Genomic DNA, 81,041 nt, shown 5'->3' on the forward strand with positions numbered 1-81,041 from the left:
GTCCTGAGCCAGGATCAAACTCTCCATAAGAAAAATACAATCCCAGCCAAAAGAAAAAGACAGAGAAAATGATTTCTCCACCATATTTTCAATCAACCAGTTACAACAAAAAAACTGGCATCACAAAAACAAACAAACACGCTATTGAGTTCTCAAAGAACAGACGCTGTCCGCAGTTCACCCAACGTTTCCGTTGTGTTCTCCGCAGCGCGGCCGAGTTCCTATTCTAGACCCGAGCCGACCTGCTGCGCAAGTCGTATCTGCTGTGACCTGAGCCACATTCCATCAGCCGGCGGATGTCCGCCGAGAGACTTCATCGGGTGCTGCTCTTCTGTCGTTCCAGTGGAAGCGGGGCGCTGTGATCGGTTCGTATCCGACCGATCCGGCCCGCTCGCTTCGGTGTTTCCGTCGAGCAACAGGTACTAACCTACTGACTCCCCGCGCCCCGCGCAACTCGAGATCCCGTGACCTCCGTCACGCACTGTTCAACCGGGGTTCATCCGTGTTCGTCGGCGCGCGTGATTCCGCCCAGGAGCGCGGCATCCGCCGCCCGGCGCTGCGCTCTCCGCGCGGCCCGGCGCGTCACGACGACCAGCCCGAGGGCGAGCGGCGCCATCACGATCCACCCGGCGAGCCCGAGCGGCCCGGCACGGATGACATCGAACTCCCCGGCCGCCGGCAGGAAGAGGAGCGGCAGCCCGGCCGCGGCGTTGAAGGCACCGTGGGCGAGCGCGGCCGGCCACACCGAACCGGAGACCCCGCGCAGCCAGCCGAGCCACACCCCGAGGAGCACGCAGGCGATGCACATGAGCCCGACGCCCCGGAGGTCGTAGAGCCCGAAGTTGTAGCCGAGCAGGAGGACCGGTGCGTGCCACGCTCCCCACAGCACTCCCCCGAGCACCAGCCCCGGCACGAGGCCGAGGCGCGCGGTGAGGGCGGGCTGCAGATACCCGCGCCAGCCGATCTCCTCGCCCGCGGCGGGCACCGTGTTGACGAACGATCCGAGTACCACCCCGACGAGCTGTGCCACGACGACAACGGTGAGGGGTTCACCCCGGGTGAGCGCTTCGAAGACCGAACCCGCGAGCTGCGGCCGGGCGTCGGACACGAGGAACGCCGTGACGAGCGCGGCACCGGCGATCGCCCAGGTGCCGAGCAGGGCGAGGGCGAGGACGCCGATGAGGCGCGCCGCACCACGTCGTGCCGGCGGGAAGCCGGGCTGGGTGCGGACGGTGCCGAGCCCGACTGCGACGAGGAGACGGCGCCACGGCATCCCGTCGACCCAGCGCCCGGCGACGAGGACGGCGATGCTCGGGGCGAACATCATGAGGCCGACGAGCATCTGGGGCAGGAGCATCGCGAGCACGGCTCCGGGATCGGTGTCGCCAGGGCCGCTCGGCGCGGCGGCCGCGGCACCCAGCGTGGTTCCGGGAGCCAGATCCACTGCAGTGATCCACAGCGGCAGGCACAGCAGCCAGGGCAGGGCGAGTGCGATGACGGCGAACACCGCGACCCCGCGCGGCGATCCGGACTCCGCCGGCGGTGCCGCGCGAACCGGGACCGGCGAACGGCTCGTCACCCCGGCGGGAGGACCCGAGCGCGGTGCCGGCGGACTGCCGGCAGGGGACAGCGGAGCACGCGGATCATCGGGCTGCGGCACCGTCATCGTCGGCCGCTCCGGCTCACCGCACTCGCCACCCGCACCGTCCTCATCCGATGACGCGGACCGCGCCGAGCCTCTTCTTGCCCCGGCGCAGCAGGACGACCCCGGCCTCCCCGGCGTCGAGGACGTCGGCGGTGGTGAGCACCTGGTCCTCGCCTGCGACCTTGACGTTGTTGACGTAGGCGCCGCCGTCCTTGGCCGCGCGCCGCGCCTCGCTCTTCGACTTGACGATCCCGGCGGCGGCGAAGGCGTCGACCACGGGGAACCCGGCGGACACCTCGGACGCGGGGACCTCCGCCGTCGGCAGCTCGCGGGTCGCGGCGTCGAGGGTGGCCGGTTGGAGCTCGGCCAGCGTGCCCGAGCCGAACAGCGCCTCGGCGGCGGCGAAGGCCTGCCGGGTCTGCTGCTCGCCGTGGACGAGCGTGGTCGCGTCCTCCGCGAGCACCCGCTGGGCGAGCCGCTTGTGGGGTGCCTCGGCGAAGTCCGCCGCGATCTGCTCGATCTCCGCCAGCGGTCGCAGGGAGAACACCTTGAGGTACTTGACGACGTCGCGGTCGTCGGCGTTGAGCCAGAACTGGGAGAAGGCGTAGGGGCTGGTGAGCTCCGGATCGAGCCAGACGGTGCCGGACTCGGTCTTGCCGAACTTCGTGCCGTCGGCCTTCGTCATGAGCGGCGTGGCGACCGCATGGGCGGAGACCCGCTCGACCCGGCGCACGAGGTCGGTGCCGGCAGTGAGGTTGCCCCACTGGTCGGATCCGCCGTGCTGGAGGACGACGCCGTGGCGGCGGTGCAGCTGGAGGAAGTCGTGCGCCTGGAGGATCTGGTAGGAGAACTCGGTGAAGGAGATCCCGTGCTCGCTGTTGAGGCGCGCGGACACGGTCTCCTTGGCGAGCATCCGGTTGACGGAGAAGTGCTTGCCGATGTCGCGGAGGAAGTCGATCGCGCTGAGATCGCCGGTCCAGTCGAGGTTGTTGACGACCTGCGCGGCGTGCGGCCCGTCGAAGTCGAGGAACCGCTCGATCTGGCTGCGGATGCGCTCCACCCAGCCCTCGACGACCTCGCGCTCGTTGAGGGTGCGCTCCCCCGACATCCGCGGGTCGCCGATGAGGCCGGTGGCACCGCCGACGAGGGCGAAGGGGTTGTGCCCGGCCTGCTGGAGGCGGCGGGCGAAGAGCAGCTGGACGAGGTTGCCCATGTGGAGGCTCGGCGCGGTCGGGTCGAAGCCGATGTAGAAGTTGAGCGGCCCGGCGTCGAGCGCCTGGGACAGCGCCTCCTCGTCGGTGGACAGCGCCACCAGATCGCGGGCCTTCAACTCACTGAGGATATCGGTCACGACTCGCCTTTCTCGGTTCTCGGATGCCGAGGTCATCCTACCCTCGCCCCGCCTGCGCGGGCTCAGCGGACGCGCTCCTCAGCGCACGACCTCGCGCCGGCCGGAGTCGACGCGCCGCGTCCAGCCCCGGGAGTCGAGGTGCTCGAGCAGCGGGATCGCGACGCGGCGGGTGGTGCCGAGCGCCTGCCGGGCCGTGCTCGCGGTGAAGGGCTGGTCGAGGCCGGCGAGCACGCGCATGGCCCGTGCCGGGGCGTCGGGCAGGAGCACCACCCCGTCGGGCAGCCGCAGCACCCGGCTGAGGCGCGCTGCGGCGGCGAGCTCCCGGGCACCGAGGCGCCAGCCGGTGAGGTCGTCGGCCTCCGGTGCCGCGAAGGGGTCCCGGCGCAGCCGCCGCTCGAGCGCGGCGATGCCGGCCTCCGCCGGGCCGAGGCCGTCCGCCTGTCCGGGGGCGCGCAGCCGCCCGACGTCCCGGGTCAGCCCGGCGCGGTCGGCGACGACGGCGAGCAGCCGCGGGTCGGGCAGAGCGAGGAGGTCCTGCGCGGCGCCGAGCGGCAGTCCCGCCGACAGCGGGTCCCGGGCGGAATCGGCGGCGACGGCACGCCCGAGCTCGGCGGCCCACCGCGCGAGCGCCTCGTCGGCGACGAACAGGTCACCGACCGCCCGCACCTCGGACGGCAGGGGGTCCGGCACGGTGATGCCGAGGCGCCGGACGTGCGCGTCGGCCATCGCGTCCCTGCGGCGGACCTCGGTGAGGAGGTCCCCGTCCGCGGTCATCCGGGCCAGGGCGGAGGCCCGCCGGGCGCCGGCGCCGCGCCGTCCGAGCTGCGGCGGATCGACGTCGAGGAGCTCCGCTCCGGCCAGCGGCGCCTCCGATCCCGGGTTGCGGAGCACCGCCCGGTCCCCGACCGCCAGCGGCAGGGCGTGCTCGAGGTGGAGCCGGCCGTGGCGGGCGTCGAAGGGCCGCAGGCGCGCCCGCACGGCGGCCGTGCCGAGGTGGACGGTGAGGTGCTCGGCGAGCCCGGTGAGGTCGACCGTCCCGGGGCCGGTCCCGGCACCGCTGCCGGTCGAAGTGCCGCGGACATCGACGACGTCGGTCTCCCACCATGCGTCCGGGGTGAGGAGAGCGTCGCCCCGGTGCACCGACCCCGCCTGGGCACCGCGGAGGTTGACCGCGACGCGGGCGGTCGGCTCGGCCCGCTCGATCGGGGTGCTGCGGCTGTGGACCCCGCGCACGTCGACCGTCCCGGACAGGTCCCTCCCGCACAGCGCGAGGCGATCCCCGGCGGCCACGGAGCCGGCGGTGAGCGTCCCGGTCACCACGGTGCCGGCCCCGCCGATGGTGAATGCGCGGTCGATCCACAGCCGGACCCGGTCCTCGGGCGATCCCTGCGGGGCCTCGGCGAGCACGGCGTCGAGGGCGGTGCGCAGCTCGTCGAGACCGGCGCCGGTGAGCGCGGAGACCCCGAGCGCCGGTGCGGAGGCGAGTCCGGTTCCGGCGAGCGCGCGGCGGGCCTGCGCGATGACGGCGGGCACCCGGTCCGGGGCGAGGTCGGCGCGAGTGACGAGAATGAGCCCGCGCTCGATCCCGAGGGCGGCGAGCGCATCGCGGTGGTCGCTCGACTGGGGCATCCAGCCCTCGTCGGCGGCGACGACGAAGCACACGATCGGAGCGGGGCCGAGGCCGGCGAGCATGTTCCCGAGGAAGCGCTCGTGACCGGGCACGTCGACGAAGGAGACCTCGCGGCCGGAGGGGAGGGTCGTCCAGGCGAAGCCGAGGTCGATGGTGAGGCCGCGGCGCTTCTCCTCGTCCCAGCGGTCGGGCTCGATCCCGGTGAGGGCGCGCACGAGCGCGGACTTGCCGTGGTCGACGTGGCCCGCGGTGGCAACGACGAAGGAGCTCATGCCGGCTCCCCCGCACCATCCGTTCCGGGAGCACCGTTCGTCCCGGGAGCCCCGAGACCCGCGAGCGCGGAGAGGGCCGCGGCGAGGACCCGGGCGTCGTCGGAATCGGGGATGCAACGGAGGTCGAGCAGGCAGCGCCCCTCGTGGACCCGGGGCAGCACGGCCGGGGTCCCGGTGCGCAGCGGGCCGGCAGCGGCCACCGGCAGCGCGACCGCCCACCCGGGCAGCGGCACCCCGGCACCGCCGCCTCCGCCCACCCGGCCGTCGTGGGCGACGACCTCGATCGCGGAGGACCCGATCTCACCGGGTCGGTCCCCGGCGGGGCCGTCGGGGAGGGTCTCGCGCAGGGCCGCGGCGAGCGCCTCGGCGCGGCGACGCAGTTCGGCAGGGTCGGCGTGGAGGGCGCGGGCGACGGGGGGTTCGCCACCGGTGAGGGTGGCCTCGAGCGCGGCGAGGGTGAGCTTGTCGGCGCGGACCGCGCGGGCGAGCGGGTGGCGGGCGAGGCGGGCGATGAGCTCGGCCCGGCCGAGGAGGAGCCCGGCCTGGGGGCCGCCGAGCAGCTTGTCGCCGCTCGCGATGACGAGGTCGGCGCCGGCGGCGAGCGCACCGGCGGCGTCGGGCTCCTCCGGCAGCACGGGGTCGGGGGCGAGGAGTCCGCTGCCGAGGTCGGCGACGAGCGGCACTCCGTGCTCCCGGCACAGGCCGCTGAGCTCGGTGATCGTGGCCTCGGCGGTGAACCCGGAGACGCGGAAGTTGCTCGGGTGGACCTTGAGGACGCAGCCGGTGACCGCGCCGAGCGCGGCGGCGTAGTCGGCCGGGTAGGTGCGGTTGGTGGTGCCGACCTCGTGGAGGCGGGCGCCGGTCGAGGCGATGAGGTCCGGCAGTCGGAAACCCGCTCCGATCTCGATGAGTTCCCCGCGGCCGACGACGACCTCGGCGCCGGCGGCGAGCGCGGTGGTGGCGAGGACGAGGGCGGCGGCACCGTTGTTGACGACGAGCGCATCCTCGGCCGCCGGGCAGGCGGCGAGCAGGGCGGCGCGCGCGGCCGCACCCCGGCCCGAGCGCGTGCCGGTGGCGAGGTCGAGCTCGACGTCGACGTAGCCGGCGGCCTGTGCGAGCGCCTGCCGGGCGGCATCGGACAGGGGTGCGCGGCCGAGGTTCGTGTGGACGACGACCCCGGTGGCGTTGAGCACGGGGCTGAGGGAGGAGGCGCGGCGCGCGGAGACGGCGGCGATGACCTCGGATTCGACTGCGGCCGGCGCGATCTCCCCGCGGCGGGCCCGGTCCTGGATCCCGCGCACGAGCCCGCGCACCACAGGCAGGCTCAGCGATTCTGCGGCGGCGCGGACGGCGGGCAGCGCGAGCAGGTGGTCGGTGCGCGGGATCCGACGGCGCGGGTCCTCCATCGCTCCCCCCTCCTCCGGCGGATGTGCGCGGCGGGCCGCGCGCGGATCGTGGCGGAGGCGGACGGGAATCGAACCCGCCAGACCGAGATGCTCGGTCTCACCGGTTTTGAAGACCGGGGGGCCCACCAGGACCCGGACGCCTCCGTGTGCAACCTATCACCGGCGCGGATCGCGGTTGCGGAACCGCCGAGCGGGTGCAGCGGAACCGCCGAGCGGGTGCAGCGGGCCCGAGCCGGGTGCAGCGGGCCCGAACGCGCGGCCACCCTGCGGGCGGCCGGTTCCTGCCGCAGGGGGTGGACGCCGCCGAGGTGCCGGGCGAGACTGGCACCATGACGCAGACATCATCATCCCCCGGCGATCGGAGCATCGGGACCTCGACGGACGCGCAGGCCGCCGGGGACGTCCCGGCGCCCGCCCCCGCGGTCGCACCCGGCATCCGGCTCACCGGCATGGCCCACGGCGGCGGCTGCGCGTGCAAGATCCCGCCGGGCGAGCTCGAGGACGCGATCGCCGCACTCGCCGGCCAGCGCTCCGAGAACGTCATCGTCGGCCTCGACGACGGCGACGACGCAGCCGCCGTGCGGGTGCGCGAGGACCTCGCGGTGCTCTCCACCGCGGACTTCTTCACCCCCGTCGTCGACGACGCCTACGACTGGGGGCGGATCGCCGCGGCGAATGCGCTCTCGGACATCTACGCGATGGGCGGTACCCCGGTCGTCGCGATCAACCTCGTCGGCTGGCCGCGCGACGTGCTGCCGATGGAGCTGCTGAGCCAGGTGCTCGCCGGCGGTCTGGCGGTCGGTCAGGAGGCCGGCGTGCCGGTGATCGGCGGGCACTCGGTGGGCGATCCGGAGCCCAAGTACGGGATGGCGGTGACCGGGACGGCCGATCCGGCGCGCCTGCTCCGCAACGACGCCGCGGCCCCGGGGCTCCCGCTCACGCTGACCAAGCCGATCGGCCTCGGCATCCTCAACAACCGCCACAAGGCCACCGGCGAGGTGTTCGACCAGGCGATCGCGACGATGACCGCACTCAACCGCGACGCCGCGCAGACCGCGCTCGGTTCCGGCGCCCGGGCAGCGACCGATGTCACCGGCTTCGGCCTGCTCGGCCACCTGTTCAAGATGGTCCGCGCCTCCGCAGTGGGTGCGGTCATCGATGCCGCCGCGGTGCCGGTGCTCGACGGGGCGCGGGAATCGCTGGCCGACGGGTTCGTGTCCGGCGGCACCCGCCGCAACCTCGACTGGGTACGCGACCACCTCGATCCCGGGCCCGGGATCGGTGAGGACGCGCTCCTGCTCCTTGCCGACGCGCAGACCTCCGGTGGGCTGCTCGTCGTCGGTGAGGTGCCGGGCTACCCGGTGATCGGTGAGACGACGGCAGGGCCGGGGATCAGCATCCGCTGAGCGACCGCCGGCGCCGAGGCGGTGTCCGGTCGGCACCGAGCCGCCCCGGACCCGCCGTGCCCGCCGGCACGGCTCACCCGGTCGTCGTGATCGAGTCGTGGGTGATGCCCGCGGCGCGACGCGCGGCGAGGCGGGCCTTCTGCGGCTCGATGACGTGGCGGGGGTCCCTGGTCGACTCGATGCCCGCCTCGAGCACCCCGAACCGGGTGAGCGCGGAGGCGGTGAGCAGGGCCAGACCCGCCGCACCCGCTGCCATCCGGTTCCCGCCGCCGACGATCGTGCCGATGCCCCCGGCGATCGCCAGCCGCTCGGCCCAGCGGAGCTTCGTGCCCGCAGCACCCGTGTGCAACGGTTCGGCCTCGGCCGGGTGCATGCGCCGCTGCATGAGCGCCATCGCCGCGAGGTCCCCGCCGACGCCGAGCACCGCGAGGACCCGGGCCGGCACGGTCTGGGAGGGGGCTGTGGTGAGCATCGCCATCCCGCCGGAGGCGAGGCTCGCCGAGCTCACGAACACGAAGGGCAGCTCCCGGCGCGCGGCGTTCCACGTCGGGTTCGCGGTGTCGGACAGGAGCACGGCGGTGTAGACGGCGAGCGGTGCGCCGAGCAGCCCGGCGCAGGCCCCGGCGGGACCGGCGGCCCCGCGGAGCAGGCCGCGCAGCGGGCCGAGCGGCAGGCGGGACCCGAGCAGGCGGTCGACCTCGGCGGCGGCCGCGACGCCGGCGGCGGAGCTGAAGGCGCCGAGCAGCCAGGAGCCGAGGCTCATCGGCGAGGTGATCTTCACGGTGCGCATCATGTGGAGGAAGCGCTCGGGCCGGCCGAGGTCGGAGATGAGGAACACCGCGCCGGCTCCCGCCGCACCGAGCGCGGTGAGCCGGGTGCTCCGACGCAGGGCGACGCGGCCGGTGAGCTGCGCGCCGAGCCCGAGCAGCGCGGAGCCGCCGGCGAGCCCGCCGAGGAACAGGTAGGCGGCGATCTCGTGCCCCCAGGGCGGCGGCTTGACGATCGGCCGGCCGTAGTAGGAGGTGAACTCGACGTCCTCGACGACCGGCATCTCCCGCGAGCCGTCGTTCGTCCCCGCTCCCGGGCGGCGGCGTCTGCGGGCGAACCCGTCCTGGGGGGCGCGGAGCACGGAGCGGCGCCGCCGGCGGGTCTCCGGCGGGCGGTAGCTGTCGAACTCGGAGAGCGTCATGAGCGTCCTGACAGGAAGGCGAGGGCGGTGGCGGCGATCATCCCGGCCGCGGCGATGCCGGCGGTCGCGAACATCTGCGGCAGGTCCTTCGTCGGCACGCGCGGGTCCGGCGGCAGGCCGTAGACCTCGGGCTCGTCGAGGAGGAGGAACACCGAGCCGGTGCCGCCCACCCCGTCGGCCGGGTTCGCGCCGTAGAGGCGCGCCTCGGTCATGCCCTGCGCGTGGAGGTTGCGCACCCGGTCCTCGGCGGAGTCGACCATGTCCGAGTGGTCGCCGAACTTGATCGAGGTCGTCGGGCAGGTCTTGGCGCACGCCGGGGTGAGGCCGTCGACGAGCCGGTCGTAGCACAGCGTGCACTTGTTCGCCGTGCCGGCATGCGGCACGTCCTGCTCGCGGCGGGCGCGGCCGTCGCGGTCGGTCTTCGGGCTCACGGTGCCGTCGTCGCGGCGCTCGATCACCCCGAACGGGCAGCCGGCCACGCAGGTGCCGCAGCCGTTGCAGATGTCGGCCTGGACGACGACCGTGCCGAACTCGGTGCGGAACAGGGCGCCGGTCGGGCACACGTCGAGGCAGCCGGCGTGCGTGCAGTGCTTGCACACATCGGAGGACATGAGCCAGCGGAACTCGGGGGTGTCCGGCGGGGCGGTGTCGACCCCGGCGGCTCCGGGGACTCCGGTCCCAGGGACTCCCATCCCGGCGCCCGGCCCGGTCGGATCGGCGGTCGACACCGTGCCGTCGGCGAGCCCACCGAGCACGTCGACCGGGGCCGAGGCGGCGGCAGCTCCCGGCCCGGCATCGGCACCCGGCGCGGCACCCGGGCCGGTGCGCGCCTCGGGCGGACCCACCTGCGGCATCCCGAGGGACACGAGCCGGCGGCCGGATTCGCGGGCCTGCTCGATCCGCTCCCGGTCCTGCTCGATGAAGGCGACGTGGCGCCAGGTGTTCGCGCCGAGCCCGCCGGTGTTGTCGTAGGAGGAGCCGAGGATCTCGAAGTCGCCGTCGGTCGGGTTGCGGTTCCACTCCTTGCACGCGACCTCGCAGGCCTTGCAGCCGATGCAGATCGAGGTGTCGGTGAAGAAGCCCTTGCGCGCGTGCTCCGGCGGCCAGTGCACCTCGGCGGCGGGATCGGTCCATACCGGTCGGGTGGTCATCGGTCCTCCTCGGGGCCTGCGCCCGCACCCGCGGGGCCGGGGCCGTCGTGGTCCGGGCCTCCGGCCTCGGGGGTGTCGGCATCGATCGTTTTGCCTGCGGCCGCCTCCGGTCCCGGCTCACCCGGCTCGCTCCCGCCGGCGGGGAAGCGGTCGACGGAGGCGGTGCCGCCGGGCTCGTGCTCCCCGGCGTCCTCCTCGGCGCGGAGTGCGTGCGATTCGCCGCTCTCCGCCGGGTCGCCCTTCTGCGGGGCGCCGGCGTCCACCGGGGTCTCGGTGCCGGCGGTGACGTCCGGGGCGGTGATGACGGTGCTGTCGGTGGCCGTCGTCACCCCGGCGCGCGCGAGGTACTCCTGGACGAGGGCCTCGCGCTGCGTGCCGCGCGGACGGCGGCCCGGGATGATGTCGCAGGAGCCGGTCTTCGAGTCCTGGATCTGCACGTTCGGGTCGAGGGTGATGCCGATGAGGTCGTTGGCGGAGTCCCCGGAGACCACGGCGTCGCCGCCGACGCCCCAGTGGTAGGGCAGGCCGATCTGGTGGACGGTGCGCCCGCCGATGGTGAGCGGGGTCATCCGGCGGGTGACGAGCACGCGCACCTCGATCGCCGCGCGCGGGGAGATCACCGTCGCCCAGCCGTAGGGGGTCAGCCCGCGCTCGGCGGCGAGCTCGGGCGAGACCTCGCAGAACATCTCCGGCTGGAGCTCGGACAGGTACGGCAGCCAGCGGCTCATGCCGCCGGCGGTGTGGTGCTCGGTGAGGCGGTAGGTGGTGAACACGCAGGGGTACACCTCGGCCCCGGGCGCCCCGGCGCTCGGGGCGAACATGTTGCCCGCGCGCGGGAACATGATCCGTGCGGGGCTCTGCTGCTGCGGGTAGACCGGGTTGGCGACCGGCGACTCCTGCGCCTCGTAGTGGGTGGGCAGCGGACCGTCGATCATGCCGGTGGGGGCGAACAGCCATGCCCGCCCGTCGGGCTGCATGATGAATGCGTCCGTGCCGCCGAGCGCGGCCGGGCCGGAGGCTCCCGCAGCGGACTCCGCGCGCGGGTCCCGGTCGACGGAGAAATCGGCGACGTCCGGGCCCTGCCAGCGGCCGGCCTCGGCGTCCCACCACATGAGCTTCTTGCGCTCGGACCAGGGGCGGCCCTCGGCGTCGGCCGACGCCCGGTTGTAGAGGATGCGGCGGTTCGCCGGCCACGCCCACGCCCATTCCGAGGCGATCTCGTCCTGGTCCTGTCCGGGCACCCGGCGGGCGGCCATGTTCTCCCCGCCGGCGTAGACCCCGGTGTAGATCCAGCAGCCGCCGGAGGTGGTCCCGTCGGCGCGCATCTCGGTGAAGGCGCTCAGCGGCTGCCCGGCCTGCTCCCCGCTCAGGTGGGAGCCGTTGATCTCCGCGAGGACGGATTCGGCGTCGGGCTCGCCGTGCTCGTCGGTCGGGTAGTCCCAGGTGAGGTCGAGCAGCGGCCGGTCCCGCGGGTCGGTGGAGCCGGCGAGCCGGGCACGGAGGCGGCGGCCGAGCTCGTGGAAGAACTGGAGCTCGCTCCGGCAGTCGCCGGGCGGGGTGACCGCCTGGTGGCGCCACTGCACCATGCGCTGGGTCTGGGTGAAGCTGCCGGACTTCTCCGTGTGGTTGGCCGCCGGCAGCACGAACACCTCGGTGTCGATGTCCTCGGTCCGCAGCTCCCCGGATTCGATCTCGGGCCCGTCCTTCCACCAGGTGGCGGACTCGATGAGGGAGAAGTCGCGGACGACGAGCCACTTGAGGTGGGACATCCCGAGGCGCTGCAGGCGGCCGTTGGCCGAGCCGACCGCCGGGTTCTGCCCGAGGATGAAGTAGCCCTCGACCTGGTCCTCGAGCATGCTCATCAGCGTCTGGTACGTGCCGTGCGGGCCGGTGAGCCGGGGCAGGTAGTCGTAGGCGTAGTCGTTCTCCGCCGTCGCCGCGTCGCCCCACCAGGCCTTGAGCAGGCTGACGAGGTAGGCGTCGGTGTTCGCCCAGAAGCTCTTCTGCTCCTTGGTGCCCACCGCGTCGAGGTAGTCGGTGAGGGTGTCGTGGGTGCCGGCCTTGGGCATCGGCAGGTACCCGGGCAGCAGGTTGAACAGGGTCGGGATGTCGGTCGAGCCCTGGATCGTGGCGTGCCCGCGCAGTACCATGATGCCGCTGCCGGGGCGGCCGACGTTGCCGAGCAGGAGCTGGAGGATCGCGGCGGTGCGGATGTACTGGGCGCCCTGGGTGTGCTGGGTCCAGCCGACCGCGTAGGCGAAGCACGTGGTGCGCTCGCGCCCGGAGTTCTCGGTGATCGCGTTCGCGAGGTAGGCGAAGTCCTCGCCGGAGATGCCGCAGGCGTCGGCGACGAGCTCCGGGGTGTAGCGCTGGAAGTGGCGCTTGAGGATCTGGAACACGCACCGCGGGTGCGTGAGCGTCGGGTCGACGGCGGCCGGGGCGCCGGGCGGCACCGGGCGACCGGAGCCGTCGGCGGAGGCGTACGACCAGGAGGCGAGGTCGTAGGCGCCGGTCTCCGGGTCGAAGCCGGAGAACAGTCCTCCGAGGTCCTCGGGCTCGCCGTACTCGTCGTTGATGATCGTCCCGGCATTGGTGAAGGCCCGGATGTACTCCTCGAAGTGGAGGCCCTTGCTCAGCACGTGGTTGATGAGCGCGCCGAGCAGCACGATGTCCGAGCCCGCCCGGATCGGGACGTGCTTGTCCGCGACCGCGGTGGTGCGGGTGAAGCGGGGGTCGACGTGGATGACCTTCGCGCCGCGCGCCTTGGCCTCAGCGACCCACTGGAACCCGACGGGATGGCATTCGGCCATGTTCGAGCCCTGGATGACGATGCAGTCGGCGTTGGCCATGTCCTGCAGGGACTGCGTGGCGCCCCCTCGTCCGAACGAGGCTCCCAGACTGGGAACCGTGGCGGAGTGTCAAATGCGGGCCTGGTTCTCGATCTGGATCGCTCCCGCCGCGGTGAAGAGCTTCTTGATGAGGTAGTTCTCCTCGTTGTCGAGCGTCGCCCCGCCGAGCGAGGCGATGCCCATGGTGCGGCGCAGCGGGCGGCCGTCGGCGTCACGGTCCTCCCAGTGCCGACGGCGCGATTCGAGGAAGCGCTCGGCGATCATGTCCATCGCGGTCTCGAGGTCGAGGGACTGCCACTCGGTGCCCTTCGGGGCGCGGTAGAGGACGCGGGTGAGGCGGCCGGACTGGTTGACGAGCTGCTCGCTCGCCGCGCCCTTGGGGCACAGGCGGCCGCGGGACACGGGCGAATCGGGGTCACCCTCGATCTGGATGACCCTGTTGTCCTTGGCGTAGACGAGCTGACCGCAGCCCACTGCGCAATACGGGCACACGCTCTGCGCGACGGTGTCCGCCTCCTCCGTGCGCGAGGTGATCGCCCGGGTGCGCTCGGACGTCACGGACCGGCCCCGGCCGGTGACGTCGCCGGACCGGAACTGCCGGATGACCGGCCACCCCAGGAAGCTCGAGCGCGACATGCGGCCACTGTAACATGGGTCACATTTCCCGGGCGTCCCCCGACGACGCGGGGACCCGGCCTCGACCCGGATACGAGATCGACGGCGATCTCGGGGAAGGACACTCCCGTGGACTCATCGCGCACGTCCACCGCACCCGCACACCGCTCCCGCTTCGGCAAGGACGCGATCGTCGCGTCCCCGGAGTTCAACCGCTGGCTCGTCCCGGCGGCGGCGCTCGCGATCCACCTGTGCAACGGCCAGGTCTACGCCTTCAGCGTCTTCAAGCTCCCGCTCATGGCGCACTACGAGGTCGGCGAGGTGGCCGTCGGCTGGATCTTCTCGCTGGCGATCGCCGTCCTCGGCCTGTCCGCGGCCTTCGGCGGCACCTGGGTGGAGAAGTCCGGGCCGCGCGCCTCGATGCTGCTCGCCGGCGCCTGCTGGGTGCTCGGGTTCTTCGTCTCGGTGCTCGGGATCAGCGCCGGGCAGCTGTGGCTCGTCTACGTCGGCTACGGACTGATCGGCGGCATCGGCCTGGGCATCGGGTACATCTCCCCGGTGTCGACGCTGATGAAGTGGTTCCCCGACCGGCCGGGCCTGGCCACCGGGCTGGCGATCATGGGGTTCGGCGGTGGTGCGCTCATCGCGAGCCCGCTGTCGAACGCCCTCATGTCCTTCTACGGGGGGCGGCTCCGAGCCGGAGGACCTCGTCGCCGGCCTGGTCCCGACCTTCGTCACCCTCGCGGTGATCTACGCCGTGCTCATCACCGCCGGCGCGTTCGTCGTGCGCGTCCCGCACCCGGACTGGCGCCCGCGCGGCTGGGATCCGGCCGAGTCGACTGCGAGGCCGATGCAGACCGACCAGCACGTCGCGGTCGGTCGGGCGATGCGCACACCGCAGTTCTGGCTCCTGTGGATCGTCCTGTTCACCAACGTCACCGCCGGGATCGGCATCCTCGAGAACGCCGCGCCGATGATCCAGGACTACTTCCCCGAGATCACCGCGGCTGCGGCCGCCGGCTTCGTCGGCATGCTGTCGCTGACGAACATGGCCGGACGGTTCGTGTGGTCGAGCGTGTCGGACTACGTGGGCCGGAAGAACATCTACACGCTCTACCTCGGCCTGGGCCTGCTCCTCTACCTGCTCATCGCGCTCGCCGGCGGGTCGATCGTCGTGTTCGTCCTCGCCACGCTCGTCATCCTGTCGTTCTACGGCGGCGGCTTCGCGACGATCCCGGCGTATCTGCGCGACCTGTTCGGGGTCATGCAGGTCGGGGCGATCCACGGTCGGCTCCTCACCGCGTGGGCGGCCGCCGGGATCGCCGGCCCGCTCATCGTCAACACCGTCATCGAATCGCAGGCCGCAGCCGGGCAGGAGGGCCCGGGGCTCTACACCGTGTCGCTGTTCATCATGGTCGGCGTGCTCGGCCTCGGCTTCCTCGCCAACCTGTTCGTCCGCCCGGTGGCGGAGAAGCACCATGCGAGTCCCGAGGAGGTCGAGCGGCTCACCGGCTCCGGTGCCGCCCGGTCGAGCGCGCGGGCGGGGTCGGGTCACGGCTCCGGTCCGGTCCACCGGGTGGTGGCGCTCGCGCTCGCCGACGTCGTCGTCCTCGGCCTGGCCTACGGTCTGTTCCAGACGCTCACCCGCGCGGTGCAGCTGTTCACCGGGTGAGCCGGCTGCTCACCCGGTGGGCCAGATGATCACCGAGGTGGCGCCGCCGGGCCGATCCGCTCGGTGCAGCTGTAGGCGTTGAACGTCCGGCCCCGGTTGAAGCCGACGACCGTGAGACCGGTGTCGCGGGCGAGGTCGACGGCGAGCGCCGAGGGCGCGCTCACTGCGGACAGCACGGGGATCCCTGCCATCGCGGCCTTCTGCACGAGCTCGAAGGAGGCGCGGCCGGACACCTGGAGGATGGTCCGGTGCAGCGGCAGCAGGTCGGCGGCGAGCGCCCAGCCGATGACCTTGTCCACCGCGTTGTGGCGGCCGACGTCCTCGCGCACGACGAGGAGCTCGGGCTCGGCCGGGCCCGCCGGGCAGGTGCCCGCCGCGGTGGTCCTCCCAGCAGCGGGGTCCTCCGCTGGACGGCCGTCCCCCGGCACCCGGAACAGGGCGGCGGCGTGGACGCCGCCGGTGGCGTCGAACACCGACTGCTCGGCCCCGAGCCGCTCGGGCAGGCGCAGGAGCGCGGCCGGGTCGATGAGCGGACGGCCGGGCGCAGGCGGTTCGACGGGGTGGGCGGACTGCTTCTCCACCGCTTCGATCGAGGCGGTGCCGCAGATCCCGCACGCCGAGGAGGTGTAGACCTGGCGGCGGGTGGGCGGGCGCCGTTCGTGCACCCCGGGGTCGAGCCGGACCCGGGCGACGTTGTAGTTCCGGCTGCCGTCGGGGCCGAGCCCGGAGGCGAAGTCGATCTCGCGGACGTCGGCGCGCCGGGTGATGATCGCCTCGGCGAGCAGGAGCCCGTGGACGAGCTCGACGTCGTGCCCGGGGGTGCGCATGGCGACGGTGAACTCCTCGCCGTCGAGGCGGATCTCGAGGGGCTCCTCGCCGGCGAGCCTGTCCGCCCGGGCGGACACCTCGCCGGTGGCGTCGAAGCGGTGCACCCGGGTGCGCACGGTCACCCGCGCGCTCATCGGCGCACCCACTCCCCCGAGGCGCCGCCGGATTTCGCGAGCACGCGGACCCTGGTGATCTCCGCGGCGCGGTCGAGCGCCTTGATCATGTCGTAGACGGTGAGAGCGGCGACCGAGGCCGCGGTGAGCGCCTCCATCTCCACCCCGGTGACCCCGGTGGTGCGGACGCTCGCGGTGATCCGGACGCCCGCGGTGTGCGCCTCTGCGCCGGGTTCGCAGGCGGCGTGCTTCCCGGCGGCGTCCGCGGCGGACCCCGGCAGCGGCTCGAAGTCGACGGTGACACCGCTGATCGGCAGCGGATGGCACAGCGGGACGAGCTCGGGAGTGCGCTTCGCAGCCATGATGCCGGCGACCCGGGCGACGGCGAGCGCGTCTCCCTTGGGCAGCCCGCCCTCGACGATCTGGGCGACGACCTCGGGCCGGGTGAGGAGGATCGCCTCCGCGGTGGCCTCCCGCTTGGTCACCGCCTTGTCCCCGACGTCGACCATGTGCGCCGAGCCGTCGGCGCGGACATGGGTGAGCCGGCCGGCGGTGCGGGCGTCGGTGTGGCCGCCCGGGACCTGACCGGCGGCGGCATCGGGGCCCTGGCCGGGGCAGTCCGGCTCGGTGCTGTGGGGCCGGGTGGGGTCGGGGCGCATCGTGCCTCCTCGCTCCTCGGGGACGGCCGCCGGCGGTGCGGCGGCGGGTCGATCCACTGTATCCCGCCGCTCGGGTGCGGGTCCGGGTTCGGGTGTGTGAGCAGGTTCGGGTGCACGAGCGGGTGCAGTGCCGGGTTCGACTGCGGGAGCAGGAGCGGGAGCAGCGGGAGATCCGATCCGCAGGCAGCAGCTCGCGGCTACCCTGGGAGGTGCCCCGGCCGTCCGGTCGGCGGCTCCGGGAGCAGAGCCCCGGGCACAGCGGCACGGGCACAGCGACCCGAACAGAGAGCAGGTGGATGCGGTGGCACTGCTGCGCGTCTCCCAGGCGGCGACGTTCCTCGGCGTGAGCGATGACACGGTGCGCCGCTGGATCACGGCCGGCCGGCTCACCGCACGGACCGACGAGACCGGACGGGCCGTCGTGTCCGGCACCGAGCTCGCCGAGCTCGCCCGCGCCGAGGCGGTGCTCCCGCCGCAGCCCGAGTCCTACGGCTCCTCGGCCCGGAACCGATTCGTCGGCCTCGTCACCCGGGTCGTCGTCGACGGCGTCATGGCCCAGGTCGACATCCAGGCCGGCCCGCACCGCGTGGTCTCGCTCATGTCGCGCGAATCCGTCGAGGAGCTCGGCCTCGAGCCCGGGGACGTCGCCACCGCCAGCGTCAAGGCCACGCAGGTCGTCGTCGAGGTGCCCCGCTGAGCAGAGACTCGCGCCTGAACGGATCCGCAGATGCGGACTTCTTGCTCGATTCGATCCGCAGATGATGATCTTCCCCGTATGATGCGGTCATGGCCGCGGCGCCGGAACCGCGGCACGGACCCGGGGAGCTGAGGACATGGCGCGACATGCAGCGGGCGCACTCCTCGCTCTCCTCCTGCTCGCCGGGTGCGCCACCGGCGCACCGTCCGGATCCGCAGGGTCCGCCGGCCCGCTCACCGTGGTCGCCGCCGCCTCGCTCACCGAACCCTTCACCCGGATCGCCGAGGACTTCGAGGCCGATCGCCCGCGGTCCGCGGTCGAGCTGAGCTTCGCCGGTTCGGCCGACATCGTCGCGCAGCTGGGCCAGGGCGCACCCGCCGATGTCGTCGCGACCGCCGACGAGCCGACGATGGACCAGCTGGTCGCCGAGGAGCTGCTCGCTGCGGATCCGGAGATCTTCGCGAGGAACACGCTGACGATCGTCACCGCCCCGGGCAACCCGCACGGCATCTCCGGCCTGTCCGACCTCGCCCGCGAGGAGCTCGCCCTCGTCGTCTGCGCACCCCAGGTGCCGTGCGGCGCAGCGACGCGGACCGTGCTCGATGCCGCCGGCGCCTCCGTGTCCCCGGTGAGCGAGGAGACCGCGGTGACCGGTGTGCTCACCGCCGTGCGGACGGGCCAGGCCGATGCCGGGCTCGTCTACGTCACCGATGCGCTGAGCGCCGCCGGCGAGGTCGAGGCCGTCGCGTTCCCGGAGAGCACCGAGGCCGTCAACCGGTACCCGATCGCCGTCACCGCTGGGTCGGCCGGGTCCGAGGCGGCCCGCGCCTTCGTCGAGCACGTGACCTCCCCGGCCGGCAGCGCGGTGCTCACCGCAGCGGGGTTCGGCGCCCCATGACCCCGGTGACGCGCAGCGGGATCCGGCTGCCGGCCTGGCTCGCCGTCCCGGCGGTGCTCGGCGCCGGGCTCGTCGGGCTGCCGCTCATCGGTCTCCTCTCCCGCGTCGACCTCGGCGGCCTCGCCGCGCTCCTCGGCTCCCCCGCCTCCCGCGAGGCGCTGCGGCTGTCGCTGCTGACCTCGCTCGCTGCGACCGTGCTGTGCGTGCTCCTCGGGGTGCCGCTCGCACTCGTCCTCGCCCGTGCCGCGTTCCCCGGGCGGCGGATCGTGCGCACCGTCGTCCTCCTGCCGATCGTCCTCCCGCCGGTGGTCGGCGGCATCGCGCTGCTCTCGACGTTCGGGCGGATGGGGCTGCTCGGCGCCGCGCTCGAGGCCGGAGGCATGCGGATCGCCTACACCTGGGTCGCGGTCGTGCTCGCACAGACCTTCGTGTCGCTGCCGTTCATGGTGCTCACGCTCGAGGGCGCGCTGCGCTCGCACGACTCCCGGTACGAGGAGGTCGCCGCCGGGCTCGGTGCCTCGCCGGGGTACACGCTGCGCCGGGTGACGCTGCCGCTGCTGACCCCGGCGCTCGTGTCCGGCACGGTCCTGTGCTGGGCCCGGGCGCTCGGCGAGTTCGGGGCGACGATCACCTTCGCCGGCTCCCTCCAGGGCAGCACGCGCACCGTGCCGCTCGAGGTGTACCTGCTGCGGGAGACGGATCCGGACGGTGCGGTCGCGCTCTCCCTCGTCCTCGTGCTCGTCGCCGCCGTCGTCGTCGGGCTGCTGTACCGGCCGGGGCGGCAGGCATGACGCGGGCGGAGTGCCGGGCGGCGGCTCCCGCGCTCGAGCTCGCGTTCTCGGTGCCCGAGCGCGGGCTCGACATCGCGTTCTCGGTGCCGGCCGGGTCGACCACGGCGCTCATCGGCGGCAACGGCGCCGGCAAGTCGAGCACCTTCGCCGTGCTGTCCGGGCTGCTCCGCCCGGCGCGCTCGCGCGTGGTGCTCGGCGGCACGACGCTCAGCGATTCCGCCGCCCGGCGCTGGCGTGCGCCGCACGCGCGCGGGGTCGTCCAGCTCATGCAGCACCCGCTGCTCTTCCCGACGATGTCCGTGGCCGACAACGCGGCCTTCGGCCTGCAGGCGGCGGGCACCCCGGCGGCTGCGTCCCGGGCTGCGGCCCGGGACATGCTCGCGCGGGTGGGAGCCGGAGAGCTCGCCGAGCGGCGGCCGGGCCGGCTGTCCGGCGGGCAGGCGCAGCGGGTCGCGATCGCCCGCGCCCTCGTCACCGATCCCGCGCTGCTCCTCCTCGACGAGCCGTTCGCCCAGCTGGACGGCGGATCCGCGGCGGAGATCAGCGGGCTGTGCGCACAGCTGCTCATCGGGCGCACCGCGCTCCTCATCACCCATGACCCGGTCGAGGCGCACGCGCTGACCGACCGGGCCGTCGTCCTCGACGCGGGCCGGGTGGTGCAGACGGGCACCTGGGAGGACATCGCACGGGACCCGGCGACCCCAGTGGCGCACCGGTTCGTCGCGGGTCGCTAGGGGCGGGCGCCTCGGGCACCGCATGGCGGCACCGCATGGCCTCGGGCACGGCATGGCCTCGGCACGGCATGAGAACGGCGCGCCGACCACGGGGTCGACGCGCCGTTCCTGCAGGGCCCGGGTCAGCGGGTCGTGGAGTCGGCGAAAGCGCGCAGCCGTGCCGATTCCGCCTGCGCGCGCTCGAGCTGTTCGGCGACCGCGCTGCGGGCGGTGCCGCCCTTGGAGCTGCGGGAGTCGATCGAGCCGTGGGTGGTGAGAACCTCGCGCATGGCCGGCGTGAGGTGCTCGGAGATGCCGGCGTAGTCCTCGTCGCTGAGGTCCCAGAGCTCGACGTCGCGGGACTCGGCGAGCTTGACCGCGGCACCGGAGAGCTCGTGGGCGACCCGGAACGGCACCCCCTGGCGGACGAGCCACTCGGCGATGTCGGTGGCGAGCGCGAAGCCGCGCGGCGCCAGGTGCTCCATCTTCTCCGTGTTGAAGGTCAGCGTGGCGACCATCCCGGTGAAAGCCGGCAGGAGGAGGTTGAGGGTGTCGGCGGCATCGAACACCGGCTCCTTGTCCTCCTGCAGATCCCGGTTGTAGGCGAGCGGCATCGCCTTGAGGGTCGCGAGCAGCCCGGTGAGGTCGCCGATGAGGCGGCCGGACTTGCCGCGGGTGAGCTCGGCGACGTCGGGGTTCTTCTTCTGCGGCATGATCGACGAGCCGGTGGAGAACGCGTCGTCGAGGGCGACGAAGGAGAACTCCTTCGTCGCCCACAGGATGATCTCCTCGCTCAGGCGCGACAGGTCGATGCCGATCATCGCGGAGACGAAGGCGAACTCGGCGAACACGTCGCGCGAGGCGGTGCCGTCGATCGAGTTCTCCACCGAGTCGGCGAAGCCGAGCTCCGCGGCGACGGCCTGCGGGTCGAGGCCGAGCGAGGACCCGGCGAGCGCGCCGGAGCCGTACGGGGAGACCGCGGCGCGGCGGTCGAAGTCGACGAACCGCTCGACGTCGCGCAGGAGCGGCCAGGCATGGGCGAGCAGGTGGTGGGCGAGCAGCACCGGCTGGGCGTGCTGGAGGTGGGTGCGCCCGGGCATGGGCACCTCGCGGTGGGCCTCGGCCTGCGCGATGAGGGCGTCGACGGTGTCGAGGACCGCGCCGGCGATGAGCCGGGCGTTGTCGCGCAGGTACATCCGCCCGAGGGTGGCGATCTGGTCGTTGCGGGAGCGCCCGGCGCGGAGCTTGCCGCCGAGCTCGGGCCCGGCGATCTCGAGGAGGCCCCGCTCGAGCGCGGAGTGGACGTCCTCGTCCGATTCGGCGGCGGTGAACTCGTGGGCGAGGACCTTCTCCTCGAGGGTGTCGAGGGCGGCGATCATGCCGTCGAGCTCGGCGTCGTCGAGCAGGCCGACCCGGTGGAGCACGCGGGCGTGGGCGCGCGATCCGGCGATGTCGTAGGCGGCGAGTCGCCAGTCGAAGTCGGTGGACTTGCTCAGGGCGGCGAGCGCCTCGGCGGGGCCGTCGGCGAAACGGCCGCCCCACAGGCTGATGCGTTCGGACACGAGGTTCCCTTGCTGTCGGAGTGCGGGCAGATGGTCGGAGTGCGGGCAGGTTCCAGGGCACGGGCGGTGCCCCGCAGGGCGCGGCCGGTGGTCCGGTGCCCCGCAGGGCGCGGCCGGTGGTGCGGTGCCGCGCCCTACGGGCGAGAGTGCGATTTCCGGCGGTTCCGCTCTCAGGAACCTTCGGAAATTGCACTTCGGGTCAGAGGCGGACGCCCTTGTCGAAGCGGTGGTCGCGTGCAGCGGCCTGCTTCGAGGACAGCCCGTAGATGTCGATGAAGCCGCGGGCCGAGGACTGGTCGAAGCTGTCGCCCTCGTCGTAGGTCGCGAGGTTGAAGTCGTAGAGCGAGGTCTCCGAGCGGCGACCGGTCACGGTGGCGCGCCCGCCGTGGAGCTCCATCCGGATGTCGCCGGACACATACTCCTGCGTCTGGTCGATGAACGCGTCGAGGGAGCCCTTGAGCGGCGAGAACCACTGGCCGTCGTAGACGACCTCGGTCCAGCGCTGGTCGACGAGCTTCTTGAACCGGGCCTGCTCGCGCTCGAGGGTGATGTTCTCGAGCTCGCGGTGCGCGGCGATGAGCGTCATCGCGCCCGGCGCCTCGTAGACCTCGCGGCTCTTGATGCCCACGAGCCGGTCCTCGACGATGTCGATCCGGCCGATCCCCTGGGCGCCGGCGCGCTGGTTGAGCTGCTCGATCGCCTCGAGCGGGGTGACGACCTGGCCGTCGATCTTCACCGGGATGCCCTTCTCGAAGGTGATGGTGACCTCGTCGACCGGCGGCGGGAAGGCCGGGTCGTCGGTGTAGTCGTAGACGTCCTTCGTCGGGCCGTTCCAGATGTCCTCGAGGAAGCCGGTCTCCACCGCGCGACCCCACACGTTCTGGTCGATGGAGAACGGGTTGTTCTTCGTCGTGACGATCGGCAGGTTGTTCCGCTCGGCGTACTCGATGGCCTTCTCACGGGTGAGCGCGAGGTCGCGGACGGGGGCGATGCAGGTCATGTCCGGGGCGAGCGAGGTGATGCCGACCTCGAAGCGCACCTGGTCGTTGCCCTTGCCGGTGCAGCCGTGGGCCACGGTGGTGGCGCCGAACTTCCGGGCGGCGGTGACGAGGTGCTTGACGATCACCGGGCGGGACAGCGCGGAGACGTTGGGGTAGGCGTCCATGTACAGCGTGTTGGCCTTGAGGCCGGGCATGCAGTACTCCTCGGCGAACTCGTCGCGGGCGTCGGCGACATAGGCCTCGACGGCCCCGCAGTCGATTGCGCGCTGGCGGATCGTCTCGAGGTCCTCGCCGCCCTGACCGACGTCGACGGCCATCGCCACGACCTCGGCGCCGGTGGCCTCCTGGATCCAGCCGATCGCGACCGAGGTGTCGAGTCCGCCGGAGTAGGCGAGCACGATGCGTTCTGTCATGGGGTTCTCCTTGTTCGTTCGTGGTGGGTCTGATGTCTGGGTGTCGGCGCCCGTGCCGTGGGCCGGACCGCCGGAGCCGGTCCGGCGGCCGGATCAGGGGCCGTCGGCGGCGAGCGTGAGGAGGAGCTCGGCGAGCTGCTCCCCCCGGCGGCCGTCGCCGGCGATGACGAGCACCGTGTCGTCTCCTGCGATGGTACCGAGGACGCCGGGGATCACGGAGCGGTCGAGCGCGGAGGCGAGGTACTGCGCCGCGCCGGGAGGGGTGCGCAGCACGACGAGGTTCTCCGAGCTGGTGACGGTGACGAGCAGCTCCTCGAGGAGGCGCTGGAGCTTCGCATCGAGCACCTCGCCCTCGCCTGCGCGCTGCAGGCTGCGGTCGCCGCCCTCGCCGGGCACCGCGTAGGCCGATCCGGTGCTCGTACGGACCTTGACCGCGCCGAGCTCGGCCATGTCCCGCGACAGCGTCGCCTGCGTGACGCTCACCCCGCGCGCGGCGAGCAGCTGCATGAGCTGGGTCTGCGAGGTGATCGACTCGCGGCGGATGATGTCGACGATGAGCTGCTGGCGGGCGGTCTTCGTCGCCGGGGACACGGCGTGGCCCTCGTCGAACTGTGCGGCGGCGGCCATCTCAGTGCTCCAGCAGCCAGGTCAACAGCGCCTTCTGCGCGTGCAGCCGGTTCTCCGCCTCGTCGAACACCACCGAGTGGGGTCCGTCGATGAGCTCGGCAGTGATCTCCTGCCCGCGGTAGGCCGGCAGGCAGTGCATGACGAGCGCCTCGTTCGACAGCGCGTGGAGCGCCGCGTCGAGGCGGTAGGCGGCGAACGGCGACTCCTCCCCGGAGCGGCCCTCGTCGTCCTGGCCCATCGACACCCAGGTGTCGGTGACGAGGACGTCGGCACCGGTCGCGGCCTCCCGCGGGTCCTCGGTGACGAGCACAGAGCCGCCGGTGACCGCGGCGAGCTCCTGCGCCTCGGCGAGCACTCCCGGGTCCGGGTGGGAGCCGGCCGGAGCGGCGATCCGCACGTGCATCCCGGCGTTGACGCCGGCGAGCGCGTAGGAGTGGGCCATGTTGTTCGCCCCGTCCCCGAAGTACGCGAGCGTGAGCCCGGACAGTCCGTTGCCCGTCCCGGTGTGCCGGTGCTCGCGGATCGTGAGGAGGTCGGCGAGGAGCTGGCACGGGTGGTAGTCGTCGGACAGTGCGTTGATCACCGGGGCCGAGGAGTGGGCGGCCATCTCCTCGAGCCCGGACTGGGCGAAGGTCCGCCACACGATCGCCGCGACCATGCGCTCGAGGACGCGCGCGGTGTCGGCGACCGACTCCTTGTGCCCGAGCTGGGACTCCCCCGGGTTGATGATGAGCGGGCTGCCGCCGAGCGCGGCGATGCCGGTGGCGAAGGACACCCGGGTGCGAGTGGAGGTCTTGTCGAAGATCACCGCGACCGTCTGCGGTCCAGCGAGCGGCCGGGCGGAGTACGGTGCGGCCTTGAGCTCCGCGGCGAGGTCGAGGACCTCGGTGAGCTCTGCGGGGGCGAGGTCGGTGTCCTTGAGGAAATGGCGGGTCATGCGGCGGTCCCTCCTGCGGTGTCGAGGATGGCGGGCAGGGCGTCGAGGAATTCCCCGAGCTCCCCTTCCGTGATGGTGAGCGGCGGCGCGATGCGCAGCCGGGTGTCGGTCACCGGGTTGACGATGAAACCGGCGTCGAGCGCGGCCTCGGCGACGGCCTTGGCGTTGCCGGCGGTGAGCTCGAGTGCGATGAGCAGCCCGGCCCCGGACACCGCGGCCACACCGTCGATGAGCCGCAGCCGGCCGGCGAACTCCTGTCCGAGACCGCGCACCGCCGGCAGCAGGCCCGCGCGCTCGATCGTGGTGAGCACCGCGAGCCCCGCGGCGGTGGTCACCGGGTTGCCGCTGTAGGTGGAGCCGTGCTGGCCGGGGACAAGCAGCCCGGTGACCGCGTCCCCGAAGGTCAAGGTGGCTCCGAGCGGCAGCCCGCCGCCGAGGCCCTTGGCACAGGTGACGATGTCCGGCACGATCCCCTCGCCGAGGTCCGGGTCCTGGAATGCGAACCAGGACCCGCAGCGACCGATCCCGGTCTGCACCTCGTCGAGGATGAGCAGGGCGCCGGCGGAGCGGGTCGCCTCGCGGGCGGCACGCAGATAGCCGGCCGGGTGGCGGCGCACGCCGGCCTCGCCCTGGATCGGCTCGATGATCACGGCCGCGCAGGTGTCGTCGACCTCGCGGCGCAGCGCCTCGATGTCGCCGTGGGGCACGTGGACGACCCCGGGCACGCCGGGGGCGAACGGGGCGCGGAACGCCTCCTTGCTCGTCATCGCCAGGGCACCCATGGTGCGGCCGTGGAAGCCGCCGGCGACGGCGACGACCTTCGACCGGCCGCCGCCGGCGACCCGGCGGGACATCTTGAGTGCGGCCTCGTTCGCCTCGGCCCCGGAGTTGCAGAAGTACACGGCGGAGCCCTGCGGCGCTGCGGCGACCTCGAGGAGCTTCTCGGCGAGCGCGATCTGCGGCTGCGAGGCGAAGTAGTTCGACACCTGGCCGAGCGTGGCGACCTGATCCGACACCGCCTCGACGAGCGCAGGGTGGGCGTGGCCGAGGGCGTTGACCGCGATCCCGGCGAGCAGGTCGAGGTACTCCTTGCCGGTCTCGTCCCACACCCGGGCACCCTGTCCGCGCACGAGCAGGCGCTGCGGGCGGCCGAGTGCGGGCAGGATCGAGCCGGAGTGGTGGGTGCGCCAGTCGGCGGACTGCGTCATGGGGTCTCCTCGGTGCCGACGGGGCCGTCAGCGCTGCCGTGGCCGCCGGTGGCGCCGCGGTCGTCGGTGCTGTCGTGGCCGTCGTGCATGGTCGCCTGCGGGGTGTCGGCGGCCTCGTGGACCATGGTGCCGATGCCCTGCGTGGTGAAGATCTCGAGCAGGATCGAGTGCGCCATCCGGCCGTCGACGATGTGCGCCTGGCGCACCCCGCTGTCGACGGCGTCGAGCGCGGCGGTCATCTTGGGGATCATCCCGGAGTCGAGGCGCGGCAGCAGCGCGCGCAGCTCTTCGGGCGTGATCTGCGAGATCAGGCTGTCCTTGTCCGGCCAGTCGCGGTAGAGGCCGGGGACGTCGGTGAGCATGATGAGCTTGTCGGCCTGCATCTCCCGGGCGATCGCGGCGGCGGCGAGGTCGGCGTTGATGTTGAGCGGGGTGTCGGCCGCGCCGCCGAGCTCGGCGGCGATCGAGCAGATCACCGGCACGCGGCCGGCGTCGAGCAGCTCCTCGAGCACCTGCGTGTTGACCCGCCGGATCTCGCCGACCCGGCCGAGGTCGACGGTCTCGCCGTCGACCACGGTGGTCGTCGGCACGGCGAGGAGGAGGTCGGCGTCCTCGCCGGAGAGCCCGATCGCGGCGTCGCCGTTCATGTTGATGCGCGCCACGATCTCCCGGTTGACCTGCCCGGCGAGCACCATCCGGATGACCTCGGCGGCCTCCGGGGAGGTCACGCGCTGGCCGCCGCGGAACTCGCTGGGGATCTGGAGACGTTCGAGCATGCGGGAGATCTGCGGGCCGCCGCCGTGGACGACGATCGGGCGCAGCCCGGCGAAGCGGAGGAACGCGATGTCGTCGGCGAAGGCCTGCTGGAGCTCGTGGGAGACCATCGCGTTGCCGCCGTACTTGATGACGATCGTGGCGCCGGCGAAGGTCTTGATCCACGGCAGCGCCTCGGTCAGGGTCTCGGCCTTGGCCTGGGCGCGCACAAGGCGCTCTGCTGGGGTGGGGTGCTGGCGTGCGGTCATGTCGAGTACGCGCTGTTCTCTTCGACGTAGTCATGGGTGAGGTCCGAGGTGAGGATCGTGCCCTCGGCGGTTCCGGCGTGGAGGTCGATCTCGACGACGACGCGGCGGTCGAAGAGCACCTCGGAGGGATCCGCCCCCGGGCTCGAGGCGACGCACACCGGCACGCCGTTGAAGGTCACGTCGATCGCGTCGGGCTCGAACTGTGCCGAGGTGATGCCCACCTGCGCGACGACGCGGCCCCAGTTGGGGTCCTCGCCGAACACGGCGGCCTTGAACAGGTTGGACCGGCCGACCGCGCGGGACACCTCGAGGGCCTGCTCCTCGGAGAAGGCGCCGCGGGTGGTGATGACGATGTCGTGGCCGGCACCCTCGGCGTCGATGTGGAGCTGGTGGGTGAGGTCCTCGCAGGCCTCGGTGAGCAGCGCGGTGAATTCGCCGGTGTCGGCCCGGTGGCCCGAGGCCCCGGAGCTCATGAGGATCACCGTGTCGTTCGTCGACATGCAGCCGTCGGTGTCGAGCCGGTCGAAGCTCCGCGCGGTCGCGGTGCGCAGGGCGGCGTCGAGCTCGGAGGCGTCGAGGACCGCATCGGTGGTGAGGACGACGAGCATCGTGGCGAGCCCCGGGGCGAGCATGCCGGCACCCTTCGCCATCCCGCCGATCCGGTAGGCGGTGCCCTCGCGCTCGACCGTCTTGGGCACGGTGTCGGTCGTCATGATCGCCCGCGCGGCGGCCTCACCGCCGGCCGGTGCGGCCTGCGCGGTCTCGGCGAGCGCGGGGAGGCCGGCGAGGATCCGGTCGCGGAAGTCCTGCCCGCCGACGCCGATGAGCCCGGTCGAGCACACGAGCACGTCGAGGGCGTCGATGTCGAGGAGCTCCGCGGTGCGCTCTGCGGTGGCGTGGGTGGTCTCGAAGCCGAAGGAGCCGGTGTAGCAGTTCGCTCCCCCGGAGTTGAGGACGACGGCGCGGGCGCGGCCGTCGGCCGAGGCCTGCTGGGACCACAGCACCGGGTTGGCCCTGCACCGGTTGGAGGTGTAGACGGCGGCGACGGCATCGGATTCCCCGGTGTTGTGGACGAGGGCGAGGTCCGGGGTGCCGCTGGGCTTGAGGCCCGCGGTCGTCGCGGCCGCGGCGAAGCCGCGGGGGTAGGTCACGCTCATGGGGCGACTCCTTCGGTGGGCAGGGCGGTGGACTCCGCGAGTCCGAGGGCGAGGTGGGCGGACTGGAGTGCCTGGCCAGCGGTGCCGCGCACGAGGTTGTCGAGGGCGACGGAGACGAGCACCGTGCCGGCGCGGGCGTCGACGGCGCACTGGAGGTGCGCGGTGTTCGCCCCCGTCGTCGCCGCGGTGTGGGGCCACTGCCCGGCCGGCAGCAGCCGGACGAAGCGCTCCGCGGAGTAGGTGCGCTCGAACACGGCCCGGACGTCCTCATCGCTCGCCTCCGCGGTGAGCGGGGCGGAGAGCGTGGCGAGGATGCCGCGGGACATCGGCACGAGAGTCGGGGTGAAGGAGATCCGCACGCCCGGGTCGTCGACGGGGCGGCCGAGCACGCCGGCGAGGTTCTGCTCGATCTCCGGGACGTGCCGGTGGGTGCCGGCGGTGCCGTAGGGGCTCGCGTCGCCGAGCACCTCGGCGGCGAGCAGGTGGGGCTTGAGCGCCTTGCCGGCCCCGGACACGCCGTTGGCGAGCACCGCGGTGAGCCGGGTCGGGTCGACGAGTCCGGCGGCGAGCAGCGGCTGCAGGCCGAGCGTGACGGCGGTGACGTTGCAGCCGGGGACCGCGATGCGCCGCGTGGTGCGGAGCCTTTCGCGCTGCCGGGTGCCGTCGGCGAGCAGGAGCTCGGGCAGGCCGTAGGTCCAGGTGCCGGGGTGCTCCGAGCCGTAGAAATCCTCCCAGGCGCGCACGGAATGCAGGCGGTGGTCGGCGGCGAGGTCGACGATGAGGGTGTCCGGGGAGGACTCGGCGAGCTCGGCGGCGATCCGGCCGGAGGCGCCGTGCGGCAGCGCGAGGACGACGACGTCGTGTCCGGCGAGGACCGCGGCGGTCGACTCCTGCACGGTCATGTCCGCGTAGGCGACGAGGTGCGGCTGGTGCTCCCCGAGCCTGCTCCCTGCTGTCGAATGGCCGCACACGGTTGTAACGTGAAGGTCTGGATGCCCGCTCAGGAGGCGCAGGACCTCGCCCCCGGCGTACCCGGTGGCCCCTGAGACGGCGACAGTGAAACCTGACATATGTATAACGATACATCACACACGGTAATTATTCATGCCGGTGTCCGCGGCCGACGGCCGCAGTAGAGGAGGCACTCCCATGCACGCTGTCCACGCCACCCGCAAGGGCGGACCCGAGGTCCTCGAGTACGTCGAGGTGCCGGACCCGAGCGCAGGTCCCGGCGAGCTGCTCGTCGCCGTCGAGGCCGCCGGCATCAACTTCATCGACACCTACCGCCGCTCGGGCATGTACCCGATGGACTTCCCGCACATCGTGGGCGTCGAGGGCGCCGGAGTGGTCGAGGCCGTCAGCGAGGGCGTCACCGGGTTCACGCCTGGCGACCGGGTGGCCTGGCACGATGCGCCCGGCTCCTACGCGGAGAAGGTCGCCGTGCGCGCGGACATGGTCATGCGGGTGCCGCACGGCGTGTCCGCCGAGGCCGCAGCCGCGATCCCGCTGCAGGGGCTCACCGCGCAGTACCTGGCGACCGGCTCGCATCGGATCGAACCGGGCCAGACCGCGCTCGTCCACGCCGCCGCCGGCGGAGTGGGCCTGCTGCTCACCCAGATCATCAAGCACCTCGGCGGCCGGGTCATCGGCACAGTGGGCACCGAGGAGAAGGCGGAGCTCGCCCGGGGTGCCGGGGCCGACGAGGTGTTCCTCTACGGCGAGGGCGTCGACATCGCCGCGAAGGTGCGCGAGCTCACCGACGGCGCCGGCGTCGACGTCGCCTACGACGGGGTCGGGAAGGACACCTTCGACGCCTCGCTCGCCTCGCTGACAGTGCGCGGCTCGATGGTGCTGTTCGGGGCGGCCTCCGGCGCGGTGGAGCCCTTCGACATCCAGCGCCTCAACTCCGCCGGCGGCGTCTTCCTCTCCCGGCCCTCGCTCCAATGGTTCGTCACCGACCCCCAGGAGCTCGCCGAGCGCTCGGCGATGCTGTTCGACGGCCTGGAGAACGGCTGGCTCGACTTCCGGGTCGGCACGACCTTCCCCCTCGCCGAGGCCGCCGAGGCCCACCGCGCGCTCGAGGGCCGGAAGACCACCGGCAAGGTCGTCCTCATCCCCTGAGCACCGCCCGCAGGGCCCAGGTGCTCCGGCGCGGTGCGCAGGCCGCCGGCACCTCGCCTCGACCGGAGCGCCTCAGAAGAACGGGATCGACAGCCCGAGGAGGACGAGCACCCCGCCGGACACGAGGTCCATGGTCAGCGTGCCGCGCCGGCTCTCGAGGCGGCGGCCGAGCCCGGCGGCGCTCGCGGCGAGGACGAGGGAGTAGAGCGCGAACACCGCGACGATCGTCAGCACGAGGCCGGCGAGGAGCACGATTCCCTGCTCGCGCGGGAGGAACGCGGGGAACAGCGCGAGGAAGAACATCCCGGTCTTCGGGTTCGTCAGGCTGCTGAGCAGCCCGACGGGGAACGGTGAGCGCCGGCGTTCTCGGGCGCCGGCGCCCGGCGCTCCTCCATCGGCGGCGGGCACGACCGCGGGCTTGCGGGTCAGGGTGTCCGCGCCCCCGCCCGCCGTGCCGGCATGCCGGGCCGAATCGACTCCGGCAGCGGACTGCGATGCGGCGCCGGCCGATGCTTCGGTGCCGGCGGGCGCCTCGGCGGCAGCATAGGGCACGACGACGGCCCGGGCGCCGGCGCGGATGCGCCGCTCGACCTGCCACACGCCCCACAGGGTGCGGAGGCCGAGGAAGGTGAGGTAGAGCCCGCCGCAGACCGCGAGCACGGTGCGCGCGGCCGGGTAGGTCTGGAGCAGGGCGGCGAGGCCGGACAGTGCGAGGACCGCCCACACGGCGATGCCGCAGGCCGCGGCGGAGGCGTAGATCAGCCCCCGGCGGAACGACTGCGCGCCGTAGCGCAGCGTGAGGAAGGTGTCGGGTCCCGGTGTCACCGCGAGGATGAGGGCCGCTCCGAGGAAGGCGGTGTACTCCGCGCCGGTCATGCGGCTGCCCGTGCTGCGTCCATGGCCTGTGAGCCCCTTTCGTGCGGTCGAGTCCGTGCGATCATGGGCGCCGGCTTCCCGGGCGCCCGGTTCAGGATGCACCCCCGCGACCGTCCGCGTCCACCTCACTTTCCCCGATGATCGTCAGCCTGCGACGTATGATCGCTGGCATGCAGAATCTCAACCGGCTGCGGGTCTGGCGCGCAGTGGTGGCGAGCGGCTCCGTGCAGCAGGCGGCGCGCAATCTCGCGTACTCCCCGGCGACGGTGAGCCAGCACATCATCGCGCTCCAGAACACCGTCCCCACCCCGATCTACCGGCGCGACGGCCGGGGAATCGCCATCACCGAGGCGGGTCGGGCGCTCGCGGAGCGGGCCGGTGCGCTGCTCGCCGAGGCCGCCGGGTTCAACGCCTTCGTCGACCAGCTCGCCGCCGGCCCCACCGATCGCCTCACGCTCGGCAGCTTCTCCTCGGCGACGACGGCCTGGCTGCCCGATGTGCTCCGGGCCGCGCAGCTGCGCTTCCCCGGCCTCCACCTCGAGATCATCGCCAACGAACCGGCCCCGCCCGGGGAACGGACCTTCGCGGACATGGAGGTGCGCGCCGAATCGGGGTTCTCCCCGCCGGTGCACGTGCGCGGCTACGACCGGGAGGAGCTCCTCGAGGATGCCTACGTGCTCGTCGTCGAGTCCGACCACCCGCTCGCCCGCGAGCCCGAGGTGCGGATGGCCGCGCTCGCCGAGCACGCGCTCGTCGACCTCCACGTGCAGGGCAGCCCGACCGGCGAGGTCATCGACGCAGCCGCGCGGGCCGCCGGACTCACGCTCACCTACACCGCCGGCGCCGACGACCACCACGGGGTGCTCGCGATGGTGGCGGCCGGGATGGGGAGCACGGTGCTGCCGCACCTGGCGATCCGGGACCTGCCCGCCGGCCTCGTCGCCCGGCCGCTCCTCGACCCCACGCCGGTGCGCCGGATCGCGCTCCACACCCGGCAGACGATGGCGCAGCTGCCGCACGTCGCGTTCCTGCGCCGCGAGCTCGGCCGGATCGCCCGCACGGAGGACTGAGCTCGCCGGGGCGCGGGACGGCTAGCGGAATCTGCGCTCGCGCAGCGCCGGGGCGATGACGACGGCGGAGAGGATGAAGCCGATGAGGAGCATCCACGCACCGAAGTAGGTGAACACCCGCAGCTCGGGGGCGAGCGGCGGGCCGAAGTTCGCGCTCATCATCAACACGCCGCCGAGGATGAGCGCGGTGGCGATGATGACCTGGATGAACTGGTCGACCGTCGAGCGCACGAGGGTCTTGATGAGGTCGATGTTGAGCCCGCTCGTGCCGATGTCGAGCGTGCCGTCCTGGAGGTGCTTGACCACCCGGCTGACCTCGACGGGCAGGCTCGCCAGCACCGGCAGGGTCGAGCCGACGTAGAGCGAGAGGTTCTCCGCCGATTCGTGGAGGTCGCGGGACTCCGCGAGCAGCTCGTCGGCGTGCTCGCGCACCATGACGAGGAGGTCGGAGGACGGGTCGAGCTTCGTCAGGCTGCCCTCGAGCGTGCTGATCGCACGGAACGCGTTGGCCACCGCCGAGGGCATCTCGAAGCCCTGGTCGATGACGAAGGCGAGGAGCTCGGTGAACAGTGCCGAGGAGCCGCCGGGCATGCCGCCCTCGAACTGGAGCATGATCTGCCCGATGTCGCGCTGCATGGACCGCAGGTCGACGCCCACCGGGGTGCCGAAGATGTCGAGCACGGCGTTCATCGCGGCCTCGGAGTTCTGGTGCTCGAAGGCGAGCAGGAGCATCGCGATGTCGCGGCGGTCGCGGCGGTCGATCCGCCCCACGCTGCCGAAGTCGATGAGCCCGGCCCGGCCGGAGGCGTCGATCATGATGTTGCCGGCGTGGAGGTCGGAGTGGAAGATCCCCTTGATGAGCACCTGGCGGGCGACCATGAGGAAGAGGTCGCGGGCGATGTCGGCCCGCGCGATGTCGGACAGCTCCTCGAGCAGCGGTCCCGCCTTGGCCAGCGGCACGCCGCGCACCCGCTCGAGCACGATCACGCGCTCGGTGCTGAGCTCGGGGTAGACCTGCGGGATCCGCACCACCGAGTCCTCGTGGTGCGCGGTGGCCTCGCGCAGCGCGATCGTGTGCCGCACCTCCCCGCGGTAGTCGAGCTCCTCGCCCAGGGTCTCGAGGAAGCCGCGGGCGATCGACGTGACCCCGATCGTGCGCGCCCAGCCGGCGGTGTTCTCGAGCCGTTCGGCGAGCGTCATGATGATGTCGGAGTCCGCGCGCACCTGCTTGCGCAGCTTGGGCCGCTGCACCTTGACGACGACCTCGGTGCCGTCGAGGGTCACCGCGCGGTGGACCTGCGCGACGGAGGCGGCGGCGAGCGGCACGGTGTCGAACTCAGCGAACACCTCGGTCACCGACCGGCCCCAGGCGTCCTCGAGCTCGGCGCGGATGTCCTCGAAGGGCACGGGCGGGACGTCGGACTGGAGCTTGGAGAACTCCTCGACGAACTCGGCCGGCACGATGTCGGCGCGGGTGGCGATGAACTGGCCGAGCTTGACGAAGGTGACGCCGGCGGCGGCGAACGCCTCGGCGGTGGTCTTCGCGATCTCCCGGGTGGACACCCGCAGCGTCGGGATGCGGGGGCGCATGAAGCGCGAGAGCCCGAACTTCAGCAGGATCCGCTGGATCTGGGAGAGGCGGCTGACGCGGCGGTACCACGTGGGCACGCGGGACACCGAGCGGGCGAAGTGGGAGAACGAGCCGCTCGGCAGCACGATCTCGATCGCGAGCAGGACGACCATCTGGATGACGACGAGCCACGCGAACACGAGGAGGAACACCATGACGGCGGGGAAGCTCATCTCGATCCACGGGATGTCGCCGTCCTGGGAGATCCCGAACATCTCGAAGGCCTGGAGGGTGATCGGCCACAGCGACATGCCGATGACGAGGGAGACGATCGTGTTGCGCAGCGCGCCGGTGCCCACGGTGATCGTGCGGCGGACGAGCACGCCGACGACGACGGCGTTGAGGAGCCCGAGCAGGATCGACCAGAGGATATTCACAGGACCACCTGTCGTGTCGGGGCGGGTCGGGTCGGACCCAGCCTACCGGTCCGGATCAGCCCTCCCGGGGATCGAGGCGGAGGCGGCGGGTGTTCTCCGCGAGGCCGTCGGCGGCCGCGGCGAGGGACTCCGGGGTGTCGACCCCGGCGCGCACATAGCGCCCGGACCAGGCGTCGAGCCAGCCGCCGGCGAGCGCGAGCGCGAGGTCGACGAGGGCGGCCGGGGAGGTCCAGTCGTCTCCGGTGCGCCGGTCGTGGATCGGCATCGAGCGGGTCATGTCGGATTCGATGACGCCCGGGGACATCTCGAAGATCCGCAGCCCGCGCTCCCAGCCGAAGTGGTGCACGGAGTCGGCGAGTCGGAACAGGGCCGCCTTCGACGCGGAATAGGCCGCGTACTGCGGGGTGCCGGTGGCGCCGGAGCCGGAGTTGAGGTCGATGATCCGCACCGGTTCCCCGGTCGCGGCGGCGACATCGAGGAGATGGGGGACGAACCGGTGGACGACGAGGAACGGGCCGATGGTGTTCGTCCTGATGACGCGGACGAGGTCGGCCGGATCGGCCTCCCAGACCGGGCCCTCGGTCGATTCGATGACCCCGGCGTTGTTGACGAGCACGCCGAGCCGGATGCCGCGCTCGGCCTCGAGACCGGTCACCGTGTCCAGCAGTGCCGCGACGCTCTCAGGGTCCGCGACGTCCAGCCGCACTCCGAGCACCGTGGCCCCGGTCTGATGCGCGATCTCCGCGGCCGCGCGCTCGGCACCGGCGGCGGAGGTAGCGGTGAGGAGCACCGGATGCCCGGCGGCGGCGAAACCGGCCGCGAGGTGGCGGCCGATCCCCCGGCTGCCACCGGTGACGAGGACGAGCGTGGAGTCATTCATCGGCTCAGCTCCTCACCTCGGCGCCGAACCGCTGCGCGGCGACGGCGGTGGCGGCCTCGCGCAGCGCGGAGGCCTCGTCGGCGGTGAGCGTGCGGTCCGCGGCACGGAAGGTCATCCGGAACGCCAGGGACTTCTGTCCCTCGGGCACCTGGTCACCGGTGTAGACGTCGAACACCTCGAGGGTCTCGAGCTCCGCACCCGCCCCGTCCCGCAGGGCCCGTGCGACCTCGGCGGCCGGGGTGTCGGCGGCGACGACGAGCGCGACGTCCTGGCGGGACACCGGGTAGGAGGACAGGACGCCGGCCCAATCACGGGAGTCCTCCTGGCCGAGCAGCGCGTCGAGGTCGATCTCGAAGGCCACGCTGCGCTTCGGCAGGCCGAGGTTCTCGAGCACCTTGGGGTGGAGCTCCCCGGCGTGGCCGAGCACGGTGCCGTCGGCGAGCACGAACTCCGCGCACCGCCCCGGGTGGAACGGCGCCCGGCGGGCTGCGCGCACCTCGGCGCCGAGACCGCACGCCGCGACCATCCGGCGCACTGTGTCGATGACGTCGGCGGCCTCGGCGGCCCGTCCGGCACCCCAGGTGCCGGGCAGCTCCGCGCGGCCGGCGATGACGCCGGCGTAGTGGAAGGGCTGGGGCGGGACGGAGTCGCGGATCGCCGCGAGCTCGTCGGCGCTCGGGTGGTAGCCGGGCTCGAACCGCAGCCCGGGTTCGGGCGCGCGCTCGGGCAGGGTCACCATGCCGGCCTCGAACACCGCGACGTCCTTGAAGCCGCGACCGGTGTTGCGTGCGATGGCGTCGACGAGCGTGGCGAGCAGGTGGGTGCGCATGAGCGGCTGGTCGTCGGCCATCGGGTTGGCGAGTCGGACGGCCCGGCGGCGGGCGTCGTCGGCGGGCAGGAGCAGCTCATCGCTGCGCTTCTCCGAGGTGAACGGGTAGGTGAGCACCTCGGTGTAGCCGAGCCCGGCGAGCAGGTTCGACAGGCGCCGGCGGGCCCGCTGCGCGGCGGTGAGGCCGCGGCCGCCCGGGGCCTGGGGCAGCACCGAGGGGATGCGGTCGTAGCCGCCTGCCCGGGCGATCTCCTCGACGAGGTCGATCGGATCGGTGAGGTCGGAGCGCCATGTCGGCACGGTGACCTGCGCGGTGTCGCCGCTGACCTCGACGTGCGCGCCGATCGCCTCGAGCAGCCCGGTGACCTCGGCCGGCGAGTAGTCGACCCCGACCTTCCGGGCGGCCAGATCGAGCGGCAGGGCGATGGTGCGGGCGGCGGGCGCCTCGCCTGCGACGGTGGTCGCCGGGTCGAGGGTGCCGCCGCCGAGCTCGACGAGGAGCTCCGCGGCACGCTGGGCGGCCACCGGGCCGAGTGCCGGGTCAACGCCGCGCTCGAAGCGGCGCGAGGCCTCCGAGGGCAGCCGGTGCCGGCGGGCGGTGCGGGCGATCGAGACCTCGTCGAAGTGCGCGGCCTCGAGGAGGATGTTCCGGGTGGTCGCGGACACCTCGAGCGCGGCGCCGCCCATGACGCCGGCGAGCCCGATGATGCGGGAGTCGCCGTCGGACTCGTCGGTGATGAGGAGATCCTCGGGATCGAGCGTGCGGGCGACGTCGTCGAGCGTGGTGAGCGTCTCCCGGGCACGCGCGCGCCGCACGACGATGCGCTCCCCGAGCAGGTCGAGGTCGTAGGCGTGGAGCGGCTGGCCGAGCTCGAGCATGACGTAGTTCGTCACGTCGACGGCGAGGCTGATGGGGCGCATCCCGGCCTCGAGGAGCCGGCGCTGCATCCAGAACGGGGTGCGCGCGCCCGGGTCGATGTCGCGGACGATGAGCGCGGTGAAGCGCGAGCAGCCGGGCACCCCGTGGATCGGAGCGTCGTCGGCGAGGTCGACCGGGAAGCCGTCGGCGGTGGGCTCTGCGACCGGGCGGTCCGCCGGATCGCGGAACGCCTGGCCCTTGAGCATCGCGTACTCGCGCGCGATGCCGCGGATCGAGAGCTGGTAGCCGCGGTCGGGGGTGACGTTGACGTCGAGCGTGGTGCGGTCGAGGCCGAGGAGTGCCGCGGCGTCGTCACCGGGCTCGCCGGTGAGGCCGAGCGCGGTGAGCACGATGATGCCGTCGTGGTCCTCGCCGAGACCGAGCTCGCGCAGCGAGCAGATCATGCCGTCGGACACGTGGCCGTAGGTCGTGCGCGCCCCGATCCGGAAGTCGCCGGGCAGCACGGCACCGGGGAGCGCGGCGACGACGAGGTCGCCTGCGGCGAAGTTGTGGGCGCCGCACACGATGCCGCGCGGCTCGTCCTCCCCGACGTCCACCTGGCACCAGTTGATCGTCTTGCCGTTGGAGTGCTCCTCCGGTTCGAGCGCGAGGACGCGGCCGACGACGAGCGGGCCGGACACCTCGGGACCGAAGAAGTCCTCCTCCTCGAGGCCGATGCCGGCGAGGTCGGCGGCGAGCTGGTGCGGGTCGTCGACGACGGTCAGGTCGACGTGCTCGGAGAGCCATTCGAGTGGGACGCGCATCAGGCGTTCACCCCGAACCGGGCGGAGAAGCGGAGGTCGCCCTCGACCATGTCGTGCATGTCGTTGATCCCTTCCTGGAGCATGAGCGTGCGCTCGATGCCCATGCCGAATGCGAAGCCCTGGTACTCCTCGGGGTCGATCCCGGCGGCGCGGAGCACGTTGGGGTGCACCATGCCGCAGCCGCCCCACTCGATCCAGCCGGGACCGCCGACCTTGTTCGGGAACCAGAAGTCCATCTCAGCGCTCGGCTCGGTGAAGGGGAAGAAGCTCGGGCGCAGCCGGGTGTGGGACTCGGGTCCGAACATCGCGCGGGCGAAGTCGTCGAGCGTGCCCTTGAGGTGCGCCATGGTGAGGCCGCGGTCGATCGCGATGCCCTCGATCTGGTGGAACACCGGGGTGTGGGTGGCGTCGAGCTCGTCGGTGCGGAAGACCTTGCCCGGGCACACGACGTAGAGCGGCACGCCGCGCTCGAGCAGCGAGCGGGACTGCACCGGGGAGGTGTGGGTGCGCAGGACGAGGGCGGCGGCCTCCGGGTCGAGGAAGAAGGTGTCCTGCATCTGCCGGGCGGGGTGGTCGGGGCCGAAGTTGAGGGAGTCGAAGTTGAGCCATTCGGCCTCGACCTCGGGGCCCTCGGCGACCTCCCAGCCGTGAGCGATGAAGTGGTCGGCGACGCGCTCCTGAAGGAGCTGCAGCGGGTGGCGGGCGCCGGTGGAGCGGCGGGCGGTGGGGAGGGTGACGTCGATGGTCTCGGCGACGAGCACCTCGGCCTCGCGCTGCTCCTCGAGCTCGGCCAGCCGGGCGTCGTGGGCGCGCTTGACCGCGCCGCGGGACTGCCCGACGAGCTTGCCGGCCTGGGCCTTCTCCGCCTTGTCGAGCTGCCCGATGCCGCGGTTGGCCAGTGCCAGCGGGGAGCGGTCGCCCATGTGATCGATCTTGGCGGCCTTGAGCGCGTCGAGGGTGTCGGCGGCGGCGAATGCGGCGGCCGCGGCGGCCACTGCGGCGGCGACCGCGGTCTCGTCGCGCGGATCGAGGTGCTCTGTCATCGGCCTTCTTTCTCTCGTGGTGAACCGACCGTCCATCAGTCTAACGAAGGTTGGCCCCGCTCCGGCGTCGCTATGCTCGGGATCATGCCCACCCTGCCGCACGCCCGCCTGGTTCTCGCCGGGTTGTCGCTGGGCACCATGCTCAATCCGCTGAACTCGACGATGATCACCGTCGCCGTGATCGCGATCGCCGGAGACCTCGGGGCGACGTTCGTCGAGGTGAGTTGGGTCGTCACCGTGTTCTACCTCGTGTCGTGCACCGCGCAGCCGGTGCTCGGCCGGTTCGCCGACCGCTACGGCCCGCAGCGGATCTTCGTGTCCGGGATGCTCGTCGTCCTCATCGCCGCGGTATGGGGCTCGCTCGCGCGCGACATCGTGGGGCTCAGCGCGGCTCGCGGCCTGCTGGCCCTCGGCACCGCGTGCGCGTACCCGTCCGCAGTCAACCTGCTGGGGCGGTGGGTGCGGCCGGGGCCCGATTCGGTGCGGGCGCTCGGCGGGATCCAGGTGGTGAACTTCCTCGGGATGGCGCTCGGGCCGGCGCTCGGCGGTCTCGCGCTCGCGCTGTTCGACTGGTCGGCGCAGTTCTGGCTCAACATCCCGCTCGCACTCGGCGCCGGCATCATCGTCGCCCTCGCCGCGCCCCGGGATTCCGCCCGTGGATACTCTGCGGCGAGCACGGGACCCGCCGCCGAGGCGCCCGCGGACGCGCCCGGTGCGGACACCTCGGCCCCCGGCGGCACCAGGGACGGCACGGACCGGGGAGGCCGTGGTCCACGGCGCGGGCTGCTCGCGGTCTTCTTCACCGCCGATGTCCCCGGGGTGCTCGGGTTCTCGCTGGCGATGTCGGCGCTCATCCTCGCGCTGCTCGACTCGGTCCCCGGGATGCGTGCACCGCTGGCCGTGCTCGCGGTGGGCGCCGGGGTGCTGTTCGTGCTGTGGGAGCTCCGCGCCCCGGTGCCGGTGCTCGATCTGCGCGCGCTCCGGGCGAACCCCGCGCTGCTCATGGTGCTGCTCCAGTTCGGCCTGTTCAACGTCGTGTTCTACCTGGTGCTGTTCGGGTTCCCGCCGTTCCTCGAGGCGGTCGTCGGGATGCCGGTGGCGCAGGTGGGACTGTGCATGGCCGCGCTCGCGGTGGTGTCGGCGTCGATGGTCGCCCCGGCCACCCGGCTCCTCGGCCGGTGGGGGCTGCGGCGGTTCCTCGTCCTCGGGTCGGCGATCCTGCTCCTCGGGGTCGTCGTGCTCCTGCCGATCGGCACCGGGTCCGCGTGGTGGCTCAGCGCACTCGCCCTCGTGCTCCTCGGCGTCCCCTACGGCCTCATCCCGCTCGGGCTCAATCAGGCGATGTTCACCGCCGCCCGGGTCGGCGCGGCCGGGGTGGCGGCCGGGCTGTTCCAGCTCGCACGCTATCTGGGGGCGGTCGTCGCGATGGTGATCATGGCGGTCATCGTCGGGGATGCGATCTCCCCGGCGGGCTGGATGTCCCTCGTCGTCGCGATGATCGTCGTCACCGGGCTCGGCATCCTGCTCGTGCTCGCATCCCGCCCACCGCGCGCGGGCCGGTGACCGGGCCGATCACGAGGCGTTTCCGTTACCGAACCGCATCCCGATGTTGCCCGGGCACCCGGCCGCGGAGACACTGGGGGCATGAGTGGGGCCCCGAGTGAGAGTCGTGAGTCGTCCGCTGCGTCCAGCGCGGAGGCGATCGCGCGGTTCGAATCCGCCGCCCGGTCCGCCGTGGAATCCCGACGCCTGCCCGCGCTCCTCGCCCTCACCGCAGGCCGAGAGACCTACTCCTTCTCCGCGTCCCCGCCCGGCGGGGAGCCCCTGAGCGAGGAGACGGTGGTGTGGTACGCCTCGCTGTCGAAGACGTTCACCGCGCTCGCCGCCCTCCGCCTCGTCGACGCAGGCCTGCTCGACCTCGACGCCCCGATCACCGATGTCACCCACCTCCGAGAGGTCCGGATCCTCACCGGGTACGACGCGTCCGGCGCCCGGTATGCCGTGCCGCGGACACCGATCACCGCGCGGATGCTGCTGACCCATACCGCCGGGTTCGGCTACGACTTCCTCGAGTCGCGCCTCGGCCGCTACGCCCGCGAGCACGCGGTGCCCTCCCGGGTGAGCAGCCGCGCCGCCAGCCTCGAGCTGCCGCTCATCGCGGAACCGGGTACGCAGTGGAACTACGGGATCGGCATCGACCTGCTCGGGGTCGTGCTCGAGGCCCGGTGCGGGGAGACCTTGGAGCGCATTCTGCGCACCTGGGTGCTCGATCCACTGGGCCTCGATTCGGTGCGCTTCGGCCCTCACGGCCCGGCGGCGCCGATGCACTCGCGCACGCGGTACGAGGACGGGAGCGCGCGGCTCGCCCCGCTCGACCTGCGCTACCCCGACGATCCGGAGCAGGCCGCCGGCGGGGGCGGGCTCTACGGCACACCGCGGGACTTCCTCCGGCTGCTCCGCGCGCTGCTCGCCGATTCCGCCCCGCAGCGCTCCAATGCACCGGGCTCCCCCGCACCTCACTCGGCCGACTCGGGCTCCCCTGCACTCGGCTCCCCCGGTATCACCGGTGCGCCGCTGCTGAGCCCGGTGCTCTCCGCCGAGGCGCGCCGGGCCCAGTTGCCCGCCGGCTGGGTCTCCCCACGCCGCTCGGCGCTGCCGACGAGCACGGAGGACTGGGACTTCATCCCGGAGCAGGGCGACAACTGGTCGCTGCTCGGAATGACGAATACACGGACCGGCCCCCATGGCCGCGCTCCGGGCGGGCTCATGTGGGCCGGTCTGTGCAACTCCTACTTCTGGGTCGACTGGGAGAACCGGGACTGCGGAGCGCTGTTCACGCAGATGCTGCCGTTCGCCGACCCGTGCGCCCTCGAGCTGTTCTCACTCCTCGAGGCGACGGTCCCCCGCACCTGACCCCGTCGCACCGGCCCCGGCGGGTGGACCCCGGCGCCCTCAGTCCGCGGTCGAGGCGAAGGCGCCGTGCGGGTGGGCGAGCTGGTCGTCGGGGGCGACCGGGCCGATCGCGTCCCACAGCTCCACCCAGGCCCCGTCCTCGATCCGCCACAGCTCGCAGAAGAAGTGCCGCTCCCCCGCGATCGACCCCTCGGAGTAGGTGAGGACGAAGTCCCCGTCCGCGACGGACCGGTGCATCGTGTCGTAGGTCAGCGCCGAGCCGTCGGCCTTGAGCTGCTCGAGGAAGTCGACCATGTTCTGCACACCGTCGGCGATGTCCCCGGAGTGCTGCGCGAACCGGTCGTCGGCGCGGGTGAACTCGCCGGCCGAGGCGTAGTCCTGTCCCTGGAGGAATCGCGTCCACGCCGTCTCGACGAAGGCGCGGCTCGCCTCGGAGTCGGCGGTCGGGTCGACCTCGGTGGGCCCGTCGAGCTGGGTCCGGCCGGAGGCGTTGGGCGGCGTCTGCTCGACGAGGCCGTCCCAGTGCTCGACGATCTTCCCGTCGGCCACCCGGTAGATGTCGAAGCCCACGTAGACGGTGTCCGGGTCGAGCCCGGGGTAGGCGCCGTGGAGGGCGACGAGGCCCTTCTCCTCGTCGACGAGGACGCGGGCGACGTCGTGTCGCAGGCCGTCGCCGGCACCGATGACGAGGGCGCGCAGGCCGTCCTTGCCGTCGGCGACGAGCGGGGAGTGCTCGACGTAGTCGGCGGAGAAGTTCCGGTCGAGCGTGGAGAGGTCGTGCTCGGTGAAGAGCTCCCGGTCCGCGGTGAGGACGAGGTCTCGGATGTCGGTCATCTTCTGCTCCTTGGTCGCTGGGCGGTGGGGCGCCTGCGGGCCCGGTCGCACACCGATGTGCGGCCGGAGAAGTGCGGGCCCGTCCGCTTCCCAGGCTACGCCCCGCGGCCGTGCGGGGACACCCCTGCGGCAGCCCGCGAGACCACACCTCTCGCCGCGGTGCGGGTGGTCACGCCTGGGCGGCGCGGGCGCTCTCGTAGATGCAGATCGCGGCGGCGGTGCCGAGGTTGAGGCTCTCCGCGCGCCCGTAGATCGGGATCGCCACCGCACCGTCGCACTCGGCGCGGTCCTTCTCCGGCAGCCCCCATGCCTCGTTGCCGAACACCCACAGGGTGGGCCGGGCGAGATCGAGTCCGGTCTCCCACGGCTGGTGGAGGTCGTGGGCCGGCGGGTGGGCGTCGGCGGCGAGCACCTGGAGCCCGCGGGCCCGGGCGAGCTCGGCCACCTCGGGCAGGCCCACCCCGGTGACCACGGGGACGTGGAAGAGGGAGCCGGCGGTCGAGCGGACGGTCTTCGGGTTGTAGACGTCGACGCTCGAGGAGGTGATGATCACCGCGTCGGCGCCGGCGGCGTCGGCGACCCGCAGGACGGTCCCGGCATTGCCGGGGTCGCGCACCTGGGACAGCACGACGACGAGGCGCGCGCGCTCGGTCACGATCTCGGTGAGCGGCACGTCGAGGGTCGAGCAGACGGCGACGATCCCCTGCGAGGCGACGGTGTCGGAGATCTCGCCGAGGAGCGCGTCGGCGATCGCGCGGACCGGGATCCGGGCCGCCGCGGCGGTTCCGAGGATGTCGGTGTGACGGGCGGCGGTCTCCTCGGTGACGAAGACCTCGATCACCTGGACCGGCACGGGTGCGCCCCGATCCCCGGCGGCGGCCACGGCCTCGCGGACCGCTTGGGGCCCCTCGGCGAGGAACCGGCCCTCCTTGGTCCGCCACGAGCGGTTTGCCAGCTTGGCGGCGGCGCGGATGCGGGCGGACTTCGGCGAGGTGATGCGGTCGTCGGCGGGCGTCGGGGTGCGGCTCATGCCCTCCAGCCTAGTGGTGCGTCGGGCCGGTGAATAGTGCGATCCCGGGGAATCGGTGTCGATTCCCCGGGATCGGCGACCGGCGGATCCGCCGTGGGCGGAGCGCGATCAGGCTGCGGAGGTCTTGGCGGCGTTGACGTCGGCCGGCAGGGCTTCCTTGGCGATCTTGACGAGCGCGGCGAAGGTCGCGGCTTCGTTGACGGCGAGCTCGGCGAGCATGCGGCGGTCGACCTCGACACCGGCGCCCTTGAGACCCTGGATGAAACGGTTGTAGGTCATGCCGTTGGCGCGCGCCCCGGCGTTGATCCGCTGGATCCAGAGGCGACGGAAGTCGCCCTTCCGGGCGCGACGGTCGCGGTAGCTGTAGACCAGGGAGTGGATGACCTGCTCTTTGGCCTTGCGGTAGAGACGGGACCGCTGTCCGCGGTAGCCGCTCGCGCGGTCGAGGATGACCCGGCGCTTCTTCTTGGCGTTGAGCGCCCTTTTCACACGTGCCACGTGTACTCCTTAGAACGAATCGGGTGCCGCACTGCGGCGGCGCAGGCCTGCACGGCCTCGGGAACCGGTGATCAGCGCTTGCCCAGCAGCTTGAGGGCCTTGGCGGCGTCACCCTTGGTCAGCGTCTGGTCCATCGACAGCCGACGCTTGCGGCGCGAGGACTTGTGCTCGGCGAGGTGGCGATTGTTCACGCGCTCGCGCATGACCTTGCCGCTGCCGGTGAGGCGCAGGCGCTTCTTGGCGCCGCTGTGGGTCTTCTGCTTCGGCATGGTGCCGTTCTCCTTCTCATGTCGACGCGCCGGTGGGAACCGGTGCGATCGACGATCGGTGTGCGTGTCGCGCGCTCGCGCCCACCCGCGGTGCGGGCCGGGTGCGAGCACGAAGAACTTATGACTCGTCGTCGTCGGCGGGAGCGGTGCCCGCCTTGGCCTGGGCCGCCCGTTCGCGCCGGGACTTGACCTCGGCGCTCGCACCCTTGGCGTCGCGGCTCGCCTTGCGGGATTCCGCCTTGGCGTCCGCCTTGTTGCGGAAGGGTGCCACGACCATCACCATGTTCCGGCCGTCCACACGCGGCGAGGACTCGACGGAGCCGAGCTCGGACACGTCCTCGGCCAGCCGGTTGAGCAGCTTGATGCCCATCTCGGGGCGCGACTGCTCGCGACCGCGGAACATGATCATGACCTTGACCTTGTCGCCGCCGGCGAGGAACCGGGAGACGTGGCCCTTCTTGGTCTCGTAGTCGTGCTCGTCGATCTTCAGCCGGAACCGGATCTCCTTCAGCGCCATGTTGGCCTGATTCTTCCGGGACTCGCGTGCCTTCTGAGCGGATTCGTACTTGAACTTGCCGTAGTCCATGAGCTTGGCCACGGGCGGCTTGGCCTGCGGTGCCACCTCGACGAGGTCGAGGTCTGCCTCGCGGGCGAGGTCGAGTGCCTTGCGGATGGCGACGATCCCCACCTGCTCCCCGTTGGGGCCGACCAGGCGGACTTCCGGTACCCGAATCCGATCATTGATGCGCGGCTCGCTGATGTGCTCGCTCCTTCTTCGACGATGAGGTGAACCGAAAGAGAAAAGGCCCCCTTCGGCACATGCGAAGGGAGCCCGGTTCGAAGCACACGCACGCGGAGACCACGTCCGATCGGTCCGTGTGGAGCAGGACCGTATTCGAGAACCCGATCGCCTGAGGCGATCCAGGTGGGAGCCAGGCTCCTCTTTGCACCCGTTCATCGTACTACGACCGGTGCCGGACTGCACAATCGAGCCCCGCCGCGGGTGTCGGGGAGCCCCCACCCGCCCCCGGGACCGCGCTGCCGAGTCGACCCCGCCTCGGGTGCGGGCGGACAGCGGACCGCGCCCGGTGCGGGGCTCCGCCGTGCCGGAGCAGGGGGCGGGATATGGGATGCTGGGGGGATGACCGAACCGCACACGAATCCTCCACTCGATCCCACCTCGGACGCGGACGCCCAGGCCGTCCGGGACATCGCCGAGGTCCCGGCCGTTGAGATCATCTCCGCGGCCGCCGTCCACCTCATGAGCGCCGCCGCCGTCAAGTGCGGTCTCGCCGAGGACACCGACGCGCAGAGCGCCGCCGAGCTCACCGACCTCGACGAGGCGCGCAAGCTCATCACCGCCCTCGCCGGACTCGTCACCGCCGGCGCCACGGAGATCGGCGACCACCACGCCCGGCCGCTGCGCGACGGGCTGCGCAGCCTGCAGCTCGCGTTCCGCGAGGCCTCGTCGATCCCCGACGCCCCCGGCCAGGGGCCCGGAGAGAAGTTCACCGGCCCGGTCCGCTGACCCGCCCGGGCCCCGCTTGATCAGCCGCAGGTCCCATTCTCCAGTCCTTCCCCGCCGAACTGCGCGGTATCCGGATCCGGTCGCGCAATTGCGCGCTCGGTTTCGGATACCGCGCAGTTCGCGGCTGTGCCCCGCTCAGTCGAAGTAGCGCGGGACGTCGATCGCGCCGCCGCCGGCCGTGAAGTCCCGCTCGACGGCCGCGGCGAGCGCGTCGTCGCACAGGTAGTCGAGGGCGGTGGCGGCCAGCCCGTAGGCCCCGTCGACCACCGCGGCATCGGCCCGCGGGGACGCGGCGGCATCGGCGAAGGCGCGGGTGTGCCAGGCGACGTCGGCGTCCGCGATCGCGATCGTCGGGTGGATCCCCGGCATCCGCCAGCTCACGTTCCCGAAGTCCGTCGAGGCCGCGAGCGTGTCCGGCACGATCCCGGCCGGCACGGGCTGCCGTCCGCGCGCCTGCTCGTGGACGGCCCAGCGCGCGGCGAGCTCGCTGCTGGCCCGCACCGGCAGGCTCGGCGGATTGGCGTCCCAGCCGACCTCGACCCCGCAGCCCGTCATGAGCGCCGCGCCGCGGGCGATGTCCTCGACCCGGGCGGAGAGCTCGCGCAGGGTCTGCGGGTACGCGGAGCGGACGTACACGCTCACCCGTGCCGACTCGGTGATGATCGACGGCCGGTCCCCGCCGTCCGGGATCGAGGCGTGGACGCGGTCGACGGGGAGCATCTGCTGGCGCAGCAGTCCGATCCCCTGGTACATGAGCGCGGCCGCGTCGAGCGCGTTGCGCCCCATGAACGGCTGCGCCGAGGCATGCGCGGCGATCCCGCGGAACGTGACGTCGAGCGTGCGCCGTCCGAGCCAGGTCTGCTCCGCGGCATCGGTGCCCGAGGGATGGAGCATGAGCGCGGCGTCGATGCCGGCGAAGGCCCCGTGGCGGGCCATGATCTCCTTGCCGGTGCGCCCCTCCTCCGCCGGCGTGCCGAGGAGCACGACCCGTCCGGGCAGCGGCGTGGCCGGGTCGGTGCCGCGCATGACGTCGACGACGGCGAGGAAGGCGCCCACGGCCGAGGCGGCGATGACGTTGTGGCCGCAGGCATGGCCGATGCCGGGCAGCGCATCGTACTCGGCGAGCAGGGCGACGGTCCGACCGGTGTCCGCGCTCCCCCAGCCCGCCTCGAGCGCGGTGTCGAGGCCGTGCACCCCGATCTCCGCACTCACCCCGGCACCGGCGAGGACGCCCTCGAGGAGGCGCACCGAGCGATGCTCCTCGAAGGCCACCTCGGCGGTGCGGTGGACAGCATGGGAGAGCGCGACGAGGCGCTCCCGCCGACCCTCGAGCGCGGCGCGGAGGCGGTGGAGGAGGGAGACCGGCGCCCCGGTGTGCACCGAGTGCGGCGGACCCGCCGCCCGGGCCCGCGCCTCGGTCTCGGCCCGCATCGCATCGAGGTAGAGCGTGCTCGGACGGGTGGGCTCGGCTCGATCACTCATGCTCGCCACCCTATCGGCCGGGTGAGCGACTCCACAGTCGTTTTCTTGAGCAGTTCCAGAAAAGGGCATAGAGTGGTGGACGTGACGACATCGAGTGCCTCCGAGCTGATCCGGGCTGCCGGGCTGCGGGTGACCGCGCCCCGCCAGGCCGTGCTCGAGGTGCTCCGCACCTCCTCCGGTCATCCCGACGTGGAGGAGATCACCGCCGCCGCCCGCACGCGGATCGGCAGGGTCTCGCATCAGACCGTCTACGACGTGCTCGCAGCCTTCGAGCGCGCCGACCTGGTCCGGTGCATCGACCCCACCGGCTCCGCCGCGGCCCGGTACGAGTTCCAGCGGCACGACAACCACCATCATCTGGTCTGCCGGTCCTGCCGGGAGATCGTCGATGTGCCGTGCAGCGGGGACGATGTGCCGTGCATGCACCCCCCGGAGTCCCACGGCTTCGCCGTGGAGCTCGCGGAGGTCGTGTACTGGGGGCAGTGCGCCCGGTGTCGCGACGCCCAGGAGGATCCATCACGATCCGCAACGGTCTCCCTTTAAGGAGGAACAATGGCCGAGAACTACACGACCAACGATTTCGGAATCCCCGTCGGCAGCGATGAGCACTCGCTCACCGTCGGCCCCAACGGCCCGATCCTGCTCCAGGACCACTACCTCATCGAGAAGATGGCCCACTTCAACCGCGAGCGCGTGCCCGAGCGCGTGGTGCACGCCAAGGGCGGCGGCGCGTTCGGCACCTTCACGGTGACCCAGGACGTCTCGAAGTACACCCGCGCTGCGGTGTTCCAGCCGAAGACGAAGACCGAGACCCTCACCCGGTTCTCCACCGTCGCCGGAGAGCAGGGCTCCCCCGACACCTGGCGCGATCCGCGCGGCTTCGCGGTGAAGATGTACACCACCGAGGGCAACCTCGACATCGTGGGCAACAACACCCCGGTGTTCTTCGTCCGCGACACCATCCAGTTCCAGGACTTCATCCACTCGCAGAAGCGCCGCAGCGACTCCGGCCTGCGCGACCACAACATGCAGTGGGACTTCTGGACGCAGGTGCCGGCTTCGGCCCACCAGGTCACCTACCTCATGGGCGACCGCGGCATCCCGCGGTCGTGGCGCGAGCAGAACGGCTACGGCTCGCACACCTTCCAGTGGGTCAACGCCGCCGGCGAGCGCTTCTGGGTCAAGTACCACTGGATCTCCAACCAGAAGCAGGAGTTCATCGAGAAGCACGGTCACGAGGGCTTCTCCGCCGAGGAGGCCGACCAGATGGCCGGCATCGACGCGGATTTCCACCGCCGTGACCTGTTCGACGCGATCGAGGCGGGCAACTTCCCGTCCTGGACCCTCAAGGTGCAGATCATGCCCTACGAGGACGCCAAGGACTACCGGATCAACCCCTTCGACGTGACGAAGATCTGGCCGCACGCGGACTACCCGCTGCACGAGGTCGGCGTGATGGAGCTCAACCGGAACCCGGAGGACTTCCACTCCGAGATCGAGCAGGCGGCCTTCGCCCCGTCGAACCTCGTGCCCGGCACCGGCCTGTCCCCGGACAAGATGCTCATGGGCCGGATCTTCTCCTACGCCGACACCCACCGCTACCGGATCGGCCCGAACTACGCGCAGCTGCCGGTCAACCGCCCGAAGAACGCGGTGAAGAACAGCTACTCGCAGGCCGGTCCGATGTCCTTCGAGAACTACCCGAAGGACCAGCCGACCTACGCGCCGAACAGCTACGGCGGCCCGCACGCCGATGCCTCGCGGACCACCGAGAACAACCTCGTGTCCGTCGAGGGCGATGTCCTGCGCTCGGCCCCGACCCTGCGCAAGGACGACGGCGACTTCAACCAGGCCGGCGATCTCGTGCGCAAGGTCCTCGACGACGCCGGCCGCTACCGCCTGGTCGGCAACATCGCAGGGCACCTGCTCAACGGGGTGTCCGAGCCGATCCTCGTCAAGGCGTTCGACTACTGGAAGAACGTCGATGCGGACCTCGGCGCACGCGTGGAGAACGTCGTGCGCGGCGCCCAGAAGGAGGGCGCCGGCACCGCCGCGACGGAGAACAAGCCGAGCTGATCTCACGGATCAGCTGAGCGCACTGCGCAGCTGAGCTCCCGGCCCTGTGCCTGCGAGCCGAACTGCACGCGACGGGCCCCGGACCTCTGGTCCGGGGCCCGTTGACGTGTCCGGGTCTCGCGCCTCCCCCATCGCAGGCGGCCCCGGTCGTGGCACGACTGCGGGCGGGTGACAGCCACTGCGGCCGGGCCGCGGGCGGGTCTCAGCCGAGGGCGGGGTCGATGGAGATCACCATCGAGTCGACGCGCTCGACGAACTCCGCGTCCGCGCTCAGCGCCTGACGCAGGGCGGCGGTCTCACCCGGCTCCGGGAGCCGGTCGACGCCGAGGACGAGGGCGAGCTCGGGACCTGCGAGATGCACGGACCGGCCGGCCGGGGCGAGTCCCACCCGGGCGATCCAGTCGAACTGCCCGGCGATCCGGCCGGCGGCCCGGGCGACCTCGCCGTCGGCCCACGCCGGCGTCCACGGCTGGTCCTGGACGAAGGCCCACAGCGCGGTGCGACGGAGCAGGAACGGGTGGGCCGACCCGGGGTCGATGACGACGAGCTGCGCGCCCTCCTCGATCGCGGCGACGCACAGGCGCTCGGCCTCGATGGGCACCGGCCTGGCCGCGGTGCCCCAGGCGGTGAGCGCGGGGATGTCGGAGAAGCACGGGGTGCACTCCCGGCCGTCGTCGGCAGCGAGGCGCACCATCGCCATCTCCGAGGAGTTGTCGTGGACGAGGCCGCGCTCATCGGTGGTGTGCTCGACGGCGGTGGGCAGGACCGGGGCGTACACCCGGGCACCGCGCAGGGCCGTGAGCACACCGCGGTGGGCGGCCGGGTCGAAGGGGGCGGCGGTCACCGCATCGAGCGCGGCGGTGAGCTGCGGCTCGGCCAGCCCGGTGTCCCCGGAGAAGGGATTGGGCTTGAGGTCCCTGCCCTCCCACGGCACCCCGGCCGAGTCAGCAGTGTTCCCGGCGGTCATGCCGGTGAGGTGGGCGGGCAGGTCCCGGCTCTCCGGGGCCCCGGGAGTGTCCTCGGTCATCGGTGCGATGGCCTCAGCGGCCGGCGACGTCGAGCGCCTCGGAGAGCGTGAACCGGCCGGCGTAGAGCGCCTTGCCGACGATCGCGGCCTCGACGCCCTCGGGCACGAGAGTGCGCAGAGCGGCGATGTCGTCGAGGCTCGACACTCCCCCGGAGGCGACGATCGGGCGGTCGGTCCGCGCGCACAGGGTGCGCAGCAGGTCGAGGTTGGGGCCCTGCAGGGTGCCGTCCTTGCGCACATCGGTGACGACGTAGCGGGCGCAGCCGGCGGCCTCGAGCTCGGCGAGGACGTCGTAGAGGTCCCCGCCGTCCTCGGTCCAGCCGCGGGCCGCGAGGGTGGTGCCGCGGACGTCGAGGCCGATCGCGATCCGGTCGCCGTAGTCGCGGATGACCTCGGCGGTCCAGGCCGGGTTCTCCAGCGCCGCGGTGCCGATGTTCACCCGCTCCGCACCGGTGTCGAGGGCGCGCTCGAGGCTCTCCGTGTCGCGGATGCCGCCGGAGATCTCGACCTTGATCGACAACGCCTTGGTGACCTGGGTGAGCAGTGCGTAGTTCGAGCCGCGGCCGAACGCGGCATCGAGGTCGACGAGGTGGATCCATTCCGCCCCGGCGTCCTCGAACTGCTGCGCGGCCTCGACGGGCGAGCCGTAGTCGGTCTCGGAGCCCGCCTCGCCCTGGACCAGCCGCACGGCCTTGCCGTCGGCCACGTCGACGGCCGGCAGCAGGGTGAGCGCGGGTTCTGTCACGAGTTCAGTCATCGTCTCTTCCTTCATCGGTTCTCAGTCGAGGGCCTTCACCCAGTTGGCGAGCAGCTGCGCGCCGGCGTCCCCGGACTTCTCGGGGTGGAACTGCGTGGCCCAGGTGGACCCGTCCTCCACGGCTGCGACGAACGGCTCGCCGTGGACGGTCGTGGTGGTGCGCGCTCCTGCCGGCGCGGTGTGCGCGGCGTAGGAGTGCACGAAGTAGAAGCGCTCGTCGCCGATCCCGGCGAACATCGCGCTGTCGGCCGGCGGGGCGACGGTGTCCCAGCCCATGTGCGGGATCACCGGGGCGTGGAGGCGGGTCACCTCGCCGGCCCACAGGCCGATGCCGGCGCTGGTGACCCCGTGCTCGGAGCCGGAGGCGAACAGCACCTGGAGGCCGACGCAGATCCCGAGGAGCGGTCGGCCGGCGGCGTGCCGCTCGCGGATGACGTCGACGGCACCGCCGGCACGCAGGCCGTCCATGACCGAGGCGAACGCCCCGACCCCGGGTACGACGAGGCCGGCGGCAGCGGCGGCGCGCTGCGGGTCGGAGGTGAGCTCGACGCGCGCACCGGTGCGCTCGAGCGCCCGCACGGCCGAACGGATGTTCCCCGAGCCGTAGTCGAGGACCGCGACCGGGGCGCTCATGCGGTGCGTCCGGCGAGCAGGGAGCGGAGGCGGAGCGCGGCGAGGACGAGCACGACGAGGCCGAGTCCGGCGGCGACCCAGGCCGCTGTCATCCCGCTCAGCGCGGCGATGACGCCGACGACGATCGCGATCACGGCGAGGAGCGCGACGACGCCCCACAGGATCGCGGTGCGGGCGAGTGCCGCACGGGCCGGGGTCATGGTCGCCGCGCTCGCCTGGAGCTTCGTCATCGAACCGGTGTCGATCCAGCCGTCGATGTCCTGCGGGGCGAGGGTCTCGAGGAGGAGCTGTTCGAGCTCGGAGGGCAGGTTGGTGAGGGCGAGCCCGGCGGGGACGTCGGCCTCCCGGGTGCCGCGCCGGTAGTGCGCAGCGTCGATCTGCTCGTCGTTGCGGACGAGGAGGAGCACCTCGTGCTGTCCGGTGAGCTTCGAGAGCTGTGCGGCCGCGGCGTTGCCCTCGGCGATGTCGGTGCCGGAGAGCACGAGCGCGGAGAAGTCTCCGATCGGCACGACCTCGCCGGGGATGTCGGAGAGCACGCACGCCGCGGCGAGCTGATCCGGCCGGCCGAAGGGGGTGACGATGACGGTGCGGCTCACAGTGCTCCCTTGGTGCTCGGGATCCCGGTGACGCGCGGGTCGGGCTCGACCGCGGCGCGCAGCGCCCGGGCGAAGGCCTTGAACTGGGCCTCGGCGATGTGGTGGGGGTCGCGACCGGCGAGCAGCGAGAGGTGGACGGTGAAGCCGGCGTTGAATGCCAGCGACTCGAGCGCGTGGGCGACCATCGAGCCGGTGAAGTGACCGCCGATGAGGTGGTACTGCTGGCCCTCGGGCTCGCCGCTGTGCACGAAATACGGGCGGCCGGAGACGTCGACGACGCACCGCGCGAGCGATTCGTCCAGCGGTACGAGCGCGTCGCCGTAGCGGCGGATCCCGGCCTTGTCGCCGAGCGCTTCGCGCAGGACCTGGCCGATGACGATCGCGGTGTCCTCGACGGTGTGGTGGACGTCGATCTGGACATCGCCCTCGGCCTTCACGTTGAGGTCGATGAGCGAGTGCTTCGACAGGGCGGTGAGCATGTGGTCGTAGAACGGCACTCCCGTGGAGATGTCCGAGGCACCGGTGCCGTCGAGGTCGACGCGCACGGTGACGTCGGATTCGCTCGTCGCACGGTGTGCCGAGGCCTGGCGTTCGGTCATGCGGGGTCCTGGTCCTTTGCTGTCCGGGGGGCGGCGCCGACGGGCGGGCCGGCGGGGATCTGGGTGGGGGCGGCGAGGTGCTCCGGGGTGCTCTCGAGCACCCGGTGCACGGCATCGATGAAGGCGTCGGTCTCCTCGGCGGTGCCGGCGTTGACGCGCAGGTGACCGGGGATCCCGGTGTCGCGGACGAGGACGCCGGCGTCGAGGAGGTCCTGCCACAGGGCGTGGGGCTCGGCGATGCCGCCGAACAGGAGGAAGTTCGAGTCGCTCGGCACCACGGTGAAGCCGGCGTCGAGCAGGGCGGCGGCCATGCGCTCGCGCTGCTCGACGAGCGCGTCGACGGTGGCGAGCAGTGCGGGGGCGTGGGCGAGCGCGGCGCAGGCGGCGGCCTGGGTCAGCGCGGACAGGTGGTAGGGCAGCCGCACGAGGCGCAGCGCGTCGATCACGGCCGGGTGTGCGACGGCGTACCCGAGGCGCACGCCCGCGAAGGCGAAGGCCTTGCTCATCGTGCGCGACACGATGAGCCGGGGGTGGTCCGGGAGGAGCGTGAGCGCGGTGCGGAATCCGGGTCGCGCGAATTCGGCATAGGCCTCGTCGACGATGACGATGCCGGTGCTCGCGGCGAGCACGGCTTCGACGACGGCGAGGTCGAGACCGTTGCCGGTGGGGTTGTTCGGGGTGCAGAGGAACACGACGTCGGGCCGGTGCTCGCGCACGGCGGCCACCGCGGACTCGACGCTGATCCCGAAGTCCGCCTCGCGGTCGACGGCGATCCACACGGCGCCGGTCGACGCGGTGATGAGCGGATGCATCGAGTAGCTCGGGGTGAAGCCGAGCGCGGTGCGGCCCGGACCGCCGAAGGCCTGGAGGATATGGGCAAGGACCTCGTTCGATCCGTTCGCCGCCCAGATCTGCGCCGGGTCGATGCGCCCGGTGCCGGTGTTCTCGGTGGCACTGCGCACGGAGTCGGTGCGCTCGGGCGCGGCGGTTCCGGCGGCAGGGCCTCCCTGACGCTCGAGCACCCCGTCGAGGTAGTGGGCGAGCGCGGAGCGCAGGCGGTCGAACTCGCGGTCGGGGTAGCGGTTGAGGTCGTGGAGCACCGCGGAGAGCTCGTGCTCGAGCGCGCTCACGACCTCCGCGGGGACGGGATGGGAATTCTCGTTGACGTTGAGCCGGACGGGGACGTCGAGCTGCGGGGCGCCGTACGGGGATCGGCCGCGCAGGTCGTCCCGGAGCGGGAGATCATCGAGAGTCGTCACCGCAGAAGTCTATCGTCCGGGGACGGCGAGCTCCTGCCCGGGGTGGACCACCTGACGGTCGAGTCCGTTGACCTCGACGATGTCGAGGACGACGTCACGGGTGTCCTGGCCGCCGGAGACCGATTGTGCGATCGACCACAGCGAGTCGCCCTCCTCGACGACGACGGTGTCGAAGCCCGCACCGGCCGGGGCGCCGGCGGCGGACCCGGCGGAGGCCTGGGCCCCGGAGCTCAGCGCGATGACGATCCCGATGACGAGCGCGCACAGGGCCAGACCGAGGGTGCGGGCCAGGCGCAGGGCGCGGCGACCGCGCGGGGTGAGCACGGTGGCGGCCGCGGGTGCGGGTGCGGGTGCGGTGTTTGCAGACATGGGGTGTCCTCCTCTTCATCGATCCCGAGGCCGGCCGGTGCGCCGAACTGATGATGCGCGGCGACTGCGGTCCGGGGATTCGAACTCATGTACTATTGAACACGACAATCGAACGGATGTCCACTATTTCTCGAACACGTGTGTGAAAATGGATTCGAACGACGTCGCGATCGGCTATGTTCGAAGTGTTGCACCGGGCACGGACACGGCCTCGCGGTCGGGACCGGAGCCCACGACGCTCCGGTCGTGCAGCACGGTGAGAGGAACGGGAAGGGAAGAGGAATGAGCCCCCAATCACGACGCCCCAGAGGACGCCCGCGCAATGACGCCGTCGTCGACGAGATCGAGGACTTCCGCGCCACCCAGGCCGATATCGTCGAGCTCCCCGAGGGCTCGGCCGCCGCCGGGGACCAGCGCCTCACTCCGCGCCAGCGGCTCGTCCTCGAGACGATCGAGTCGGCCGTGTACACCAACGGCTACCCGCCGAGCATGCGCGAGATCGGCAAGGCCGCCGGTCTGGCGTCCCTGTCGAGCGTCGCCCACCAGCTCTCCCAGCTCGAGCGCCTCGGCTACCTGCGCCGCGATCCCAAGCGCCCCCGTGCGATCGAGATCGTCAACCCGGCCGAGGAGGCCCCGCCGGCCGCCGAACCCGGTTCGGCGAACACGGCGATGGTGCCGGTGCTCGGGCGGATCGCCGCCGGCGGCCCGATCACCGCGGAGCAGGCGGTCGAGGACGTCTTCGCCCTGCCCACCCAGGTCGTCGGCTCCGGTGACCTCTTCCTCCTCCAGGTCGCCGGCGACTCGATGATCGACGCCGCGATCTGCGACGGCGACTGGGTGGTCGTGCGGCGCCAGCAGTCGGCGGAGAACGGCGAGATCGTCGCGGCACTCCTCGACGAGGAGGCCACGGTCAAGACGCTCAAGCGCAGCGGCGGCAAGCAGTGGCTGCTGCCGCAGAACCCGATCTACGACCCGATCGACGGCGACCACGCCACGATCATGGGCATCGTCACCGCGGTCATCCGGCGGGTCTGAGGCCTGCTGGGCACCGACCGCGCAGCGCGTCCGCAGCGTCACGAGGGCGGAGCACCGATCGGTGCTCCGCCCTCGTCGTGCCCGGCCGGGCCCCACCCAGGCTTCGTCTGATCCCGCCCTCGTCGTACCCCGGCGGTCGGCCTCAGTCCTGCTCGGCGAGGCGGGAGAGGGCGGAGCGAACCGCCGCGCCGTCCTCGGTGCGCCACATCGGAGGCAGCGAATCGGCGAGGAAGCCTCCGTAGCGCGCGGTGCGCAGCCGGGAGTCGAGCACGGCGACCACGCCGCGGTCGTCGGTGGTGCGGATGAGCCGGCCGACCCCCTGCGCGAGCCGGAGCGCGGCGTGGGTGGCGCTGACCGTCATGAAGCCGTTGGCGCGGTTCCGCTCGGCGGCCTGCGTGCGCGCACGGGTGAGGGGGTCGTCGGGGCGCGGAAACGGGATCCGGTCGATGACGACGAGCCGGCACGTGCGGCCCGGCACGTCGACCCCCTGCCACAGCGACATCGTGCCGAACAGCGAGGTGTCGTCCTCCGCGGAGAACCGGGCGACGAGCGCGGCGAGCGACTCCTCCCCCTGGAGCAGCACCGGCGTGTCGAGCGTCTCGCGCAGGGCCGTCGCGGCCTGCTCGGCGGCGAAGCGGGAGGAGAACAGTCCGAGCGCACCGCCGCGCGAGGCGGTGACGAGCTCGCGCAGCTCGGCGATCATCTCCTCGTTGAGCCCGCTGCGCGCCGGTCGGGGCAGCCCGGAGGCGACGTAGAGGATCGCCTGCTTGGGATAGTCGAACGGGGAGCCGACATCGATCGCGTCGTACCGGGGCGCCTCGGGACCGGCGAGGCCGAGCGAGGCGGCCACTGGCTCGAACCGGCCGCCGAGTGCCAGGGTCGCCGAGGTGGCGACGACGGTGGACTCGGCGAAGATCCCGTTGCGCATGGTGCCGGCGACGCTGAGCGGAGCGACGACGAGGGAGACGGTCTCCGTCTCCCGGAAGGTCGAGCGGGTGACCCAGGTGACGTCGTTGTCGGCGAGCTCGCTCATCCGCTCGGCGAGCTCGAACACCTCCTGGAGGCGGGCCCGGGCCATCTGCAGGCCGGCGTCGGCCTCCTTGGACTCGGTGCCGCGACCGGCCTCGGCGAGGATCTGCCGGGCTGCGTCGCGGACGGCGATGACGGCGGTGGTGAGCGCTTCGGGCCAGACCTGGAGCAGCCCCTCGGTGGTCGCCTGGAGCGCCTTGTCGAAGGCGGAGGCGGCGGTCTCGAGGAGCCCGATCACCCCGTCCTGCACGGCGGTGTTCTTCCGCGCGGCCTGCGCGGCGGCGTGGAGCATGGCGACGGTGAGCGAACCGGAGAGCGCGTTCGTCACCCGGTCGCGCAGTTCGTGGGCCTCGTCGATGACGACGGCGTCGTGCTCGGGCAGCACCGCGTGGTCCCCGAAGGCGTCGATCGCGAGCAGCGCATGGTTGGTGACGACGAGGTCGGCTGCGGCCGCGGCGATCTTCGCCCGCTCCGCGTAGCACTCCTCGAACACCGGGCACTTCGAGCCGAGGCAGTCGAAGGCGTTGACCGACACCTGGGCCCAGGCCCGGTCGGAGACACCGGGGACGAGGTCGTCGCGGTCCCCGGACTCGGTGATCCGCTCCCAGCTGCGCACCCGCTGGATCTCCTCGCCGAGCGCGGACGCGGACGCCGAGGCGGAGCCGCGCCCGGCGGCGTCGTCGGCCCCGAGGTCGAACAGCATGCCGAGCGCGTCATCGGGGTAGCCGCCGTCGAGCTTGTGCTTGCACACGTAGTTGCGGCGGCCCTTGAGGACGGCGGCGCGCGGCTTGCGCTCGAGGTCTCCGCCGAGCGCCTTGAGCAGGCGGGGCACGTCGCGGTTGACGATCTGGTTCTGCAGCGCCAGGGTCGCCGTCGATACCACGACCCGCTCGCCGGTGCGCACGGCGTGCTCGAGCGCGGGCACGAGGTAGGCCAGCGACTTCCCGGTCCCGGTGCCGGCCTGGACGAGGAGGTGGGTCTCCGAGCCGAGAGCGCCGGCGACGGCCTCGGCCATGGTCTGCTGCCCCTCCCGCGGGCTGCCGCCGAGCGCGTCGACGGCACTCGCGAGGAGGTCGGCGGTCGCGGTCACGCAGCCGGCCCGGAGAACATGTCCGGCTTGCGGTACTCCTCGAGCTCGCTGAGGAGGTCGGAGTCGACGCGCGCCTGCACTGCGGTGCCCTCCGCCAGGTGCTTCTCCTCGAGCACGGTGCCCTCGTCGTGGATGCGGGACACGAGGTCGCCGCGGTCGTAGGGCAGGAGGACGGTGAGCTCGTGCTCGGGCTCGGGCAGGAGCTCGGCAATGCGCGCCTCGAGCTCGGCGATCCCCGCCCCGTTCGCGGCGGACACCGCGAGCGCACCCGGGTGGGCGCGGAGCAGCGCGGAGAGGGCGACCGGGTCGGCGATGTCGGCCTTGTTGAAGACGATGAGTTCGCCGATGTCGGCGGTGTCGACGTCGGCGAGGACATCGCGCACCGCCTGGATCTGGCTCGTCGGGTCCGGGTGGGAGGCGTCGACCACGTGGACGAGGAGGTCGGCGTAGGCGGCCTCCTCGAGGGTCGAGCGGAACGCCTCGACGAGCTGGTGGGGCAGGTTGCGGACGAAGCCCACGGTGTCGGTGTAGGTGAAGTCGCGGCCGTCGGCCGTCTGCGCCTGCCGCACCGTCGGGTCGAGGGTGGCGAACAGGACGTTCTGCACCATGACGCCGGCGGCGGTGAGCCGGTTGAGGAGGGAGGACTTGCCGGCGTTGGTGTAGCCGACGATCGCCGCGCTCGGCACGTGGTTGCGCGTCCGGTTGGCGCGCTTGGTCTCCCGCGAGGGCTCCATCGCCTTGATCTGCTTGCGGAGCTTGGCCATCCGGGTGCGGATGCGGCGCCGGTCGAGCTCGATCTTCGTCTCACCCGGACCACGCGAGCCGATGCCCTCACCGCCGGCCACCCGGCCGCCGGCCTGCCGGGACATCGACTCGCCCCAGCCGCGCAGCCGCGGCAGCAGGTACTCGAGCTGGGCGAGCTCGACCTGGGCCTTGCCCTCGCGGCTCTTGGCGTGCTGGGCGAAGATGTCGAGGATGAGCGCCACCCGGTCGATGACCTTGACCTTGACGACGTCCTCGAGCCCGCGCCGCTGGCCGGGGGCGAGCTCGGAGTCGACGACGACGGTGTCCGCGCCGACGGCGGCGACGATCTCCGCGAGCTCCTGGGCCTTGCCGCGCCCGAAGAACGTTCCCGGGTCCGGGGTGTCACGACGCTGGAGCAGGCCGTCGAGCACGGTCGAGCCGGCGGTCTCGGCGAGCGCGGCGAGCTCCCGCAGGGAGGTCTCCGCCTCGAGTGCGGTGCCGGAGGTGTAGAGCCCGGCGAGCACGACCTTCTCGAGGCGCAGCTGCCGGTACTCGACCTCGGTGACGTCCTCGAGCTCGGTCGACAGTCCGTCGACGCGGCGCAGGGCACGCCGCTCGAGCACGTCGAGCTGGGTCTCGTCCTCGTGCGTGAGCTGCTCGTCGGTGAGCGCGGTGCCGGCGCGGGAGAGGACGCGGTCGATCATCGCGCGCCGCCGGTCCTCGCTGGTCGGGGCGGTGCTCGGGTCGTCGTGCGGGGTGCCGTTCGACGGCTGGTCGGTCGTCGGACGATCGACGGGGGAATCCGGGGTGGATCCGGTCACGGGCATCGACTTCTCTCGGTAGTGGTCGGTCTTCCATTCTCCCACAGGCGCGCCGGGCGGCGGCCGGTGCGCGGATTACCATGGGCGTGATGACTGAACACTATTTCTCCGCGAATCCTTCCGCGCCCGGGCCGCTCCGGACGATCACCGCCCGGCTCGCGGGCCGGGAGGTCGCGGTGACGACGGCCGGTGGCGTGTTCTCCCCCGGCCGACTCGACCTCGGCACGCAGGTGCTGCTCAAGGCGCTGCCGGAGCCGCCGGCCGGGGAGCTGCTCGACCTCGGGTGCGGCTGGGGGCCGATCTCCCTGCAGGCCGGTCTCGAGGCGCGTCAAGCGGGGACCGCGGTGCGGATCTGGGCGCTCGACGTCAACGAGCGGGCCCTCGAGCTCACCGCCCGCAACGCCCGCGACCTCGGGTTGGATGCGATCCGGACCGTCACCGCCGCCGAGGTGCCCGCCGACATCGCGTTCGACGCGATCTGGTCAAACCCCCCGATCCGGGTGGGCAAGGAGGTCCTCCACGGGCTGCTGGAGACCTGGCTGCCGAGGCTCGCCCCGGGCGGGCAGGCGTGGCTCGTCGTGTCGAAGAACCTCGGCGCCGATTCGCTCCGGGTGTGGATCGCCGACATGCTCGGCGCGGGCTACACGGTGGCCAAGCACTCCTCGGCGAAGGGCTTCCGCGTCCTCGTCGTGACGCGCTCAGCCGACTGAGAGCCGGGGATCATACCTTCCGGAACCGTTGACCTCCGCTCGCCGGCACACGGTCCCGCGCACCCACGGGCTGATAGGGCGACGATCCGAGACCTGCGCGGCCTGTCAGCGCGCGGCGAGGGCTGCGGCGAACTCCGCGGTCGGCACCACGTCGCCGATGAGCACGGCAGGACCGGACAGGGCGACCGAGCTCTCGCTGATCTCGACCTCGACGGTGCCGCCGGGCAGAGCGATCGTCCAGGTCGTCGGGCCGTTCGATCCGGCCCAGAAGCGGGCGGCGAGCGCGGCCGCGCAGGCCCCGGTGCCGCACGACTGCGTCTCCCCCACCCCGCGCTCGTGGACGCGCATCGCGAGCCGGCCGGTCGACGGATCGCCGTCGTGGTCGGGCTCGATGACGATGTACTCGACGTTGGTGCCGTGTACGGGCAGCGGGTCGACCGCCGGGAGCCGGGTGAGGTCGGCGGCGGCGAGCTCCTCAGCCCCGGCGAGCGCGACGACGGTATGGGGGTTGCCCATGTCGACGCTGATCGCCGGACGGGGGACGTCGATGCCGGCGGTGTCGACGAGTGAGTCGGCACCCTCGGTGATCGGGCGCGGGAACTCCCAGCGGCCCATGTCGACGCGGTACCAGGCCTCCTGCGCGCCGGTGGGGTCCGGGACCCGGGCGACGTGCTTGACGCCGGCCCGGGTGCCCACGGCGAGCGGCCCGGCGGCGAGGTCGACGAAGCCGTGCTCGACGAGGTGGTGGGCGAAGACGCGCACGCCGTTGCCGCACATCTCCGCGATCGAGCCATCGGCGTTGCGATAGTCCATGAACCATTCGGCGCCGACCGTGTGGGCGTCCACTGCCTCGGGGATCCCGGCCGCTGCCGAACGGACCACCCGGATGAGACCGTCGCCGCCCACGCCGCGCCGACGATCGCACAGCAGGGCGACCGCCTCGGGAGAGAGGTCGGCGGCGCCGTCGAGATCGGCGAGGAGGACGAAGTCGTTGGCGGTGCCGTGGCCCCGGGTGAGTGCGTACGTAGTCACCCGGCCAGTCTACTGCTCCGCTCTGCTGCCGCCCCGATCTACCGCTGCGCGCCGCCGTCCGCCCCGAGGATCTCGAGAGCGCGATCGACGGCCGAGGCGCCCGCGGGCAGCCAGCGGATCCGAGGGTCGCGCCGGAACCACGTGTCCTGCCGCTTGGCGAACTGGCGGGTGCGCACGATCGTCGATTCGCGGGCGGCAGGCTCGGCGAGGCGGCCGGCGAGCAGGTCGACGATCTGGGCGTAGCCGATCGCCTGCCGGGCGGTGGTGCCGGTGAGCAGGCCGCGCGGCAGCAGGGCGCGCACCTCGTCGACCCAGCCGGCCTCCCACATGCGCCCGACGCGCGCCGCGATCCGCTCGTGCAGGGCCGCCCGGTCGAGGGCGAGCCCCACCTGCACGGTGGGCAGGGCGTACTCGTAGCGCGGCAGCTGGGCGCTGAAGGGCTCGCCGGTGATCTCGAGCACTTCGAGGGCGCGCACCACTCGCCGGGTGTCGGCCGGGGCGATGGTCCGCGCCGCCTCCGGGTCGAGCCCGGCGAGCCGCCGGTGAAGGACCGCGCTGCCGTGGTCGTGCGCCTCGGCCTCGAGCCGGGCCCGGACCTGCGGGTCGGTGCCGGGGAACGCCATCCGGTCCGTCGCGGCGCGCACGTAGAGGCCGGAGCCGCCGACGAGGATCGGCACGTGCCCGCGGCCGCGGATCGCGGTGATGAGGGCGCGCGCCTCGTGCTGGAAGGTCGCGACGGAGGCGTCCTCGTCGACGTCGAGGATGTCGAGGAGGTGGTGGGCGATGCCGCCGCGCTCGCCGGGCGCGAGCTTCGCGGTGCCGATGTCCATGCCGCGGTAGAACTGCATCGCATCGGCGTTGATGATCTCCCCGCCGAGGCGCTGGGCGAGGGCGATCGCGAGCTCGGACTTGCCGGTCGCGGTCGCGCCGACGACGTTGATCACGGGATGGTCGAAGACGTCCGGGCGGTCGGGCCCGTCCGGGTGCGCGGGATCGACCGGGTCTTCGGGGCCGTGAGATGCTCCGGGGCCGTCGGGGTGTGCGGCGCGGGCCGGCACGGATCAGCTCCGGGGGCGCAGGGTGGGCATGCCGAGCACGGTGGGCCCGCCGGGTGCGCCGCCGCCGGTGCCGCAGGAATCGGCCTGTGCGCGGTCCCAGGCGTCGCCGGAGGCGGTGGGCCGCACGAGGGCCGGACCGTCGGCGATGAGGAAGAACGGCCGGGCCTCGCTCACCTCGGCGCTGAGGACGTCGCCGGGACGCACGGTGGGCAGCGGGCCGGTGGGGCCGACGTGGACGAGCCGGTTGTCGGCGGCACGGCCGGTGTACCGGTGGTGCTCGCTGTCGGGAAGGGAGGTGACGAGCACCTCGACCCGGCGGCCCACCTGGGCGCGGTTCTCCTCCCAGGAGATCTCGTCCTGGAGGGCGACGAGTCGCTCGAAGCGCTCCTGCACGACCTCCTTGGGGAGCTGGTCGGGCATGTCCGCCGCCGGCGTGCCGGGACGCTTGGAGTACTGGAAGGTGAAGGCCTGGGCGAAGCGGGACCGGCGGACGATGTCGAGGGTGCCCTGGAAGTCCTCCTCGGTCTCCCCCGGGAAGCCGACGATGATGTCGGTGGTGATCGCGGCGTGCGGGATGCGCTCGCGCACCTTCTCGAGGATGCCGAGGAACCGCGAGGTGCGGTAGGAGCGGCGCATCGCCTTGAGGATCCGGTCCGAGCCGGACTGGAGCGGCATGTGGAGCTGCGGCATCACCGTGGGAGTCTCCGCCATCGCGTCGATGACGTCGTCGGAGAACGCCGCCGGGTGGGGGCTGGTGAAGCGCACCCGCTCGATCCCCTCGACCGCGCCGACAGCGCGGAGCAGCTTGGCGAAGGCGCCGCGGTCGCGGAACTCCGCCCCGTAGGAGTTGACATTCTGGCCGAGCAGGGTGACCTCGATGACGCCGTCGGCGGCGAGTGCCTGGACCTCGGCGAGGATGTCGCCGGGCCGGCGGTCCTTCTCCTTGCCGCGCAGCGCGGGCACGATGCAGAAGGTGCACGTGTTGTTGCAGCCGACGGAGATCGACACCCAGCCGGAATGGTGCGACTCCCGCCGGGTGGGCAGGGTCGAGGGGAACACGTCGAGGCTCTCGAGGATCTCGACCTGCGCCTCCTCGTTGTGGCGGGCGCGGTCGAGGAGCGCAGGCAGCGAGCCCATGTTGTGGGTGCCGAACACGACGTCGACCCACGGGGCCCGCTCGACGATCGCGGCGCGGTCCTTCTGGGCCATGCAGCCGCCGACGGCGATCTGCATGCCCGGGCGCTCCTTCTTGACCTGGGCGAGGCGTCCGAGGTTGCCGTAGAGGCGGTTGTCCGCGTTCTCACGGACGGCGCAGGTGTTGAACACGACGATGTCGGCGGTCTCACCGGTGTCGGCCGGCCGGTAGCCTGCGTCGTCGAGGAGGCCCGAGAGCCGTTCGGAGTCGTGGACGTTCATCTGGCACCCGTAGGTCGTCACCGCGTAGGTGCGGGCATCTGCAGGGGCCTCGGTCAGCGGCAGCGGGGGTGCGGTGGTGTCAGTCATCAGGGCTCCAGTGTACCGAGGCCTCCCGTGCTGCCCCGCAGGCTCCATAGCCGTCGACTCCGGGAACGCCGGGTCGGGAGAGTCGAAGACAGGGGGACGTCGCGGACAGGGGAACGTCGCGAGCCAGGGTGCGTCGCGGGAATCGAACGCGCCCTCGGAATGCTCAGGCGTCCTCGAGGGCACGGCGGGCTGCGGCCATGCACACGGACTGGGGGAAGCCGCGCCGGGCGAGCATGCCGAGCGTGCGGCGCAGGCGTGTGTCGTGGGGCAGGTTCGCAGTGCTCCGCGCCTTCTTCAGCGCGACCTCGTAGGCGAGGTCGAACTCGTCGTCGATGTCCTCGAGCGCGTGCTCGCTGACGGATTCGGGGATGCCCTTCTTCGTGAGCTCCTGGCGCAGGGCCCGTACGGAGAGCGCGCGGGATTCCCGGCGGGCGCGCACGAAGCCGGCGGCGAACTGCTCGTCGTCGAGCAGCCCGGAGGCGGTGAGCCGGTCGAGCAGGGTGTCGACGACGTCCTCGGGGTGCTCCTTGCGCAGGAGCTTCGACCGGAGCTCCTCGGTCGCATGGTCACGGGCGGCGAGCATGTTGAGCGCCCGCTTCTTCGCGCGTTTGTACTCCGGGTCGTCCGCGCTCACCCCGCCGGCGAGTGCCGCGGATTCGTCCCCGGCATCAGATGCCGCAGGTGCTGCAGGTTCAGCAGGCACCGGGGCGCGCTCGGCACCCCGCCACACCCCGGCGAGCCCGCCGGGCAGCGGTGCGCCACCGTCAGGTGACCCGGCGGCACCGGAATCGCCGGCGGCCCCGCTGCTCGAGCGGGCCATGACCTCGTCGATGGCCCGCCGGGCCGCCGCGAGGACCGCCTCCGCGGAACGGTCCTCGCGGCGGTGCGCGTCAGAAGTCGACATTGCTCTTCTCCGGCGCGGCCGCCGGGTCGTCGGCCGGTGCCGGTGCCGGTGCTGCGGCATCCTCGGCGGGCGCGCCCGGGAGTTCGGCGATGAGGCCGAGCTTGTGCTTGATCTTGAGCTCGATCTCCTCGGCCAGGCCCGGGTTGTCGCGGAGGAAGTTCCGGACGTTCTCCTTGCCCTGCCCCAGCTGGTCCCCGTCGTAGGTGAACCAGGAGCCGGACTTGCGGACGATGCCGTTGTCCACGCCCATGTCGATGAGGCTGCCCTCGCGGGAGATCCCCTGGCCGTAGATGATGTCGAACTCCGCCTGCTTGAAGGGCGGGGCGATCTTGTTCTTCACGACCTTGACGCGGGTGCGGTTGCCGACGGCCTCGCCGGCCTCCTTGAGCGTCTCGATGCGGCGCACGTCGAGGCGCACCGAGGCGTAGAACTTCAGCGCCTTGCCACCGGAGGTGGTCTCCGGGGAGCCGAAGAACACGCCGACCTTCTCGCGGAGCTGGTTGATGAAGATCGCGGTGGTCTTCGAGTGGGCGAGCGCACCGGTGATCTTGCGCAGCGCCTGGGACATGAGGCGGGCCTGGAGGCCGACGTGGGAGTCGCCCATCTCGCCCTCGATCTCCGCCTTCGGGACGAGCGCGGCGACGGAGTCGATGACGATGACGTCGAGCGCTCCGGAGCGGATGAGCATGTCCGCGATCTCGAGCGCCTGCTCACCGGTGTCCGGCTGCGAGACGAGCAGCTGGTCGGTGTCGACGCCGAGCTTCTTCGCGTACTCCGGGTCGAGCGCGTGCTCGGCGTCGATGAATCCGGCGATGCCGCCGGCGCGCTGGGCGCTCGCCACGGCGTGGAGCGCCACGGTCGTCTTGCCCGAGGACTCCGGGCCGTAGATCTCGACGACGCGGCCGCGCGGGAGCCCGCCGATGCCGAGCGCGATGTCGAGGGCGATCGAGCCGGTCGGGATGTACTCGATCGGGGCGCGGGTCTCGTCGCCCAGGCGCATCACGGCGCCCTTGCCGTACTGGCGGTCGATCTGGCCGAGCGCGGCCTCGAGCGCCTTGGACTTGTTGTCCGCCGAGCCGGCCTGCGGTGAGCGGGGGGTGCGTGCTGCCATGGGTTCCTCCTTGGGTGGGTCCGTCTGCCAGCACTCTAGAACGCGGCACGGACACGGGTCCGGATCAGCGGTCCGGCTGTGGATGGAGACGGTGGTGCGCACGTCCCCGGGTCACAGCCGAACCCGTCATGGGACCCATCCTAACCCGGAATGGGAACACCTGTTCGATATGTGCGGGCGTGTCGTGGCGATGCTGTGACCCGCGGACGGCAGGCCGTCGTCGCCTGTCCCCAGCACCCGGCACCGGCAACGGGCGCACGCCTCCTCAGAAGGGTGCTGCGCGCGGGGTGTCGCGGCCGAGCCGCCGCTCCGGCGGCACGCCGGTGGCCTCGCAGATCGCGGTCCAGATGTCGCGCGGCTCGATGCCGGCGTCGAAGGCCTCGGCCGCGGTGCGTGAGCCCAGCGTGGACAGGGCGAGGTCGGTGTGGAGGGATTCCGCACGGACCTGTCCGAACTCCTCGTTCATCAACGTCCAGTAGAGCGTGTGACGCATTCAGGCGGGCCCGGCCAGGGCATCGGCCGGTTCGCCCTGGAGCACGCGCCGGGACATCTCCACCGGGACGGTGTCCGGGATCTCCACGCCCTCACTGATCGCGAACCGGTCGCTGACCTCGCGGAGCAGGGAGGACACGGGCAGATCGAGGGCCTCGCAGATCGCGGACAGGAGCTCCGAGGAGGCCTCCTTCTGGCCGCGCTCGATCTCGCTGAGGTAGCCGAGCGACACGCTCGCGCCGGTGGAGACGTCGCGCAGAGTGCGGTTCTGGCGCCGGCGGGCGGCACGCAGGGAGTCGCCGATCTCGGTGCGCAGCAGCGTCATGACGATCCTCCCGGTAGCAGCGGACGGTGGGTGCGGTCTCGGTTCAGAACTCTATCCATGTGAAGGATGCAACCGCCGACGCCACCGATTTGTTCCCTGTAGCCTACCCGCACCGCACCCGGCTGCTCCATCCCGCTCCGGCCTGCGCGGGCGATTGACAGCGAACTGTGACGCTGCCGCAGGGCTACTGCCGAACCGGGCCACGCCCGGCCCCGGAACCCGGTGCACCGCGGCTGCGCAGGTGCTCCGCGAGGAGCGCGATCCCCGCGGCCGTCGTCGCGGCGCGGATCGCCGCCCGGTCGCCGGAGAAGCGGTGCGCCGCGTGCTCGGTGCCGTCGGCATGGGCGAGTGCGAGGTGGACGAGGCCCACCGGCTTCCCGTCCTGCGGGTCCGGGCCGGCCACTCCGGTGCACGCGAGTCCGAGGTCGGCGCCGCACACCCGGGCCGCGCCCTGGGCCATCTGCTTCGCGACCTCGGCGTCGACCGGACCGACCCGGTCGAGCAGCGCGGGGTCGACCCCGGCGAGCCTCGCCTTGAGGTCGGTGGCGTAGGTGATGAGACCGCCCCGCACCGCGGCCGAGGCGCCGGGCACCGTGACGAGGGTCGCGGCGATGAGGCCGGCGGTGAGGGACTCCGCGGTCGCGAGGGTGAGTCCGTGCTCGACGAGACCGGTCACGACCTCGACGACGGCGGGGTCCGGGTCCGGTGGGCCGCTCATGCGCGGGCGCGGGGCTCGCGCGGCTCCCGCAGCAGCCGGGCGATCTGGATGCAGTAGTCGATCCCGGTGACGAGGGTGACGATGACGGCGGCGGTCATGACGACCCAGGCGATGACGATGACGGCGATCGTCACGCCGTCGGGGACGACCGCGGCCAGCGGCAGGAGCACGATGAAGAGGCCGATCGCGATCGTCTGCAGGAGCGTCTTGAGCTTGCCGCCCTTCGAGGCGGGCACCACCACTCTGCGCACGATGAGCAGCCGGAGCACGGTGATCCCGAATTCGCGGACGAGGATGACGATCGGGATCCACCACGGCAGCGCACCGATGAGGGCGAGGCCGATGAGGGCCGCGGCCATGAGGGACTTGTCGGCGATCGGATCCGCGATCTTGCCGAAGTCGGTGATGAGGTCGTAGCGCCGGGCGAGGTCCCCGTCGATCTTGTCGGTGAGCATCGCCAGACCGAACACGACGAACGCGCCGAGGCGCCACATCGGGTCGAGGCCGTCATGGCCGAGCAACAGGAACAGGAACAGCGGGACGAGCAGGATGCGCAGCACGGTGAGCGCATTCGGCAGGTTCCACGGACTCGGCTGCGGCTTCTCGGTCATCACCGCTCCAGCCTACCTGCCGGTGAGATCCCAGGCGTCCTCGCCGCCGGCCTCGACGACCTCGAGCCCGGTGTCCGGATCGATGTCCCCGACGGTCGGCACGACGTCGGTGGGCTCGGCGTCGGGGTCGGCGCCGTACGCCGCGCCCGCCGCTTCGGCGGCACCGGCTCCCGCACCTGCGGCACCGGCCGCACCCGCACCGGTGGGCGCGGCCGCTCCCGCCGGCGGCTCCTCGCCGCGGATCACCGCGAGCGTGCCCGGCAGGTCCTCGGGGGTGACGAGGACGTCGCGGGCCTTCGACCCCTCCGAGGGGCCGACGATGCCGCGGGACTCCATGAGGTCCATGAGGCGCCCGGCTTTGGCGAAGCCCACCCGGAGCTTGCGCTGGAGCATCGAGGTGGAGCCGAACTGGGTGGTGACGACGAGCTCGGTGGCCTGGAGCAGGAGGTCGAGGTCGTCGCCGATCTCCTCGTCGATCTGCTTCGCCGGCTTCTCCACCGCGACGTCCTCGCGGTAGACCGGCGTGAGCTGGCCCTTGACGTGGGAGACGACCTTCTCGATCTCGCTCTCGTTGATCCACGCACCCTGCACGCGCATCGGCTTCGCCGCGCCCATCGGGAGGAACAGGGCGTCGCCCTGGCCGATGAGCTTCTCCGCGCCCGGCTGGTCGAGCACGACGCGGGAGTCCGCGAGCGAGGAGGTGGCGAAGGCGAGCCGCGAGGGCACGTTGGCCTTGATGAGGCCGGTGACGACGTCGACGCTCGGGCGCTGGGTGGCGAGGACGAGGTGGATGCCGGCGGCACGGGCGAGCTGCGTGATCCGCTGGATCGAGGCCTCGACGTCGCGCGGGGCGACCATCATGAGGTCGGCGAGCTCGTCGACGACGACGAGGAGGTACGGGTACGGCTGGAGCACCCGCTGGGAGCCGGGCGGCACCTGCACACGGCCCTCGCGGACGGCCTTGTTGAACTCCTTGACGTGCTTGAACCCGAACTGCGCGAGGTCGTCGTAGCGTGCGTCCATCTCGCGGACGACCCATTCGAGCGCCTCTGCGGCCTTCTTGGGGTTGGTGATGATCGGGGTGATGAGATGCGGGATGCCCTCGTAGATCGTGAGCTCGACGCGCTTGGGGTCGACGAGGATGAGGCGCACCTCGTCCGGGGTCGCGCGCATCATGATCGAGGTGATCATCGAGTTGATGAAGCTCGACTTGCCGGAGCCGGTCGCGCCGGCGACGAGCAGGTGGGGCATCTTCGACAGGTCGGCGACGACGAAGCCGCCCTCGACGTCCTTGCCGACGCCGACGACCATCGGGTGGTCGGTCTTCCGCGCGGCCTGCGAGCGCAGCACGTCGCCGAGCGCGACGGTCTCGCGGTCCGCGTTGGGGATCTCGATGCCGATCGCCTTCTTGCCCGGGATCGGGGACAGGATGCGCACGTCGGCGCTCGCCACCGCGTACGCGATGTTCTTGCTCAGCGCAGTGACCTTCTCCACCTTGGTGCCGGCGCCGAGCTCGACCTCGTAGCGGGTGACCGTCGGGCCGCGGGAGAACCCGGTGACCTCGGCGTCGATGTTGAACTGCTCGAGCACGTCGCGCAGCGCCTCGACGACCCGGTCGTTGGCCTCGGAGCGCTCCTTCGCCGGGGGCCCGGCGAGCAGATGATCGGAGCTCGGGAGGGTGTAGGTGATGTCACCGGCCAGCGTGAGCTGCTCGACGCGCTGCGGGAGCTCGCCGGTGGCCTGCGGAGCCGGGGTGGACACGGCGGGGACGGTGGCCTCGGGGTCGGGCTCGCGGTCGATGACGCGGGTCGCCTCGTCCTCCATCCCGAGGTCGGCCTTGAGCTTGGCCGTCTCCTTCTCCGCCCGGGTGGGGCGGCGCTGACCGGGGCGGACCCGCGGTTCGGCGTCGACGTCGTAGAGCTCCGGCTCCGGGGACGGGGCGGCGGGAGCGTCGGGGTCGACCTCCGCGTCGTGGATGTAGGCCTTGTCGTAGGCCTTCTCCTCCTCCTTCTCGTACTGCGGGGCGGAGTCGTCCTTCTTCTTCCGGGAGCGGCGCTTGGCGCCCATCACCGGCTTGAGTGTGCTCGTCGTGCGGTTGTCGCGCACGAGGTCGGTGTCGTCGGCTCCGGCGGCCTCGCGGGGCGCGGCCTCCCCGCCGACGAGCAGGGTGTAGAGGCCGTGGAGACGCTGCGGGATCGTGTTGACCGGGGTGGCCGTGATGACGAGGAGCGAGAACAGTCCGAGGAGCACGAGGAGCGGGACGGCGACGTACACCGTGGTCGCGGCGACGAGCGGGGAGGACACGATGAAGCCGAGCGCCCCTCCCCCGTTGATCATCGCCTCGCGCGAGTTCGCGAAGCCGGGGCTGCCCGCCGCGATGTGGGCGAGCCCGGCGGCGGCGAGCACGAAGGCGATGAGACCGATGAGGATCCGGTTGTTGCCGCGGGTGTCCTCACCGCGCAGGAACAGGCGCACGGCGTAGCCGAGGAGCAGCACGGGCAGGGAGAGCGCGACGCGCCCCAGGGAGCCCTCGATGACGGCGCGCACGCCGTTGCCGAATGCGCCGGGGATGTTCCACCACTCGAAGGCGGCGACGACGATCGCGAGCCCGACGAGGAAGAAGGCGGTGCCGTCGCGTCGGGTCGGGCTCTGCTCATCGGGGGTCTCGGTGAGCACCTTGCGGGTCCTGTTGCCTGCCATGCGGGCCACTCCCATCCATGCACCTGTCACCACGTTCGGGTCGGTCTCGTGTGCCCCCGCACGTCCGGTGGGTGCGGTCGACGCGCTGCGTCGACGCCTGGTGCCGGTACCAGCAGCGGGGGAAGTCGTACTGGTCGCCATGATCCCCATGGTACGGGGAAGCGGGGCCGGGAACCGGGATTCGCGCACTCTGTGTCCTCACCGCGAACGCCGCGGGGGCACCCACCGATCGGTGGATGCCCCCGCGTCGCCTGCCCGGGCGGCAGGACCGGCCTCGGCCGGTGCGACTCGGATCAGTCGAGCAGCTCGTAGGCCGGGATGGTGAGGAAGTCGTGGTACTCCTCGGCCGTCGCCATGCGGGCGAAGAGGTCCTTCGAGGTGCCCCACTGCGCGGCACCGCCGGGCAGCGAGTCGACCTCCTCGTCGATCAGCCGGTCGACGAGCTCCTTGGTCACGGCCTCCCCGGTGTCGGCGAGGGTGACGCCGAAGTGGAGCCACTGCCACACCTGCGAGCGGGAGATCTCCGCGGTCGCCGCGTCCTCCATGAGCCCGTTGATCGCGGCCGCGCCGTTGCCGCTGAGCCACGCCCCGACGTACTGGATGCCCACGGAGATGTTCGCGCGCAGACCGGCCTCGGTGATCTCACCGGGGGTGTCCTTGACCGACAGGAGGTCGGCGGCGGTGACGGCGACGTCCTCGCGGGTCTTGTCGATCTGGTTGGGGCTGTCGCCGAGCACCTTGGTGAACTCGGCGCGGCAGGCCTCGACCATTCCGGGGTGGGCGACCCACGAGCCGTCGAAGCCGTCGTTCGCCTCGCGCGACTTGTCCTTCTCCACCTGGTCGAAGGCCTTGGTGTTGGCGGCCTCGTCCTTGGAGGGGATGAACGCGCTCATGCCGCCGATCGCGTGGGCACCGCGCTTGTGGCAGGTGCGCACGAGGAGCTCGGTGTAGGCGCGCATGAACGGCACGGTCATGGTGACCTGGGCGCGGTCGGGGAGGATCCAGTCCTCGCCCTTGGCGCGGTGGGTCTTGATGACGGAGAAGATGTAGTCCCAGCGGCCGGCGTTGAGGCCGGCGGAGTGCTCGCGGAGCTCGTAGAGGATCTCCTCCATCTCGAACGCCGCCGGGTAGGTCTCGATGAGGCAGGTGGCGCGGATGGTGCCGCGCGGGATCCCGAGCGCCTCCTGCGCGTGGATGAACACGTCGTTCCACAGGCGCGCCTCGAGGTGCGACTCCATCTTGGGCAGGTAGAAGTAGGGGCCGCGGCCCTTCTCGATCTGCACCTTGCCGGCGGTCGCGAGGTAGAGGGCGAAGTCGACGAGCGATCCCGAGGCGATCTCGCCGTCGATCCGCATGTGCTTCTCCTCGAGGTGCCAGCCGCGGGGGCGGACCACGATGGTCGGCAGCTCCTCGTCCGGGCGCAGCGTGTACTCCTTGCCCTGCTCGGACACGAAGTCGATCTCCCGGTTGAGGGAGTCGAGCAGGTTGACCTGGCCGCCGAGCACGGAGTCCCAGGCCGGGGTGTTCGCGTCCTCCTGGTCGGCGAGCCACACCTTGGCCCCGGAGTTGAGCGCGTTGATCGTCATCTTGCGGTAGGTCGGGCCGGTGACCTCGACGCGGCGGTCCTCGAGGCCGGGGGCGGGCGGTGCCACCTTCCACGAGTCGTCCTCGCGGATCGCCTTCGTCTCCTCGAGGAAGTCGAGCTCCTCGCCGGCGTCGAGGCGGGCCTGGCGGTCCTTGCGGGCGGCGAGGCGCTCCTGGCGGGTGCCGGCGAAGGCGCGGTGCAGCGAGACGATGAGCTGCAGGGCGTCGGGGGTGAGGACGGACAGGTGCTCCGGCTTGATCTCGCCGGTGATCTCGAGGCCGTCGGGCAGGTCGATCGGGGTCGTGGTCATGAGGGACTCCTCAGTGTCGGGTGCGGGTGCGGTCTGGTGCGGGTGGCGCGATGGACTGTGGCGGACGGATGGCCCGGTGCGGTGCGGTGGGCCGGGTCAGGCCGTCGCCGGAGGTTCGGCCCCGAGCCGTTCGAGCACGGCCGCGGCGATCACCGCATCCTCGTCGGGCTTGCCGTCGGCGACGCCGAGGCCGCCGACGAGGGTGCCGTCGAACACGAGCGGCACCCCGCCGGCGATGCTCGTGAGCAGGCCGCCGGTGCCGTGCTCGAGCTTCTGCGCGAGCTCGGGGTTCATGAGCGCGCTGGGCCGGCGGGTGGAGGCGGCGGTGTTCGCCTTGCGCCGGCTCGTCTCGACGCTGTGCGGCGTCATGCCGTCGGCGCGGCCGTAGGCGACGAGCCCGAGGGCGGGGTCGACGATCGTCGCGCAGGCGCGCACACCGACCCTCTCCCCCTCCTCGATCGTCAGCGCGACGGCACCGGCGGCGGTGTCGTGGGTGATGACGGGAACGGTGGTGTAGACCGGGGCGGTCGTATCGGGGGTCATTCAGCGTCCTTCCCGGGCTTCGAAGACGGTGCCCGGATTGAGGATGCCCTGCGGGTCGAGGGCGTTCTTGATGCGGTGGTTGAGCTCGAGGACGTCCGGACCCAGGTAGTCGCCGAGCCACGGCCGCTTGAGGCGACCCACCCCGTGCTCGCCGGTGATCGTGCCGCCGAGCGAGACCGCGAGGTCGATGATCTCGCCATAGGCCACGTGCGCGCGCTCGCGCTGCGCGTCGTCGGTGGGGTCGAACACGACGAGCGGGTGGGTGTTGCCGTCCCCGGCGTGGGCCATGACGGCGACGAGCACCTCGCGCCTGCGGCTGATCTCCTCGATGCCGGAGACGAGGCGCCCGAGCTCGGGCAGCGGCACGCCGCAGTCCTCGAGGAGGATCGTGCCCTTCTTCTCCACCGCGGGGATCGCGATGCGCCGGGCGGCGATGAATGCCTGACCCTCGTCGGGGTCGTCGGTGTGATAGCACTCGGTGGCGTTGTTCGCCTCGCACACCTCGGCGATGGTCTCGATCTCGTGCTGGGCGTAGCCGGCCGGCTCGTCGGACTGCACGATGAGCATCGCGGCGGCCTCCCGGTCGAGGCCCATCCGGGTCTCGTCCTCGACCGCGTTGATCGTCGGGCGGTCCATGAACTCGAGCATCGAGGGGCGCATCTGCTGGGTGATGCCGAGCACCGCACGAGTGGCGTCGTCGAGGGTCCGGAAGGTCGCGACGAGGGTGCTCGGATTGCGCTTGATGTGGATGAGGCGCAGGGTCACCTCGGTGATGATGCCGAGCGTGCCCTCGCTGCCGACGAACAGCTTCGTCAGGGACAGCCCGGCGACGTCCTTGAGGCGCGGCCCGCCGAGCGTGACGAGGCGGCCGTCGGAGAGCACGACCTTCATCCCGAGCACGTAGTCGGTGGTCACGCCGTACTTCACACAGCACAGGCCGCCGGCGTTCGTCGCGATGTTCCCGCCGATCGAGCAGAACTCGAAGGAGGCCGGGTCCGGCGGGTACCACAGTCCCTGCTCCGCGGCCGCGTCCTTGACCTCGGCGTTGATGGCGCCGGGCTGGGCGACGGCAGTGAGGGTGAGCGGGTCGATCCGGATCTCGCGCATCCGCTCGACGGAGAGCACGATCGCACCGTTCTGCGCGGTGGATCCGCCGGACAGCCCCGAACCGGCTCCGCGCGGCACCACCGGGGTGTTCGTCGCGGCCGCGAAGCGCACGGCGGCCTGGACGTCCTCGGTGCAGGTGGCGCGGACGACCGCGAGCGGCATTCCCGCGTCGGGGTCGTTGGCGCGGTCCCAGCGATAGGCCTCCATCTTCACGGGGTCGGTGATGACCGCCCCGTCGGGCAGCTGGGCGGCGAGCTCCTCGAGCGTCTGTGCAGTGGTCGTGGCGTCCACGGTGGTCATGGCTTCCGTCCTTCCCGGGCCGCGGGCCGCGCGGCCGAGTATGAGGTGCGACACCTTCGTCACTCGCAATTTACTCCCTTGAGAATGAAATTGCGATTCCGCAATGCGAAATCAAGCTACAAAGCCCGGTCTCATTTCGAGAACGTTTTTCCGCCCTGCGGAAGCCCGGCCTCCCGAATCGCCGGGGATCGCTCACATCCGGTTCCCCGGGAAGCACTCATCGAACGCTTGCACAGTGCTGCGGCATGCTCTACTGTCACCGTGATTGGAGTCACACCCCGCTCGGGCACCGCCGCCTCGCGGGGACGTGCCGACCCGACACTTCATGCGGCTCCCCCGCAGACAGGAATCACATGGACAACCTCTTCGTCGCGGCGCTGCTCGCGCTCCTCCCGATCATCGTGGCCGGCGTGCTGCTGCTCGGCTTCCGGATGCCCGCAGCGATCGCCATGCCCATCAGCCTCGTCGTCGCGGCCGCGGTCGCGTTCTTCGCCTGGCAGATCGACCTCGTGACCATCGGCGCCTCGATCGTGCAGGGCATCCTCGTCGCCATCGGCCTGCTGTGGATCGTGTTCGGTGCGCTCGTCATGCTCGCCACCGTGACGAAGTCCGGGGCGATCGACACGATCCGCGCCGGGTTCATCTCCGTGTCCGCCGACCGTCGCGTCCAGGTCATCATCGTCGCCTGGCTGTTCGGCAGCTTCATCGAGGGCGCGGCCGGATTCGGCGCACCCGCCGCGGTCGTCGCTCCGCTCATGCTCGCCCTCGGCTTCCCCGCGATCGCCGCGGTGCTGTTCGGCCTCATCATCCAGTCGACCCCGGTGAGCTTCGGCGCGGTCGGCACCCCCATGCTCACCGGCATCGGCAACGGCCTGGCCGATGAGACCGGTGCGATGTCGGCCGATGTCGCCGAGCGCGCCGGCGTGCTCGGCCTCGATCAGCTCGGCTTCGTCGCGCACACCGCCGGCCAGGTCGCGCTCATCCACGCGATCTGCGGCATCCTGATCCCGCTCACCCTGTGCTGCTTCATGACAGGCTTCTTCGGCAGCCGCCGCCGGTTCGCCGACGGGCTCGCCGTCGCACCCTTCGCGATCTTCGCCGCCTTCGCGATGATCGTCCCCTACCTCCTCGTCGCCACCTTCCTCGGCCCGGAGTTCCCCTCGATGATCGGCGGCCTCGTCGGCCTCCTCATCGTCGTGCCCGCCGCCCGCGCCGGTTTCCTCACCCCCAAGGACACCTGGGAGTTCGCGCCGCGCTACCGCTGGCCCGAGCGCTGGATGGGAACGGTCAGCCCGGCCGCGGAGGCCTCGCACCTCAAGAAGCGGATGCCGCTCGTGCAGGCCTGGGCGCCGTACCTCATCGTCGTCGTCCTCCTCCTCATCACCCGCAACATCCCGGCGGTCAAGGCATTCCTCACCGGCCCCGCCGTCATCAAGGTCGAGGGCATCTTCGGCACCCCGATCAACCAGAACATGGACCTGATCTACTCGCCGGGTGCGCTCTTCGTCCTCGCCTCGCTCATCACCATCGCGCTCCACCGCATGAGCGGCCGCCAGGTCGCCGCCGCGTGGAAGCTCGCCGGCGGGCAGATCGCGGGTGCGGCCGTCGCACTCCTGTGCTCGGTCCCGATGGTCCGGGTGTTCATCAACTCGGGCCCGGACTACAACGCTGCGGGCATGGATTCGATGCCGGTGACGCTCGCGTCGGCGGCGGCAGAGACGCTCGGTCACAACTGGCCGCTCGCCGCACCCTTCGTCGGGGCGCTCGGCGCGTTCGTCGCGGGGTCGAACACCGTGTCCAACCTCATGTTCTCGCAGTTCCAGTTCACCACCGGCGTGAATATCGGTGCGTCCTCGCCGGAGACCGTCGTCGCTGCGCAGGCGGTGGGCGGTGCGGCCGGCAACATGGTCGCGGTCCACAACGTCGTCGCCGCCGCCGCGACCGTCGGCCTGCTCGGTCGCGAGGGCGACATCATCCGCAAGACGATCATCCCGATGGCCGTCTACTGCCTCACGGCGGGATCGATCGCCTACATGATGGTGTTCGGGCCCGGCCTCAACATCGGCACGATCATGTTCGCGCTCATCCTCATCGGCCTCGCGGTGACGTTCGTCCTGCTCTCCCGCTCCAGCGGCCGGGACAACGACGAGCTGCTCCCGGTCGACGAGGAGCAGGAGCGCGCGGCCGCCGAGGTCCCGGCCGGCTCCCTCGCCGCGGATCCGCACGCCGATCGTACGGGCGACCGCGCCACCGATGGGGCCGACCGCCCCGGCGGCACCGGGCCCGCCGGCCGCCGCTGAACCGTGTCCTCGCCCCAGCGCGTCCAATCGGTCGACCGCACCCTCGACGTCCTCGAAGCCCTCGCGGACGCCGGGGGTGCGGCGCGGAGCAAGGATCTCGCCACGGCGATCCGGCTCCCGGTGCCCACGGTGCACCGGATCCTCGGCACGCTCGCCGCGCGCGGGATCGTGCTCCAGCTCGCCGACCGGAGCTATTCGCTCGGGCCCCGGCTGGTGCGCCTCGGCGCCGTCGCCGCGCACCAGACGGGCGCGGAGGCCCAGCCGCTCCTCGCGGAGCTCGCGGAGTCGCTCGGGGAGACCGTCAACCTCGCATTCTTCACCCGCGACTCCATGACCTACGTGGCCCAGGCCGCCTCGCCGCGCTCGATGCGGATGTTCACCGAGGTCGGCCGCCGCGTGCCGCTGCACAACACCGGGGTCGGCAAAGCGGTGCTCGCCGCGCTGCCGGTCGAGGAGGCCCGCGGACTGCTCGCCCTCCCGCCGGTGGACGGCGGCCCGGCCCCCGATGTCGAGGCGCTGCTCGGCGAGATCGCACGCGCCCGCGAGGTGGGCTACGCCGTCGACGACGAAGAGCAGGAGGTCGGGGTGCGCTGCCTCGCGGTCGCCGTCCCCGGCGGACCGGCACCGGCCGGGCTGTCGGTGTCCGGGCCGTCCTCCCGGCTCACCCCGCAGACCTTCGCCGAGGTCGCCCGCGCCCTCGGCGCGACCGCCGCCGGGCTCGCCGAGCGCTGGCACGCCTACGACCGGGGCTGAACCCGCACGGATGTGAAGAGCCGGCCCACCCCGCGGGGTGGGCCGGCTCTTCACACACTCGGGCGGCGAGCTCCGTGGCGGGCAGTCGGCTCAGACGATGACGACCATCGGGACGATCATCGGCTTGCGGCGCAGCTTCGAGGAGATCCAGCGGCCGAGCGTGCGGCGGATGACCTGCTGCAGCCGGTGCTCGTCCTTGGTCCCGCTCGCGAGAGCGTCCTTGACCGCGGATTCGATCTTCGGGCGGATCGAATCGAACACCGCGTCGCTCTCCGCGACGCCGCGCGTGTGCACGATCGGGCCGGCGAGGATCTCCCCGCGCTTGGAGTCGACGGTCATGAATACGGACACGAAGCCCTCGTCGGCGAGCGTGCGCCGATCGCGGAGGTCCGCCTCGGTCACCTCGCCCACCGAGGAGCCGTCGACGAACACGTACTCGCAGTCCACGGCGCCGACGACCTCGGCGCGCCCGTCCTTGAGGTCGACGACCCAGCCGTCGTCGGCGAGCACGACGTGATCCTCGGGCACCCCGGTGTCCATCGCGAGCTGCGCGTTGGCGAGCATGTGGCGCCATTCGCCGTGGACCGGCATGACGCCGCGCGGCTTGACGATGTTGTAGCAGTAGAGGAGCTCGCCGGCCGAGGCGTGTCCGGACACGTGGACCTTGGCGTTGCCCTTGTGGATGACGTTCGCCCCGAGCTTCATGAGCCCGTTGATGACGCGGAACACGGCGTTCTCGTTGCCCGGGATGAGCGAGGAGGCGAGGATGACGGTATCGCCCTCCCCCACCTCGATCCGGTGGCTGCCGGCGGCCATCCGGGACAGGGCGGCCATCGGCTCGCCCTGCGAGCCGGTGCACATGAGCACGACCTGGTCGTCGGGCAGCTTGTCGACGTCCTTGAGGTCGATGAGCACGCCGTGGGGCACGTGGAGGTAGCCGAGGTCCTGGGCGATCTTCATGTTGCGGACCATCGAGCGGCCGACGAGAGCGACCTTGCGGCCGTGGGCGTTCGCCGCCTCGAGCACCTGCTGGACGCGGTGGACGTGCGAGGCGAAGGAGGCGACGATGATGCGCCGCTCCGCGGTGCCGAACAGGGTCTCGAGGACCGGGCCGATGTTCTTCTCCGACGAGGTGAAGCCGGGCACGTCCGCGTTCGTCGAATCGGTGAGGAACAGGTCGATGCCCTCCTCGCCCAGTCGGGCGAAGGCGCGCAGATCGGTGATCCGGCGGTCGAGCGGCAGCTGGTCCATCTTGAAGTCGCCGGTGTGGAGCACGGTTCCGGCGCCGGTCCGGATGCACACGGCGAGCGCGTCGGGGATCGAGTGGTTGACGGCGACGAACTCGAGGTCGAACGGGCCGAGCTGGTCGGTGTCGTCCTCCTTGACCACGCGGGTGGTCGCCTTGATCCGGTGCTCCTTGAGCTTCGCCTCGATGAGTGCGAGCGTGAGCACGGAGCCGAGGATCGGGATGTCGGCGCGGCGCTTGAGGAGGTAGGGCACGGCACCGATGTGGTCCTCGTGGCCGTGGGTGAGGACGAGGCCGACGATGTCGTCCATCCGGCCGTCGAGGTAGCTGAAGTCCGGCAGGATGAGGTCGATGCCGGGCTGCTCCTCCTCGGGGAAGAGGACGCCGCAGTCGACGATGAGGATCTTGCCGCGGTACTCGAACACGGTCATGTTGCGGCCGACCTCGCCGAGGCCGCCGAGGGCGACTATGCGCAGCGCCTCCGGATCGACGACGGGCGGTTCACCGGGCTCTGCGAGAAATGGGGTCACTGGAGGTAACCGCTCCTTATCAGTTGAGCGCGCAGGGACTCGACCTGCTCGTCTGCTGCGGGGAGCAGCGGCATGCGAGTGGCGCGGGTGGGAATCACTCCCTGGAGCTCGAGGGCGGCCTTGACGGCCACCACTCCGGGGAGGTGATTCATGATGGCGTCGACGAGGGGCGCGAGCTCCCCGGCGATGCGGCGGGCGGAGTCGAGGTCGTTGTCCCCGACGGCGGCCACCATGGAAGCGAACTTGTCGGCGCTGACGTGGCCGACCACGGAGACGATGCCCACGGCGCCGAACGCCATGAGGGGGAGGTTGAGCGCGTCCTCGCCGGAGTAGTAGACGAGGGAGCTCTCGGTCATCACGCGCTGCGAGGCGACGAGGTCGCCCTTGGCGTCCTTGACCGCGAGGATCCGCGGGTGCTCGGCGAGCCGGAGCAGGGTCTCGGTGTCGATCGGCACCCCGGAGCGGCCCGGGATGTCGTAGAGCATGACCGGCAGCTCGGTGGCGTCGGCGACGGTGCGCATGTGCTCAGCGATCGCGGCCTGCGGCGGCTTCGAGTAGTAGGGGGTGACGACGAGCAGCCCGTGTGCGCCGGCGGCGGCCGCCTGCTGGGCGAGCTCGACGGAGTGCGCGGTGATGTTGGTGCCGACGCCGGCGAGGATCCGGGCGCGATCGCCGACGGCGCCGACCACGGTCTCGAGGAGGCGTCTCTTCTCCTCGTCCGTCGTGGTCGGGGACTCCCCGGTGGTGCCGGATACGACGAGCTGGTCGTTGCCGAGGTCCACGAGGTGCTCCGCGGTGGCTTCCACGGCGGCGTAGTCGATGCCGCCGGCGGCGTCGAAGGGGGTGAGCATCGCGGTGCCGACGGCACCGAACGCCTCGCGCGCCACGGCCGCGTCGGAATCACTGATCAATGCCATGCGCCCAGTCTAGCGGCTGCGGTCCGCGGTCGGGCGGCGGACGCGGCCGCGGTGGCGGGCCCCGTGACGTCGCTCACAACCTCGGCTGCATTCAGCCTTACGAACGTTCAGTCGTGTTCAAACGACGCCGACCCGAGGAGCATCCCCGTGACCACCGACACCGCCGCGGCAGCGGCGCTCGCACTCAGCCGATCGCCGTCGCTGGTCGGCAAGCTGCTGCGCCATTCGCACGAGATCCCCGATGCCGTCGCCATCCGCTACCGCGACGAGGCGACGAGCTGGCGGGAGTGCGCGGACTCGGTACTCGCGCTCGCCGCCGACTTCCGTCGGCGCGGCATCGGCACCGGCGACCGGGTGGCGGTCCTCACGACGAACCGCCCCGAGTTCCTCCTCGCCGCGGCGGCCGCGGCGGCGCTCGGCGCGATCATCGTGCCGATCAACTTCCGACTCAGCGCCGGGGAGATCGCCTACATCGTCGACAGCACCGACCCAGAGCTCCTCGTCACCGAGCCGGCGACCGCGGAGCAGGCCCGCGATGCCCTCGCCGCCACCGACTCCGCACCGGTGGTGCTCGAATCCGGATCCGAGGAGTTCCACGCTGCGGCCGCGAGCACGGACCGGCTCCCGGTCGAGGACGTGTTCGTGCCCGCCGGCACGGACGACTTCGTCATCCTTCACACCTCGGGCACCACCGGGAAACCCAAGGGGGCCGTCCTCACCTGCCTCACGGTGTTCTCCTCCGCGATCCAGAATTCCGCGCGCTGGGGAGTGGAGCCGGGTGGCGGGGCCATCATGCTCGCCCCTCCCCTGTTCCACATCGGCTCCTTCATGTCCTTCCTCAGCGCACTCGCCGGCGGCGCGACGGCCCTCGTCATCCCGAGCGCGGGCTTCGACCCCGCAGCCACGCTCACGACCATGAAGCGCACCGCGGTGAGCGCGGCCTTCATGGTGCCCCAGCAGTGGCAGCTCCTGTGCGAGGAGATCGAGCGCAGCGGCGGCGAGGGACTGGCGATCACCCATGCGAACTGGGGCGGGGCCCCGGCGAGCGAGAAGCTCCTGCTGCGGATGGCCGAGTGCATGCCTGACGCAGCGATCACCGCGGTGTTCGGGCAGACGGAGACCACCGGAACGGCGGTCAGCCTGCGCTTCGAGGATTCGTTGCGGAAGATCGGGTCAGTCGGGAAGCCGACCGCGGAGACCTCCATCAGGATCGTCGACCCGGAGATGAACGACGTCGGCGTCGACGAGGTCGGCGAGATCGTCTACCGCGGACCCTGCGTCATGGACCGCTATTGGAACAACGAGACAGCCACCGCCGAAGCCTTCCACGGCGGCTGGTTCCACTCCGGCGACCTCGTCCGCCGCGACGCCGACGG

General features: G+C 72.2%; 69 protein-coding genes, 1 tRNA gene and 2 pseudogenes. 19 read left to right on the forward strand and 53 right to left on the reverse strand.

Going from position 1 to position 81,041, the window contains the following annotated elements; all coding sequences use genetic code 11:
* Nucleotides 1-496: 496 nt before the first annotated feature.
* From ABD883_RS00005 to ABD883_RS00025, 5 genes are all read right to left on the reverse strand, one after another.
* Nucleotides 497-1,666 carry a CPBP family intramembrane glutamic endopeptidase gene (locus ABD883_RS00005; protein ID WP_345028890.1) on the reverse strand — a complete coding sequence of 390 codons (1,170 nt, stop codon included), beginning with the start codon at nucleotides 1,664-1,666 and terminating at the stop codon, nucleotides 497-499.
* Nucleotides 1,667-1,709: 43 nt separating this feature from the next.
* Nucleotides 1,710-2,996: a tyrosine--tRNA ligase gene (gene tyrS, locus ABD883_RS00010; protein WP_345028892.1), complete on the reverse strand. Its 1,287-nt coding sequence runs from the start codon at nucleotides 2,994-2,996 to the stop codon at nucleotides 1,710-1,712.
* A 78-nt stretch (nucleotides 2,997-3,074) separates the two neighbouring features.
* Nucleotides 3,075-4,898, reverse strand: coding sequence for a selenocysteine-specific translation elongation factor (selB, locus tag ABD883_RS00015; protein ID WP_345028894.1), 1,824 nt, complete (start codon nucleotides 4,896-4,898; stop codon nucleotides 3,075-3,077).
* On the reverse strand, nucleotides 4,895-6,304 hold the full coding sequence (gene selA / locus ABD883_RS00020) for an L-seryl-tRNA(Sec) selenium transferase (RefSeq protein WP_345028895.1): 1,410 nt from the start codon (nucleotides 6,302-6,304) through the stop codon (nucleotides 4,895-4,897). Before selA ends, selB begins: the two co-directional genes overlap by 4 nt.
* Nucleotides 6,305-6,353: 49 nt before the next feature.
* Nucleotides 6,354-6,448, reverse strand: a tRNA-Sec gene (locus ABD883_RS00025).
* Nucleotides 6,449-6,633: 185 nt separating this feature from the next.
* Between ABD883_RS00025 and selD the strand changes: the two genes are divergently transcribed.
* Entirely contained in the window at nucleotides 6,634-7,710 is a 1,077-nt protein-coding gene (gene selD / locus ABD883_RS00030; protein WP_137320031.1) for a selenide, water dikinase SelD, read from the forward strand.
* A 73-nt stretch (nucleotides 7,711-7,783) separates the two neighbouring features.
* Here selD and nrfD read toward each other — a convergent pair whose 3' ends face one another.
* The 3 genes and pseudogenes from nrfD to fdnG form a co-directional block, all read right to left on the reverse strand.
* On the reverse strand, nucleotides 7,784-8,899 hold the full coding sequence (nrfD, locus tag ABD883_RS00035; RefSeq protein WP_345028899.1) for an NrfD/PsrC family molybdoenzyme membrane anchor subunit: 1,116 nt from the start codon (nucleotides 8,897-8,899) through the stop codon (nucleotides 7,784-7,786).
* Nucleotides 8,896-10,050, reverse strand: coding sequence for a 4Fe-4S dicluster domain-containing protein (locus tag ABD883_RS00040; RefSeq protein ID WP_137320033.1), 1,155 nt, complete (start codon nucleotides 10,048-10,050; stop codon nucleotides 8,896-8,898). The genes nrfD and ABD883_RS00040 overlap by 4 nt, the downstream gene beginning before the upstream one ends.
* A 257-nt stretch (nucleotides 10,051-10,307) precedes the next feature.
* Nucleotides 10,308-13,535: pseudogene (fdnG, locus tag ABD883_RS00045) on the reverse strand (formate dehydrogenase-N subunit alpha); the annotation flags it as partial.
* A 276-nt stretch (nucleotides 13,536-13,811) separates the two neighbouring features.
* Here fdnG and ABD883_RS13745 point away from each other — a divergent pair.
* Nucleotides 13,812-14,144: pseudogene (locus ABD883_RS13745) on the forward strand (MFS transporter); the annotation flags it as partial.
* Between the two features lie 4 nt (nucleotides 14,145-14,148).
* Complete coding sequence (locus ABD883_RS00050; protein WP_425548401.1) at nucleotides 14,149-15,186, forward strand: MFS transporter; 1,038 nt, start codon at nucleotides 14,149-14,151, stop codon at nucleotides 15,184-15,186.
* A gap of 29 nt (nucleotides 15,187-15,215) precedes the next feature.
* On the opposite strand, the gene ABD883_RS00055 is transcribed toward ABD883_RS00050, so the two are convergent.
* Nucleotides 15,216-16,148 carry a formate dehydrogenase accessory sulfurtransferase FdhD gene (locus tag ABD883_RS00055; protein ID WP_137320036.1) on the reverse strand — a complete coding sequence of 311 codons (933 nt, stop codon included), beginning with the start codon at nucleotides 16,146-16,148 and terminating at the stop codon, nucleotides 15,216-15,218.
* Complete coding sequence (moaC, locus tag ABD883_RS00060; RefSeq protein WP_345028978.1) at nucleotides 16,145-16,636, reverse strand: cyclic pyranopterin monophosphate synthase MoaC; 492 nt, start codon at nucleotides 16,634-16,636, stop codon at nucleotides 16,145-16,147. The genes ABD883_RS00055 and moaC overlap by 4 nt, the downstream gene beginning before the upstream one ends.
* A gap of 451 nt (nucleotides 16,637-17,087) precedes the next feature.
* Here moaC and ABD883_RS00065 point away from each other — a divergent pair, with 451 nt between their 5' ends.
* The 4 genes from ABD883_RS00065 (at nucleotide 17,088) to ABD883_RS00080 (ending at nucleotide 19,906) form a co-directional block, all read left to right on the forward strand.
* Nucleotides 17,088-17,483 (forward strand): TOBE domain-containing protein, encoded by a 396-nt coding sequence (locus ABD883_RS00065; RefSeq protein ID WP_137320038.1) that lies wholly within the window; start codon nucleotides 17,088-17,090, stop codon nucleotides 17,481-17,483.
* A 136-nt stretch (nucleotides 17,484-17,619) separates the two neighbouring features.
* The gene (gene modA, locus ABD883_RS00070) at nucleotides 17,620-18,381 is read left to right on the forward strand and encodes a molybdate ABC transporter substrate-binding protein (protein WP_345028904.1); all 762 of its coding nucleotides are present in this window, start codon (nucleotides 17,620-17,622) and stop codon (nucleotides 18,379-18,381) included.
* On the forward strand, nucleotides 18,378-19,172 hold the full coding sequence (locus ABD883_RS00075) for an ABC transporter permease (RefSeq protein ID WP_345028906.1): 795 nt from the start codon (nucleotides 18,378-18,380) through the stop codon (nucleotides 19,170-19,172). The genes modA and ABD883_RS00075 overlap by 4 nt, the downstream gene beginning before the upstream one ends.
* Nucleotides 19,169-19,906 carry an ATP-binding cassette domain-containing protein gene (locus tag ABD883_RS00080; protein WP_345028908.1) on the forward strand — a complete coding sequence of 246 codons (738 nt, stop codon included), beginning with the start codon at nucleotides 19,169-19,171 and terminating at the stop codon, nucleotides 19,904-19,906. The genes ABD883_RS00075 and ABD883_RS00080 overlap by 4 nt, the downstream gene beginning before the upstream one ends.
* Before the next feature lie 122 nt (nucleotides 19,907-20,028).
* Here ABD883_RS00080 and argH read toward each other — a convergent pair whose 3' ends face one another.
* From argH to argC, 8 genes are all read right to left on the reverse strand, one after another.
* Entirely contained in the window at nucleotides 20,029-21,447 is a 1,419-nt protein-coding gene (argH, locus tag ABD883_RS00085) for an argininosuccinate lyase (RefSeq protein WP_345028910.1), read from the reverse strand.
* A gap of 199 nt (nucleotides 21,448-21,646) precedes the next feature.
* Entirely contained in the window at nucleotides 21,647-22,861 is a 1,215-nt protein-coding gene (locus ABD883_RS00090) for an argininosuccinate synthase (protein ID WP_137320043.1), read from the reverse strand.
* Between the two features lie 93 nt (nucleotides 22,862-22,954).
* Nucleotides 22,955-23,488 carry an arginine repressor gene (locus ABD883_RS00095; RefSeq protein WP_137320044.1) on the reverse strand — a complete coding sequence of 178 codons (534 nt, stop codon included), beginning with the start codon at nucleotides 23,486-23,488 and terminating at the stop codon, nucleotides 22,955-22,957.
* Between the two features lies 1 nt (nucleotide 23,489).
* Nucleotides 23,490-24,425 carry an ornithine carbamoyltransferase gene (gene argF, locus ABD883_RS00100; RefSeq protein ID WP_137320045.1) on the reverse strand — a complete coding sequence of 312 codons (936 nt, stop codon included), beginning with the start codon at nucleotides 24,423-24,425 and terminating at the stop codon, nucleotides 23,490-23,492.
* A complete protein-coding gene (locus tag ABD883_RS00105) occupies nucleotides 24,422-25,633 on the reverse strand; it encodes an acetylornithine transaminase (protein WP_137320046.1) in 1,212 nt (403 codons plus the stop codon). Before ABD883_RS00105 ends, argF begins: the two co-directional genes overlap by 4 nt.
* Nucleotides 25,630-26,655 (reverse strand): acetylglutamate kinase, encoded by a 1,026-nt coding sequence (gene argB / locus ABD883_RS00110; protein ID WP_345028917.1) that lies wholly within the window; start codon nucleotides 26,653-26,655, stop codon nucleotides 25,630-25,632. The genes ABD883_RS00105 and argB overlap by 4 nt, the downstream gene beginning before the upstream one ends.
* Complete coding sequence (gene argJ / locus ABD883_RS00115) at nucleotides 26,652-27,812, reverse strand: bifunctional glutamate N-acetyltransferase/amino-acid acetyltransferase ArgJ (protein ID WP_247423695.1); 1,161 nt, start codon at nucleotides 27,810-27,812, stop codon at nucleotides 26,652-26,654. Before argJ ends, argB begins: the two co-directional genes overlap by 4 nt.
* Nucleotides 27,809-28,882: an N-acetyl-gamma-glutamyl-phosphate reductase gene (gene argC / locus ABD883_RS00120; protein ID WP_345028920.1), complete on the reverse strand. Its 1,074-nt coding sequence runs from the start codon at nucleotides 28,880-28,882 to the stop codon at nucleotides 27,809-27,811. Before argC ends, argJ begins: the two co-directional genes overlap by 4 nt.
* 79 nt (nucleotides 28,883-28,961) lie before the next feature.
* Between argC and ABD883_RS00125 the strand changes: the two genes are divergently transcribed.
* The gene (locus ABD883_RS00125) at nucleotides 28,962-29,933 is read left to right on the forward strand and encodes a quinone oxidoreductase family protein (protein ID WP_345028923.1); all 972 of its coding nucleotides are present in this window, start codon (nucleotides 28,962-28,964) and stop codon (nucleotides 29,931-29,933) included.
* A gap of 72 nt (nucleotides 29,934-30,005) precedes the next feature.
* On the opposite strand, the gene ABD883_RS00130 is transcribed toward ABD883_RS00125, so the two are convergent.
* A complete protein-coding gene (locus tag ABD883_RS00130) occupies nucleotides 30,006-30,809 on the reverse strand; it encodes a LysE family translocator (protein ID WP_345028924.1) in 804 nt (267 codons plus the stop codon).
* Nucleotides 30,810-30,979: 170 nt separating this feature from the next.
* Between ABD883_RS00130 and ABD883_RS00135 the strand changes: the two genes are divergently transcribed.
* Complete coding sequence (locus ABD883_RS00135; RefSeq protein ID WP_345028925.1) at nucleotides 30,980-31,879, forward strand: LysR family transcriptional regulator; 900 nt, start codon at nucleotides 30,980-30,982, stop codon at nucleotides 31,877-31,879.
* A gap of 21 nt (nucleotides 31,880-31,900) precedes the next feature.
* Here the strand turns inward: ABD883_RS00135 and ABD883_RS00140 are convergent, their stop codons facing one another.
* Genes ABD883_RS00140 through pheS form a run of 4 tightly spaced genes read right to left on the reverse strand, consistent with a single transcriptional unit; the run spans nucleotide 31,901 to nucleotide 38,321 of the window.
* On the reverse strand, nucleotides 31,901-33,886 hold the full coding sequence (locus ABD883_RS00140) for an ABC1 kinase family protein (protein ID WP_345028928.1): 1,986 nt from the start codon (nucleotides 33,884-33,886) through the stop codon (nucleotides 31,901-31,903).
* Between the two features lie 55 nt (nucleotides 33,887-33,941).
* Nucleotides 33,942-34,766 (reverse strand): SDR family oxidoreductase, encoded by an 825-nt coding sequence (locus ABD883_RS00145; protein WP_345028929.1) that lies wholly within the window; start codon nucleotides 34,764-34,766, stop codon nucleotides 33,942-33,944.
* A 4-nt stretch (nucleotides 34,767-34,770) separates the two neighbouring features.
* The gene (gene pheT, locus ABD883_RS00150; RefSeq protein ID WP_345028930.1) at nucleotides 34,771-37,278 is read right to left on the reverse strand and encodes a phenylalanine--tRNA ligase subunit beta; all 2,508 of its coding nucleotides are present in this window, start codon (nucleotides 37,276-37,278) and stop codon (nucleotides 34,771-34,773) included.
* Nucleotides 37,278-38,321, reverse strand: a complete 1,044-nt coding sequence (gene pheS / locus ABD883_RS00155; protein WP_345028932.1) for a phenylalanine--tRNA ligase subunit alpha — start codon at nucleotides 38,319-38,321, stop codon at nucleotides 37,278-37,280. The genes pheT and pheS overlap by 1 nt, the downstream gene beginning before the upstream one ends.
* An 84-nt stretch (nucleotides 38,322-38,405) precedes the next feature.
* Here pheS and ABD883_RS00160 point away from each other — a divergent pair, with 84 nt between their 5' ends.
* Both ABD883_RS00160 and ABD883_RS00165 read left to right on the forward strand, forming a co-directional pair.
* Nucleotides 38,406-39,884, forward strand: coding sequence for an MFS transporter (locus tag ABD883_RS00160; RefSeq protein ID WP_345028933.1), 1,479 nt, complete (start codon nucleotides 38,406-38,408; stop codon nucleotides 39,882-39,884).
* Nucleotides 39,885-39,965: 81 nt separating this feature from the next.
* The gene (locus ABD883_RS00165) at nucleotides 39,966-41,234 is read left to right on the forward strand and encodes a serine hydrolase domain-containing protein (protein ID WP_345028935.1); all 1,269 of its coding nucleotides are present in this window, start codon (nucleotides 39,966-39,968) and stop codon (nucleotides 41,232-41,234) included.
* A 39-nt stretch (nucleotides 41,235-41,273) separates the two neighbouring features.
* Here ABD883_RS00165 and ABD883_RS00170 read toward each other — a convergent pair whose 3' ends face one another.
* From ABD883_RS00170 to infC, 5 genes are all read right to left on the reverse strand, one after another.
* On the reverse strand, nucleotides 41,274-42,068 hold the full coding sequence (locus ABD883_RS00170) for a nuclear transport factor 2 family protein (protein WP_345028936.1): 795 nt from the start codon (nucleotides 42,066-42,068) through the stop codon (nucleotides 41,274-41,276).
* A 169-nt stretch (nucleotides 42,069-42,237) separates the two neighbouring features.
* The gene (locus ABD883_RS00175) at nucleotides 42,238-43,098 is read right to left on the reverse strand and encodes a TrmH family RNA methyltransferase (RefSeq protein ID WP_137320060.1); all 861 of its coding nucleotides are present in this window, start codon (nucleotides 43,096-43,098) and stop codon (nucleotides 42,238-42,240) included.
* Nucleotides 43,099-43,206: 108 nt separating this feature from the next.
* Nucleotides 43,207-43,596 carry a 50S ribosomal protein L20 gene (gene rplT, locus ABD883_RS00180; protein ID WP_345028938.1) on the reverse strand — a complete coding sequence of 130 codons (390 nt, stop codon included), beginning with the start codon at nucleotides 43,594-43,596 and terminating at the stop codon, nucleotides 43,207-43,209.
* 71 nt (nucleotides 43,597-43,667) lie between these two features.
* Nucleotides 43,668-43,865 (reverse strand): 50S ribosomal protein L35, encoded by a 198-nt coding sequence (rpmI, locus tag ABD883_RS00185; RefSeq protein ID WP_137320062.1) that lies wholly within the window; start codon nucleotides 43,863-43,865, stop codon nucleotides 43,668-43,670.
* A 118-nt stretch (nucleotides 43,866-43,983) separates the two neighbouring features.
* Nucleotides 43,984-44,625, reverse strand: coding sequence for a translation initiation factor IF-3 (infC, locus tag ABD883_RS00190; RefSeq protein ID WP_137320512.1), 642 nt, complete (start codon nucleotides 44,623-44,625; stop codon nucleotides 43,984-43,986).
* 381 nt (nucleotides 44,626-45,006) lie between these two features.
* Here infC and ABD883_RS00195 point away from each other — a divergent pair, with 381 nt between their 5' ends.
* Nucleotides 45,007-45,393 carry a DUF1844 domain-containing protein gene (locus ABD883_RS00195; protein WP_137320063.1) on the forward strand — a complete coding sequence of 129 codons (387 nt, stop codon included), beginning with the start codon at nucleotides 45,007-45,009 and terminating at the stop codon, nucleotides 45,391-45,393.
* Between the two features lie 135 nt (nucleotides 45,394-45,528).
* Here ABD883_RS00195 and ABD883_RS00200 read toward each other — a convergent pair whose 3' ends face one another.
* Complete coding sequence (locus ABD883_RS00200; protein WP_137320064.1) at nucleotides 45,529-46,875, reverse strand: M20 family metallopeptidase; 1,347 nt, start codon at nucleotides 46,873-46,875, stop codon at nucleotides 45,529-45,531.
* An 81-nt stretch (nucleotides 46,876-46,956) separates the two neighbouring features.
* Here ABD883_RS00200 and ABD883_RS00205 point away from each other — a divergent pair, with 81 nt between their 5' ends.
* Nucleotides 46,957-47,418 carry a Fur family transcriptional regulator gene (locus ABD883_RS00205; RefSeq protein ID WP_137320065.1) on the forward strand — a complete coding sequence of 154 codons (462 nt, stop codon included), beginning with the start codon at nucleotides 46,957-46,959 and terminating at the stop codon, nucleotides 47,416-47,418.
* 9 nt (nucleotides 47,419-47,427) lie between these two features.
* Complete coding sequence (locus tag ABD883_RS00210) at nucleotides 47,428-48,951, forward strand: catalase (protein WP_345028941.1); 1,524 nt, start codon at nucleotides 47,428-47,430, stop codon at nucleotides 48,949-48,951.
* A gap of 202 nt (nucleotides 48,952-49,153) precedes the next feature.
* On the opposite strand, the gene ABD883_RS00215 is transcribed toward ABD883_RS00210, so the two are convergent.
* The 7 genes from ABD883_RS00215 to ABD883_RS00245 are packed head-to-tail and all read right to left on the reverse strand — an operon-like array spanning nucleotide 49,154 to nucleotide 54,191.
* On the reverse strand, nucleotides 49,154-49,978 hold the full coding sequence (locus tag ABD883_RS00215) for an SseB family protein (RefSeq protein ID WP_137320067.1): 825 nt from the start codon (nucleotides 49,976-49,978) through the stop codon (nucleotides 49,154-49,156).
* A 13-nt stretch (nucleotides 49,979-49,991) separates the two neighbouring features.
* Nucleotides 49,992-50,735, reverse strand: a complete 744-nt coding sequence (priA, locus tag ABD883_RS00220) for a bifunctional 1-(5-phosphoribosyl)-5-((5-phosphoribosylamino)methylideneamino)imidazole-4-carboxamide isomerase/phosphoribosylanthranilate isomerase PriA (RefSeq protein ID WP_137320068.1) — start codon at nucleotides 50,733-50,735, stop codon at nucleotides 49,992-49,994.
* 21 nt (nucleotides 50,736-50,756) lie between these two features.
* A complete protein-coding gene (gene hisH, locus ABD883_RS00225; RefSeq protein WP_295690578.1) occupies nucleotides 50,757-51,368 on the reverse strand; it encodes an imidazole glycerol phosphate synthase subunit HisH in 612 nt (203 codons plus the stop codon).
* Nucleotides 51,365-51,964, reverse strand: coding sequence for a hypothetical protein (locus ABD883_RS00230; RefSeq protein ID WP_137320070.1), 600 nt, complete (start codon nucleotides 51,962-51,964; stop codon nucleotides 51,365-51,367). Before ABD883_RS00230 ends, hisH begins: the two co-directional genes overlap by 4 nt.
* Nucleotides 51,961-52,563 carry an imidazoleglycerol-phosphate dehydratase HisB gene (hisB, locus tag ABD883_RS00235; protein ID WP_247423731.1) on the reverse strand — a complete coding sequence of 201 codons (603 nt, stop codon included), beginning with the start codon at nucleotides 52,561-52,563 and terminating at the stop codon, nucleotides 51,961-51,963. Before hisB ends, ABD883_RS00230 begins: the two co-directional genes overlap by 4 nt.
* Nucleotides 52,560-53,822: a histidinol-phosphate transaminase gene (locus ABD883_RS00240; protein WP_345028945.1), complete on the reverse strand. Its 1,263-nt coding sequence runs from the start codon at nucleotides 53,820-53,822 to the stop codon at nucleotides 52,560-52,562. The genes hisB and ABD883_RS00240 overlap by 4 nt, the downstream gene beginning before the upstream one ends.
* A gap of 9 nt (nucleotides 53,823-53,831) precedes the next feature.
* Nucleotides 53,832-54,191 (reverse strand): LysM peptidoglycan-binding domain-containing protein, encoded by a 360-nt coding sequence (locus ABD883_RS00245; RefSeq protein ID WP_345028946.1) that lies wholly within the window; start codon nucleotides 54,189-54,191, stop codon nucleotides 53,832-53,834.
* 282 nt (nucleotides 54,192-54,473) lie between these two features.
* Here ABD883_RS00245 and lexA point away from each other — a divergent pair, with 282 nt between their 5' ends.
* Nucleotides 54,474-55,226: a transcriptional repressor LexA gene (lexA, locus tag ABD883_RS00250; protein ID WP_345028947.1), complete on the forward strand. Its 753-nt coding sequence runs from the start codon at nucleotides 54,474-54,476 to the stop codon at nucleotides 55,224-55,226.
* Nucleotides 55,227-55,368: 142 nt separating this feature from the next.
* Here lexA and ABD883_RS00255 read toward each other — a convergent pair whose 3' ends face one another.
* Nucleotides 55,369-57,345, reverse strand: coding sequence for an ATP-dependent DNA helicase (locus tag ABD883_RS00255; protein ID WP_345028949.1), 1,977 nt, complete (start codon nucleotides 57,343-57,345; stop codon nucleotides 55,369-55,371).
* The gene (gene hflX, locus ABD883_RS00260) at nucleotides 57,342-58,916 is read right to left on the reverse strand and encodes a GTPase HflX (RefSeq protein WP_425548402.1); all 1,575 of its coding nucleotides are present in this window, start codon (nucleotides 58,914-58,916) and stop codon (nucleotides 57,342-57,344) included. The genes ABD883_RS00255 and hflX overlap by 4 nt, the downstream gene beginning before the upstream one ends.
* 83 nt (nucleotides 58,917-58,999) lie before the next feature.
* Here hflX and ABD883_RS00265 point away from each other — a divergent pair, with 83 nt between their 5' ends.
* Nucleotides 59,000-59,620 (forward strand): class I SAM-dependent methyltransferase, encoded by a 621-nt coding sequence (locus ABD883_RS00265; RefSeq protein WP_345028950.1) that lies wholly within the window; start codon nucleotides 59,000-59,002, stop codon nucleotides 59,618-59,620.
* Nucleotides 59,621-59,725: 105 nt separating this feature from the next.
* Here the strand turns inward: ABD883_RS00265 and dapF are convergent, their stop codons facing one another.
* The 13 genes from dapF to ABD883_RS00330 all read right to left on the reverse strand — a co-directional run bounded on the left by dapF (nucleotide 59,726) and on the right by ABD883_RS00330 (nucleotide 73,919).
* The gene (gene dapF, locus ABD883_RS00270) at nucleotides 59,726-60,652 is read right to left on the reverse strand and encodes a diaminopimelate epimerase (RefSeq protein WP_345028951.1); all 927 of its coding nucleotides are present in this window, start codon (nucleotides 60,650-60,652) and stop codon (nucleotides 59,726-59,728) included.
* A gap of 38 nt (nucleotides 60,653-60,690) precedes the next feature.
* A complete protein-coding gene (miaA, locus tag ABD883_RS00275; RefSeq protein ID WP_345028983.1) occupies nucleotides 60,691-61,596 on the reverse strand; it encodes a tRNA (adenosine(37)-N6)-dimethylallyltransferase MiaA in 906 nt (301 codons plus the stop codon).
* Between the two features lie 117 nt (nucleotides 61,597-61,713).
* On the reverse strand, nucleotides 61,714-63,213 hold the full coding sequence (miaB, locus tag ABD883_RS00280) for a tRNA (N6-isopentenyl adenosine(37)-C2)-methylthiotransferase MiaB (protein ID WP_345028954.1): 1,500 nt from the start codon (nucleotides 63,211-63,213) through the stop codon (nucleotides 61,714-61,716).
* A 163-nt stretch (nucleotides 63,214-63,376) separates the two neighbouring features.
* The gene (locus ABD883_RS00285; RefSeq protein ID WP_345028956.1) at nucleotides 63,377-64,117 is read right to left on the reverse strand and encodes a regulatory protein RecX; all 741 of its coding nucleotides are present in this window, start codon (nucleotides 64,115-64,117) and stop codon (nucleotides 63,377-63,379) included.
* Nucleotides 64,104-65,228 carry a recombinase RecA gene (gene recA / locus ABD883_RS00290; RefSeq protein WP_345028958.1) on the reverse strand — a complete coding sequence of 375 codons (1,125 nt, stop codon included), beginning with the start codon at nucleotides 65,226-65,228 and terminating at the stop codon, nucleotides 64,104-64,106. The genes ABD883_RS00285 and recA overlap by 14 nt, the downstream gene beginning before the upstream one ends.
* A 265-nt stretch (nucleotides 65,229-65,493) precedes the next feature.
* The gene (locus tag ABD883_RS00295; RefSeq protein ID WP_137320080.1) at nucleotides 65,494-65,721 is read right to left on the reverse strand and encodes a DUF3046 domain-containing protein; all 228 of its coding nucleotides are present in this window, start codon (nucleotides 65,719-65,721) and stop codon (nucleotides 65,494-65,496) included.
* Complete coding sequence (locus tag ABD883_RS00300; RefSeq protein ID WP_137320081.1) at nucleotides 65,722-66,045, reverse strand: helix-turn-helix domain-containing protein; 324 nt, start codon at nucleotides 66,043-66,045, stop codon at nucleotides 65,722-65,724.
* A gap of 184 nt (nucleotides 66,046-66,229) precedes the next feature.
* Nucleotides 66,230-66,763, reverse strand: a complete 534-nt coding sequence (locus tag ABD883_RS00305; protein WP_345028962.1) for a CinA family protein — start codon at nucleotides 66,761-66,763, stop codon at nucleotides 66,230-66,232.
* Nucleotides 66,760-67,374, reverse strand: a complete 615-nt coding sequence (gene pgsA / locus ABD883_RS00310; RefSeq protein WP_345028965.1) for a CDP-diacylglycerol--glycerol-3-phosphate 3-phosphatidyltransferase — start codon at nucleotides 67,372-67,374, stop codon at nucleotides 66,760-66,762. Before pgsA ends, ABD883_RS00305 begins: the two co-directional genes overlap by 4 nt.
* 12 nt (nucleotides 67,375-67,386) lie before the next feature.
* Complete coding sequence (locus tag ABD883_RS00315; RefSeq protein ID WP_345028967.1) at nucleotides 67,387-70,074, reverse strand: DNA translocase FtsK; 2,688 nt, start codon at nucleotides 70,072-70,074, stop codon at nucleotides 67,387-67,389.
* Nucleotides 70,075-70,367: 293 nt separating this feature from the next.
* Nucleotides 70,368-71,969 (reverse strand): malate synthase A, encoded by a 1,602-nt coding sequence (gene aceB / locus ABD883_RS00320; protein ID WP_345028969.1) that lies wholly within the window; start codon nucleotides 71,967-71,969, stop codon nucleotides 70,368-70,370.
* Nucleotides 71,970-72,065: 96 nt separating this feature from the next.
* On the reverse strand, nucleotides 72,066-72,512 hold the full coding sequence (locus ABD883_RS00325; protein WP_345028972.1) for a GlcG/HbpS family heme-binding protein: 447 nt from the start codon (nucleotides 72,510-72,512) through the stop codon (nucleotides 72,066-72,068).
* A complete protein-coding gene (locus tag ABD883_RS00330) occupies nucleotides 72,513-73,919 on the reverse strand; it encodes an FAD-binding oxidoreductase (RefSeq protein WP_345028973.1) in 1,407 nt (468 codons plus the stop codon).
* 353 nt (nucleotides 73,920-74,272) lie between these two features.
* Here ABD883_RS00330 and ABD883_RS00335 point away from each other — a divergent pair, with 353 nt between their 5' ends.
* Both ABD883_RS00335 and ABD883_RS00340 read left to right on the forward strand, forming a co-directional pair.
* Entirely contained in the window at nucleotides 74,273-76,219 is a 1,947-nt protein-coding gene (locus ABD883_RS00335) for an L-lactate permease (protein ID WP_137320088.1), read from the forward strand.
* 3 nt (nucleotides 76,220-76,222) lie between these two features.
* Nucleotides 76,223-76,972 carry an IclR family transcriptional regulator gene (locus ABD883_RS00340; protein WP_345028975.1) on the forward strand — a complete coding sequence of 250 codons (750 nt, stop codon included), beginning with the start codon at nucleotides 76,223-76,225 and terminating at the stop codon, nucleotides 76,970-76,972.
* Between the two features lie 90 nt (nucleotides 76,973-77,062).
* Here ABD883_RS00340 and ABD883_RS00345 read toward each other — a convergent pair whose 3' ends face one another.
* Together ABD883_RS00345 and dapA are read right to left on the reverse strand one after the other, a co-directional pair.
* Nucleotides 77,063-78,748 (reverse strand): ribonuclease J, encoded by a 1,686-nt coding sequence (locus tag ABD883_RS00345; RefSeq protein ID WP_137320090.1) that lies wholly within the window; start codon nucleotides 78,746-78,748, stop codon nucleotides 77,063-77,065.
* On the reverse strand, nucleotides 78,745-79,665 hold the full coding sequence (gene dapA / locus ABD883_RS00350) for a 4-hydroxy-tetrahydrodipicolinate synthase (protein WP_137320091.1): 921 nt from the start codon (nucleotides 79,663-79,665) through the stop codon (nucleotides 78,745-78,747). Before dapA ends, ABD883_RS00345 begins: the two co-directional genes overlap by 4 nt.
* Nucleotides 79,666-79,812: 147 nt before the next feature.
* On the opposite strand from dapA, the gene ABD883_RS00355 reads away from it, so the two are divergent.
* Nucleotides 79,813-81,041: AMP-binding protein (locus ABD883_RS00355; protein ID WP_345028977.1), on the forward strand; the 1,229-nt coding region annotated here is incomplete at its 3' end.

Origin of the sequence: Brevibacterium pityocampae (genome assembly GCF_039541555.1) — a bacterium.
Classification (GTDB): domain Bacteria; phylum Actinomycetota; class Actinomycetes; order Actinomycetales; family Brevibacteriaceae; genus Brevibacterium; species Brevibacterium pityocampae.

What these genes read in the sequence shown, in the direction of transcription:
- ABD883_RS00005 (WP_345028890.1), bottom strand. Translation starts at nt 1,666, where the DNA reads ATGACGGTGCCGCAGCCCGATGATCCGCGTGCTCCGCTGTCCCCTGCC.
- selB (WP_345028894.1), bottom strand. Translation starts at nt 4,898, where the DNA reads ATGAGCTCCTTCGTCGTTGCCACCGCGGGCCACGTCGACCACGGCAAG.
- selA (WP_345028895.1), bottom strand. Translation starts at nt 6,304, where the DNA reads ATGGAGGACCCGCGCCGTCGGATCCCGCGCACCGACCACCTGCTCGCG.
- selD (WP_137320031.1), top strand. Translation starts at nt 6,634, where the DNA reads ATGACGCAGACATCATCATCCCCCGGCGATCGGAGCATCGGGACCTCG.
- nrfD (WP_345028899.1), bottom strand. Translation starts at nt 8,899, where the DNA reads ATGACGCTCTCCGAGTTCGACAGCTACCGCCCGCCGGAGACCCGCCGG.
- ABD883_RS00040 (WP_137320033.1), bottom strand. Translation starts at nt 10,050, where the DNA reads ATGACCACCCGACCGGTATGGACCGATCCCGCCGCCGAGGTGCACTGG.
- ABD883_RS00055 (WP_137320036.1), bottom strand. Translation starts at nt 16,148, where the DNA reads ATGAGCGCGCGGGTGACCGTGCGCACCCGGGTGCACCGCTTCGACGCC.
- moaC (WP_345028978.1), bottom strand. Translation starts at nt 16,636, where the DNA reads ATGGTCGACGTCGGGGACAAGGCGGTGACCAAGCGGGAGGCCACCGCG.
- modA (WP_345028904.1), top strand. Translation starts at nt 17,620, where the DNA reads ATGGCGCGACATGCAGCGGGCGCACTCCTCGCTCTCCTCCTGCTCGCC.
- ABD883_RS00075 (WP_345028906.1), top strand. Translation starts at nt 18,378, where the DNA reads ATGACCCCGGTGACGCGCAGCGGGATCCGGCTGCCGGCCTGGCTCGCC.
- ABD883_RS00080 (WP_345028908.1), top strand. Translation starts at nt 19,169, where the DNA reads ATGACGCGGGCGGAGTGCCGGGCGGCGGCTCCCGCGCTCGAGCTCGCG.
- ABD883_RS00090 (WP_137320043.1), bottom strand. Translation starts at nt 22,861, where the DNA reads ATGACAGAACGCATCGTGCTCGCCTACTCCGGCGGACTCGACACCTCG.
- ABD883_RS00095 (WP_137320044.1), bottom strand. Translation starts at nt 23,488, where the DNA reads ATGGCCGCCGCCGCACAGTTCGACGAGGGCCACGCCGTGTCCCCGGCG.
- argF (WP_137320045.1), bottom strand. Translation starts at nt 24,425, where the DNA reads ATGACCCGCCATTTCCTCAAGGACACCGACCTCGCCCCCGCAGAGCTC.
- ABD883_RS00105 (WP_137320046.1), bottom strand. Translation starts at nt 25,633, where the DNA reads ATGACGCAGTCCGCCGACTGGCGCACCCACCACTCCGGCTCGATCCTG.
- argB (WP_345028917.1), bottom strand. Translation starts at nt 26,655, where the DNA reads ATGACCGCACGCCAGCACCCCACCCCAGCAGAGCGCCTTGTGCGCGCC.
- argJ (WP_247423695.1), bottom strand. Translation starts at nt 27,812, where the DNA reads ATGAGCGTGACCTACCCCCGCGGCTTCGCCGCGGCCGCGACGACCGCG.
- argC (WP_345028920.1), bottom strand. Translation starts at nt 28,882, where the DNA reads ATGTCAGGTTTCACTGTCGCCGTCTCAGGGGCCACCGGGTACGCCGGG.
- ABD883_RS00125 (WP_345028923.1), top strand. Translation starts at nt 28,962, where the DNA reads ATGCACGCTGTCCACGCCACCCGCAAGGGCGGACCCGAGGTCCTCGAG.
- ABD883_RS00130 (WP_345028924.1), bottom strand. Translation starts at nt 30,809, where the DNA reads ATGACCGGCGCGGAGTACACCGCCTTCCTCGGAGCGGCCCTCATCCTC.
- ABD883_RS00135 (WP_345028925.1), top strand. Translation starts at nt 30,980, where the DNA reads ATGCAGAATCTCAACCGGCTGCGGGTCTGGCGCGCAGTGGTGGCGAGC.
- ABD883_RS00145 (WP_345028929.1), bottom strand. Translation starts at nt 34,766, where the DNA reads ATGAATGACTCCACGCTCGTCCTCGTCACCGGTGGCAGCCGGGGGATC.
- pheT (WP_345028930.1), bottom strand. Translation starts at nt 37,278, where the DNA reads ATGCGCGTCCCACTCGAATGGCTCTCCGAGCACGTCGACCTGACCGTC.
- pheS (WP_345028932.1), bottom strand. Translation starts at nt 38,321, where the DNA reads ATGACAGAGCACCTCGATCCGCGCGACGAGACCGCGGTCGCCGCCGCA.
- ABD883_RS00160 (WP_345028933.1), top strand. Translation starts at nt 38,406, where the DNA reads ATGCCCACCCTGCCGCACGCCCGCCTGGTTCTCGCCGGGTTGTCGCTG.
- ABD883_RS00165 (WP_345028935.1), top strand. Translation starts at nt 39,966, where the DNA reads ATGAGTGGGGCCCCGAGTGAGAGTCGTGAGTCGTCCGCTGCGTCCAGC.
- ABD883_RS00170 (WP_345028936.1), bottom strand. Translation starts at nt 42,068, where the DNA reads ATGACCGACATCCGAGACCTCGTCCTCACCGCGGACCGGGAGCTCTTC.
- ABD883_RS00175 (WP_137320060.1), bottom strand. Translation starts at nt 43,098, where the DNA reads ATGAGCCGCACCCCGACGCCCGCCGACGACCGCATCACCTCGCCGAAG.
- rpmI (WP_137320062.1), bottom strand. Translation starts at nt 43,865, where the DNA reads ATGCCGAAGCAGAAGACCCACAGCGGCGCCAAGAAGCGCCTGCGCCTC.
- ABD883_RS00195 (WP_137320063.1), top strand. Translation starts at nt 45,007, where the DNA reads ATGACCGAACCGCACACGAATCCTCCACTCGATCCCACCTCGGACGCG.
- ABD883_RS00200 (WP_137320064.1), bottom strand. Translation starts at nt 46,875, where the DNA reads ATGAGTGATCGAGCCGAGCCCACCCGTCCGAGCACGCTCTACCTCGAT.
- ABD883_RS00210 (WP_345028941.1), top strand. Translation starts at nt 47,428, where the DNA reads ATGGCCGAGAACTACACGACCAACGATTTCGGAATCCCCGTCGGCAGC.
- ABD883_RS00215 (WP_137320067.1), bottom strand. Translation starts at nt 49,978, where the DNA reads ATGACCGAGGACACTCCCGGGGCCCCGGAGAGCCGGGACCTGCCCGCC.
- priA (WP_137320068.1), bottom strand. Translation starts at nt 50,735, where the DNA reads ATGACTGAACTCGTGACAGAACCCGCGCTCACCCTGCTGCCGGCCGTC.
- hisH (WP_295690578.1), bottom strand. Translation starts at nt 51,368, where the DNA reads ATGAGCGCCCCGGTCGCGGTCCTCGACTACGGCTCGGGGAACATCCGT.
- hisB (WP_247423731.1), bottom strand. Translation starts at nt 52,563, where the DNA reads ATGACCGAACGCCAGGCCTCGGCACACCGTGCGACGAGCGAATCCGAC.
- ABD883_RS00245 (WP_345028946.1), bottom strand. Translation starts at nt 54,191, where the DNA reads ATGTCTGCAAACACCGCACCCGCACCCGCACCCGCGGCCGCCACCGTG.
- lexA (WP_345028947.1), top strand. Translation starts at nt 54,474, where the DNA reads ATGAGCCCCCAATCACGACGCCCCAGAGGACGCCCGCGCAATGACGCC.
- hflX (WP_425548402.1), bottom strand. Translation starts at nt 58,916, where the DNA reads ATGCCCGTGACCGGATCCACCCCGGATTCCCCCGTCGATCGTCCGACG.
- ABD883_RS00265 (WP_345028950.1), top strand. Translation starts at nt 59,000, where the DNA reads ATGACTGAACACTATTTCTCCGCGAATCCTTCCGCGCCCGGGCCGCTC.
- miaB (WP_345028954.1), bottom strand. Translation starts at nt 63,213, where the DNA reads ATGACTGACACCACCGCACCCCCGCTGCCGCTGACCGAGGCCCCTGCA.
- ABD883_RS00285 (WP_345028956.1), bottom strand. Translation starts at nt 64,117, where the DNA reads ATGTCGACTTCTGACGCGCACCGCCGCGAGGACCGTTCCGCGGAGGCG.
- recA (WP_345028958.1), bottom strand. Translation starts at nt 65,228, where the DNA reads ATGGCAGCACGCACCCCCCGCTCACCGCAGGCCGGCTCGGCGGACAAC.
- ABD883_RS00295 (WP_137320080.1), bottom strand. Translation starts at nt 65,721, where the DNA reads ATGCGTCACACGCTCTACTGGACGTTGATGAACGAGGAGTTCGGACAG.
- ABD883_RS00300 (WP_137320081.1), bottom strand. Translation starts at nt 66,045, where the DNA reads ATGACGCTGCTGCGCACCGAGATCGGCGACTCCCTGCGTGCCGCCCGC.
- ABD883_RS00305 (WP_345028962.1), bottom strand. Translation starts at nt 66,763, where the DNA reads ATGAGCGGCCCACCGGACCCGGACCCCGCCGTCGTCGAGGTCGTGACC.
- pgsA (WP_345028965.1), bottom strand. Translation starts at nt 67,374, where the DNA reads ATGACCGAGAAGCCGCAGCCGAGTCCGTGGAACCTGCCGAATGCGCTC.
- ABD883_RS00315 (WP_345028967.1), bottom strand. Translation starts at nt 70,074, where the DNA reads ATGGCAGGCAACAGGACCCGCAAGGTGCTCACCGAGACCCCCGATGAG.
- aceB (WP_345028969.1), bottom strand. Translation starts at nt 71,969, where the DNA reads ATGACCACGACCCCGATCGACCTGCCCGACGGCCTCGAGATCACCGGC.
- ABD883_RS00325 (WP_345028972.1), bottom strand. Translation starts at nt 72,512, where the DNA reads ATGACCCCCGATACGACCGCCCCGGTCTACACCACCGTTCCCGTCATC.
- ABD883_RS00330 (WP_345028973.1), bottom strand. Translation starts at nt 73,919, where the DNA reads ATGACCACCGTGGACGCCACGACCACTGCACAGACGCTCGAGGAGCTC.
- ABD883_RS00335 (WP_137320088.1), top strand. Translation starts at nt 74,273, where the DNA reads ATGGACAACCTCTTCGTCGCGGCGCTGCTCGCGCTCCTCCCGATCATC.
- dapA (WP_137320091.1), bottom strand. Translation starts at nt 79,665, where the DNA reads ATGGCATTGATCAGTGATTCCGACGCGGCCGTGGCGCGCGAGGCGTTC.